The sequence below is a fragment of the Bacteroidota bacterium genome (genome assembly GCA_018831055.1).
In the GTDB taxonomy this organism is placed as follows: domain Bacteria; phylum Bacteroidota; class Bacteroidia; order Bacteroidales; family B18-G4; genus M55B132.
The window spans coordinates 57,672-161,307 of record JAHJRE010000139.1; the positions used below are offsets into that span (position 1 = coordinate 57,672).

Consider the following 103,636-nt stretch of genomic DNA (forward strand, 5'->3'; position numbering starts at 1 on the left):
GACCGGTAAAACAGTTTACTCTTCAGAAATATTAGGGAGAATTTCCAGGATAGATGTTAGCGGTTGGGAGCCCGGTATTTACTTTGTCCGGATAGAAGGAGCAGCAATTCATCCTTTCGTCAGGAAACTAATCGTTTATTAAAGCCAACCTGTTGGTTTTTTTCTATCTTTGCAACTTTAAACGATAAGCCGATGTAGAAACCCAGGAAATTTTCCGCAAAACAAGGGGAGGTCATATGATCGATACCATTAAAATCGGGACATTAAGGTGGCACCATATCCTGAGTCCCACGGAGGATGATCTGCAATTCCTGAATGATACTTTTCATTTTCATCCCCTTGACCTGGAAGACTGCCGAAGTAAGATCAATCAGCGGCCAAAGATCGACATCTACGACGATTATTATTTTCTCATTCTTCATTTTCCGAGTTTTGATGAACCGGAACGATTTATCCGCACACGTGAGGTTAAGATTTTCTGGGGTGATGATTTTATTATTACCATCGGCAGTTCACATTGGGTAGTCACTGATATGTTCCTGAAGGTTAAAACCCAGGTGGAAAAGAAGGAAAGCCTGGATGTCGGAACCAGCGATGCCCTCCTTTACCGTATTCTGGAGAGGTTAATGCGTGAATCCCTTGTACTGCTCAGGAAGGTAGGCCAGGAAGTTGACTTCCTGAATAGCCAGCTTTTCGATAAACGCGCGGTATTTACTATTGAACGCATCTCGATTACCCGTAAGAATATCATTCTTATGAACACGATCTTCAAACCCCAGCTTCCGTTGTTCCATAATTTCGAGACCGGGAAGATCGAGGGATTTGCGGAAAATATGGAGGATTACTGGGGTAATATCCTCGACTACTACCAGCGTATGTGGGATATGATTGAAGATTACCAGGAACTGATTGAGGGCCTGTCGAAAACCTTCGACAGCCTGCAGGCAAACAAAACCAGCGAGATTATCAAGGTGCTGACTTTTTTCTCTTCCATTTTGCTTCCATTGACTTTTATTACAGGACTTTACGGCATGAATATCGGCCTTCCTCTGCAAAATAACTCTAATTCATTTTTAGTGATTTTAGGGTTTATGATCGCGATCGTGATAATAATGCTGTTTTATTTCAAGAAAAGGCGCTGGATATAAAGCCTGTTATCTTTAAGTATCCTGAAACAATCAATCATTCAAATATTCCGATTGTCTTCTGATCGATTCTTTATGAATTTGCTCCAGGATTTTTTTCAAAAATGATTCTTCCAGTCCGAGCAGTTTGCCTTGCCTTAGCCTGCTTTCCAGGACGTGCTCCCAGCGTTTAAGCTGGAGTATGTTCAGTTTCTGTGATTGTTTAATCATGGCTATTTCTTCAGCGATCCCGAACCTTTTGGCCAGAAGGTCAAGCAGTGAGGCGTCGATACGGTCGATTTGCCTGCGCAAGTCTTCCAGACGGTCGGGGGGAGTTGCCGCTGCTGACTGTTCCCCATATCGCAAACCGGATAATATCTCATCCAGCGTGGCAGGTGTGATTTGCTGCTGACGATCGGTCAGGGCCTGGTCGGGATCGTAATGAACCTCCACCATCAGGCCATCCATGCCCAGATCGAAGGCTGCCTGAGCGACTTCCCGGATATAATTCCGGGATCCTGCAATGTGACTCGGATCACAGATCATCGGCAGGGATGGCATACGCCTTCTAAGTTCTATTGGCAGTTCCCAGAGGGGATCATTGCGGAACCGGCTTTTGTCATATGAGTAAAAGCCCCTGTGTATGGCAACGATTTTCCGGATCCCTGCATGGTAAATCCTTTCCAGCGCACCTGTCCATAGCTCCGTATCAGGATATACGGGGTTTTTTATCAGAACAGGTATGTCTCTGTTTTCCAGGATGCCGGCAATCTCATTCATCATAAATGGATTTACAACCGTTCGGGCACCTATCCATATCATGTCTATCCCCTGATCCAGGGCAAGGCGTATATGGTCCGGATGCCCGGCTTCCACCGTCGTAAGGAGCCCTGTGCTCTCTTTTACCTTTTTCATCCAGGGCAATCCTGCAGCACCTACTCCTTCGAACAATCCAGGATGGGTGCGTGGCTTCCATAAACCTGCCCTGAAGACACCAACCTTGCCTGAACGGGATAGTTCTTCCGCGGTCTTCAAAACCTGGTATTCCGTCTCTGCAGAGCAGGGACCGGCTATGATCAAGGGGCCCGGACAGGTGCACCATGCAGCGGTGGGTGAAAATTCCATCAGGAAATTGTTTTTCGATGTCAAAGGTACTAAAGTGTAAAGACAAGGAGCAAATTTCCGGAATTCATTTCAGATAGTGTAAAAAGGTTTATTTTTGCAGGAAACCAAACACAATATTCCTTTATGGATAAGCTGAAAAGATTTGATATTAAGGCGCTTCTGGCATCAAAAGACATCAACCGGCCGGTTCTTGTCAAGGGTTGGGTAAGGACCAAACGCAGCAGTAAAAACGTTGCATTCATTGCTATGAACGATGGCACCACCATTCATAATCTGCAGATAGTAGTCGACCTTGAAAAGATACCGGAATCGCTGCTTTCCGATATACAGACGGGCGCTGCCCTGTCGGTATACGGACAACTGGTACAATCGGCAGGAAGCGGCCAGCCTGTGGAGGTGAATGCCGAGGAAGTGACCATCCTGGGGAAAGCCGACCCCGACGAATACCCCCTGCAACCAAAAAAACATTCGCTTGAGTTTCTCAGGGAAAAGGCACATCTGCGTTTCCGGACTTCCACCTTCGGCGCCATCACCCGGATACGGCACGCCATGATCTTTGCCATTCATAAGTTTTTTAACGATAAGGGATTTTATAATATCCACACTCCCATCATCACCGGATCGGATGCTGAAGGCGCAGGGGAAATGTTCAGGGTTACCGTGCTGGATGCTAAAAATCCTCCCCTCGATGAATCCGGAAAGGTTGATTTCAATGAGGATTTTTTCGGCAAGGAGACTAACCTGACAGTATCCGGTCAGCTTGAAGCAGAACTGGCTGCACTGGCCATGTCGAATGTTTATACCTTCGGACCAACCTTCCGCGCAGAGAATTCAAATACCTCCAGGCATCTGGCCGAATTCTGGATGATAGAACCCGAAATGGCCTTCTATGATATCCACGATGACATGGACCTGGCAGAAGAGATGCTGAAGTACCTGATTCAGTATGCCTTGGATCATTGTCGCGACGATCTGGATTTCCTGAATAAACGCTTCCTGGAAGAAGAATCCAAAAAGAAACAGGAAGAACGCTCGGAAATGGACCTGATCCAAAGGTTGGAGTTCGTGATGAAAAATCCCTTTGAAAGAATTACCTATACACAGGCATTTGAGATCCTGAGAGATTCAAAACCAAATAAAAAAGGGAAGTTCCAGTATCCCGTCGAAAAATGGGGTGTGGATATGCAATCGGAACACGAAAGATATCTCGTTGAAAAGCATTTTGGCAGACCTGTGATCGTTACGGATTATCCAATGGAGATCAAGGCATTTTATATGAAACAAAATGATGATGGTAAGACGGTCAGGGCCATGGATGTGCTATTCCCCCAGATCGGTGAGATCATCGGTGGATCACAACGCGAGGAGGTTTACGATAAGCTTTTAAAGCGTATCCACGAAATGAGTATTGATGAGAAAACACTTTGGTGGTACCTTGAAACCAGAAAATTCGGGACAGTGCCTCACAGTGGTTTCGGACTGGGATTCGAGCGTCTTATGCTTTTTGTAACCGGAATGGGGAATATTCGTGATGTAATTCCTTTTCCGCGTACTCCAAAGAATGCGGAGTTTTAATCTTATTTTCTAAACAGATTGTTTTTTCGTTCAATTAGTTGTAAATTTAGGATGCGGTTGTAAACAGGAATAAACTGATCATGCTCAATCAAAGGCTACAACAAAAGCTTTTACAGAAACTTTCTCCTCAGCAGATATTGCTGATGAAGTTGTTACAGATACCCTCTGCTGTGCTGGATCAGAGAATTAAACAGGAAATTGAGGAAAATCCGGCTCTCGAAGAGTTCGGGGATAATGAAAACCTTCAGGCAGAAAGTAAGGCAGAAGAGCCGGTTGATCAGGAAGATACCGGAGGAGATGAGCTGGAAGACGTTTACGATGAAAGCGATGATGAATTTGATATTAATGATTATCTCGATGATGATGAGATTCCCCTGTACCGGCTGAGTTCTGATAATGCATCCCCCGATGATGAACATCGGGAAGTGCCAATGGCTTCAGGGGTAACATTTCAGGATTTCCTGATTGATCAGCTTGGTTTGCGCACTATGACCGAAAAACAAAGGCATATTGCCGAAACGCTGATCGGGAACCTGGATGACTCAGGATACTTAAATCGTGATGTAAGGGCTATGGTTGACGACCTTGCCTTCTCACACAATATTCAGGCGAGCGTGGGAGAAATACTGGAAGTACTTTATATGATCCAGGAGTTTGACCCACCCGGGGTGGGTGCAAGGAATCTCAAGGAATGCCTGCTCATTCAACTCAGACGGATTGAAGACCCTTCGGATGACGTGTTAAATGCCATTAACATCCTGGAGCATAGTTTCAATGAGTTTACCAAGAAACATTATGAGAAGATACTGAAGAGAACCAAATTTACAGATGAACAGCTTAAGGATGCAATCAATGAAATACTGAAGCTTAATCCAAAGCCCGGGAATTCCCTTTCTGAAACTACGAAGACCAACCATTATATCATTCCTGATTTCATTATCACCAATATCAATGGGGAACTGGAATTAACATTGAATTCCAGAAATACACCTGAGCTTCGCGTAAACCGTTCTTATGTTGAAATGATGGAGACCTATGCGGAGAACAAAAATGATAAGAAAAGCAAGGATGCATTTCTGTTTGTGAAGCAGAAGATCGACTCCGCCAAGTGGTTCATGGAAGCTATCCGTCAACGGCAGCATACTTTGATGGTGACCATGCAGGCCATTATGGATTTTCAAAGAGATTATTTTCTTACAGGAGATGAGACCAAACTTAAACCCATGATCCTGAAAGATATTGCGGAGATTGTAAATATGGACATATCAACCATTTCCAGGGTGGCCAATAGCAAATACGTTCAAACCCCTTTTGGTACTTTTCTGCTTAAAAGCTTTTTTTCCGAATCCATGCAGATGGACAGCGGAGAAGAGGTGTCGACCCGGGAGATAAAGAAGATACTGTCGGATTGCATATTAGCTGAAAATAAAGTGAAACCCTATACCGATGATCAGCTTACGGCCATCCTGAAAGAAAAAGGTTATAATATTGCAAGACGGACTGTGGCAAAGTACAGGGAGCAATTAAGCATTCCCGTTGCCCGGCTGAGAAAGGAGCTAAGCTGAATAATCAAGGGTATTATACGATCGTTAACATTCTTCCTGATTAACTGAATCTTATGGAATCAAAAGCAGCCAAAGTTATTTCTATAGTCTTCCAGCCATTGCTTATCCCCACATACGGATTTATTGTCCTTTTAAACCTGAATGTGTTCTTTGCACTGGTATTACCTCCGGTGTCGAAATGGCTGATCATCGGAATGATTTTTACAACTACTTTTGTTTTTCCGCTCATATTCTTGCTGATCCTTTATTATCGTGGTGTTATCAAAACATTACACATGGAATCGAGGGAAGAGAGGATACTGCCTTTTATTCTCACCATCGTATTTTATTATCTTACGTATTATCTGCTGAAAAACATGCAGATCTCTCCCATTTTCTATTATTTCCTGATCGGGACTTCACTCACGGCAGTCATTGCTCTCCTGGTGAACTTTTTCTGGAAAATAAGCATACATATGGTTGGGATCGGTGGAGTACTGGGAGCTTTTCTTGGCTTATCGCTGGTGCTGATGATCGATATTCCCCTGGTTCTGATAATAATCACACTTATTTCGGGGCTGGTTGGATTTGCCCGTTTGCAGCTACACGCCCATACACCGGCACAGGTTTATGCAGGATTCCTGGCAGGTTTTACCATTATGCTTTGTCTGTTTTTGTTTATTTAGTACCAGGAAGAATGCCCTGCCGGCAATTGTTACCACGGTAGTATCATGATCCCGACCGAAATAGGATAGAACTCCGGCCCTCTGTCTTCTCGGAAAACTGTTGAAAGCTGGTAATAGGCCCATACATTGATCCACCGGTATCCAACACGGAACGTTGGCCCGTAACGCCACGGCTCAATCTGTTTTACCCCAATGTTTTTATATTTAACAAGGGTGCCGTCGGTATTTGAAAGGTCTCCCTTATACTTTGTGTGGCTGCTGATCAGGTAACCGGCTTTAAAACCGGCTGCCATCCGAAACCCTTTCTTTGATTTGTAAGTGAACTCAAAGGGAATATCCAGGTATGTCAACGATAGCTTGCTCTTTTTATAGTCGCGGGTAATGTTGGTGAAACTAATCGTATCGGCTTTAATATCCAGTATTTCACCATTACTATATAAGTTATGCATACCAAGCCCACCACCTATAGTCAGAAATAAGTGACTTTTCCCTAAACGATGGTTGTACTGGAATCCTACGTTCGATCCCTGGTTCATGAATCTTGCGTCCAAACCATCGGGGACATCCATCCAGAAATCATTAAAAACAGCAACATTGATACCGAATTTCTGACGAGTGTCTTCACTGACAACCTGTGCCATCATCACAATTGAAGCCAGAAATAATACAAGGGTAAAAAGGGTCCTTTTCATGAGTAAATGGGTTTGTGAATCACAAAAATAATATAATATCCTCATGTTATGGAAATATCATGCCAAAACTGCACATGGAGTCAATATATATTTAAATTTTTAGATAATACGTATTTTCCCCACCTGCAATCTGGCAGGTACGCAATTTCCACACCTGAATTAATTCGTTGAGTATTATTGAAAACGGGTGATTTCCTCCGTTGACAAGGCGTGCTAATCTTTGTTACTTTGTTGTATCCGATTGTTGATAAAAACCAAACGGTAGCTAAAAATTTAAGCCATGATTACGACAATGCTTTTTTTGTTCTTATTAATAATCTCAGCATACTTGAATGCTCAGAGCCTGGAAGAAAAAAATATTCCTTGTTTTATAATGCAAGACCGATAAATTACGATTCCCCTACCAGGCCCATATATATTCCCGGCCCCGGATAACACTCGTTACTGGGGCTATTTTTTTACCAGGGTTTTACAAAATCGGAAGGTTTGTACACATGGTTCCTGACAACAAGATAGCTGGCATTATCCATTTGAGTTCTTTTCAACGGATTTTGCATCAGAAAGCACTGAAGCCAGGCAATGGGTGTAACGATGAAGATATAAAGCAGTCCGAGTATTCCCGCCATAAGGATTAAACTGATCGCCGGTAATAACCAGAATTTCTTGCGTGTTCTCATGAAATCCCATAGATCTGTTATCTTTTCCATAATATTGAGTATTTATTTATTGCATAGTAAGGTTGTTCTGGAGAATAGTCTTTTTCTGTTTGAAATAAATATAGTTGACTGCCAGGGCGGCTCCAATGGCAGCACAATCATCTGTGCAGCCATGCGGCATGTAAATATTCTTGAATATTTCTGTTTTTCCCAGGAACTCTATATCCAGGTCGCCGGTAAAAAGGTCCCCGGCAAGGCAAAGATTTACCGAACCGGTCAGGAGGCTTGATTCCCTGGCTAATTTCACAATAATTTCTTCCCAGATGCCCTGCAAAGCCAACGCCAGATTGTAATGATGGGGTTTAAAGTCTTGCCCTGACCTTCTTCTTTCAAACCCCAATACCCCTTTCCAGGCCGATGCATTGATCCGGCTTAGTCCGGATACCGTCCTGAAAAATTTTCTGCTTAACGACAAACTGCCATCATCGGCTATATGAACCATTTCCGTCATGATGATTTTACGGAAATCCGCCGTTTGATCGGAATGAGATTTGCCTTCGGATGCCAGAGCCAGGAATTCTTTGTCCGCTGACAATGAAGGAAGCCCCAGATAATAACGGAAGGCTGCCCTGAGTATACCCAGTGAGTTTGGATAGCGCAGGTCCTTGATGATTTTGATGTTATTCTTATGTCCGTGGCATATCGATGTTGTGGCCCATTCTCCTTGTCCGTCAATGATCAGGATGGCCGCCTCTTCAATGGGAGCAGGATAAAAAGTGGCAGCAGCAAGCGATAGATTGCATTCGCTGAAAAGTATCGGTGTTTTGTCGAGGTCTATATCACCCGATTTCTTTAATTGCTTTTTGATGAATGCTTTGGTGAACAGTTTTTCTCTGACCCTGACCGGCATCGTGGTTGCAAAACTGTAAACCCCTTTGGGAGCGTAAGCATAATACGTTTCAAGCTGCTTCTCCAGCTTCAGAAAGGGTTTTTCGAAAAAGACAATAGCATCCAGCCCGGATGCCGGTATATTCGCCATAGCCAAACAATACTCTATGGCATTGACGGGGAAAGAGGTATCGTAAGGTATCCCGGAGAATGTCTCCTCCTTGGCTGAAACGGCAACTTGTCCGTCTTTTACCAGACATGCATTGGCATTGCTATAAAATGCTGATATTCCCAGGATATTCATATATTGGATGATAACCGAATCAGTTAAATATACTTACACAATGACGCATGAGTCAATGTAAGATAAGTAAGCGGTAAGATGGAATCAGTTTCCGGTCGGGGGCTATACTCTTTGACCGGAGCTATTTCAGCTTGTCGGCAAAGACTTTCCTGAGCTTTTCCAGCTTTGGTTTGATAACCAGTTGGCAGTAAGGTTGGGAGGTATTATCGTTGTAATAGTTATGATGATAATCTTCCGCAGGATAAAAAACCTCCAAAGGTTTAATTTCTGTGACAATGGGAGCCCGGAAGGCACCCGATTCATCCAGTTTTTTCAGATAATGCTCCGCCAGCCTTTTCTGTTCAGGATTGTGATAGAAGATGACGGAACGGTATTGCGTACCCACGTCAGCTCCCTGCCGGTTAAGGGTCGTCGGGTCATGGGTTTGCCAGAACACCTCCAGCAATTCATCGTAGGAGATGATCTCCGGATTGTACACGATCTGCGCTACTTCAGCGTGACCGGTGGTTCCTGCACAAACTTCCCTGTAAGAGGGATTTTTTATATCCCCTCCCGAATACCCGGGTTTAACCGATTCAACTCCTTTCAGCCTCTGAAAAACCGCCTCCACACACCAAAAACAACCTGCACCAAACGTCGCCGTGTCGGCAGATGGCTCCGAAACCTTCGGGTTGCCCGCACTAATGCTTAATAGTATTATGGATGATATCATGGTAAGAAACACTCTTTTCATTTTTCTGCTTCAACATCTGTTTATAATTATCCGCCTTAAAGCGTTTCTTACATAACGAACAAGCCCGCTCCGGTGTTCATTTCGTGGCTGAAAGATCCTTACCAGGAAAAAAAGAACGCTGAGCAGAGAGTTTCAAAATTAGTACCAAAGACCATATTGGTCGTATATTCAATGAATTACGAATAAAATTTGAGATCAAAAAAAAGACGTTTTTGTCCTATGGTGTTCACTTGCTGTACGGAAGTGAACTGTTATTGCATCAACACGCTTTGAACCGGATACCAGAAAACACCAATCAGCAATGCCGTGAGCAAGGGCCGTATCATGTTTTTCCAGGTTGTGTTCTTCCTGGCAAAAATGTTGTATCCATGGTTAATAGCCGATTGTAACAGAAAAAGCAGAAAAGTAAGCACAAGGGTTACATTGGCCATAGGATTCCAATGGGCAAAATAAACAAGCAGAGCCATGAGGGCAAAGGATAAGAAGGCAAATCCCGTCTGTTTCTGGTAATCGCTGCCTTGCTCGTAACCGGTTGCTTCTGCGGCTTTTTTTGCGAACAGAAGTCCTTCGATGGCGGAAAACCCCGCGATGGAACCAAGGATCCAGGGTGTCATGATGTGCAGGATCTCTTCGGGGGTATCTCCAAGGTAATATGCCAGGAATATGCCAAGTCCAGTTCCGACGATTCTAAGGATTTCAAGGATTTTAATGATCATGGGTATATGGTTTATGGGTTATTGTTTTGGTTTGTTTCGACTCAAATTGACTTTGTCCAGTTTCCATGCATTCAGGAAACCGAGTTTGACAATGCGTGTCATCTTATCGATGTTAACCTTTTCGATCTCATCCGTAGGTTGATGGTAATCGGTTGTAAAGCCGGCCATAAAGAATGCGAAAGGAATGCCTTTCATGGAGAACGGAGCATGGTCGCTGCCTCCACGTCCGCCTTCCGATGCACGAAATCCGATATCCAGGCCCAGTTCATGGGTTTCATTGTTCTTTTTGCTTATTTCTTCCAGGATGGGATGTGATTTGGAGTAGGAAAGGGAACATTTGTTTTTCAGGGTATCGTTGCGGGAATCCCGTGAGATCATATCGAAATTCAGGTTGAGCAGAATGTTCTCCACGGGTTTTACGGGATGGTCGACGAAATAGCTTGAACCAAGCAACCCCATCTCTTCGCCTGTCCAGGCTGCGAAAACGATTGTCCGCTCCGGCTGTTCGCCGGTTGCAAGAAAGGCCCTGGCGATGGTCATTACACCCACAGTGCCGGATGCGTTGTCATCGGCCCCGTTCCAGATGTAGCCATCGTGAATGCCGAGGTGATCGTAATGGGCGCCCAGCACGATCAGCGAATCAGGATTTTTCCCTTCGATCATACCGATTACATTGCGTGCTGTGACGATCTCCGATTCCATTGTTGTCACAAATCCGGCCTGTTTCCCGAAAATCTCCTTCGACATGGGTTTGGGCCGCGCTGCTATTGATTTATGGAATTCATCAGGATGGATGCCCGAACCATCGAGGAGGAGGTTCATGATGGCAGGGGTGACCCGGATGATCAGGGGATTGGTCTTCAGGGTGTCTTCCGGAAGACTGAAATCGTATTCATAAGGTGATTCCAGCTCTTCAGGGCCTTCATAAATAGCGGATTTAAAGCGGAATGGCAGGTTAACTGTCCAGTCTTTCTGTATGCCTTCATAACCGGGTTCAATAACGGCGATGGCTCCTCTTTCACGGGCTTCCTTATTCTTGTCGCGGTTGAGATAATAATACCCATACCGGCCTTCCGGATGGAATTTGCGGAAGGCTTCGGAGGCTGTATCGTTAATTCCCGGGAACCCGGCAAGACGGATGATGATCTTGCCGCTGACGTCCACACCCTGGTAATCGTTGTACCCTTCCTTTTCGTTCACATACCCGTAACCCACAAAAACCACCGGTGCTGCCCCGCTCATGCTTACCGGGGGCAAACTGCCGAATTCGAAGTCTGTCTTGTAGGTGAAATGAAAAGTAGATTCACCATTCTTGTTTTTCTTTGTCACGGAAAGATGCTGTTCCTTGCCGGCTTTGCTTTTGATCAGACTGAATTCCTGGAAAAAGGAACGGTATTTTTCGGGTTTCTTCCCTTCCCACCGTTCTTCCCGCGTAAGTTCCGTAAAACGGTAATCCCCGGCCGGGGCCAAACCATAGATCTTGAATATGCTCGCGATATAATCCCCGGCGATAAATTCACCCTTAGTACCTGTCTGACGACCTTCGGTCCAGTCGGAAGAAAGGAACTCAAGCTGGCCCTGAACGGCTTCGGTGGTGATGGCTTCGAGGCCTTTGGTTGCGGGGTCTTCCTGGGAATACACCCACGAAAAGCATAATGCAAACATCAAAATAGCGAAGATCTTTTTCATGGTTTGGATATTTATTCGTGTGCAATATAAATAAAAAGCGGATACTGGATGCAGTATACTTGTTAAAGGTTGCTGATTGAATTATTCGGTAACTTTAACTCTTCCTGCAAGCTACCTGTAAGCAATCTTCTCATATTTGCAGAAAATTGGTTTTGTGCAAATAAATATTGTTATATTTGCAGGAAATTAGATAAGTGCAAATAAGATGATTTATATTCGCAGATATGTATATTAGGGATTTTATATCGGGAAAACAGGAGAAGCAATATCAGTACAGGAGTTTTCTGCCCAATCCCGTTAATCATGCCTGGATTACGGCTGATGAGAAATTGGACCATATGTTGAGCAGGGCGAACATCTGTTTGGGAGAATTGAATGCTTTTTCTTCACTGGTGCCTGATGTTGATTATTTCATCAGGATGCATGTCCAGAAGGAGGCGTTGACGAGCAGCAGGATAGAAGGGACACGTACCCGGCTGGAAGAGGCATTACAAAAGGAGGAGTATATTGATCCGGAAAGGCGGGATGACTGGCAGGAGGTCAGGAACTATGTGCTGGCAATGAATACAAGTATTGAAAGCCTTTCCCGTTTGCCCATCAGTGGCAGGATAATCCGGCAGGCACATAAGGTACTATTGCAAGGAGTAAGAGGGGAGCATAAGCAGCCCGGTGAATACCGTCAGTCACAGAACTGGGTGGGTGGCTCATCAATTCAGGATGCGCTTTTTATTCCTCCGCATCACACAGAGGTACCGGAGCTCATGAGTGACCTGGAAAAATTTTTGAACAATGAAGACCTGATGATTCCTGATCTGATAAGAATAGGGATTGCCCATTATCAGTTTGAGACCATACACCCATTCCTGGATGGTAATGGAAGGATAGGACGATTGATCATCACATTATTCCTGGTTAGCAGAAAGGTTTTGACCAGACCGGTGCTTTATCTCAGCGATTTCCTGGAGAAAAACAGGGTTCATTATTATGATCGTCTTACCCGTGCCCGTGTTCAGAACGACCTTGCTCAATGGCTTATCTTTTTCCTGGAAGGTGTAAGACAAACAGCAGAAAATTCAATTATCACTTTCCGTAAGATCATAGATATGAGGCAGCGGCTTGAAACCCATGATATGCCCAAGCTCGGGAAAAAGGCACCTTCAGGCATGGCTTTGCTGCGGTTATTATATTCACAGCCGGTAGTGGATGGTAATGATGTTGCAGAAATGTTGAACGTGAACATCTCCACAGCCCTCAGGATGATCTCAGATTTTGAAAAGCTGGGCATCTTGCAGGAAATGACTGGTTACCGGCGTAACAGGGTATTTATTTTCGGGGAATATGTGAGCCTGTTTGGGTAAGAGGGAGAAGGCGGGGTGATGTAAAATCTTCGATTGCATACAATCGATCTTCGAAATATTTTATCAAAGATTAGTTAAAATAAACTTCCAGGTCAATGATCTTGTTTCCTTTTTCAATGACAAAATCCATTTCAAAGTTCCGCTGCCGCCAATAGTAGACCCTAAAACCCTCTTTGGCAGAGTAATTGAGTAAATGAGCGCCTAAATATGTCTTTCATAATGGTTGGCTCAATCAACGCATCCAGCATGTATTGTCTCCATCTGTTTTATCAGGGTTGTTTTACAGGATTTCTTGATTTTCTTATTGTGGGGTAGAGTAAATTGGTGAGATGCTGGGCAGGTTACAGGTTGCAGGCTGCAGGTTGCAGGAGTTTGGGTTTGAGTTATGAGTTATGAGTTATGAGTTATGAGTTTAGCTTCCTGCAGCTTGAAACCTGTATCCTGTAACTTGAAACCTGCCCCCCTTTTACCTTCCTCCTCTCATTTCACCAAAACTTTAATATTCCATGAAGCATTTTTCCCCATTGCCCTTATCACATACATCCCTGCCGGCCAGTTGCTTACATCGATCTCGTGGATCATGGGACTGCCTGCGGTTTTGGTGATTTGCCGGTTGTAAACTGTTTTCCCGAAGGAATTGTATACCGCTATTTCGCTTTTCCCCTCCAGATTTTCATTCAGGAGAAGATTAATGCGGTCGTGAGCCGGGTTGGGAAAAACGGTGATTCCTGGATCCTTTATTGCATTATCGCCAATTCCCACCCCAGGTGACGAAAAATGTATCCCGTCCAGCCACAGCTCAAAGCCATATTCCCAGGTGTCGGCGTGGAATTCCAGGAAGGAGATATCGCTGAAGGAGACATTGCCAAATATTGTCCGGCTCCAGGGGGATGCTCCGGTCAGCGGGATAGCGTAATGCTTCCACTGGTTCATGGTCGGGTTCAGGATGGTGCCGGCAGAAGCCGTGTATTTGTAATACCCCCCGCAATCATTTCCCAGGATGAAATTGCAGTACTGGAAGCCATATCCTGTGTTGTTCACGCTCCTGATCCACAGGAACAAGGTGTCGGTTTCATGCAGGGCCCAGGATGCGATGGAATCACCCCCCGGCCGGTAAAGCATGCCCAGGTCCCAGCCATTGCCGGTACTCAGGTGTATGGAGGCGTTCCCTTCCTTTTTGTTGACCGTATCCCAGGATGTGATGGTCGGTTCCCAGAGACCATAAGACCAGCAGGCTTCAGGGTATGAAAACCAAACAGCCGGGGGCTCAGCAAGATCGGATACAGGGATGTGCTGCCAGGCAGGATCCGGGCCGGGGGTGAATGGATGCCAGATAACCTCGCCTACCGAAGAATTATCGTGGATGTCGTAAATATTACATGCGATCACATCTTCGTCGTTCAAACCGAAATCATTGGCTACCGCATATATTTCCTGGGTGCTCCGGTTCTCAATGTGATAAAAGGTACTTCTTTTAAAAAGGTTTCCGGTAATGGTATCATGCTGTGCTTCTCCTTCAATGTAAATACCATTGCGGTTTTCCAGGATGTCGTTGTGCTTCACGATCAGGCCTTCCGTCTTTTTGGCCGAGATGGCAATGGTATTCCCCTGTATGGTATTTCCCAGGATTTGGTAATCGTGGGAATATTGATTCTGGTAGGGAGGAATCCCGTCTCCTTCCCAAAGCTCTATCCCTGTGGGGTTTTCGTTGATGATATTGTGCGTGATCGTATTGTTGTATCCCCTGTCGATGGCAATGCCGGAATGTTGATTGCCGATCACCTCGTTGCTGTCGACCAGGCTGTTGAATGAATAACCCAGCCAGAACCCGTAATGGCTGTAGTTACAGAGGTTGTGTTTGTAAACATTGCCATCGGCAAAAGTGGCCTCAATCGCGTTGTGCGGCGAATAGGAGCAATCATTGTAAGCGAAATAGTTGTTGTTGGGTATGCTCGAATATTCATATTGTCCCAGGAAAATGCCATCGCCGGAATAGGTGAAGTCATTGTGCACAACCGTGTTTTCGTTGGATACGATCAGCAGGATGGCCGCACAATCGCTCGGGTCGGTTTCACGGTTCACATGGCTGCAAACATTGTGATGGATGTAGCAGGAATCGGTAAAATTCATCCGGATACCAAATCCTGTGTTCCAGTTCAGGATATTGTCGTGGATATGGATACTATCGCAATCATACATGGCCACCCCGTCGTTCTGTTGCTGCATAGTGTTATCGAAGACTTCCACTGCCCGGCACTGGTCCATCAGCACACCACCACCCAGTGCTGAATTTACGCCGGTCCAGATAGAGATCCATCCTGTGGTATCTTTTTTATTATGTGAAAACACATTCCCGTTTATGATGATATTATGCGAATTTTTAATCTTAACGGCATAGTAGTAATCTTTTACCATTTCGAAATTCCGGATGATGATGTCATGTGAATTCTCAATAATGGCCATGTAACCCTGGTCATCCGCGCCGTTTACGGTTACGCTGTCGCCATCGATGATGATGTTGTGTTTGTTGATGATGCGGATGACCCCGTCTTTTTCAGGATCAGGGAAATTATACGTGCCACCTATGATGTTATACCAGGAACCGCTGGGAATATCCCAGTTGTCCTGAAGGGGTATATATTGCTGTGCTGAAAGGCTTGAATACAGGAATAATCCTGAAAGAATTACAATGATATTTTTCATAACTGCCGGTTTTGGTTTCGAATGCAAAAGGTAAAGATTTTTTTTGGATATTTAAAAATCCCTGTTTATTTTTGGAGTCTCATTACTTGCCGATGAAACCTATCATCATTACCGGCTTTCTTTTTGTGACCTGCTAAGGTCATACCGGACATATTCATCCGGTTGTTTTCGGAATTATTTCCCGGAGCTTTTTTTCAATTAACATATTTTTTATTCATCAAAATTTCGGAGGAAAAACCATGAAAAATCAAATTACCCTTATGCCAGGATTTGTGATTAACATCCTTTCGGGCTGTTATGCCCTGATAAACCATTTGAAACTGTTAAATCCCAATCAAAAACGAAAACGAAATGAAAAATAACCATAAAGCCAGGCATTTTCTACTATTTTATTTACCTGTAAGAAAGATCACTACTTTCCGGTGGAAAAGTTTTTACAGGGATCTGTATGAAGCCATTTCCGGTTCGGAGCAGGATTTTACGCAAGGCAGCCTGCGACGGGCCATTTTTCTTCTTTCCATCCCAATGGTTTTGGAGATGTTGATGGAATCCATCTTTGCCATTGTTGACATATTCTTTGTTTCCCGGCTGGGCGCTGATGCTGTGGCCACGGTAGGTTTAACCGAAAGCATGCTGACCATCGTTTATTCGTTGGGAGTGGGCTTTGCTATGGGCGCAACGGCACTTGTTTCACGGCGTATTGGTGAAAAAGACCCGGAAGCAGCGGCTACTTCAGGCTTTCAGGCTATAATAATCGGAGTTGTATTTTCAGTTCCCCTGGCAATAGCCGGGATCTTTTATGCCGGCGATCTGCTGGAACTCATGGGCGCTTCTCCTGAATTAATAGAAAGCTATTCGGGTTACCTGCGTATCATGCTGGGATCCAATGTGGTGATTATGTTGTTGTTTATAAACAATGCCATCTTCCGCAGTGCCGGTGATGCGGTGGTAGCCATGCGCGTGCTGTGGTTCGCCAACATCCTGAATATCATCCTTGATCCTTTGCTGATCTTTGGTTTAGGACCTTTTCCCGAATTGGGCATAGAAGGTGCTGCCATAGCTACCGTTATTGGAAGGGGACTGGCGGTGATTTACCAGTTTTACCTGTTATTCAGGGGATCAACGAGGATTGTTTTACGGAAAAAGAATTTCCGGATCATCCCTAATGTTATGACACGCCTGATCAGGCTTTCATCGGGTAACATCGGTCAATACCTCATTGCCACGGCAAGCTGGATAGGTATGGTCAGGATCATTTCCGAATTCGGGAGCGAAGTATTGGCCGGTTATACCATTGCCATCAGGATCATCATTTTTGCATTATTGCCAACTTTAGGAATAAGTAATGCGGCTGCTACTCTGGTAGGACAAAACCTGGGAGCCGGTAAGCCCGATCGTGCAGAGAGATCCGTTTGGGGTACCAGTAAGATCAACGTGGTGATCCTGGGTATGATCGGACTTATGCTGGTTGCCATACCTGAGTTTTTCATCGGGATGTTTATCGGCGATCCTGCCGTTCTGAAATCCGGTTCAGCCTGTCTGAGGATCATCGCCAGCGGTTTCCTCTTTTACGGTTTCGGTATGGTGCTGGTCAATTCGTTCAATGGCGCCGGTGATACGATGACTCCTTTATGGATCAACCTCTTTTGTTTCTGGGTGGTTGAGATTCCTCTGGCATATTTCCTGGCGATAACATCAGGAATAGGCGAAAACGGGGTTTATTATGCCATCCTGATCGCCGAATCGCTGATGACCATCACTGCATTTGTGATTTTCCGGCGGGGGAGATGGAAGCTGAAAGTTGTTTGACAGAGACAGATGACATCTGCCCCCGGGCAGATGTCATCTGAATATTTCTTCCCGCTGATCCAGCAATTCCTGCGATTGACGCTGAAAAAAAACATTCCAGGGAAAAGGATTCCCTGCTTTATGCGGATCCTGGTTGAGAACCCATTCCAGGTCGCTGACAAAAGCTTCTTCCTCTCCTGTTAAAGAATACAAATATTTTGCTCTTCCCCAGCGGTTTACAAGATAAGTAGGACCAACTTCAATGGCCTTGTTAAAGTATTCCCTGGCTTTTTCCTTGCTGCCTCCAAACTTTTCCGGGATGGCAACATAATAAATGCCCCTTGAAAATGCATTGCCTCCACCGGCCCAGGTAGGATCGATCTTGTCCATGCGATCCATGATGATGTTGTTGTGTATGACAAGCCGGGTATTAAAAACCCTGCCTAGTCCTGACAAACAATCCTTGAAATAATTGAAAATGGCGGTGTACCAGTATCCCATGGCCCATATTTCCCGCTCTCCAAGCACCTCGCAGGCCTCCCATACAGGAACTCCCTGATCCGCGAGCTTTTTAAATTCAGGATTCGTGTACATCGCCGCTTCACAATACCGTATGGCTTCTTTGTAATAGCGTTTCCGCTCACTTTTTTTACTTGCATAGGCGGCGCCCATGAGAATGTTGTAATTGCCTGTCTTCCAGAGCGCGTAGATGTTGTCGGGGTCGTATTGCAGGGCTTTTTTATAGGTCGCGATCAATTCCTGCACTTTTGCAGCATCATCGGCCTGTTGCTCCAGGGTGGCAGCCTCGTCCAGAATGGCTGAGGCATCCTGTTGTATGCTGCCGTAATCGATCTCTTTCCAGCCCGGTTTCCAGGAAACGCAGGAACTGCACAAGATGATGGCAGCAAATAATGAAATATAAATGGGTTTTTTCATGGGTATAATATTTATTTGTGACAGATGACATCTGCCCCGGGGGAGATGTCATCTGATTAAATCATAACCAAGTCCTTCCGTATTGACCCTGAAAAGGGTTGTGTCACTCAGATCAGGCTGTTCTCCATGGAAAATGGTATTGTAAAACTCCCTGAGGTTGGGTATTTCTTCCATTATTTCTCCCAGGAAATAGGTGTGTGAAGCTCCGGTTGGAGTCCTGAAACCAACCGTTTCGGTGAAGTTGATATATATTGCATTGCCGGCCAGCGGGGGATAAATGCGTTCACCAAGCTGTTTTCCATCGTTTGTGAAGAACCTTACCCCGTTAAGGTTAAAATCCATTTTGTTGCTGGTCACATAAATATTTCGCGCAAAATTGATCTTCTCCAGCCATTTTTCATGCCCTTCTGCATTCACGGCCGCGGCGTTAAGTACGAGATTGTCGAAAAGGCCGGGTTGCAGGTTTATTGTGATGCTGCTGTCTGTTGCAACTCTTTCCAGGAAGTAGTTACCCAGGCTGTGATGGAACATGGTAAGCCGGGAGTTTTTCCATGGACTGTCAGGGGCAGTCTTGTATTCCTGGATTAGTTCAAGCATGTTGTAAAACTGACCGGCCGACAAGCGTACATTATTTTGTGAGTTTTTAAAGTTTTTCGTGCCAAACGATTCAGGAAGTCTGGAAGGCCATGTGAAAAGCAATACATTTACATCGTATGTGTTTTCAATTTCCAATCCGCGGTCCGCAGCCTCATCAAAAGCTTTATAATCTCCATGGACGAAGACCACGATGTCTTTTCCTGAAGGCATATCCTGTAAAAGATCGTTGAGATCACTCCGTAACTGGTAGTTCCATCTTTCCATCGGACATTTGCAACCTTTGACAAACCTGAGCCGGCCCTGAGGGTCAACCTTGCTGCCAAAAAACATTCCCGGTTCGTCCGGTGGGTTAATGGTCCGGTTGGTGATGATCCAGATGCAGGAATCCTGTTCCTGGCCGAATACAGACAGATTCCATGTTAACAGGAAGTTAGCGAGAATCAAAACAAGCAGGTTATTCCAGATAGTATTCATATGCATTTTTTTAGGCACTTAAATATAGTTAATATTTGTTTATTCATTCTTAATTATTTAAAAACCATATCCATTTGCGAAGCGAAACTGTCCATCGGTAAATTGAAATCATTTGTTGATATGGATTTGTTTGATCCTTCCTGATAAAATATTACCTTTAATTCGTAATAAACTATTAACCAAAACCCAATACCATGAAAAATTTTACCATGCTTAAAAGCGTAGTTTTAGTCCTTTCTTTTTTGTTCAGCAGTTTCTTCATTTTTGGTCAGAGCGTTCTTTGTGTCGACAGGGATGGTAGTTTTTATTCTGAAAGCTTTACCGATGTCTGGCCACGTTACCAGGAAGTACTGGATGCCCTTGGACTGACCTACGATTATTTTGAAGTGGAAGATCCAGCCAACAACGGGCCGGATGCTACCGCCATGAATGCTTACGACATTGTTCTTTGGTTCACCGGAGAAACCTGGCAGGAGAGCCAGACCATGACCAATGACGATGAGTTTAACCTTTTACTATACACCAGCGTGAACAGTGGTAAATTGCTCCTTTCCGCACAGGATTACCTTTGGGACCGCTACAGCTCTGCCGGTGTATTGTCTTCAGGTTCTTTTCCTTATGATGTTCTGGGTTTAAGGGAAGTACTTCAGGATGTCTGGAATCTAGATTTTCCTGATACTTCAGTAGTAGCCGGTGTGGCAGGTTCCCTGGCTGACGGGATGTTATTCGGAATAGAAGACTTGTACACAACGGAATCCCGTGAAGGTTTATATATTGATCTGATGATTGACCATGCGGGACAAAGCCTTCTTGAGATGAGTTATGCAGGATCCGATAGTGTTACCGCTATTCAGTATGATGCCGGCAATTATCGCACCATTTTCTCAACGGTTTCACTTGCCTGTGTTATCCAGCCGACACTTAGGACAGAATTGTTGGAGCGGATGTTTGCATGGTTGATGGGCACAATTGGAACCCGGGAAATACTGCCGGAGCAAAACCTCGAAATATTGGTCTATCCAAATCCGGTGAAAGATATTGTGACTATCGGAACGGACGTGGATATAGATGAGTTGTGTATTTACAATTCGATGGGCCAACTGGTTTATCAAGCTGAACCGGGAGATTATAAGGTTCAGGTTAACCTTAACGGTTTAAATCCCGGGATGTACACCATTTTAGTGAATACTCAATCCGGGGTAAAGACTTCCAGGATGCTGGTTGAGTAGTTTGTTCAGGACATTAGTGAATTTCTATAAATAAAAAGTCTTCCAGGTTTTTTAAATCAGGAAGACTTTTTATATTTAGGTTTAATTTGTATATTTCGATGGAAAATTAATCCATATCATTATGAAAAAAATTTTATTAACAGGGTGTATCCTGTTCCTGACAGGTGTTTTATCCGGACAATCACCGCTTTTACAATCGGAATATATTATTGGAGGTCCACCTGCCGGCCAGATCTGGGAGTCTGTCCCGGATATTCCAGGCATAAAGGAAGAGGTTATGCGTGAACTCGACTATGACTCGCTGAACATGCGTTTTACAGGTAACTGGCCTTACGGACAAAGTTATTCCGTTACATCCTCACCTACCGGAGATACGGTTTTTGTGGGAAGTGGGGGAGGAGTGCTGATCATGGATGTCAGCGATCCTTATAATCCTGTGCAGATCTCAGAAGTGAGGGCCCGGGCACTGGTAGATGCCAGTTATTATGATCCGGTTACCCAAAGATTATACCTGGCAGCGTATTTTTCAGGAGTTGAGGTTTGGGATTTGTCAGATATCGTAAATCCTGTGAGGATGAGCCGGATTCCCACCAATAGTTACCCAAGGGGAGGCATCTTTGCCCGGGGCGATTATGTTTATATCGTTACCGTTGCCGATGGATTTTATGTTGCCGATGTCAGCGATCCGTGGAATCCTGTGATGATCTCCCATCAGATCGTCAGCGGTCCGCTGATCTGGAACTCTTCTTTCGAGGGCAATTATGCCTATCTTGCTTTGGGTACATCCGGTTTCAGGATCATCGACTTTTCCGATCCCTACGACCCGGTGATTGCCGGTGTGGCTTCAGGAAATACCACCGGTATTTTTGTCATGGACCAGATTGCCTATGTAGTTGCTTATGATTTTGGGCTACGTATCTTCGATGTAAGTGATCCGGGAGGGGTAACTTCATTAGGTACACTTGCCGTTGAAGGCTGGCCATACCGTGTTACCGCATATGGCAACTATGTATATATTGCCAATTCCACAAGCAATCCGGGTGGCGGGGTCAATGTTGTAAATGTGGCCGATCCGGCGCTACCTGAGTTTATAACTACCGTGGAGGGCTATCAGAACTTTATTTCCTGCGGCAGTACTGTGGTTGCCGCCACCGGGAACAGCAGCGGTTGTCTTATCCTGGATGTTACCGACCCGGAAAATCCCGTTCATGCAGCCGATATCCCGCATGCCTGGCACATTACGGCTGTGGAAGCTTCAGGAGATTATGCGTACACGGGGAGCAATGGTTTCCGTGTGTTTGACTTGTCAGACCCGACACATCCTGTTGAAACCGGTTTCGAACCGACACAAGGGGCTTTGGTTGCCGTGAGCGATACCCTCGCCGTTTATATCCCCAAGAGCATGACCTCCAGTAATCCCGTAAATATCATGAATGTGAAGGATCCTTATAATCCTGTGAAAACAGGACATTATACTGCCCCGGTAATGACGTATGATATCTGCCTGAAAGATCATTATGCTTTTATAGCCTGTTGGTGGGACGGATTTCGGGTGGTGGATTTCAGCAATCCATCCAATCCAGTGCTGGCTGCTCATGAATTTGGCTGGACCAACGGGGCTACGCCGGGTGTGGAGTGGTGCTATGTGCAGGCTTTGGACGTATATTCGAATTATCTGTATCTGATCGATTATAAGCCTTTTGAGGATGAGGATACCAAGGGATTATATATTTTCGATATTTCCAATCCCGAAGAGCCTCAGTTTGTTTCACGGTATGCAGGGCTTTTCAGTGCAGGATACGATCTGGCAGCCTGGGGTGATTATGTTTATGTGGCGGATAATGTAGGAGGCTTCGAGGTTATCAATGTGGCAGACCCTGCCAGTCCTTATTCGATGGCCTATATCACCCTTCCTGATGTTGCCTGGCAGCTTGATGTTACCTGGCCTTATGTTTATGTGGCCACGTATATCAACGGCGGTGTGCAGGTTGTGGATGTCTCGGATCCTGCCAATCCTTTTATTACAGGATATTATCAGCGCTCAGGCTGCTTCGCGCTTGGAGTGACGGCATGGGAGAATTATGCCATCATCGGTGACGGTCCCGCAGGATTTCAGGTCTATGATTTTATGCTGGCTACAGGCATAGCGGAACCGGTTGCCGGACAGGTAACAGGATCCCTGCATGTTTTTCCGAATCCGGCTGCTGATTTCTTTACCCTGAAAACCAATGAACCTGTTTCCGGAAATATCCACGCTTCCATTTATAATGCTCAGGGTCAGGAGGTATGGCATTATTCCTGGTTTATGAAAGAACCCGGACAATTGGTGAAGTCTATAAATGCCTCTTCCTTACCGGATGGTGTATATCTGATCAGATTAAATACCGGAAAAGAAGCATTTTCAGGCAGGGTGGTGTTATTTTAACACAGCCACTTTGCTATGATATACCACTCCTTCTGTATCCCTTATTTCCAGGATATAGATACCGTTGGTAAGTTGGGATAAATCAATGATATTTGAGTTTATTTGCCTAATGGATTTTATAAGTTCGCCATTAAGGGAATAAACCATGATTTCTCCGTTATCCATGGTCCCAAGGTTTATGATTCCGGTGGTCGGATTGGGATAAACACTGATCAGCCTGTTTTCCGGATCTTTGATCCCGGTTTCAATGTCCCAGTTGATGGAATAACGGTTATGTGTCATCAGGTCTTCTGCGAAAACATCGACGACAGTAGTTCCGGGAAGCGTATGTGCAGGCACGACAACCACGATAGCCTTATCATCAACAGGGATACCTTCAACGAGGGGGACATCAGTGGTTCCTGGTGCCAGTTCGATGGTGTAATCAAACACCTGGGGGTCAAAGCCGGGCACCTGAACACCGTCGTAAGTCAGGTCACTGAGGTGGGCTTCCGTGGCGAAAACACCGTTTTCGACGGAGTAGGCTGACTGGAAGATTTTCTTGGAGCCGAATTCCTGGAATAATACCAGTACCGAAAGGTCATCAATTTCTTCTATGAAGGTGTCGATCAGATCTACCGTAAAATCAAGATTTACCGGTTCCCTGTCTGTGGTATTCATTACCGAACCATCGGCATCGGGTATCATTTTCATCATCACATGGTGGAACTCGGTTTCCCCGTTGGATGCGACATTACCGTAAGTTGTATTCTCCATCACAATGATGTGGGCCCTGAAGTCTGTAAATCCTGCAAAAGGAAGGACAGCCGCGTTCACGGTGATTTCTGTTCCATTGATCTGGTGGGAAGAGACCAGGCTAACATAAGTCGGTTCGGCTGCAGCAGCATTCACGGCAGCCTGGATAGCGCTGGTATTGCTTGATACCAGTGAACCTTCCACATTCACCCAAGGCACGTAGGAAACACCATAATAATTCCTTCGAACCCCACCTTCTTCTGTGTAATAGGGGTCACCGTTTCCTGGCCAATCCATCTGATATTTCACGAAGGTAAGCTCATCCGCGTGTGTCTCCAACCAGGGATTCAGCGTTGTGTTGAGCGTGGCACAAGGGCCGCAGGTGGAACTGGTAAATTCTTCCAGGCAGGGCTTGTTGGCCACAGTATGGCTAACAACGCTGATGTGCTTGCTTAAAGTGTCGTTGGCCGGATTGTCGTCGTTGATGCCATTCACGTTTGACAACCATACCTTCAGGTTATAGGAACCTACAGGGAAGTTAAAAATATCGGTACAGGTGAAGTTATAGCTTTCGGTTAGGTTAAGGTTCAATCCTGTGAGGTTGGTGATATTAACTATGCCACCGTTGGCCTGCCAGTTTATGTCAATGTCAGTAATGGTAGTATTTCCAACATTGGTGATCTTTCCGGTAACTTCTGCCGGACCATTCAGGTAAGGATAGGTTGTGATCAGGCTCATGGCACAATCGAGACCATAGGGACGGAACAGCACGATATCGTCGATGAACCATCCATCCATATTGTATGAGTTCCCGCTGAAATAGATGCAAAACTGAAAATCAGCCTGACCGACATCGTCATTGGTAATTTCCAGGATCTTTTCCTCTGCGGCAATATTGCCGGTAGGACTGACTTCCCACACAATATTCCATACACCGCTTCCCTGCGAGGTAGTGGCTACTCCGATGGAATAAGCAGTACCGCTGTAATCGTCAAGCATGTGCCTGAACTGAAGAACGACGTTGGATGCTCCCGTCAGGTCGATGAGCGGGGAGATCAGACGACTGTCATCGTTAAACTGTGGACTCCAGTTCATCTTGGCTTCGGGTGCAATACCCCCTGCGTTGACGCTGTTGCTTATACTCCAGTTGGCAGCATGGGCATCGATGCTCCAACCCGACGGAGGCATTACGCCGCCGCTGAAATCTTCTGTGATCAAAGTCTGGCTATAGGATATTAATCCCATAACTGCCAGGATCACAATCATGTAGAATTTTTTCATAGTAATCAGGATTTTGAATTTGGTTAATATACATTCGCAAAAATAGAAGAATATGAAAACGAACTCAAAGAATTGCATGAATAAATATATAGATCTGTCATTGTGAATGATTACAGGTCATTTCATCCTGACTGATAAAAATGTATTAAATTTGTATGCCTATGAAAGAAGAACCCCTCAGCGAAAAACAAAAATTACTGGCAAGATATGCCAAGGCAATGTCGCACCCTGTAAGGATCTATGTCCTGGAACTACTGGAAAAGCAATCGTGTTGCTACAGCGGTGACCTTTCAGAGATTCTGCCCATTGCAAAATCGACGCTTTCTCAGCATCTGAAGGAATTAAAGGATGCGGGACTTATCCAGGGAGAGATTGAAGCGCCTAAGATTCGCTATTGCATCAACAGGGAAAGCTGGGAAGAAGCAAAAAAATTATTCCTCGACTTTTACGGTTCATAAAATTTTTTCTTAATATTGTTCGCAGTTTTACGAACAACGAATAATAAGGATCAAAATGGAGATTAAAATCTTAGGAACGGGTTGTCCAAAATGCCAGTCGCTCGAGAAATCTGTCAGAGAAGTAGTCACTAAGCTGGGGATTGACGCTCAGATTGGGAAGGTTGATGATATCATGAAGATCATGGAATATGGGATCATGCGCACGCCAGGACTGGTAATCGACGGTAAAGTTGTTGCCAGTGGCAGGTTGCTTTCTGCCAAGGAGATAGAAGGTTATATTAATTCGAATCAATTATAGTTAACTATGAAAACAATCAGAGTATTATTATCTATTGTCCTTGTCGCCGTATTAACCGGTACTTTTGCACAGCAGGAAACAAAAGTAGTTACACAGCAGGACGGGCAGGAAATTAAAGCTGCCGTTTATTATTTTCATCTTGAACGGCGTTGCATGACTTGCAAAAACGTTGAAGCACAATCCAAAAAAGCCCTTGAGCAACTTTATCCCGGTGAAATGGAAAAGGGAACGGTAGTTTTCAAATCAGTAAACATTGAAGATAAATCCGGTGATGAGCTGAAAGAAAAGTATGGAATCAAAGGCCAAACTTTATTGGTAGTTAAGGGAGACAAGAAGAAAGACCTTACCTCTGAAGGATTTCTGTATGCCAAATCAGATCCTGATAAGCTAAAAGCTGAAATAGAAAAAGCCATAAAGGAGTTGTAACCCATTATGGAAAGCTTTCTCTCGGAATTATATTCCAATACATCTGTTCCGGTATTGGCAGCTTTTATTCTGGGGCTGATGACTGCTATCAGTCCGTGCCCGCTTGCCACCAATATTACAGCCATTGGGTTTATCAGCAAGGACATCGAAAACCGGAGGAAGGTTTTTTATAACGGATTGATTTACACGCTGGGACGAGCCATCTCTTACACCGGACTGGCGGCCGTTATATATTATGGTGCTGATCAGATGAGTGTTTCCGGGTTTTTTCAGCAGTATGGCGAAAAAATCCTGGGGCCCTTATTGGTTATCATCGGACTGTTTATGCTGGATGTTATCAGGATCAACTTTCCCGGGCTAAGCAATCTGACACAACGGTTTCAGGAAAGAGGCATCAGTTCTTCCTGGGAGGTGCTGTTATTGGGGATGGTGTTTGCCCTGGCTTTTTGCCCTTACAGCGGAGTGTTGTATTTTGTAATGCTTATTCCAATGACCATCAGCAGTTCATCGGGTTTACTTCTGCCGGTATCATTTGCTATTGCTACAGGAATCCCGGTTATCATCTTTGCCTGGTTTATCGCTTTTACCATCTCAGGTGTCGGAAAGTTTTACAGCAAAATGAAAATTTTTGAAAAGTGGTTCCGGAGGGTGATTGCTGTTCTTTTTATTGGAACGGGCGTTTATTATATTGTCTTGTTGCTTTTATAAAAATTTTTAAATCATTGTTCGTTAAAATACGAACGTAAATGCAGGATTATGGAATGGAGAAAAGAAATCCGGATATTATTCTGGATAGCGGCGTTTTTCCTGTTTGCCTATTTTCTGCCTCTCGACAGTATCCGGTTTAATGAGGCGGTTTTTGCCATGCTGGATCTGGCGAAATGGTATGCCAGGGAACATGTGATCTTATGTTTGCTGCCGGCTTTTTTTATTGCCGGAGTAATCGCGGTGTTTGTGAGCCAGGGTTCGGTATTGAAATATTTCGGTGCCAACGCGAAAAAGTGGCTGGCCTATACAGTGGCATCGGTTTCAGGAACCATCCTTGCGGTATGTTCCTGCACTATTTTGCCATTGTTCTCAAGTATTCACAAAAGGGGAGCAGGATTGGGACCTGCCATTGCTTTTTTGTATTCCGGCCCTGCCATTAATATCCTGGCTATCATCCTTACTGCCCGGATTCTGGGTTGGCAGCTCGGGCTTGCCCGTGTAGTGGGTGCGGTAGTCTTCAGTGTGCTGATCGGGCTGATCATGTCGATGATTTACCGCAAGGAAGAAAGAAAAAAGGCTGAAGAACAGATGAATGTGATGGTTGAACCGGAAAGCAGGCCTCTCTGGCAAACGGCTTTTCACTTTTTTGTGCTTGTACTTATTTTGGTGATGGTGAACTGGGGCAAACCCGGCAATGATGTCCAACAGGGTTTATGGTATTTTCTCTGGTCTCAGAAATGGCTGATCACTGCAGTACTTTCCCTTTTCCTGGCTTATTCCCTGATCAAAGTACTGAAGATCAAATGGTGGTATGTATTATTAACTGCCCTTGCTGTGATGGTCACAGCCATTGCTTTTGCGAATCCCATAATTCCTTTTGTAACCGGACTGGCCGGATTAACGGTGATTACCCTGATGAGCGGCGGAGAAAACCGTGAATGGACGATCTCAAGCTGGGATTTTGCCAAACAAATTATGCCTTTGCTTGCGCTCGGGGTGCTGGTGGCCGGTTTTCTGCTGGGCTCAACCCATGATGAAACACAGATACCAGGAATTATACCGAATGAATGGATATCTTCATTAGTTGGTGGTAATTCGTTGTTTTCCAATTTCTTCGCTTCCATCGTGGGAGCGTTTATGTACTTTGCTACACTTACTGAGGTTCCCATTTTACAGGGTTTGATTAATTCAGGTATGGGACAGGGGCCTGCTCTGGCGCTTTTGCTGGCCGGGCCATCGTTGTCACTGCCCAATATGCTGGTGATCAGGAGTGTTATGGGTACACAGAAAACCATCGTATATGTTTGTCTGGTGGTTGTTATGGCAACCCTGAGCGGTTTGATTTATGGTATAATGGTCAACTAAAATTCTGAAGAATGAAAATTCTGATACTTTGTACCGGTAACTCCTGCCGCAGCCAGATGGCAGAAGGTTTTCTCAAGTCCTTCGATGCGGAGATTGAAGTTTCTTCTGCGGGAACCAATCCTGCGGAGCAGGTTCATCCCAAAGCCATCCAGGTGATGAAAGAAGCAGGTATTGATATTTCCGGAAACCGGCCCCGACTGGTCGATGAATTCCTGGATCAGGAATTTGATTTTGTGATCACTGTTTGCGACGGGGCCAAAGAATCCTGCCCGGCTTTCACAGGAAAGGTGAAACACCGCTTGCATATTGGTTTTGAAGACCCTGCAGCCGCTACCGGAACGGAAGAAGAGATCATTAAAGTTTTCAGGACTGTAAGGGACCAGATCAAAGCGCAATTCCTGGAGTTTTATAAAAAAGTAAGTGAAAAATGAAAAAACGACTTAAATTCTTAGACCGCTATCTCACGTTGTGGATATTCCTGGCTATGTTTATTGGTGTATTCTGGGGCTACTTTGATCCGGGTATTGCGGAATTCTGGGACACTTTCTCCTCAGGTACAACCAATATCCCCATCGCCATAGGCCTTATCCTGATGATGTATCCCCCGTTGGCAAAGGTCAGGTATGAAGAGTTGCCGCGGGTTTTCAGGAATGTAAAGATACTCGGGTTGTCGCTGGTGCAGAACTGGCTTATCGGACCGGTGCTGATGTTTGTCCTGGCCATAGTTTTTCTCCGGGGTTACCCGCATTATATGACCGGACTGATCCTGATAGGGCTGGCCCGTTGCATAGCCATGGTTATTGTCTGGAACGACCTGGCAAAAGGGAATCGTGAGTATGCCGCCGGACTGGTGGCGTTTAATTCCATTTTCCAGGTGCTGTTTTTTTCTTTTTACGCCTATGTTTTTATTACCGTTATTCCAGGATGGCTGGGTATGGAATCTTTTGCTGTGGATATTACCATCCGGCAAATTGCCATCAGCGTTTTTATTTATCTCGGTATTCCTTTTATTGCAGGATTTCTTACCCGGTTTATCCTGATTCGCATAAAGGATAAGGATTGGTATCACCGTAAGTTCATTCCGAAAATCAGTCCGATCACTTTGATAGCCTTACTATTTACTATCCTGGTAATGTTCTCCATGAAAGGGGAATATATCGTCAAGATCCCGCTGGATGTTGTCAGGATAGCTATTCCGCTGATCATCTATTTCGTGGTGATGTTCCTGGTTTCTTTCTTTATGGGCAAAAAGATTGGGGCGGATTACTCAAAAACGACCACCATTGCTTTTACGGCTGCCAGTAACAATTTTGAGCTTGCCATTGCGGTGGCGATTGCTGTTTTCGGGATCAATTCAGGAGAGGCTTTTGCCGCGGTGATAGGGCCGCTGGTGGAGGTGCCGGTGCTAATTTCGTTGGTGAATGTTTCTTTGTGGTTAAAAAGGAGATATTTTTCTATAGATAGGTTATTGTAAAACTCTCCAACCTCGCGCGGCAGAAGAACCCCAGCGTATCCTTCTCAACCCTTAAATAACAAACTCCCAAAAGTTATCCCTGGTAATACTCTTATAATTGTCTCCATATTGCTCTACCCATGTTTTAGGAGCAATTTTCCTGGCTTTTTTGTATTTTATTTCATAGGCATATAGTTTTCCGCCCTTTTCTTCAATATAATCGATTTCGGCACCGGTATAGGTTCTCCAGAAATAGGAGGAAAGGAAATTCTGAGTGTATTCCAGGTATTTAAACCTTTCTGAAATGATGAAATTTTCCCACAATGCTCCAACATCATTTCTAATATTGAAACTATTGAAGTTTTCTACCAAGCAGTTTCTGACACCAAGATCCCAAAAATATATTTTATTTCTCTTAGATACCTCTTTCCTGAGATTCCGGCTATAACCACCTAAGCGGAATATGATAAATGCTTTTTCAAGTAATTCAATATATGATGCCACGGTTTCCTGGCTTAGCTTCAGGTTCAGTGCAAGCTCGTTGACGGATGTTTCAGAGCCGATTTGAAGCGCCAGTAGTTTTAAAAGCGATGAAATCTTTGAATTATTTTTTATTGATGATAATTCGAAAACATCCTTATACAAATATGCAGAAGTAAGTTCACGTAAATACTTTTCTTTGGAATGGCCTGATGTGTGATGAAAAATCACCGGATACATGCCATATATCATGTATTCTTCCAACTTGCTTTGTAGTTCAAATGCATTGACTTGAACAGACAATTCAGATAATGAGATCGGATACAGAATATGAGTGGAGGTTCGCCCTGTCAGTGGTTCCTTGACTTTGTTTGCCAGATCAAAAGATGAAGAACCTGTTGCAAGAATTTTTAATGAAGGCCAATTGTCATGAATTATCTTCAGGTTGATGCCTATATCAGGAATTCTTTGTGCTTCATCAATAAAGAGAATGTCATATCCTGATACCAATAACTTCATACGATCAAGGTCACGTGAAGAGAGTACATCTGCATATTTTATCTCATCCGCATTTATTTTAAGTACTGATTCACTTGTACCGCTCAGGACATCATTGGAAAGTGTTGTTTTTCCGGTTTGCCTTGCACCATATAAAATAATGATGTTTCTGTTGTTTTTCAGGTCTTCCTGGATAGAATTAAATATTTTCCGGACTATTTTCATAGAACAAATTTTGGAATAAAGGTAGTAAATTCACGTGAAAATTTCAAATCAATTCGAAATATTCACGTTAAATTTTCGAATGAATCTTAAAAATTCAGGGGAATCTTTTATCATGGAGGAGAATTATCTGCTGATTAAGATATGGAGTATATTTGCCGGATTTTATTTCGATTTATGAAAACCGGACTGTATACCATTGGATTACTGATACTTTCCAATATCTTCATGACCCTAGCCTGGTATGGCCATTTAAAGTTCAGGGAAATTAACTGGTTTGCCGCATTGCCATTGGTCGCCGTTGTACTGATAAGCTGGGGCATAGCCCTGTTCGAGTACTTTTTCCAGGTGCCTGCAAACCGTATTGGTTTTAAAGGAAACGGAGGCCCTTTTACGCTTGTTGAGCTAAAGGTGATCCAGGAAGTAATCACCCTCGTGGTGTTTACCCTTTTCACCATCCTGGCATTTAAAAACGAAACCTTCAGGTTGAATCATCTGATTGGCTTTGTTTTTTTGATTTTGGCAGTGTATTTTGTGTTTAAGAAATAATGCCGGATGAAGCCATCAGGAATTGTGTTTTAGATATTTCCCGGAAAGATTATGCAAAAGGCAACACCACAAAAACCACCACATCCCACACTGTGTGGCTTACAATATTCATCAGCATAGAGCGGTATTTTGCGTACATCCATCCCCAGAACAGTCCGGCTGTCAGGGCGGCGGTAATGAGCATGAGATTTCCGGTGAAAACGTGTACACCGGTATAAATAAGTACCCCAAGGGCAAATCCACCCCATTTACCCAGGTAGGGTTCCAGGTTTCTCTGGAGAAAGCCACGCCAGAACAGTTCTTCCCCCGGTCCGATGATAAGAAGCATGGATAACGCTATTCTTAAAGCATCGGCATTACCCTTGAAGTTATAAACGCCTTGGATTCCCTCATCGGCAATGGGCAAAATAAGCCGTGAGAAGTAATTTCCTGCAAAAAAAACACCATACAAAACAAGCGCTGAAAATACACCCAAAGCGATTTTCCGGATAGGATGGGAGAGAAAGTCCTGCCGCAGGATTTTTTTATAACCATGATCAGAAATGAAAACAAAGCTAAGAAGTACGATCAGGTTGAGGCTCATCCACCACCAGAAATCCAGCGGTCCCAGGTTACGGAACAGAAATAACGGGATAAAAAAAAGTATGCCCAGTAAGGTGATGAATATCAGTTTTTTCTTTGGCATACTGTGAGGGTTTTGTCTCTATGTTCAGACCAGGTATTGAAGAAGAGCGTGGACGAACAGGGCCAGTGTACAGAGCGATCCAAATACCAGATTCAGTTTGGCAGTAGCTCCGTCGAGGGCGATGAAATCAAGGGGTTCTTTGGGATTTTTCCTGTTCAGGGCTTTTCTCCAGAGGCTGATGGCCAGGGGCAGTGCAAGCAGGGTGATAAGGAAAGTAAAGGGCATGGCATCAAGCGAAGGGACGAGGAGGTAAGGAACCAAAATGAGCAATAACACCATGAAGAACGGGCCATAGATCAGGAAGCCATAGTACCGGAGAGATTTTTTATCTCCCAGGAGGGAAGCAATGGTGAAAATATTCTTTTGTTTATCGGAGCTGATATCGCGCCAGTTATTGGCATGCAGGATGGCAATGACCAGGGTTGACATGGGTATGGCCCATAAAACAGGTATCCAGGAAAGCTCTGTAGTCTGGACATAATAAGCACCCAGGGCGCCGAGTATACCGAAGTTCATGAACACGGCAAAGTCGCCCAATCCATTGTATTTTAGTGCAAAACGGGTTCCTGAAGTATAAAAAACACCGATAAAAAGGCCGGCAAACCCGATAATCAGCAGCCAGATGCCTGTAAGGTAGGTGAGTACAAGCCCTATGATAGTACCTGCTGATAAAAGGATCACTGACGCCCAGGTTGCTTCCCTGGTGCTGATGAATCCCCTGACGATGCCTCCGCTGGTCGGATTGGGAAGCTTGTCTATTCCTTTTTTATAATCATAGATGTCGCTGAGAATATTGGCTCCGCTATGAAGAATAACCATTCCTGCAAAAGCCAGTATGAAATTCAGCAGGTTGAAGCCGGTATCACCATAAACAATGGCCAGCACGGTACCAAAGATAACCGGCATGGTTGAGGCCGGGAATGCGAAAGGGCGAACCGATGTCCACCATTTCTTCAGGAAGGATATTTTGTTGGTATTATCCATGAACGTGAAACATTAAAATTGAATAATTAACAAACGGCAAAGGTAAAGGTTTTAAAGTTTCAGGGAACTAATTATTGTTTTATGACTAACAGCAATAAGAAAAAAACCTGTACCGGGTTATTTCGGCACAGGTTTTAAATATATATCAAAACTTAGTTTGAATAGTTACATCACGGATCCACAACGATGAAAACGGTCTGTATCACGGGTGAGTTGCCGGTTCCTTGTTTCAGGAATATAACGGCAGCCCAGCCACCGGGTAGCGGAAGGTATTCGTTACCGTATGCCACTGCATCGTCATACATCTGCTGAGCCCAGGTAAGGGTTGACAGTGCGGGCATACCACCGCTGGCGCTTCCGTTCCACTGAGGCACGTCGAGCAGCCAGAATGCGCCCTGGATATCGGCCCATGTGTAACCCGGATACCAATCGAGGTGGTTCATGATCCAGTTGGCCATATCCCAGTTATCGTTTGCGATGACTGCGGGCATGAGTTCCGGATACAATGAGCTGTAAACATCCATGTTGTATGTAGCGCCAACATTAATGGTTACCTGGTGGTCGAAACACCATGAAGCATAGGTTCCGTTTGAAATTTCGTACCCTGCGGGGATATTGGTAAGAATAGCATCCAGATATCCTCCCATGCTGCCGGGAGCTGTTTGTCCGCCTACTTTGTAAGTAGCTGTTGCAGGAAGGTTCATATAGGGTGCAAAGATAAAGTCTGCATCAGGTGCACACATACCCAGTACGAAGTCAACGATGCCGTCGCTTCCCTGCGGGATAACCTGAGCGTCGTAAATGGTCCAGGTTTTAAAGGGCTTGTAGTTGAAGCCTGCGCCATCCCTTACAAGGATGAAGAGTTTGAAGTCAAACTTGTCGACCAGGTCATCGTAATCGGCATAAGTAACACAAAGCGGTCCTTCGCCAAGTATGTCTTCATTGTCGAAAGTAGCAACAAGGTTGTCGTTCCTGTAAAGTTCGATTTTTGCGATGGCAGGCATGTCGATCTGAAGTCCATAAGTCTGCTGCTCATAGAGAGATCCGATGTAATCATTCGGATTCTTGGCACAAAGGTCACCAAAGAAACATTCTTCACGGATGGTAACTTCATCAACTACGAACCAGTCGAAACCAAAGCTCGTGTAAACATCGGGCTGGAAGCAGATCACTTCAACCGGGATCTCGAGTTTCAGGAATTCGAGTACATCAATGGTGAAGGGAACCGGTTTGCTGATGTAACCGGCAAAGGTACTTCCAACCTCGGGTGTAGCGGCAATGATAACATCATCGCTCATGTCATTCGGAGTCTGGTTGTCGTCCATGAACAAAAACTGGGTAACCGTGTAAGTCACATTGGGATCGTAAGGTAATTTGATGGACTGTGTATACGGTTTCTCAACATTGTTGATGGTGAGATAAAATACTTCGGGGAAGTATTCTACGCCATTGATGACGACCTTGGCATAATCGACGATTTCCATGCTGCAGTTCGGCACGCCGTCGTTTTTGAAGTTTGAAGGATCCACCTGGTCACCGGCGAAAGTTACTTCGATCTCAGTTGGCAGGGTGGTCTCTTCCTGCTGGTCTTTTTTACACATGGTAAAAACCAGCGTGATCATAATGGGTATTACCCATAGGAGTTTCAGGTTTTTCATTTTTGTAAGATTTAGGGTTATTGCATTCATTTTCAATTTATAAGTTTGGTGGAATTATTATTGTGTTATTTCAATAAAGACAATGATAAGATTGGGGTGTGCTGCTCCCTGTGGTGTTCCCTGTTCCGTGAAAATAACAGCAGCCTGTTCTCCCCAGGATGGTTCAAATCCTGTCCCGTATGCATCTGCATCGGTCTTCATCTGTTGTGCGTACTGGAGTTGGGTAACATCGGGTATACCACCGGTTGCGCTGCCATTCCAGGGTTCCTGGAGGTCGAGCAGCCAAAAGGCTCCCTGTATATCTTCCCAGGTATGTCCCGGATACCAGTCGAGATGGTTCATGATCCAGTTCACTTTATCCCACTGTTCATTTTCCAGGAAATCGGGACCATAAAAGGTATATAAAGAACTATATACGTCCATGCTGTATTCGTTACCATTTGCAACAGATAGTTGATGATCCAGGTTCCAGGAGGCGTTGTTCCCATTAGATACATCAAATCCTGAGGGAATATCCGAAAGCTTGGAGTTTATATAGCCTCCCCCGGGATTTCCCGGAGCATAATTTGTTGTTTTTAGTGAAGCTGTATATGGTATATTCATATAGGATGGCAGGAAAAAGTCGGCATCGGTAGCACAGGGTCCGAGCACGAAATCTACCACACCATCTGAGCCGTCGGGTATCATTTCGTTATCGGAGAATGACCAGTACTGAAAATAACGGTAATCAAAGTCACTTCCTGTTTTAACAAGCACATACAACAGGAACTCGAACAGGTCAGGATTATGCAGGTAATCTTTGTATGTTATGCACAAGGGTTGTCCTTCACCCAGCCAGGATTCATTGGAAAACTCGCCCTCGAATTCGCCGTTACGGTATACTTCTACCTTAAATATGGCCGGCATGTCCATTTGCAGTGGACCTGATTGTTGTTCGTAAAGCGAACCGATATAATCATTGGGATTTTGAACGCAAAGGTCACCAAAGAAACACTGCTCCAGGATGGCGATCTCCTCAATGGCAAACCAGTCGAATCCGAAACTTTCCCATTGATCCGGCTCAAAGCATAAAACCTGCACCGGGATCTCAAGCTTCTTAAATTCCTCAACCCGAATGCTGAAGTTAACAGGAGTACTGACATACATGGCAAAATCGCTGCCAACGGTCGGTATGGAGGCAATGATAACATCGTCGCTCTTGTCATTGGGTGTCTGCTGGTCATCCATCAGGTGGAATTGTTCTACCGTAAAGAGATTGCTTGAATTAGGGTCGTAGGGTAATTTGATGGATTGGGTATAGGTCCTGGTTACACCATTAATATTAAGGTAAAAGACTTCGGGATAATAAGATGTTCCGTTGATGATGGCCTTGGCGTAATCGGCCGTTTCTATATAACAAAGGGAGTTGTATTCTTTCTGAGCGAGCTGGTCGATCTTTATTCCGGTGAAGGATATCTCAATTTCTTTGGGTTGCTCCTCTTCCTGGTTTTTTTTACACCCGGTAAGTGATACAATAATTATGAGAAGAATTGTATATACTGCTACGCCCTTCACAAATTTTAGATTTGGGTTAAATAATTGGTCAACTATAATTTATAAGACAATACTATAACACTTTGCATACTGCAAAATCAGTGGTGAAGTTAAGCCGGAATAAAAGAGGTGTCAATGGGTGAAATTACTCTATTTGAGTGATTTCAGAGGTTATTATACCATCGGACTATAAGTGTTAACAAAATGTTAATAACTAAATATGGGTAAAATTACGTATTGACTTTTTTAAAATACTTGATTTTGCTAATAATTACTCTCACAGTGCATCCTCTATTTTTTTCAGGTCTTCCCTGCAGGAAATGGTATATTCATGATCATCTCCCAGGGTGCCGGCGATGACTGGTATCTCCTGACTGAGCATATCGTATGCTTCCCTTAATCTACCTGATGCATAGAGGATATTAACCATCTTAACTGTTGATTCTATGCTTCGCATATGTTCTGCTCCCAGGTTTTGGAGGTAGCTGTTTCTTGCTTCTGAAATGGCAGTCATGGATTTTTCCAGGTTGTTTTGCCTGTAGAGCATATCAGACATTTTTTCTTTTGCATAGGCTACATCCAGGATTTTTTCCAACTGGTTGAACAACTTTATGGATTTCTCGAAATAATGCTCAGAAAATGCGTATTCTTCTGCATTGCCTAAGATTACCCCGGCATCGCGGCTCAGGTCTGCTGCTTCTTCCACGGCATTTATTTTCAGGAAGGATTCAATAGCATCATCAAACCTTAATCCTGCTGATTCATTGCGCTTCAGTGCTGCAAGCGATTTGGCAATATTTCCCATTCTCAGCGCTTTTTTATACACATCATCCGAATCCGAAAGCAAGTCGAGTGATTTCTTATAGTTTTCAAGGGCGTCCTCGTACTTTCCCATAGCCTGATAAATGACCCCGAGGTCGTTCAAATGGCCTGTCAAACGGGTTTTATCACCGGTAAGCTCGTCCATTTCAATTGCCTGATGGATAGAATTTATTGCATTTTCATAGTCTTCCTTTAACTGGTACACATAGCTGATGGAGCTATAACGGTCCGACATCGATAAGGCATCATCCAAACTTTCATCAAGGATCAGGGCCTGATAAAAATGCTTCAGGGCCATGTCGTAATCACCTTTTGCCTGATAAGCCTGGGCAATGTTTTTCTGATGGAAGGATTGCTGAGCGCGGTCATAGATTTCCTCATCGATTTCAACTGCTTTCATATAATATTCGATGGCCTGGTCGTAATCCCTTTTGCTGTAATAAGCTGCTCCGATATTGTTGAATTTATCGACCATTTCATTCCGGTTACCCAACTCTTCATCAATAGATAAGCCTTGCCGGTAATATTCAATGGCATCATCGTAGAATCCCATGATCTGCTGTAGTTGCCCCATGTGATAATAATCGGTTGACTGGCTGTGCAGATTGTTTGCCTTAACATGGATGTCGAGCGATTTCCTGTAATAGTCGAGCGCTTCTTCCATCTGGCCTGAATTCCTGAGAAGAAATCCCAATGTGGAATATATTTCAGCCAGTTTTCGTGAATAATCATCACTGCATCGGTCGTAAGCTTTTCCGGCTTCTTTATAATAAACCAAAGCTTCCGGAATATTATCCAGTTCCTGGTATAATACTCCCAGGTTGGCCAGGTAATCTCCGGCAACACCGTAATCATTCTGGTTTTCAGCGATCGTTACCGCGATTTTTGCACTTTCCAGCGCCTGTTCTTTTTGTCCGGCCAGGAACAGTATTGTGCCTATGTTATTGTAACTTCTTGCTATCAATGATTGATCCTGTGCTTTCTTGGCAGCTTCCAAAGCCTGATGATAGTGATTATAGGCTTCCTGATAGTCGGGTACGTAACGGTAAATTTCTCCCAGGCTGTTTAGGTTCACAGCCTGATGATAAGGATCATCTTTATCTAAAGCCAGGGAGAGAGCCTTGTAGTAATAGTTAAAGGCTTTATTTCTCCTTTGTTGCCTGGTTTCAACATCTCCTTGCAATTCAAGGGTTTTAATCTTACAATCAGCATCAAGATAGTTTTCATTGGCTATTTCCCAGGCTTGCTCGAGATAATAATCCGCATCCGACAAATAGCCTTGCGAAAGTGCTTCAGCGCCAAGTTCCTGGTATAACTCCCACGATTTCCTGAAATAATCGCCGGACTCCTCAGTCCTTTCCATTCTTCCATATATCCTTCCCAGATTTCCTGCACAAAAAGCCATGTTGGAGATATCCCCGTTATCTCTGGCGGTATGGAACCCTTTCAGGTAATACTCTGCTGCTTTATCTTCCTGTTCGTTGAAGCTGTAAGAAGCTCCAATATTGTTGTAATAGATGGAAAGGTTATCCTGAATATCATGTTTCTCAGCAATTTCAATGGCTTTGGTGAAGTACACTATGGCTTTATCGGGTTTCTCCATCTCCTGGAAACAACGTCCTGCATAATTATAATCACGGGCTGCTTCTTTCCATTTCTCCTGCGTTTTAAACTCATCCGTTGCCTGCAGGAAATACTCCAGGGCATGTTCGTATTTACCGGGCGACATGGATATACTGCCCATCTCATGAAAGATATCTCCCAGTTTTTCATTATTTCCGGTTTTTCGCAGTATCATCGCCGCCTTATTGAATAGTTCAATAGCCTGGTCATGGTTACCTGTCTGGGTTTGACAATCTCCCATATTATAAAGGATGTCGGACTGAAACGATTCTTGTACCGGATTGCTTGCCAGGTCCATGGCAAGTTCATAATACCAAAGGGCTTCGCTGTAATCTCCCTGGCTATGGTACATCCTGGCCTCATTCAGGTATTTATCTAATAAAGAAGCCCTGGCTTGTTTCATTTCCTGGGTTGGATTTTTAATTTTTTCCCTTAGTTCAAATAATTCGAGTTCTTTGATTGCTTTGCTGTTCTTATCGTTTATCAGGGGAATTGCAAGTTCCAGTTGTTCTATGGCTTGTCCGAAAAGGGATTGCCTGGCGTACAGTTTGGTCAGGGAATCGCGGAGAACCACTTCATTTTCTGTTGTGCCGGCGTGGCCGTTTATGGTCAGGGCAATGCTGTAATGCTGGATGGCATAAGATTCGTTGATCTCGATCAGCATTTTGGCCAGGTTCTGGTAGTTTTCAAGCAGGATACGGCGTGTTCCCGGACTGGTTTCCAGGATCATACGTTTGGAGAAATAGCTGAGGTATTCGTGTTTGAACAGGTCTGCTGCTTTTTCAAGATATCGGGCGGCATTGTCGTATTCTTCCAGGAGAATGTGTATGATGCCCGCCATGTGCATGCACCTCATCATTTCACGGTAATCACGTGAACTTTCATACCTGGCAAGGGCTTTACGGAAAAAGGTCAGCGCAGGATAATATTGCCCGCCAAGATAATTGGCTATTCCAATGGAGAAATATGTCTGCGTAATCCTGAAATCATTGTTCATTTTGTGATAGTATTCCAGGGCCTTGAAATATTCCGCGGCAGCCTCCCCGGTTTTGTTTTCATCCAGGAAGAGATTACCTTTTAACACATATGCTTTGCCTAACCAAAGATTGCTTTCTGTTTTGATGAATCCTTCAATTGCCTTGTCAAAACTGGTATGTGCCTTACCCATTTCACCTGTGAGGTGGAAATATTGACCGATGTATAAATAGTCGATACTTGTGTTGAATACATCATCAAAACGGGAATCGATCTCAAGGCATTTCTGGAGGTAATCCAGAGCCAGTTCTTTTTCACCGCGGTAAAGATGGTTAGCCCCGAGATTGCAGAGATTGGTGGCTATTCGTCCGAGGTAATTAAACTTGCTGTTGATTTCAAGGGCCTGCTCAAAATATTCGATGGCAAGATCGAACTCACCCATGGCGCTGTAATTGTTGCCGTACATGTTAAGGCTATGGGCAATGCTCGATTCTGAAGCATATTCGCGGTTCAGATCCAGTGATTTCCCGTAATAATGATGGGCATTTTCATATTCCCCGAAATCTTTATACAAGGAGGCAATGCCTTCATAATGCGAAGCAATGGCGGTTTGGTCATCAACGAGTTCTGCAATGGCAATTGCTTTATTGTACAGGGTGACTGCCCTGCGGTAATCGCCGGTATCACCGATAAAGGAAGCTTTCAGACTGTATGCATAGGAAAGCATGGAGTTGTTATCATCCCGCTGCGCTATTTCTATTGCCAGATCAAAGGCATTTTCTGCATCCTCCGGTTTACCCTGCCCTGCGAGGTAATTTCCGAAACGGATGAGGGCCAGTACATGATTGCCGATACCTTCTTTTCCGTTGGCAAACTCCATGGTTTCCCGGTATTGAGCCATGGCTTCTTCATGCTGGAACAAATTCTCATATGCCATGGCAAGGTAGAACATACCATCGAAGATCAGGGAGTCGATACCGGAGAGCTTTGCTTCTTCAAGCATTTTCCGGGCAGTATCAAGGGATTCAGGGAAGCGGTTTTCCCAGTCGAAGGCAGTGATCTTCAGTGTGTAACACTCTGACTTTTTCTGGTGGCCTTCTTCATCCAGGACTTTTATCTGGCTCAGGAAGGCCAGGGCCTGGTCGGCATGAGACTGACATTCTGCCATCGTTCCCTGGTTGTAACCTTCCCATCCTTTTTCCAGCTCAAACCCTGCATTTTCCAGGATTTCCTTTGCTTCCTGACTGTTATCCACTTCTTTCTTTGAGAATTTCAGGGTAGTCGGGTCGATCAACCCGCTGGCATATTTGGAATGCTTATGATATTGGGCTTTGATATCAGGATATTGATCCATCCTGTCGCCAAAGATATTCTTGAAAGCTTCTGCCACTTTCCGGTGGAGAATTCGTTTTTCCTTATTGCTGAGCTGGTCGTAAATGTATTTGTGCTGTAAGGTATGCGTGAAATGGTAAATATCCAGGAAAACTTCATCGATGCTCAGGGTTTCCTCGTTGTCGATGATCAACCCTTTATCTTTACTAAGTTTTTTCAGGCTTTCCACCAGTTCAAGCTCATCCTCTATTCCCAGGAGTTTCTGGATCACCTGCAGGTAAAAGTCTTCACCGTTCACAGCGGCATAATTCATGATCTTCCGAAGATTTTCACCCAGAAGGTTAAGCCTTTCCTTGATTACCTCAGTAGTGGTTTCAGGGATATTATCGAGAGCATCGCTTTTCAGGTGAAACACCCCATTGGGATCGGCGTAGATGCCGCCGTTTTCCTTGAGTGAATCCAATATCTCACTGACAAACAGGGCTCTTCCTTTTGTATAGTTGAATAATGATAAAGCCAGGTCTTCAGGAAAATCATTCTGAGGGAACTTTTGCGTGATCAGATCCTGGATCTCCCCGTCACTGAAAGAGGGAACATCAATCCGGATCAGCCAGGTATCTTCGCGCTCACTGTCGTCTTTCGTGTTGATACGCATTAACCTCGAAAGCATGGCCGTAAATGGGTGCTGTATGACCTCGTTGCTCCCGTCCTGGTTAATGATATTTCTTTCCGTTACCTCATGAGGCCGGTACGTACCAATCAGCATAATGGGGAAGGGGACATTCTTAAGTGACCGGCCCAGGGCAAAAATGAAATCTATACTTGATTTGTCGGCCCATTGAAGGTCGTCAATAAACAGGATGACAGGCTTGATCTCCGCCAGCTCCCTTAACTGGAATTCCAATGCACGTTGCTTCTCGTCGGGTTTTCGGGTTTCCTCTTCCTCTTTGTCGACGAAATGGGTTTTAACCCCTTTGATGAGCTCCAAACCCATGGCGGCAAAGGCATTTGATTCAATGCCTTTTTCTGCTACGTTTCCGAAAATCTTGAAAATGCGTTTCATCTTATCACCAGGCTGATTGCGCTTTTCCTTCTCACCGGCTTTTATCTGCTTTTCAATCAGTTCCACCGCATGGTTGAAAGGAGCATAGGCGTTATGGATGCCGTCGTCGGCAGTACATTCGCTTTGGGCAACGAAACAATCTTCCCTGTGCTTTTCCAGGAATTTTCTCACCAATGTCGATTTTCCCGAACCGGGATTTCCTGAAACCAGGATGATCTTTCCAAGATTGTTGAGGGTTTCCTGCAGGGCGGTTTCGAGGATTTGTATCTCGTTCTCCCTTCCGACGAAAATTTGTTGACGCATGATTAAAATTTTAGAATAGTCTTAATTGCAAGTTTTCAGATTGTTATCTTATTGTTGTTCGTGAATTACCTTTTCTTCAGCTTTAGGGGCTCAAAATACAAATTTCCCGACAATGAAAAGGCGAAATATCTATTGATTTTCGGGATATGGTAGCAAATAGTTACAGGTTTCAGGGTTCAAGTTGCAGGTTGCAGCCTGTTACCTGTAACCTGTAACCTGAATCCTGAATCCTGTCGCTTGCAACCTGCACCATGGAACCTGTGAATGGATATTAATCGCTCCCGAAACTCATTATATTTTTTACTTTTACATCTCATTAGAAACTGACATTTTAATGTTTTATTTACCCATTCATTCCACGTTGATTATGAATCTTTAAAGGGGAAAAGATGATTAAAAAAGCATTGTTTGTTTTAATTCTTTTCGTTTTGATTTCCCCTGCATTGCAGCAGATTTTTGGAATCGTTGCTATTAAACCCTTACATGGATCCTTTACACTTCCTCCTAAGCCGACCTTAGAAAAACTTAACTGGCAGGAATGGTTTTCTGGTGGATTTCAAAATGATTTTAATTCCCGACTGGAAGAAAATGTAGGATTCAGGAATTACCTTATAAGAATATTATATCAATTGGATTTTTCTTTGTTTAAAGAAGTCCACACAGTGGGTGTTGTTGTAGGTAAGGATAATTATTTATATGAGAACTCATATATCAACGCATATAATGGAACGGATTTCTCAGGCACGCACAGAATAGTTGATCAGAGTCACAAAATACAGTTAGTAAAGGATAAACTTCACGAAACCGGAAAAGATTTATTGATCCTTTTTGCTCCCGGGAAAGGAAGCTTTTATCCTGAGTATATTCCGGAAAAGTTTCTGGGTGATACTGATGACACAACAAATTATGCTTATTATGTAAGGTGCCTTAATGAATTTGATGTTCCTCTCCTGGATTTCAAAGATTATTTTACCCGGATTAAAAGCGAGTCACCATACGCATTATTCCCCAAAGCAGGGATTCATTGGAGCACATATGGTGCCGCGCTGGTTTCCGATAGTCTCGTCGGGTATTTAAACAGCCATTACGGCCTAAGGCTGCCTAAGTTTGAATATCATGCTCAACCCGTAAACGATTCATTAAAATATACCGGTTTTGATTACGACATTGGAGTTGGACTGAATATTTTGTCGTATATAAATCAACCTGATCTCGCAATTGTAGATATAGATTATCCGGATATCGAGGACTCGCTTAGGCCCGATGTTCTTGTTATTGGTGACAGTTATTTTATTAACCTGATCAGAGCCGGTTTCCCTGAAGCTTATTTCGATAATTATCAGTTTTGGTATTATAACAGGACTATTTATCCTCGACCTCCTGATTCTTCAAATAATTTGAAGGATTATGATACGATGAAAGAAATCGCTAAATATGATATTATTCTCATTATAGCTACCGATGCAAACCTCTGGAAATTTCCTTTCGGAATTATAGATGAACTGTATAACAGGATGGTCATGGAGGATAGTAGCGATAAGGTTAAATATTACAGGGATCTGTATGTTGATCATTTACCTTTGATTTTTCCCGAAAATTCTCAGCGTTTTGACAGGATTAAAGCATTGTTAAATAAGCAAGGCACAATCAACGAGGTTCATGGTAGTTATCTGGACTATCTCGACCGTGACCGTTTTTCCCTATCCCTGAAACTGATAAAATATCAGTCTGGATTGTATAGAATGGCCGTTAGCAAAGCAAAAACAAGGCAAATATCCGTCGGCGAAATGATTAACCTGGATGCCCGGTGGATGGTTAACGATGAAAAAAGATACAGATATTAGAATTCTCCTGTTTGAATAATATTATTTACTGATCACCTTAAACTCCGTCCTCCGGTTCATGGCTCTGCCTTCTTCGGTATCGTTTCCTGCGATGGGTTGGGCAAAACCATAACCTTTATATGTCAGCCTGTCCTGTTCAACACCCTTGTCGACAAGGTATTCCACTACTGCCTGTGCGCGTTTTTCGGAAAGATCCTGGTTATATAGCTCCGAGCCGACGTTGTCAGTATGCCCCGAGATTTCAATTTTCAAGGAAGGTACGTCATTAAGCAGCTTGATCAGTCTTTCCAGCTCGGGAATGGATTCAGGCTTCAGAGTTGCTTTGTTAAACTCAAAAAAGATATTTTTCAGAACGATCTTACTGCCCACTTCAACCTTTTTCAGCATAATATCTTTTTCCATTTCTCCCGGAACAACTGCCGGTGGGATTTCAATGTTTTCGGAGTGAAACAGGTAATCCCTGGCTTTAACGGCAAATCCGTAGCTTTTCCCTGAGGGAAGGGAAATAAAATATTCTCCTGTTCTTTCATCGGAAACAAAGCTGGCGATCATCTGATGGTTTTCATTATCGTAAATTTCCATCATAACCCCAAGGGGGCCCTGAGTCACCATATCCATGATTTTACCTTTTATAGCTACAAGGGCAAATGCTTTTATCTCAACCTCCTTTTCAAGGGATGTTTCGTTTACGGGCTTGACTTCAAAAGCCAGTAGTTCGTATTCCGATTTATGAGGCATGAGTTTTTCAGGTCCCAGGAATGTGACCCTGTAAAGATCCCGTTTTCCGAACCCTTCCTGTTCAAAGGTGGAATAGTAACCATGTTTACCGGTAAGGTTTACGGAAAAGAAAACATCGTCGTCGGTAGTGTTCACGGGATACCCGAGGTTCACGGGTTCGGTCCACTGCCCGTTTTCGAGGGTTGTTTTAAATATATCGAAACCACCCAATGTCTTATGCCCACGGGAGCTGAAATACAATGTTATTCCGTCTGCCTGCATGAAAACCCCTTCTTCATCATAAGGAGTATTTATAGCTGAGCCGAGGTTGACAGCATCTTCAAAATAGAACTTTCCATCAGCAGATTTTGGACCGACTTTGCAGTAATAAATATCGCTGCCTCCGTATCCTCCTTCACGGTCACTCACAAAGTAAAGCCCCTGCATGTCGGGTGAGAAAGTGGCTGAAGTCTCCTGGTATTTTGTGTTGATCTCTTTGGGCAGGCTTTTGGGGTTTTCCCATTCGCCTTCAACGATGCGGCAAACGTAAATATCGCCTCCGCTTTCATCCCCTTTGTAAATTAATACATTTGCCGCGTCGGGGGATAATCCCACAATGGCGTCATGGCTGTCCTGATTGAAAGGCTTGCCAGGATTTTCAGGCTGCGACCAGATGTCGCCATCTTTCCTGGAAATGTAAATGTCTTCGTAGTATTCCCCATACACGGGATCTATTTTACCACCGGTGGTATTATCCCTGCACGATGTGAACATAAGCACCGATTCATCGGCACTGATCACCGGGTTATACTCGGGAAATTTTGTGTTGATGTTATTGCCCAGATTATCAATGAATACACGAATAGGATCCTTTACCAATTCTTTTCCATCTTCACATTCCTTGATCCGTTTCTCCAGTATGGAACCTTGTTCCGTGAGCTGGAAGGGTGTAAGAGAGTGACGGTAAAGCGTATAGCTTTCAATGGCTTTATCGAACTCATAATTCAGATGATAAGCTCTTGCGAGGTAATAGCGTGTATCGGGCATGGCCTTTTCATTCAGCTTCAGTGATTTTTCCAGGAAGGGTATGGCTTTCGTCTTTTGAATGGTATGCAGATAACACAGTCCGGTGTAATAGTTAACAATATCATTATCGGGATTGAGCTGATTGGCTTTCAGGTAGATCTCCAAAGCTTCCGAATAGCGCGGAGGATCTTCTTCCAGGAGTTTCTGGGCATCTTTCAGCGATTTCACGATTTCCTTAAGCTCTTTCTGCTTCTCTTCGGGGAAGTTTTCTTTTTCAAAAGTAACATTGACCTGGCCTGCGGAGCTGAGGCCTATTAATAATGCTACCAGGAAGGCAATTATTTTATAAAGATGGATATTCATATCGTTATTTTTCACAGGTTTTTAAATATTCACCGGCAATTTCCACTCCGAGCGAAAGGGCTTTATCCCAATCGCGGCATGCCCCTTTGTCGTCTCTGAGCATTTCCCTGGCTATGCCCCGGTTAAGGTAGATTTCGCCGTCATCCTGGCTGACTTTTAATATTTCATCGTAATCGGCAATGGCTTTACGGTATTCCTTGAGTTTGAACCAGGCATTGCCACGGTTATTCAGTGCCGGCAGATATTTGGGGTTCAGGCTGAGGGCCTGGTTGTAGTCTTTCAGGGCTTCATCATATTTGCCAAGTTCGTATAATGCTGTCCCACGGTTATTGTAAGCATAATAGTATTCAGGATTTATTTTAACCGCGGCTGTGAAATCCGTAACGGCTTCTTCATATTCCTTCAGTTCTTTTCTGATTAACCCCATATTGTTAAAGGCAAAGGCAAGGGTCGGGTCAAACAGGGTCGCTTTGTAATAGTCTTCCAGAGCCTCTTTTGGTTTACCAAGCATCCAGTTTGCACTGCCCCTGTCCTGGTATGCATAGGCGTAATTGCTTTTCAGGCTGATGGCACGGGTATAGTCGTCTTTGGCATTCTGGTATTCATCCAGCTTGAACCGGGCTCCGCCGCGGTAATAGTAGGCTTCGGGGAAATTCGGATTCAGGCTTATGGCTTGTGTAAAATCTTCGATGGATCCGTTCAGATCACCCAGGTAAAGCCGGCTCAACCCCCTCCCGAAATACACTTTGCCTGTGGGTTGCTTATCGATAGCGCTGTTATAATCTTCCATCGCTCCGGCATAATCATTCAACTCATGTCTTATCTGAGCACGGTTATAAAGAGCCTGATAGAAATCCGGCTTTCGCTGTAAGGCATCATTAAGGCGGTGCATGGCAGAATCCAATAAACCTTCCCTGTAAAGTTCAATGCTTTCATTGTATTTTAACTCCGCCATCTGGTCGTCAGTGGCCAGGATTGTGCTGTCTGTTTCTGTGCTTATTTCCTGGCTGAAAAGGTCAGGGACCAGGAAAACCAGGCATAACAGGAGGATTGTTTTTTGCATATATAAAATTTTGTTACGCTAATGTACAATAAAACTGTCATTCATTATAGTGTGATTTTTCATTCTATACACGGGACGGTATTGGAAGTAAGTGAAGTTTAGTATTAAAGTATTGCTATTGGGTATATTAATACAGCAAACGGAATTTAATGCAACACCTCAGTCAAGTTATCTGAATAAAAATTTGAAATCAGCATATATTTTTTCTTACATTTGATCATGCAAACTAAATTCCTGGAATCATGAAAAAAATCTTCGCATTATTGTTAATGGCATTATTTATGGGTGCATCCGAATATGCCGGGGCACAAATAGAATACGGTGCTTTTAATGCAACCGCTTCCGGTTCGTCGGTTGCCACGCTTACCGATTACCAGTGCCTGGGTGTTAACCCGGCCAACCTTGGATGGAAACGAAATAAGCATAATTTTAACCTGGGTTTCTTTGAAGGTGGTTTTTCTATTTTTAGTGAACCACTGGAGAAAAAGAATGTTTATAAAGACCTTATCGGAAACAGCAAGAACTTTTCCAGCAAAGATGAAAGAACAGAAGCTATTGTTAATTTTACAGACACAAAACTACTCATCAAATTTTCGGAGACCCTCTTTGGCATTTCTTTTCAGAAAGATGGGATAGGAGGGTTTGCTTTTACCATACGAAATCACGTGTTCTGGAACAGTACGCTGAACCGGACTGCTTCAGAATTGTTATTCATGGGTTATCATGCCCCTTATTTCGACTCCCTTGCTGTGGATCAGCAGGGTGATACCATTGGCTATTCAACCAATCCGGAACTTGCTTCACAACTGTATCACCCTACCGATATTTCCCATATCCTTTATAACGAATACATCCTGGGTTATGGAAGAAATATTATCGACAAGGAAAAATTCAAGTTTTATGCCGGTATCGATATTAAGCTGTTGCAGGGTTATGGCATCCTGAATTATAATTCTGTTTCTCCAATAGCCGTGGAAGGCTACCAGGCCTTAAGTAACAAATACGGGGTGAAGTACGATGAGCCAACTCCTTCTGCGCTAACCGGAGATGGATTTCAGACCGCGGGGCTTGGCTTCGGAGTGGATATCGGGGTTGCCTTTGAGATCATCCAAAAGATCAAAATCGGTTTGGCTTTGAATGATATCGGTTCCATCAAGTGGGACGGGAACGTTTATGGCGGGGAAAATGTCAACATTTATGAGATCAAAACCCCCGGCATCAACAGTTATGATATTTTTAACGAGAGCGGCGGTATCATAGCCGATAACACCAATCTTGGCAAATGGAAAGGATTGGCAAGCAAAACGGTACAGCTTCCCATGCATCTCAGGTTCGGCGCCAGTTACCAGGCTTTGGAGAATTTTGCCGTAGGCGGTGAGTTCTTTTATGGTTTCAACGACGATCTGCCGGGTGCACTTACCGAGCCATTTTATGCCATCGGGACACGCTATCTTCCTCTCGACTGGGTTCAGCTTTCTCTGGGATTCAATTATGGCGGCGGTTTTGGATGGAATATCCCGATTGGCGTAACCTTTATACCGGTAAATAAAGACAATGTCTCCTGGGAAATCGGTTTTGCCAGCCGCGATGCAGCTACCTGGTTCCGCCAGAAAGACCCGCACGTCTCCCTCGTATTTGGTTTCCTGAGGTTTAGCTTTGGGACAAACGAAGTTGAAAAACGTTTCCTGGATGAGATGTAATCCGGCGCTATTTGTCGTCGTTGATCGTTAAAGTTTCTTCTATGGTGTCGCCATCAGAGAATTCATGATAATAGATGGTGGCATTGCTCCAGTTTTTTACGGCCGGCAAATCGGGTGCCGTTGAAGTGATAAATGCTTCATCGAGCGTGTTATCGAGTACCATGCTTACATAGGTTGAGGAAAACATCCCGAGGGTATCGGTATTTCCCTCAAAGTTGTTTACATAGGAGGCTTCATTGGCGCCACAAGCGTTTCTTTCCATCCGAAGGGTTACCAACTCCCCTGCAATGGGCACTCCGGTATTCGAATTAACCACAACCGTGGCTTTCAAAGTCAGGTTTTTTGCCGCGGCTTTGGTGTCTTCACAGGCGTCTTTTTTTTCTTCTTTACAGGAAACCAGGATCAGGCATCCTGCCAGCAGAATTACTATGGGTTTGATAAGGGTTTTCATTGTTGCTTTGTTTTGGGTTGGAATATAAAGATAGTTAAAGAGGATATAAAAGTAAATGATCTGTTGTCAAAAAATGAGGTTTATTTTCATAATGAGAATATTCTCATTATATTTGCAAAAAAATTACATGCCCCGTCGCAAACATCCCAGAAAAATCGTTGCCCCTCCGGGTTTCAAAGGCTACCGGCCTTATGGGATTGCTTTTGAGCCTGAGGAGGATGTGGAATTGCTGTACGAAGAGTACGAAGCGATCAAACTCTCGGATTATGATCTGATGCCGCATCATGAAGCCTGTGTCCTTATGGGTATTTCAAGGCCTACCTTTGCAAGGATTTATGAAAGTGCCCGCAGGAAGATAGCCCGCGCCATGGCGGAAGTATTACCGATACGTTGCGTTTACGGAAATGTGTATTTCGAAGGAAAATGGTTTGTTTGCGGCCGGTGCGACAGCTTATTTACCTTACCCGGAAAGGAGTTTGAAAGGAAATGCCCGGTCTGCGGGAATGGTGAAGTGGGGGTACTGGAAAATGGACCGGAAAAGGAAAACGCTGGGTGAAAAATGAGGGAAAATATGAAAAAATAATTAACATTCTTTAATGATGAAAACAGTTATTACTTCAAGGGAAAACCACACAGATTCGTTGATGGATCCCAGGTTTGGGCGTTGTGCCTTTTTTTGCCTGTATGATGAGGATACGCGGGAAACGTCTTTCCTGGAAAATGCCGGCAAGGAACAGAGCGGGGGAGCCGGAACCTTAGCCGCAGAGAAAATGATAGAATTGGGTGTGAAAAAGGTTCTTTCCGGGGATTTCGGTCCAAAAGCCAAGGATCTTCTTGATAAATTCGGAATTCAGATGGTTGTCATCAGGGATCATAACCAGAAGATCAGCGATCTGATAGCAAAACTTCAGGGATAACGTGCTGGGAGATGCCATTTAAAATTGCTATTGCCAGCGGAAAAGGGGGTACCGGTAAGACTACTGTCGCGGTCAATCTTTACTGGAACCTCGTTCAAACACGTGATAAGGCCACTTTGCTGGTCGACTGTGATGTGGAGGAACCCAATGATATCCTTTTCTTTCCGGGTGCCGGAATAAAATTCAGGGAGGATATCACACAGCCCGTTCCTGAGATTGACCCGGATCTCTGCACCTATTGCAGGAAATGTGTACGTTACTGTCAGTTCAATGCCATCACCGTGATACCTCCCGTAAAATTTGCACAGGTTGCTCCCGATCTGTGCCATTCCTGCGGTGCCTGCCTCTATGCATGTGAGGATAATGCCATTGTTGAAAAGCCGGTCGTTATTGGCACGCTTACCCATTATTCTGCCGGAGATGGCAAAGGTTTGACGGAGGGAAGACTTAAGGTCGGGCTTGCTTTGCAAACCCCGGTCATACGGCGGGTGAAAAATATCCATGATGATTCTGCCGCATACGTTATTTACGATTCACCTCCCGGAACAAGTTGCCCGGTCGTTGCCGTGATTTCCGATGCCGATTATGTGATCCTGGTAACCGAACCCACGCCCTTCGGTTTACATGACCTGAAAATCGCTGTTGACGTGGTCAGGCAGGTCGACAAGCCTTTCGGGGTGGTGATCAATAAAGCGGGACTTGGGAATGAAGAGGTTTATGACTTCCTGGAGGAAGAAAACATTCCTGTTTTAACACAGATCCCTTTCCGAAAGGATTACGCCCGGCAATACTCCGAAAGCCTTATCCTGTCGGAAGACAATAAGGAATACAGGGTTTATTACCAGGAAATTATGGATAAGATATTCGATTCAAGCCGCATATGATTTGTGAAATTACCATACTGAGTGGAAAAGGGGGGACCGGAAAGACTTCGGTGACAGCCGCCCTCGCGCAGATTGCCGGCAATGCTGTTTTCAGCGATTGCGATGTGGATGCTTCCGACCTGCATTTGTTGTTAACGCCGGAGATCAAGGAAGAGCACGAATTCGCGGGTGGCAGGAAAGCCTGGATAAATCCTGCCAAATGCATAAGCTGCGGGATATGCCAGGATGCCTGCCGCTTCGATGCCATACATAAAATCAATGGCCATGCCTTTTATGTGAATCCTTTCCAATGTGAGGGCTGCCGCTTATGCGAACGCATTTGCCCGGCTTCGGCTATTACATCCTCCGAACCTATGAACAACCGCTGGTTTGTCTCCGAAACGCGTTTCGGCACCATGGTGCATGCCCGCATGGCTCCCGGAGAGGAGAATTCCGGGAAACTTGTCACGGCTGTCCGGGAAAAAGCACGGGAACTGGCTGAGGATTCCGGCTATGATTATATTATCAACGACGGACCTCCCGGAATAGGATGCCCGGTGATAGCCTCGCTCACCGGAGTGAACAAGGTACTGATGGTGATTGAACCCACCAAATCAGGGCTACATGATATGGAACGCCTGTCGGAACTGACAAGGAAATTTGGTATCAGGACCTATGCATTGATCAATAAGGCCGATCTGCATCCCGGCCTCACCGCTTCTGTCTCCAACCGCCTGAAGGAGCTGGAAATATCATGCCTTGGAGAGATCCCTTTTGATGAGAATTTCGTTAAAGCCATGGTATCAGGACAAACCATCCTGGAATATGTACCGGATTCGGCTTCATCCCTGATAATCCGCGAAGCCTGGAATGCTTTGGTAATGGATGTAAACTAAACTCCTTAGAAAGAAAGCTTTATCCCAATTCTTCCCCACCATGAATAATATTCCTGCTTCAGGATGCGGTCTTTCGTGCCCAGATAGAATTTCAGCGGGGCATTGGTAAGATTGATCACATCCACGAATACCTTCATGTATTCCGTAACCGAATAATTGGCGGTAAAATCCAGATGCCAGGCTTGATCGTAGTATTCATCGAGGTCTTTATCGGCACCCAGTTTATACAGGAATGCATCATGATAGTTGGCCGAGATCTTGGCGTAAAACCTTTCACTCTCATAGAAAGCAGCAAGGTTTGCTGTATGTTTTGCCTGTCCGGGCAGGGTGATCCTTTCCTGCTCGGTGTCGGAGCTGAAAAGGCTAAGGTCATCTTCTCCGAAAATCACAACGGCATCGGAATAATTTGCAGGAAATCTCTTATTGATGTAGGCTTCTGAATGGGTATAGGTGTAATTCAGGTAAAGACCGAAATTTTTCCAGAATCCTTCCAGGAAATTGAATTTGAACTGGGAAAGCACTTCAGCACCGAGTACATAGGCTTTATTACCGTTAACAGCCTTGGTTATCTCCACCAGTCCGTAGTTCTGAGGATCGCCTTCGTGGGCAAAGCGTTTATAATAGAAGATAAAATCATGGATATTCTTGTAAAAAAATCCTCCCGACACAAGGCCTTGTCCCCGTAAATACTTTTCTCCAAGCAGGTCGACGTTCAGGGAAGTAGGAAATTTCAGGTCGGGATTACCATATTTCACCTCATCATAATCCTGTTCACGATAGGGCAGAACATCCTCAAAATTTGGTCTGGAATAGGTGTAGGTTACTGCTGCTCTGATGTTTGTATTTTCGTTCAGCATATATTTTGCCTGCACCTGTGGAAGGAAAAACTCGTGCGACCGCTTATCGGTCAGCGTATCCATATCTCTGTAATTGCCATTTTTAGTAATGATGCGCCTGCCTTCATAATCTATGTCGGTTCTCTCATAACGAACGCCTCCTAAAATCATTAACCGGCGGATGTCGTGCCTGAACATTGCATAGGCTGCATAAATATTTTCACCGGCTTTGTAATCCTCTCCATAAGTCTGCATTTTGGTTTCGGTACGGTCGATAATGAAATATTGCGTGTAAAACTCGAAGAAATTTCTCATTTCCTGGGCACCGGGCATGTAATCAATAAGGTAATCGTGGTTGAGGAGATTGTCGTCGCTGAATCCGTCCGTGATCGATGCCAGGGACAGATCAGGGCCTGTTCCGGGATATATCTGGCTGTTCGGGAAATAGGCCCCATAATCAATAGCGGTATTGTTGCGTTCTTTATCTTTCATCCTGACTTTTGCCCCGAATTGTATAAATCCCTGACTTTCGTCAGTAAAACGGTAAGGTACATTAAAATTTACCTTTCCGGTAATATTGTTGTCAGTGGTAAGGCTCTCCTTGAATAACAGGTTGTCGAGGTCGTATTTATCGTAAGCATAAACGTAAACGGCACTTGCAGAATCAGGATACTCAACCCGTGGCCAGTCGGGATCCGACTTATCTATTTTCATCACTATAGCCTGTCCGGGGTTTTCAAACTGTGTTTCCATGCGGTTTGGTTCATTTTCCGATGCCATGGCATAAGCTGCTTCGTAATCGATTGAAAATCCTTGAAAGATATGTTCTCCCCCCAGGTTGATGGTATTGATATTTTGAATTTTGGTTCTTTGCTTGAGATCATGTTTGATGCCACCATAGAGGTAATAGTCTTCGGTGATGGCATCGTCGAGATCATAGATCTTCCTGCGTCGTAACTCATCATCGGTGAAGTTGTTGATCATACCCCTGAGGTAGAAGGAGTTGTTTTCATTGAGTTGGTAATCGAGTGTGGCGCTCAGTCCAATCCTTTTACGCGTAATGTCATAGTGCCTTAACTGGAATTCACGATACTGAACGTAGTAATTATCCTGGCCCTGGCTGGTACTTCCCCAGAATGGCCCCTTGGCGTATTTGAACTCCATGTTGTCGGATCCCTGATTGTTCACATAATAGCTGGCATTCATCTGAAACCCGAATTTCTGGTAGCGCTGGCCATAGGAAAACTGAACCTGGTAATTGCCTGTTTGCCTAAGGTTATTATAGCCACCGGCCAGTGTTCCCTTGATCTCCGGTTTATCTCCGAAGGCTTTCTTTGTGATGATGTTCACGGTCCCCCCGATTCCGTCTCCATCCATATCCGGCGTAAGCACTTTGGTGATCTCAATGAATTCGATCTGGTCGGCAGAGATAATATCCATTCCTACATACCTGACGTTGCCTTCGGGGGATGGTATCTGTTCTCCGTTGATGTTGAAGTTGGTTAGTTCGGGTGGTGTTCCCCTGAGTTGTACATATCGTCCTTCTCCCTGGTCCCGTTGTAAAGTGATACCAGGAATGCGCTGAATGGCTTCAGCGGCGTTCATATCGGGAAACTTCTCGATTTGCTCCGATGAAACAACATTTTTAATGTTTTCTGCTTCTTTTTGCTCAATCATGGCCTTCACCTGACCTTCGGCCTGGCTGGTCACCCTCACTTCATTAAGATTCGTGGAGACAGGTTTCAGTTTTATATGAACATGATGCTTTTTATTCTTTTTGAAGCTATAAATGAGAGTGTCAGGCTGGTAGCCGATATAGGATATTACAAGAGTTACAGGATCTTCCTTTATTCCGGGAAGTTCAAATTCCCCGTTTAAACCGGTTGTTGTTCCTTTGTCGGTATTGGCGATTATAACAGATGCGCCCGGCAAAGCCTCTCCGCTCGAATGATCTGTTATCTTGCCGCTTATCTTGTTAACCTGGCCAGATACACTAAGTCCGGCAAGGATCGCGATGGACATAATCCATGCTTTTGCATACTTTGCTGCAAAACCTGACATCCTCATACAATGCTTTTTTAGGGTTTGGGAAAGATTAAAAAAGGATGCAGGCTGCAGGGTACAGGTTGCAGGGTGCAGCCTGCACCCTTTTAAGATCGTTCCTGAAAACTCGGTTGTTTTAATTGATAACCAAACTGCCTGTGTAGAGGATATTTTCCTGGGTTGCTTTTACAACATAGATACCCTTGGGCAATCCTTGTGTGTTAATCTTTACCAGCTGTGAACCTTCGGCATGAAGGGCTTTTACTTCCTGTCCGGCCTGGTTGTAAATAGTAATATCAACCGGATTATCTGATTCGAGTGAGATATTCAATTCTCCGTTAACCGGTGGATTGGGATAGATATTCAGCATTTTGTGGCTAATGATTTCATTGACACCGGCAACGGAATAGGTAACAACCAGCGTGGGTATCCTTTCCGGGTGATGCTGTCCGTCGCCACCGTCTTCCGGGTCAGCGATGTTTTCGAAAGCTTCCATTTCCCTTGCGTTCTCCATGTCGCTGGGGCCCTGGTCTTCTCCAAGGAACATCAGTGCAAGCGCATTTCCGGAAGTCCATCCTGCGCGGTTCACGATTTCCTGGATAACAGGAGAGATGTCAACCGTGTTGTAAAATCCCCAAAGAACCCACTCTTCAGCAACTTCCCACATGACCGATGCTGTTGTCTGAGGTCTGTCGGTGATGAGCTGCTCAAGTGCATAGGTTTCTGCATTGTCGGCTGCTTCACCAACTATGGTGATCCTTGCCACATCTTCGGCAGTCTTTCCTTCGTGTGAACAAACCCTTATATAAGCGGATTCGATGACGGCATCTTTCGGGATGGTCACATTCTGAAACCTGAATCCGGCATAAAGGATATTCTGATCTACCGGGTCCCCTTCCCATCCTGCATCAATATCATCGTCCTCCAGGGAGTCCATTTCATTGTTTTCCTGCTCGGCGTCGTCGGATGAAGTGTTAACTGTGATAATCGTTCCGTTGCTAAGTTCAACCTGAATGGGATCTCCATTCTGAACGATTGGAATTTCCAGCGTTGTCTTCTGCCCGTTGGTTACGAGCCAGAATAATAACAAAGCTGCAAAAATAAAGGATTGTAGAATTCTTTTCATAGCGGTCAATTTAAGTTAAACTTTCGTGTTAATTAAAACCCGAAAGTATTAATAGTCAACCGCAACGATGGGAACTCAGCTTTAAGTTTATGTTAAGTTTATGTTAAGTTAATTTTTCTTCCAGGCTTCCAGATACTCTTCGACTATCGTTTTAATGGATTTGGCAATAATAACATAGTCTTCATTTTTCAGATTCGCCAGAGATACACGGATGGACCATTCGGGTGCGTCGAAGCCGCCTCCGTTGAGCAATACGACCGAGCATAACTCAGCCAGACGGAACAGTATGTCAACCGGTTCAAAGTTCTTTTTCAGGTATTTTGCGAAATCTTTACCATAATTCTTTTTTGCCCACAGCATGATATCCAGCTCCGCGTAATATCCGGCGCGGTCGGGATTGGGCTTGATGGTGAATCCCAGACCTTCCATCAATAACTTTAACCTGGATCCGACGATTTCCCGGGTCAGTGCTTTATATGCATTCTCACGGTCGAATAAGGCAAAAGCTGCGAAAAGCATCATCTGAGTCTGCTGGGGAAGCGAGAGCCCTGCAGTATGGTTAAGTGCTACCATGCGGCTATCGGCCACCATGCGGTCGATGAACTTTAATTTTTCAGGATGAAGATGTATCGATTCGTACCTCTTGTGAAGGGCTTTTTTCTTGCTTTTCGAAAGGTCTTTGATCATTTTGTCAAAAACATTCTTCTCGTGCAGCGCTACAACACCGAGCCGCCATCCTGTACAACCGAAATATTTCGAGAAGCTATATACACCAAGAGTATTGTGGGGTATTTCAGCCATAAGGGAACGAAAACCCTCTACAAAGGTCCCGTAAACATCATCGGTGATGAACATCAGGTTGGGATTGTCTTTTTTCACGATCTGAACGATCTTTTTCCTTTCATGCGGATTAAGCGCCACCGACGGGGGATTGCTTGGATTGACGAGGTAGGCTACCTTGATATCCGGGTCTTTAAGCTTTTCCAGCTCCTTGTCGGGGTATTCCCAGTTGTGGTACCCATCTTCCGATTTTCCTGTGGCTTTGATCAATACAACCTTAAAATGGAACCGGTCGAGCTCGGGTATCTCGATATACGGTGTGAAAGTTGGCACGAACAGGGCAACTTTGTCACCTCTTTTCACCAGGAAATTCTGCATAAGGGAATCGAAAATGTAGCACATGGCGGCGGTTCCGCCTTCCACTGCAAAGAGATCATATTTTCCACTGGGAGGCTTGTTGTTGCACATTTCTTTCATCAGGTAGTCGTGCACGATAGCTTCGGCATGGATGAGCATACGGTCAGGTACCGGGTACTGGTCGCCGGTTACCCCTTCGGCCAGCTCATGAACAAAGGCGTCCGGGTCAAACTGGTGCTTTTCAACCCCATAACGGTATAATTCTTTTAACAATTCAATGCCAGGGCTTTCAGGGTGCTTATCCAGGAATTCCCGGAAGCGCTCTGCGATACCGTTATTCTCGGGTATGCCTGCGAGACCTTGTTTGTAATCCATAGTTTTACGACATTCTTCCATGGCGAAATTACCCAGTGTGAATAAGGCTTCACGTGGTGTGGTTGCCACCCAGTTGGGATTCCCGCGTCCTGCATTAAGCATGGCATGGGCACTTTTATCCCCGGGCCGGCCGAGGGGGTGACTGTTGGCCAGTGCAATCAGATTGTTTTTAAGCTCGAAAGGACTCATGGTCTCAAGCTTTTTTTCTTCTTTTCTCGAAGTTTCGATTTTTTCTATTTTTTCTTTCATGACAATAAAGATTATGATCCGATAAGAAATACTATGATGATACCGCAGATGATCAGAAGGGTGTTCCCCACGGCGTAGGTCACGGTGTATCCCAGGGCAGGAAGTTTGCTGTCCAGAGCATCCTGAACGGCAGGCAGCCCGGCAGTGGTGGTACGCGCCCCGCAGCAGCAGCCCAGTCCGACCGCTACATCAAACTTAAACACATATCTTGCCATGATCATCCCTATGATCAGTGGTATTATTGTGGCTATGGCTCCGATCACAAACAACATGGGACCGACCTGCTCAAACCCATCCACGAAACCGGGTCCTGCGGAAATACCCACAACTGCTATAAAGGCATTTAAACCCAGGTTGTTCATGATCCAAAGGGCCGGTTCCGGTATCTGGGCAAAAGTCGGATGCTTGGAACGTAAATAGCCGAAAACCAATCCTGCAATCAATACACCACCACTGGTGCTTAAACTTACCGTAACTTTACCCAGATGGATGGCAAGTACTCCCAGCAATCCGCCCAGCAGAATACCGATGCCAACCGAGATCATATCTGTTTTTTCCGTAGGCACATCCGGGAATCCAAGCTTTTTGGCAGCCTGGTCTATATCCGATTTCGGCCCCACCAGATACAACATATCCCCTTTATGAAGCTGAGTGCCGGGCAATAAAGGGATTTCCATGCCACCACGGGTGATCTTTTCAAGGGATACCCTTAAATTGAAATCCATCTGGCTTAACTGCCTTATGGTCATTCCACATAGTTGTTTATTAACCAGGAGGACTTTCAGGTGGTCGATCTTGAAATCCAGTAATTCTTTGTCGTAAATCTCCCGGCCGAGTTCCTTCATTTCGGAAATAACCTCATTGCCACGTCCCTGGATCACTACATCATCGTGAACTTCAAAAACATATGCCGGTGTAACCTCCGGGACCTGCTTCCCGCCTTTTTTTCTTATTTTATCGATATAAATATGATAACCTTTTTCCAGGAAGTACTTTTGCAGCTCATCCACGCTTTTTCCCACAGCCACGGAACCTGCATCCAGGTTATAGGCTCTTACAACGATGGTGCTGAATGCAGAGATCATGTTGGGCTGGTCCTGCGAACTCACTCCCATGCTGGCTTCCAGGTCGATGCATTGCTGACGGGCCTTCTTCAGCCCTCCCCAGAACATCGGGCCAATCTGCGCCAGAAAGAATGCCGAGCCTATTGTACCAAAAAGATACGTCACGGCATAACAAACCGGTATAGCATTGATCATTGTCTGTTTGGCAGCAGCATCAAGGCTAAGGGATTGAATCGTATCACCGCCAACACCGATTACCGCGGAAATGGTCTGGGCTCCGGCAAACAAGCCTGCCGTCTGACCCGCGTTATATCCCATGGCCCTTGCAAGTAACCATGTAGCGATAAGTCCGCTAACCGCCATCAAAAACGTGAAAATCAACTGAGGGATACCCGACTTTCTCAGACTGTTGAAAAACTGCGGCCCAACGCTGTATCCAACAGAAAACAAGAAAATCAGGAAGAAGATCTGCTTGACATTCGGTGATATGCCGATCTTCATCTGACCGACAATAACTCCTACCAGCAAAACACTGGTGACCGTCCCCAGGGAAAAACTCTTGTATCGGAATCTTCCGATGAAGAAACCCAAAGCAATGGTCATGAAAATGGCCAACTCCGGATATTGACGGAATGTGCTTAAAAACCAGTCCATATATTACATTTATTTGATTTGGAAAACAATGGATTATGGATTCAAATATATTGATTTTATTTATACTATGAAAGGTTAATTAAAGATACAAAGTATGTTAATTAGCTTTTGTGAATGCTGGGAAACAATAACAAAAAGTTGCAGGCTACAGGCTACAGGTTACAGGCTGCAGGTGACAACTCATCCCTCAATTCCCACACTCAAACTACCTGCAGCCTGCAGCCTGCAACCTGCCTCCTGCAGCCTGCCTCCTGCAACCTGTAACTTCACATTTATTGTTCCCGATTCTCATTCTTCTTTTAATTTGAAATCCCCCAAAGCCTTGTTGAAGTAATAGGTAAACCCTATGACAAAAGCAATGCCGTGGTCGCGAACCCGTGTATTGTTTTCTACATCTCCCACCAGTCCCAGGTTTTCCTCAGGTTCTGCAAAATCGACCAGTTGCCGCATGTTGTTTGTGAACCCCAGGGTGTATTCAAGCCCGGCTGTAATCTGACTCTGTTTTTGTTTTAATGCCAATCCGGCCGTCAGGTGATAAATATCGTAAGGTCTTCCATACATAATGATCCCTTCCTGGTAATTCTCGTATTGATCATTGAAATAGTTAAAATCGGTCCTGAAGCCCATCAGAAAATCAAGGCTGCCGGAAAGATACTGCTGCCAGCCTATCCCCAGATTTAAAACATCGTTGGCCCATCCTTTTACTTCCAGGAATTTGATCTCTCCGGTGGCTTCATTATAGAGCGATTGAGGGTAAACGACATAACGGGTTTCAGGGTCAATGATGTCATAAGGTTTAATCCTGAAATAATACTCGGCTGCCAGTTCTATGCTCGTCTTTTCTCCTGAGTATTCTAGTCCAAAACCTATGGAAGCAGGATTTTTGTAATGCATGGGTAGATATTCCTGGCGGTCTACAGCCATGAAATCAAACCTAAAGTCATTTCCTGGCAAGACCCTCAGATTGTTGGCTATAACCTCTCCCTGGACATCGGCGTCACCGTACAGATTGATGGTAGGCGTGGTAAACGTCAGCCCCAGTTTCCAGTTGCCAAAACGCATTGACATTCCAAGTTTCCAAAAAAGTTTCCAGTTCACATAAATGATTTCCTGAGACTCGGAAATACTTGAAATGTAATACACAGAATCTTCAACAGGTATGGCGGATGCAGCTACTTCCGACCGGAATGACTGATAGCGGTAAGAGACAAAGGTCGTGATACCCAGAGATAGTTTTTCGGAAAAGCGGCGGCTTATTCCGATGCCACCCCACTGTTCCAGGAATTCGTTGGAATAGTCAAACGATCCGATATAACTCTCATTTCCCGGAATATCCTCCATTGCATCCAGTTCCCCGATTATCCGTTCATGGAATAGCAAACGGCTGTTGTATCTGGTAAGGAGGATGAAACCAAGCTTGTAATCCGGATCCTTTATAAAATTCAGCATTCCGGAAAGCAGCTGAGGGTAATACGTGTAGCGGTTATAGTGAATGTCGTAATCCTGGCCAAGGACATTACTGAATCTGGTAAACTGAGCTTTATAAATGTTGGCATCAACGGAGATGGAGCTTCCTTCCAGGAATCCCAGGCCTCCGGGATTGTAAAAGATGGCGGTGTTATCGTTAACGCCCGCGATAACCGCTCCGCCCATCAACGATGAGCGGGCCCCGAATTGCTCCGCCCAGTAATGATAATCCTGGCTCTGTAAAAGGATTGGAATAATAAAAAATATCAGTGGAATGGTGATTCTGTTCATGGGGGTTGGGTTTGATTGATTTTCTGTATCTCTTAGTAAAAATACCTCAAATTTCCAGGAAATGATATTTTTGAGCCGTAAATGATTTCCTGGATTTAAGGATATTTACAGACTTAAGGATTTAAGTTACTGCAAAGGGTTATGAATAAATACCAAAAGGAATACATACACAGGATAAACCGTGTTATCGATTACATCGAAAAGAACCTTGATCAGGATCTTGGTCTTGAGAAACTATCGGAAGTTGCTCATTTTTCTCCTTTTCATTTTCACCGGATCTTTTCCGCTTTCATGGGGGAGACCCTGAATGGTTTTATCCGCAGGATCAGGGTGGAAAAGGCTGCCAGCATGCTTTTGAATGAGTACAGGCTTACGGCCGGCTGATGCGCTGGGCAGGGCCCAGGGGACTGCTTGATAACCCGGATTTTAAAACGGTGACTGTGTACCATGACGATCCTACGGTTACGGAAATCGATAAGGTCAGGCAAAGTGCCTGCATTACCGTCGACAGGGAGGTGAAGACCGAAGGGGAATTCGGTAACCTGAAGGTGCCGGGCGGGAAATATGTCGTAGGCAGTTTTGAGATCCTTCCAACGGAATTCGAGCAAGCCTGGAACAGTGTGTGCCTGTGGCTCTCCCAGAGCGGTTACCAGCCTTCCGATGACAATCCTTATGAACTATACCACAACAACCACGACGAACACCCGCAAGGGAAATTTATTGTGGATATCTGTATCCCAGTGAAACCGATGTAATTAAATTCCCTGTTCAAAAAAGGCCATGGCCGGGTAGATTAGGATTATCTCACCGGCTGTGGCTTGTTCTTTTCCATCAATCATTCATACCGCAGGTTCTCAACCGGGTTGCGGTTGTTTTCCTTCCGAACCAAAACTAGGGTTAATGCTGTCACTATCGTGAACAGAATAAGTCCTGCCAGCATAAAGGCCACCAGGGGAAGCGCAATCCGGTAAGAATATGCATTTAGCCAATCCTGGACTATCCATGCTGCGAATGCCAGGGAAATCGCAAAAGCGATCGCAAAAATCCAGCCTGCTTCTTTCACAAACATCCTTTCAATGGCTGAAGTGCCTGCCCCAAAAACCCTGCGGATGGATATCTGCTTTCGTTGCCTTACCACCGAATAATATACCATGCCTCCCAAGCCAAACATGGAGATGATCATTGACAGGATCATGATGATCAAACCCAGCCTCAGCATGCTGATCTCACTGCTGTATTGGCTTTTTACCAGATCTTCCAGGAAATAATAATCAAATCCATACTGTGCTCCCCTGAAAGGTGCCGTGGCTGCCTCAATGTACTGAATGGTCTCGGTTATTCGCTGTGGATTGATCCTGACATAAAACTCCAGGAAGCTCTCGGGGTGGTAGATCATCACCATCGGGTCTACCTGATATTGCAAGGGCATAAAATGAAAATCTTCTGTGATGCCTATGACTGTTGCGGTTGAATTAAATGATCCCAGCAGGAACCTTTCACCCACACGGATATTTCCCAGCATCTTCCTGGCGGTTTGATTGATCACAACAGGGGAAGAAAGACGGTACTCCCCGTCAAAATAGCCTTTCATGTTCATGCTTTCAGGGAAAAATGCACCCTCCTTCAGGGTAATGCCAAATGTTGAAAGATAATCAGGATCGGCCGAAAACAATGCAAAAGCCAGGTCTTTACCTCCTGCTGTACGCTGTACCTTGAACTTGTCAAAGTTGTAGTTTACCGGCGGCTTACCTGATGCCGTTACACGTAAAATATCCGGGTTCTTCAGCAGTTCGTTTTTGATCTCTTCATATTTGTATATAAATCCCTGCGTCTTCACTCCGATGATATTTTCCAGGTCGAGACCTTTGTCTTTGTCCTGCATATACTTAATCTGAAGGTAAATGCTGATAAAGAACATGATAAAGACAAAGGAAATGATCATCTGTAAGGGTGTGATGTATTTGCTTACGTTTTGTCGCATATGCGCCACCCTCACGCCGGAAAGCAGGTCAATTGTGCGGAATGAAGAAAGGTACAGGGACAGGTACGCGCTTGCAATTCCTCCGGTAAGCATCATGGCGCCAAGGAAATATGCCATCAACCTGTAATCGAAATTCAATGATAGCTCTTTGTTGGTCAGGACATTGAAATAAGGAAGAACCGTCATAACAATCAGGATGGCCAAAAGAAAAGCCACCAAGGTATAAATCATATTTTCAGCCAGAAAGTGCAGGATCAGCCTGGTTTTTTCGGAGCCGAACAACTTTTTGATGGCTATTTCCTTTCTTCTTTTTTCCGATCGGGCTGTTGCGATAATAATGAAGTTGAGTCCCGACAGGATCATCACCAGCACCATCCCAACCATAATGATCCTGACATAGCGTATACCGGTGTTCGAAAACGAATGGCGATCGGAAAAATCGGTATGCAGGTGAATGCTTTCCAGGGGTTGGAAATATAGCAGTGTTGGTTCATCCACCCTGCCTTCGAGGTAATTTATAAACTTTCTGAGCTGGGTTTGAGTAATTGTAGCATTTTTTTCAAGCTCAATGTAGGTTACTGTTTCCGCTCTGTCCCAGCGGTCGAATAAACGTGCCAGATACGGATTGCTGTTGTGTGGGGCAAGTGCCTCAAACTGCAGATGAGAGTTATGGGGTACTTCGACGATAGCGGAAATCACATAACGCGTATCGCCGTAAAAGCTCATAATTATCTCCTTCCCCAGGCAATCAGTGCTTCCGAAAAGTTTAAGGGCACATTTGCTTGTTATTACAAGGGAATTGTGATTTGGGAAGTATAATTCCCCGGTCTTTCCAATTTCAGGAAAGCTGAACATCCTGAAGAAATCTTCGTTGGTATATTCAACTTTAACTTTAATCCGTTTATCTCCTGCCAGGAAATCCCTTTCAATGCTTTCTCTCAATACAGGAGCTGCATTTCTTATCTGAGGGTTTTCATTCTTCAAAGCCTGTCCAAGCGGAGCCGGGGTAAGCGTGCTCTTAACGGCTCCATCTCCGTTTACCTTTATGCTTAGTATCCTGTATATTCTATTCGAGTTTTCATGGAATTTATCAAAGCTGTATTCTTCTGTCAGCCACAGATACATGATCAGGCTGAGGCTGATGCCTATTGCCAGGCCGGCGGTATTCAGGATGGCAACCGTTTTATCGTGTATGAAATTGGTGGCAAATAGCCGGAAAAAGATTTTTAACATAAAAGGTTATTCTTAGCTACCACCAATATGGTCATAAATAGCCTTTTTTTTAGGTTAAGTTATATGAATGGAGTGTTTGGGTTTGCAGGAATAAGCTCTGCCGCATTATTTGCTTTCCGGTACCAGCTTCTCCACGGTGAATTCTTCGTCGGATAGATTCTGGTCGAAGATAACTTCTGTCATCAAAATTCGGGTGGCATGATCTTTTTTGAGATCTGTCATTGTCACTTCTTCGGCATTCCAGTATTTTCCTGTTTTGCGATACCTGTAATCGGCTTCTTTTTCCAGGATGCCCTTTTTATTGTAGTAATCGATATGGATGGGGTAATAGTTTGTTTTATCAACTTCCAGGATAAGCTTCGAATAATTCGACTTTTCCGCATCAGGTTTTAGTTCCAGGATGTATGAGTTTTCCCGTGTTTCCAGGAGTTCTGCTTTGTATTCCTGTGCATAGGAACCCACCGACATGTCTTCATAAGAAAAATCAGTTCCTGTAAATGCCTGACTTTTAGCCAGCAGGGATATCTTTTTGGGCTTACCGAAAGCAGGCATGTAAAGCCACATTACTCCATCGGGTAACGATAGTGTGGCAATTCCTGCCTGTGACTCAGGATATGTATAGCGGTATAGCTTTTTGTCGGTTCCTTTTTGCATCATAAACGCTTCCCTCACCTTTTCTTCCTGCCCTTTCTTCATAAGGATGATCTTGACTTGTCCCTGTTTGTCTTTGGGGGCGAATATTACCTGATCGAGCTTTTCAAGGATGGTTCTGGCATCCTGGGAAAAGACGGTCCTCGTTCCTGAAAAAATTATTATGGCAAATACCAACAGGGAAATTCGAATTGAACTCATAATAAAACAGGTTTGTATGATAAAAATATCTTCGATACAAAAATACAAAGCTTAGGAATGGGAAAGGTTAACTTTTTGTTAAAAGGTTTTTTCTTTTTGCCAGGATGAGGATCACCGGCAGTAGTGTGAGGGAACCCAGGCCTGAAAATATCATACTGATCGCGATCAGCAAGCCGAAATATTCAAGAGGTACCATTTCGGAAAACAGCAAGACCAGGAAGCCTGCTGAAACCGAAAGGACATTGATGATGATGGCTTTACCGCTGATCATGATCGTGTCACGCAGCGACCTGTATATATCCTGTCCCTTTTTGTAAGTATGATCGAAATGGGAAATGATATGAATGGAGTAATCTATCCCTATCCCCAGGGCAACGCTGGCAACCAATACAGTCCCTATATTCAGAGAGATACCCAGGTAACCCATAAATCCGAATAAGATGATGATGGACGCTACAATAGGGATGATGGCGAATAATCCTTTAATGAAGGACCGCAATATCAGTCCCACTATGATCACCACAAAAACTATTGCTATGGAAAGACTTGCAAACTGGCTGTTGATAAGGCTTTTATCCATGGTTACATCGACGAAAGGCATGCCTGTGATTTCAATGGAACATGTTTCCGTTGAGTTTTCCAGGATGAACTCCTGCATGTATTTGGCGAATTCCTTCTTCGATTGGTTATCGGGGGAGGTGAATTTAGAGAGGATAATCCCTTCGCTGAGGTCGCTGCTTACAAACCTTTCCAGATATTCCTGTCCGTCGAGCAGAAACCATAGCTGTTCAATCTTATCCCGGTCGGATGGAATATCCCTGCCTTCGCCCAGGGCTTCGTTCATGTCGGCGATGATGTCGACTACCGACTGCGTCGTAAGGATATCGGGGCTTTTTTTCATGTATTCCTGCGTGCGCATCATGGTTTGCAGTACCTCAGGATTTTGCATGTCGCCGCGGAACAACACGAAAACAGGCTTGGAACCTCCGAACTTGCTCACCATAATGTCTTCGGCAACACGCGTGGGATTTCCTTTACGGAAATAATCGCGTATGTTGACGCTGCGCTCTATCATGAAGATACCTCCGGAGCTTAGGATGATCAGCAAGATCCATGCTGTGAGTGTGTATTTCGGGTGCATGTAAAGAAGTCGCTTGATGGGAGAGAGGATATACTCCGTCATGAAGGACTTCCGGTTCCTGCGCCGTTGCCTTTCAATAGCCTTAGCCCTGGGTGGCATGGCGGAGACAATAGCCGGGACAAGAGTGAGAGAGAGCATAGCCGAAAGGAAAGTACCCAGGGCCGTGAAAATCCCAAAATCGCGGATCATGGTGAGGTATGACCCGAAAATGAAGGAAATGAACCCGATCATGGTTGTAAGAGCTGCAAGCAATACCGGTATGAAAATGTATACGAGTGCATGCGTGATCACTTTTTCGGTACTTGTCCCACGCTCTATATTTATCCTGTTAACCACATGGATGGTATATGCACTCCCGACAGCCAACAAAATGATCGGGATATTGTTGGATATCATCGACATTTCATAACCGCTGATCGCCATGATGCCGATGGTCCATATTATCGCGATCGCAGAGGTCAGCAACGGGAGGATTACACCGCGGGCGGTGCGGAAGCTTATCAAAAGCACCAGCGCAATCACGATGAATGAGATAGGGATAAGGGTGATCAGATCCGCTGAGATAAGATCGGAAATGGAGGTCACCATCATGGGGGATCCGGCATAATAAACCTTTTCCGGGATGTCGAGAGCTTCCGTTTTTTGGATCACGGCCTCAGCAACTTCACGTACATCCGCATCTTCGGCAACCGTGAACATCACAACAGTGGCTGTTCCGTCGGCAGAGATAAGATTCCCTCTGTATAAATCTTTCGACATCACCCTGGCCCTCAGATGGTCAAGCTCTTCCTGGGTATCCGGCAGGTCGTACTCATCGATAAGCTTGCCAATCTCCATACCGTATTCACCGGTTTGTATATCCATCATGTTGGAAAGACTTGTAACGGAATAAACCCCGCTTATCCCTGCAATAGTATCGGTAAGCTGCGCGATCCTTTCCAGGATTTCCGGACGGAAAATGTCCTCCGCCTCAAGGATCACCATTCCTATGCTGTTTCCACCGTATTTGTTGCCGATCTCTTTGAGCAGCCTGGCGTCTTTGTCTTCGTCGGGAAGGTTGCTGATAACATCGGAGTTGATTTGTATATTCGGTATCTGGTATCCTGCAAATGCAGTGATTAATACTACCAGGATTATGATCAACCAACGAAAGGTGTATATATTACGGGCTATCTTGTTCATTACAGCAGGATTTTTTCCATGAAAATGCAAAATTAGCAATAATCAGGGCAGATACATGACTTGCCAGGATAATAGTTTTCTGACAGGCGCAAGTTTTCCGTCTCAGAATTGTCTAAACCATGAAAAGCATTTAAAATTCATTATTAAAATCTTAACTATGAAAACATTAGCAAAACTTATGCTGACCGCGGCATTGTCGCTCTTTATCCTGGGATCTCTGAGTGCACAGGATGCAAACGTAAAAGACAACGTTAAGACAACCACAGGCACTTCGGTCACACCCGGAAAATTTGTGGATAACAACAATGACGGAATTTGTGACAATGCCGTAGCACGTGGTAATTAAGGACAAGGCCGGAATTTTGTGGATAAAGACGGAGACGGCGTTTGTGATAACTGGAAAACAACTAATTGTAAAGGGAAAAAGGGTTGTTGCGGATACGGCAGAAACCATGGGGGGAAAGGACAAGGACTAAGGCTCAGGGACGGATCATGCCTGCGTAATGCCGCAGATAAAAATGCAAATCAGCCGAAAACTAAGTAATTTTATATCCAGTCTGGTTAAAATGCAGGAAAGATGGTGAACGTCTTTCCTGCATAATTTATCAATACTGACTAATAAAACGGTTCATGACCGACAGGGAGCTGAAAGAAGGAATCATCAGTAAAGACGGGGATGCCATACGGTATCTGGTTGATAAATACCAGGAAAAGGTTGTCAGGACTGCCTACAGGTATACTGGCAATATGGAGGATGCCGAAGATCTTTCGCAGGAGATATTCCTGGAAATACTACGTTCGGCAGAGAGGTTCCGGGATGAATCGTCCATATCCACCTGGATATACAGGATAACCGTGAATTACTCACTCAATGCCGTGAAGAGAAAAAATGGCTTTCTTAAATTTTTTAGCGGAAGCCGTCTCCAGGAAACAGATGAACCCAATGATATCCGCGATTTCCTGGGAGAAGAAGAGAATGTAAAACTCATTTACAGCAGCATTTCGGCCTTACCCGCACGACAGAAGACAGCTTTCATCCTGCATCGGTTTGAGGATTTGTCATATAAGGAAATATCCGAAGTCATGAAAGTGAGCCTTTCTTCCGTTGAATCGCTGATACACCGTGCCAGGATGAATCTATACGGAAAGCTTGCAGGTCATTTTTCTGAATATATAAAGTAAATACGCATATGGATTGTAAGACATTTTACGGGAAACTGCCGGATTATTTCAGGAAAGAACCGGATCCGGAGTTTAAAAGGGAAATGGATAAGCATATGGAAGGATGCGTTGATTGCCAAAGACTGGCCGAGAGGATACAATCCCTTGAGACCTTGATTGACCGTGAGAAAGAGGTAAAGGTCAATCCCTTCATGACATCCCGCATCCTGAATTATCTTGAAAACAGGATGGCGGTTCCGGAAACACCCCGGATATATTTCTGGAAGCCTGCCCTGGTCACACTTGGCCTGTTGGCGGCGATGGCAGTAGGAATAACCCTTGGAAGCGGCGGCGCGAAGATGACGATGACAGAGGAGGATAGCCTGGATAAGATCCGCTCCGGCCTGTTTGTAAATGATTTCATGGATGAAAATATAAGTATTAACCAAAATCCCGAGCCATGAGACTATCAGGAATGAATTCATTGAACAGAACCCTTTTCTGGGTCTTCCTGTTCCTGGTTGTGATCAATCTTTCCGTGCTGATCTCCTTTTTTGTGCTGGTAAACCGGCAGGAGAAAGCCTTGAGCACTGAGACCCGGGATATCACCGCCGGGATCATCCGCAATGAACTGGATCTCACAGAAACACAAATACCCCGTTTGTGCAGCATACAGGATTCTTTCCGAAATCATGCACAGCCATTGGCATTGGCCATCCGCGAAAAACGAAACGAAATACTGGATCACCTTTACTCCGATGAACCAGACACCCTGGTGTTAAACACCCTGGTCACAGAACTGACCCAGATGCAGATTCAACTCCAGAAAGCCAATATTGATCACTACCTCCAGGTAAAAAGCCTTTGTAACCCTCACCAGAAAGACAAGCTGCACAAAATGTATTGCAGGATCTATGGCTGCCGTGAAAAGGAACATGGCAGGCAGGAACGGCACAGACAGGGATGGAGGGAGTGAGATCGCAGAGATCAGATCGCAGATCGCAGATCGGAGAAAGAAATCGCAGATCGCAGATCGCAGAATAAACGCTCATCACATAATTTCACACTGATAACGAGATATTTATTATTAGTAAAAAATGAATAACTATTTTTATTCCTGAATGGATTTTGTATGTATTTTCCTTAACTTGTAACCCAATACCATTTAATAACCTAAAAAGCCATTCATGAAGACAAAACTTACCTTGTTGATTATCCTGGTCCTTGCCATTGCAGCCGGTGGCTGTAAGAAAAAGAAGTCGGAAGACAACGACCCCAGGCCTTATGCCCTCTTTGCCATCGAAGGGAAAAAGGTGCAATACAACGATTATTCGAAGTTCAAACGCTTCTGCGTTATGTCGCATTTTTGCGGCGATTTCATGCTTAACAAGGATGATGCCGTTAATAACTATATTGGCATCGGCCTGCCCGATCATGTGAAAGCCGATACGGTTTACAAAACCGGCGATCATCATTTTTACCTGATGTATATTAGTCCGGATGGAAATTACTACAGGTCAGGCTCAGGCGGCCATGCCACAGTGAGCATCGATCTTTGGGAAGGCAACGGTGGCTGGGTCAAGGGAAGGTTCTCCGGGTCGCTGCATAATGAAAACGATCCGCTGAACGATTCAATCGTACTCCAGGATGGGTATTTTCAGGGCTTGATCTATTACGTCACAAAATAGACGACTCCTCCCTGTCATGATCCCAGAATATCCAGGATGGTTCCTGCCGTGATCTTCATCAACTCCGGATCCCGTATGATGGAATGGTGATCCCCGGGGATATTGTGCACTTTTATATTCAGGTTACCAAACTGTTCCCAGCCCAGAAGAGGATCGGGATGCAGGCTCTTTTCCGAACGGATCAGATGGATGTTCATCGGGTAATCCGGAGGCGTGTATTTTTTGTATGCAGCATTGAATCGCTCCAGGATGTAAAAATTCCTGTACTTCTCCGGCACTTTTTTACCCAGGATAATGCTTATTCTTCTTATCCAACGGAATTTCATGCGCCGTAACTTACGGGTGAATGTCACTTTATGCTTTTGCGCATTCCACAAAAGCGGTGTCAGCGTGTCAATCAGGATGACGGATTTTACATTTTTACCCTTTTCTGCCAGCTTCCTGGATGTTTCAATCGCTACCAGCCCGCCAAAAGAATATCCTGCAACAACAAATTCTTCCGCCTTAACCTCTTCTGTCAGTTCATCCGCGTAGGCAGATGCGATGGCCTCCACTGTCTTTAGCCGTATCCTTTCCCCGTCCGACCCCTGGGGGATAAATGCCCAGTACGGCCTCTCCCGGCCCAGAAGCTTGGGCAGGTAGTTATTGGCGCTTTCTCCATAGATCATGACCAGCGGTGCCAACCTCCCCTGTGGCTGTATACGGGCAAGATGAAGATTGGATTTTCTTTCCTCATCAAGGCTTGCTTTGTCTTTTTCAGGAACCAACAACCTGCTGAACGACCGGATATCAGGGTGCGCATACAATTCGCGCAGGGGTATGGATAGTTCACCGTAAATATCCGATAACCTCGACAGGAATATTATGGCCGACAAGGAGTCGCCACCAAGATCGAAGAAGCTGTCGCTCACGCTGAAACCGCCGGTTTTTAATATTTCTTTCCAGATATTGTAAAGGTTCTCCTCCGTTTCATTGGCAGGAAGCAATATTTCTCTTGCACCGGTTTGCTTGTTTTCCGGTGCCGGCAACGCTTTTGGATCGATCTTCAGGCTGGTTGTCAGGGGAAAGGATTCCAACCGGATAAATGCCGATGGGACCATGAAATCGGGAAGCCTGGTTTTAAGATATTCCCTGATCTCCTCCTCCGATAAACTGTAGCCTTCTTTTACGGTATAGTAAAATACCAGCCGGTCTTGCTCCCTGACAGGCATGGTATAGCTTTGTGCCAGTTTTTTCATCCCGGCAGCTACGGCATCTACCTCTCCGGGCTCTATCCTGAAACCCCGGATCTTAATCTGGTTGTCGGTCCGGCCAATAAATTTCAGATTTCCTCCGGGATAAAAAGCAGCCAGGTCGCCGCTCCGGTAAACCCTGCTACCGGGAAGACCAAAGGGATCGGGAATAAATTTCTCACCGGTAAGCTGCGGGTTGTTGAGGTAACCGCTTGCAATGCTTTTCCCGCCAATCCATAGTTCACCGGCAACCCCGGGCGGCATCAGGTTGCCGTACGAATCAACGATATAGGTCTTTACGTTTCCAATAGGCCTTCCAATGGGCACGCTGTCGAAGGTCTTTACCTCTTCCCCCGCAAAATATGCGGTAGCTACCACTGTCGTTTCTGTTGGCCCGTATGTGTTTACTACCTGTGGATGGGTTCCGGCATAAGCCATCCATTGCAGGAGGTTTTCTTTTTTGGCTGCTTCACCTCCCAGGATGATGAGGCGCATTGCCTTTTCAAACGATAACCCTTTGCGGATGATCTCACCGGAAATATTGTGCCAATAAGCTGTTGGCAGATCCAGGATGGTGATCCGGTGCTTTTTGCAGAATTCCGTAAATGATTCCGCACTGCTGATCATGTCTTCCGTCCTCAATACCAGGCAACCACCACTGCTGAGCGTCGGGAAGATCTCTTCGGCTGCCGCGTCAAAAGTTATCGAAGCAAATTGCAGCATCCTGTCGCCGGCTCCGAGCCTGTAATTGGCAATGGTTGCCAGGGTAAAGGATATGAGAGCACCGTGACTTACCACAACCCCTTTGGGCTTTCCGGTTGAGCCGGAGGTAAAGATCACATAGGCAGGGTTATCCTGCCTGATCTCCGGCAGCCTGTCCTGAATATCCTCCTGTGAAAGATCCGGTATAAGCTCTTCCGCCACCAGGATATGTCTTATGCTTTCCGGTAGCTTTTCAAGATATTTCCTGTTTGTTAATACTATTCTGAATCCTGTTTCTTCGCAGATGAGGTTTATCCTTTCGGCAGGATATTTTGTATCCAACGGCACATATGCCCCGCCTGCTTTCAGTATTCCCAGGATGGTGATGATCATTGCCGGTGAGCGGTCGATAAGCAGTCCTGCCAGGAAGGGCTGCGACAACCCGAGCGAAAGAAGATATTGCGCCAGCCTGCCGGATGCTTCGTCCAGCTCCCGGTAGGTGAGCATGGTGTCTTCGAATTGCAGGGCAATGGCATCAGGACTTTTCTCTGCCTTTTGACGGAACAGCTCAGGAAAGGTTAAGCCTGCAGGTACTTCCATATCCGTGTTGTTCCAGTCTTCCAGGATGAGCTTTTCAAGCGATACCGGTATAAGGGGTATGTCTCTCAGGATTTTTTCAGGATGCTTTTGCTGATGCAGATGAAATGCTTTAAAACATTCCTGGAATAGCTCCCGGCTTTCGGTGCTTACCTTTTCCGAAATAAGCTGTAGAATGACTTTGCCTTTTTCGTAACGGATCCGGCAGTTATCCTGCCAGCTTGTCCGCTGTAAGCGTGGGTGCCGGTAATAAATGTCTTTTGCAAAGCTGAACGATTCCTTGTTCCTGCGGATCATTCCGCTGATTACCCCGATGTTTTCGGAACAGCTGATGTGGGGATCGGTCTTAATATTCAATGGAACTAACGGAGAATAAAGAATATCCATCCATTTCCGGTTCGATCCGGGGCTTGCGGCGTCCATGACAAGGGTCAGGGAAGGGTTTCCCGAAAGTCTTGCCAGGAAAACGGATACAAGCGCAATGGATGCCTCCTCACTATTGTCTTTTCCTGTCTCCAGGATGATCTCATCAAGAGATCCATCTTCCAGCGGGAATTGAAACCTCTCTGCCCGCGCCAGTTGCCTTATCCAGTATGGTTCTTTCCGGGCTGACTCACGATAGGTTGCGGTAAGCAAAACACTATCGGGCTTGGGGATTTCAGGCATCCTCCCGGCAGGTCTAACCCCGGCCGGCCTGCAAAAATCTTCCATTACCAAGGGCTCCCCGTCGATGGTTCTGATCTTTTCAATGATAATATCCCTGGTTTGTGTGCCTATGGTTATCTCACCGTGATCGCAACCGGTAATCATTCCGGGATATTTGCCCCTGGCATGCTCCGATATCCTGAGTTTTTCAATGATAAACAAATTGTTCTCTTTCCAAAGCTTGGGCGTTCCCAGGTCGTTGTCGAATTTCCCGCGGAACGTCAGGGAGCGGTAAAGGGCATCGATCTGCTCTGCCGTTTGGTTCCAGGATATAACACAGGCATTGTCAGGCCGTTCGTATTTGCCGTGGTAAGTTCTCAGAGAGAGGTCCTGCCTCTGCGGAACAAGTGTTCCTTCCGTAAGGCCGTTGATCAGCTCTTCGAAGCTGCTGACGGCCAGTTCAAAGCTTCTCAGGTCAAGCGAGGAGGCAACATCCCGGTCATTTACAGGAAATGATTTTTGTATCAGTATGTCCCCTGCATCTATTTCGCTGATCACATAATGCCAGGTGATCCCGTGAAATGCTTCCCCGTTCCGGATGGCGTAATGGGATGCAAACAACCCTGCATTTAACGGCAGTAACGAATTGTGATAGTTGATGCATCCTTTTTCCGGTACCTGTATCAGCTCCCCGGGGATAATATAAGAGTTGTTTATGCTGAAAAGATAATCGAATTGTTTGTCTTTCAGGATGTTGGTAATATCTTTGCGGGGGGATAGGATAGCGGTGTTATGCATCCTGGCCCAAACCACCGTATCGGGATCGGAAGAAATGATACCGTTGATCTTCCATCCTTGCCGGAGCAGGGTGGCGGCACACAGGTTAAGGGTGTTGCCGTCGCCCATCAGATAACAGGTATTTACAGATAGACTTTCTATGCCTGACTCTAGCTCCTTAATCGCGGACAGGGGATTGATCAGAACTGCTCCCAACAGCCTGTTGAACCCTTCGGACAGATCTTTGATTTCTGTTTCCTGGAACAGGGAAGTGTCATACTCCATCCAACATTCCAATCCTTCCTTAACCTTTTCTATGTTCAGCGTAAGATCGAACTTGGAACTACGGTTTCCCATTTCTTTTTGCAAAACCTTCAATCCTGAAAACTCCATTTCAGGATTGTACCAGTTCTGCATGATAAACAGGGCCTGGAAAACCGGGTGTACGTTGTTTTCTGTTCTGATGCCCAGGTCTTTTACCAGTTGTCCGAAAGGATAGGCGGTATTTGAATACGCTCCCATACCTGCTTTATGGACTTCCTGTAAAAATTCTTCGAAACCCATACCCGGTTTGATTTCACCCACAAGCGAGATCATGTTGGTAAAATAACCGATCAGATCCTCGGTCTCTGAGGGTTTCCGGTTTGCATAGGGCGTTCCGACAAGGATGCGATCTTCGTTGAGGTATTTATGCAGGAGAATAAAGTAAACACTCAGCAGGGTAATGAAAGGACTGGTTTGATAACGGGCAGCCAGTTTGGAAACCTGACCGGATACTTCTTCCGGGATGATCCACCAATATCTTTTTCCTGAACCGGGACCTTCCCTGCGGGATTTATTCCTGAAAAGTCCTGCCGGGTCCGGTCTGGGTGTAAGGACACGCTCCCAGTATTCTTTTTCCGGCCCCATATGTCCCGAACGATATTCATTCCATTGCCACTCTGCATAATCCACGTTTTGTATCCTGAGTTGACCGGACAGGGCTTGTGTGCCATCAGCGACCGAACTGTAAATTTCCTTCAAAGCTCTGAAAAGCACTCCCATCGACCATCCGTCGAAAATGATATGATGTATGGAAAAATTAAGGTAATACAGTTCTTCTTCCATTCTGACCAGGTGGAACCTATATAGAGGGCAAAGTTCCAGGTCAAATATGTGATGAGCCAGCTCATCCAGGATCTTTTGGGTTTTGGCATGATTCAAAGGATCATGATGCAGATCGCTGAACGGTAAATCCAGCGGGCTGTCTTCGTGGATGACCTGAACGGGTAATCCGTCCTGTACCGGGAATGATGTCCTCAGGTCCTCAAAGCGCCTGATAATGATTTGGATTGATTTCCTGAGAATTTCACGATTCAGGGTACCTTCAATCTTTATTTGCAGGACGATATTGTGCGATATCCTGCCTTCGTCCATCTGGTGGAGGAACCAGAGTTCCTGCTGGGTCACCGACAGGGGGTAGGAGGGAAGGTTGCGCGGTATGGCCGGGATCACCTGCCGTTCATGAGCAGACTTGCTGTTCAGGATTGTGGCTGTTTCTTTTATGCTTGAATGCTCGTAAAATTCCTGCACGTTCAGGGATATTCCAAATGTTTCGGATATCCTGGAAATGATCATGGCTGCCTGGATGGAGTCCCCGCCAAGCGTGGCAAAGCCGGCATCTGTGCTGATAGTATTCATATCCAGGACGGAAGCCCAGATGTTCTGTAGTTTCTGTTCGGCTTCATTGGAGGGTGGCACATGATGGCTGTCCGGCAGATTCTCAAATGTCATTTCCTTCAATGCCTTTCTGTCTGTCTTGCCCGCGCTGGTCCTGGGAAATTTTTCCAACTGACGGTAGTATGCCGGAACCATATATCCTGGAAGATAATGGCTGATAAAGCTTCTCAATTCTGATGCCGGCAATGCTTTGTTATCCCGTGTGGTGTAGAATAATCTGAGTTTTTTCACATGGCCGTCATCAAAATCGATGACGGCATTATCGGTGATCAGTGGGTGTTTTTCAACAACAGCTTCAATGTCACCCAATTCCACCCTGTATCCGCGTATCTTCACCTGGAAATCGTTACGTCCGGCAAACTCAATGTTCCCGTCTTCCAGATAGCGGCCTGTGTCGCCTGTCAGGTAAATACGTGCCGATGGATCTGCACGGAAAGGATCCTGGATAAATTTCCTGTCTGTCAGCTCCGGGTCGTGCAGGTACCCACGGGCAAGGCCGGGTCCGCCGATGACGATCTGCCCGCTCTCCCCGGGGCCGGCTTTATGGAAATTTTCGTCTGCCAGGGTTACCTCATAGCCGGGAACAGCCTTTCCAATGGGTGTCCTGCGATCCGGCTCCGTTGCGTGTTCAAATTTGTAAAAAGTGGCGCAAATAGTAGTTTCTGTGGGTCCGTAGCCGTTGATCACTATCAGATCTTCCGATTTATCCCTGATTCTTTGCAGGATGCTTTGACGAATGGGTTCAACACCCACCAGCAAGCGGCGGAGCGGGAACAGCTCTTCCCGCTTTTCCATGGCATTAACCAGTTCCGAAAGGATGGAGGGAGGAAAATAGGCGCATTGGATACGGTTCCTGAAAAGGTAATCAGCAAAATCCTGAACGTTGATCAGGTCTTCTGTCTGTAAAAGATGCAGGCTTCCGCCGAAAGGTATTGATATGAAGAATTCCCATACAGAAACATCGAAGGTAAAGGGAGTCACAGACAAGCAGACCTCCGCGTCTCCGGGGGGAGCAACCGTGTTGAAACCCTCCAGAAGGGTCATCAGCGCCCGGTGTTCGATCATAACACCCTTGGGAATGCCCGTAGAACCTGATGTGTAAATGACATATGCCAGATCATCCGGCATGACATTAACCCTTGTGGCTGGATCATCTGCTTGCTGCGCCGTTAAACTGATATCCCCGAAAGTAAGAACTTTAAAAGATCCTTCTGGCAACGAATTTCTGTGTTTTTCTGAGGTAAGGATAGTTCCTGTGCCGGAGTTGGCAATGATCAGGTTCCTTCTTTCGGGGGGATAAGCAGGATCTATGGGCAGATAGGCTCCTCCGGCCCTTAAGATGCCAAAGATGCCGGTGATCATCTCCGGGGACCTGTCGATAAAAAGACCAACAATACTGTCTTTACCAACCCCTTCCTGCCTGAGCCGCCGGGCTATTTTCGCCGATTCAGCCTCAAGCTCACCGAATGTTATTTCCTGTCCGTAAAAATGTAAAGCAATCCGATCAGGATGCTGTTTAGCCTGATTTTCAAAAAGCTCTACGATGGTTTTCATACATGCTGGTATTCTTCCTGGTTACTTCTGATATAGTTATTTATTAAGCAGGCTTTCCCTGATTTTCAATCCAAGATAATATTCTCCAACCGGTTTCCATTCCCTGTTTATTGGATAACCAACGGTAATGGATTTAATATAGTCCTGATCGCCCAGGTAACATCCTTCATATTCTGCCCTGCCGCTTTTTTCTTCCTCGGTGAAACGGCTCATAAGTATATTCTTCATTTCTTCATTCAACTCGAACGGGCTGTTTGAGGCCAGGCAGAAAAAGTCGTATTGCCTTACGTATTTAAAGGCTGTAGCTATGGTTTTAGGCATTACCCGGAACTCATCCATCCACGCCATAAAGATACCATCAGGAGTAAGATGATCGCTGATCTCCCTGAAAAAATAATCGGAGTAAAGGTTATTGCTGTATGCAGTCCTTGTTCTTAAAGGATCGATCAGGATCAGGTCAAAGGTCTCATTGGAATTTAACAGGTAACGCCTGCCATCATCCACAACAAGTTCCAGCCTGGGATCCGCGAACATCTCCCTGAAAAACTCCATTTTATTCAGATTCTTTATCAGAGCATGATTGATCTCTATGGATGTTACTTTTTTCAGATTTGGCATTTCCAGGACTATCTCCGTGATGGTACCGTTGCCGAAACCAATTACCAGGACATTTTCCACCTTTTTTGAATAGAAAATTGCCTCCCCGGCTTCAAAATGGTAGCTATACAATGGCCTCCAGCCATGTTGTATCCCGTTGATGTAATTTACCATGCTATCTCCTTTGACAAACGTAATCACTACGCCGTCAATTCCTTCCTCCAGGTAGGTTTCATAATTGTTTTCAAGCTGTACATGAATGGTTTTGTAAAGTTGCCCGGGACCAGGCATGAAAAGAATACCGGAAACGATAAGCACTGCTACAACGGCTACACGCACAACCGTGCGCAATTGCTTTTGTCTGTATCGGTTTATGAACAAACCAAAAAGGATACCGACGATAATAAATGCCAGGATGGTTGTTTCACTGCTGAATGCTGGCAGGATAACGAAACCGGTCAGAATACCACCCAAAACATTTCCCACAATGTTGAAAAAATATACTCGTCCGATAGTAGACCCTTCTCTGTCAGGTCTTTCCAGTGCCAGGGAGGATATTAACGGAAAGCTTGCTCCCATAAGTAGAGTAGGTATCAGCACGAATATCCCTGCCCAGAAGAAAATATCAAAAAGCTTGTATAATCCCAGGAAGAATGCTCTCAATGATTCTGTCGAAGGCAGATTGGGATCCGGATGATAGAGGTTCGTAAACGATAATCTTGTAAGTATTTCAAAACCGGTATATCTTGTCAGATAATAATACCCCAGGAAAGCTGCCAGCACAAAGGCTCCTATGAGGAATTGTATGAGGAAGAAGACATTTCTGCGGTCAATGGTCCTTTTCCGGATAAACCGGTTCATAAAATAGCTTCCCAGTGCAATACCGAACAAATATACTGCCAGCACGGAAGAGAAAACATAAGGAGATGCTTTTACAAAAATCCCAACAACCCTGAACCAAATGATCTCATATCCAATCGCAAGGAAGCCTGTCACAAAAACAAGGGAATACACCAGGTAACGGTTGAGGGGCTTGTATTCCGATTCCTTTTGCTCCTGCAATACGGGCTTTGCGGCTGCCGGTGCTGATTTCCTGTTTATGACAAAAATTAATCCGGCCAGAATTAGGTTTATAATTACAGCAATATACACTCCGGTATCAAGTCCAAACAATGAGATGATCACATAACTCGTTATCAACGCACCAAATGCTGCCCCCAGGGTATTGATGAAATAAAGGAAACTTACACTGTTGAGGAAGTTCTGTATATAGGAATTGAAAATCTTTGTGAGGAGAGGCAAGGTAATTCCCATCAAAAGGGTAGGAATGCTCAGAAATAGAAAAACATAAACCGAAACCAGCGGATAACTGCTTCCTGCTGTATAAATACCCAGTAATTTCAGAAAGGGAAGGCTGATGATACCAAAAACGCCTATCAGAAGTTCTATGAAAAAATAAAGAAGTATTTTCTTTCGAACTCTTTCGGCGAGATATCCGCCAATCAATGCCCCGATACCCAATCCAAACATATATATGCTGACAATCAGCGTCATGGATATGGCGCCCAATCCATAATGCATGGTTAAAACCCTTTGCCATACGACCTGGTAGATCAGACTGGAGAATCCTGAAAAGAAAAATATCCACGCCAGAAGTACCGTAGTCCGGGTGAAGAAGTCAGATTTTGGTTTCATAATTGCTGGTTTTTGCTTAAAGATGAATGAGTTATAAGTTTATCCGGTTTTGTTTGGCTTTTACAATATCCTATTTTTCTTATTACAGAACAAATGGACACGTTAAGATTTAAACTCAATTATAGTTAATCGGGTTGCATTTTCCCGTTTGAAATTTTTACGAAAAGGAGGTATAATAGACAAATAGTAGGCTGTTTTTTTCAACAGTCTTTATGCCTATTTAAACTCATCAATAAATTTCTTTTTCCTTTCAATGGACAATCCATTGTGATTTCTGAGTTTAGTCTTCAAAACAGGAAAATGGCCTTCTATGGCATTTGTTGTATTGGGTATGTTAAGCTCCATATGATCATACCATGTATATAGCCATTTAAAATTGTTTTTCAGCATACGGCAAGCACTTCTCAGTCTCTATTGAATGTAATGGCTTTTCCCTGTTTCTTCACTTTTTGTTTATAAACATAAGACTTCTCCAAGGTCTGGTTCGCCAAAATCATAATCATTTTCCATCCAATTGAATCCGTTTTTTAATCCCGAAGAGGTTATATCTTTATTGATTATATAAAAGGGACTCCATCCTACGGGATGGAGTCCCTTTTTATATGACTGTGTCGTCAATTTTAAGCTATACCTTCTTCTCCAGCCACTTCTTAAACGTTGTTTCCGGTTTGCCCAGCAATTTATCGGTAAAAGTTGGATCCCCCTGTTCCCTGGCTTTCTCGAAGTAGCCATAAAGCAAGGCTACCATTTTCATTTCTTTTTTCCCTGTTAAGGTTCCGATCAGTTTCATCATCCATAAGGGAATGTCCGATACTTTTTTTATTTCAGGATGGACCTTACCGACATATTCTACCAGCAGGTCGCGCATTTTGTGATATTCAGGCCCGAAAACAAAGAAAATGTTGTTTCTGGCTTCAGGTTTTGCGTAAGCTGCCGCAACCATCCTGGCATAATCATCGGCGGCCACCCAACGGTAGGGGTGGGGTTGCTTGCCAATCATCATGGCTTTGCCATTTCTGACCATCAACTCAAGGGATTCGAAGAACCAGGTTGGACGAAAGATCATGTAGGGTATCCCGCTGTTGATTAGCGCCAGCTCTGCCTGGTATTTCTTTTCAGTCATGAAAAACCAACGATTCTCTTCGCAAACGGATGCCCCGGAAATACCCGATATTGTGTTGATCCCGGCTTTCCTTGCTGCAGCAACTATTTGCTTCATGGCAGCTTCTTCATCAACTTTTGCGAGATTGGTGTGGATGGCGGTGCAACCCTTCATAGCACCTTCAAGATCGGCCGGATTGAAGAAATCTCCCCGGTAAACCTCAAATCCTTCCTTTTCTGAAACTGAACGTGAAAAAAGCCTTACATCATGACCGGCTTCTTTCAGTTTTTCTGCAACTGGCCGTCCTAACATGCCTTTGCCTCCGATAACTAGGATTTTTTCCGACATAGAACAAATAGTTAAATGTTTTTTTTATTTATTGCGCCGAAATTACAGAATATCAGGTTTCCGGTAAGATTATTTTTTGACAAATGAATTTTCAGAATTTTGCAACGAGTGTTATGGAAATAATAGATAAACTTTATGGTTATAGCGATTATGCCCCAATCCTGTATGTCTCTTTCTGAACCCTGCTCCGGTATTCCGTTGGCGTTTCTCCGGTGATCTTCCTGAAAGCATTGTAGAAGGCCGATTTGGAGTTAAATCCGCAATCCCAGGCCAGAGATATGATCTTCAGGTGATCATAATCAGGATCGTTCAGGTATTTTTTTACTTCCTCAATACGGTAAGAATTTACAAACTCGTAGAAATTCTGATGGAAATTTTCATTGATCACCTGGGAGAGTTTATGGAATGATGTATCCAGCTTTTCTGCAAGATCATTAATGTTGAGATCACAGTTGATGAAGGGCTTTTCAGTCCGCATGAGGACTTTTAGCTGTTGGGCTATTTCCTGGCCTTCTATGTCGTTTAACCCCGAACGTTCATATTTTTTCCCGTTAATATTTTCTGCGTTTATTTTTGATACCAATCCCGGATTGATTGATCCTGTCTGGTTATATTCGCTGAAAATCCCTTCCTGCCTGTAACCGTAAATGCCCACCCCAAGAACGTATACCTCCAATACTATCACTGAAATCGTTGCCGTAGAATATGGAAAGTTAATAAGACCGAATTCTCCAAGATATAATAAAAGAAAAGCAACCAGGAAATAGATCATTAAGCCTCCTGTCAGATAAAAGGCCCATCTTAAGTCCTTCTTCCTGATATTTGAAAAGAATGAATATACTTCTTTGCGATAAGTCCGGATCCTGAATAATGTCGCAATTAGGTAGAAGGGTGTAATCCAGTCCCAAATATATACCATCACGATATTAAAAAGATCACTCCGGGTGGCATAAAGGAAAAACGGATCCTGTGTATTTCCTGATATCAGATATCGGGTATATGGTATCATGATGATAATCAGTGGCGCCAGATGAAAAAGGTGTTTACGGCGGAAGCGCAAATCAGGATGAACCAGAAAATCAATGTATAGTAAAGTTGCCGGTCCCAGGATGGCCCAATAAACAAGGTCCAGCACTATGATGCGGTTGTCTGCCTGACCGGTGATCGGTGTGCCGGTAAATCGATAGAAAAGCTCGGCTCCGATCATAAGCAGGGTTAATGCCAAAAGGTAGTCCTTTACCTGTTTTTTCTTTTTGAAAAGGATAAGGACAATAAACAACACTACCTGGCCCATGCCCAGCAATGCGATGTATTTTACGGGATTATCCATGAATCAAAAGTAAAGCTATTCCATGTGAAATGTTTTATGAATCTGCATTTTGCACAAGCGGATTAACGGATAGTATGTATCGCAGGTTGGATAAGTTGTTGTCCCGACCGATCAAACAGGACTCATTTCTCCGGGATGCAGGATACTTTTGAAGTAAATTTTAAATTTTTAAGTATGAAAAAGTATTTGTTACTCCCTGTTGCTGCTTTCCTGATCCTGCATCCTGCAGTTTTGTTTTCTCAGTTAGAGTTAACCGAAAACCTGATCCGCAAGGAATTTGGTGGGGCCTGTTCGCTGGCTGCGGCAGACTTCAACAATGACGGATACTTCGACTTTGCCATAACGGCATCCGACAGTGGCCATGTTGGATGGTTCGAAAATGATGGAACACAACAGTTCATCCGGCATATGATCACGGAAGATTTTCCGGGAGCCAGAGCTCTCGATATTGCCGATTTTGATGGTGATAATGATATGGATGTTGTAGCCACTGCTTATAATGCAAACAGGATTTCCTGGTTTGAGAATGACGGGTCGGGAAATTTCACCGAACATATTCTTGTTGATAACTGGACCGGGGCCAGTTATGTCTTCACCCGGGACCATCTGGAAGGCATCGACCTGGACATGGACGGAGACGGTGATACCGATGTGCTGGCCACAGCCTGCGGCGGAGATATTATTTCCTGGTTTGAAAATGATGGTAATCAGAATTTTACCGAACATATCCTGAAAGATAACTGGGATAAAGCGAATTATGCCACAGCCACCGATCTCGACGAAGACGGGGACATGGATGTGATCGCCACGGCTAAAGCCGGACAAATCGTATGGTTTGAAAATGATGGTTTCATGACTTTTACTGAACATGAGATATTCACAGGATGGGCTGGTCCGAATTCCGTTATGGCAACCGATATCGATGGCGATGGTGATGTCGATTTCGCCGCCACAGCTTGTGGTAGCGATGACAAAGTAGCCTGGTTTCAAAACGATGGTAACGAGAATTTTACGTATCACCTTATCCGGGAGAATTATAACGGGGCCAGGACGGTGAACATGGCCGATTTTTCCAACGACGGCGATATTGATATCCTTGCTATTGCCTGGCAGGGAGCTATCGCTTCCATCTTTGAAAACGACGGGGCACAGAACTTCACCGAATACATTTTCTGCGATGCTGCCTTTGATCTTTTGAAAACGGATATTCTTGACATAGACTTCGACGGAGACCTGGATATTATCGGTGCATGCTTCGGGGCCGATGAGATCCGCTGGTGGGAGAACGAACAATACGGCGCCCGCTTTGAAGGTACTCCGCTCTCAGGGCATATTCCGCTTCAGGTAAGCTTTACGGATAACTCTGTTTTCCCTTTCCCCATAGTTTATCGCGCATGGGATTTTGATCATGATGGTATTGTTGATTCCAATGAGGAAAATCCTTCCTGGATTTTTGAAAACCCGGGAAAATATACCGTAAGCCTCGAGGTAAGAACAGATTCGCTGAGCAGGATGGTTGTTTACGAAGATTATATTGCTGTTTTTGACGGGGAAAGCGCCCTGGAATTTAATGGCAGCGGCAGCTTTGCCTGGTGTGAGGCTACCCCGGAACTGGATCTTTGTGGTCCCTTTTCCCTCGAGGCTTGGATCAATCCTGCCACCTACGGAGCTGCCCCGGGGATGGGAATGGGAAGGATCTTCGATAAAGGCAGATTCATGATATACCTCATCGCGTCATTATCCCCTTTCAACGATAGTTGCCTCGTGCTCGAAATGGAGCATAACAGCAAAGCAACCAGCAGGATATGTACCCCCGCAGGGTCCATCAAAACCGGCCAATGGCAGCATATTGCAGTTACCTACGATGCGGCGGGCCTTGTTACTATGTACATCAACGGGGAAGCGCAAACCCTTACCATAATCAATCCTCCCAACGGCCCGGTCATACATAATGCTGACAAACAACTTATCATTGGTAAATCAGCAACCATGCCCTACAGTTCCTTCAACGGCATCATCGATGAAGCCAGGGTGTGGGAGTCAATCCGGTCGCAGGAAGAGGTCGAAACCCACATGGATCATTATCTCATTGGTAATGAAAGCGGTCTCCTGGGATACTGGAAATTTAATGAAGGAGCCGGACCGGAAGCGGTTGACCTGACAGGCCATGGAAATAATTGCACACGCAACGGCGCCCAATGGTGCCAGGGTAAACACCTCGACAATCCCGTGAGCATTTACGATAATGATGGTTCTGGTTTGAATATCCTTGACTTGCAGGTTTTTCCAAATCCTTTTGATTCAGGAGCAGAGATACAGTTTCATCTGAATCAAACATCTTACCTGCATGTCGCGGTTTTTGACGTCCATGGCAGGTTGGTGAGGAATTTAACAGAAGGTATTCATCATGCAGGTAGTCAGCAAATTTTCTGGGATGGATCGACAACCCGGGGGAAAAATGCAGCCCCGGGAATATACATTTGCCGTATTCACGCAGGAAATGCGCATGGTGAAATTAAGATGGTAAAGGTTCGCTGACTCGTTTGGGGAGATGCTGTTTGCGTCTCCCCAAATATTTTATTTCTTTGATTGTTTTCCCGAAATGATCCTTAATTTAGCCTCTGTATGCCTGCGGGAAAGCTTTCACACGAAAACAGCATGCTGGGCTCGGTTTACATTGGTGCCCTGCTTGTATTGATGGATCTCAGCGCCATCAATATCGCCCTGCCGACCATCGGGGCTTTCTTTGATATGGAACCCGCGGAGGTGTCATGGCTGCTCATCCTCCCCATGCTTACTTCAAGCGGCTTTTCAATGATCTCAGGACGGCTGACCGAGCTTGCCGGTCCCAGGAAACTGCTTCTGATGGGTAATGCTTCCTTCATGGTGCTGACATTCCTTTGCTTCGTCGTAAAGGATTTCGAGTGGATACTGGCATTCAGGATTTTACAGGGTTTTCCCCAGTCGTTGATTTATGTGATGGGACCGGCGCTTATCCGGCACAGGCTTCATTTCTCCAGGAGGCAGCAATCATATGGAATATGGATGATGTGTACCGGCATTGGCATCGCTCTGGGCCCGTTCATCGGGGGATTCCTGGTTGAAAACCCGGGCTGGAACTATGTGTTCCTGATCAATGTCCCCCTGGCTTTGGCCGGGTTTGTTTTTGCCCTGGGAATGGAGAAATCCAAAGGATCCGGAGCCATTTGGAATAAACTGGATATTCCCGGTTCTGTGCTGAGTTTTGTCTTTCTTGCTTTACTGGTTTTCGGACTGGGTCTTGCCCGCAGGAAGGGCATCGCCGATCCGCTCGTGGCCAGCTTATTGATCTTATCCGTCGTTTTCCTGGTGCTATTTTTAAAACAGGAAAGGAAGACACGCTATCCGGTCTTCGACCTCAGCCTTTTCAGGATCAGGAATTTCAACCTCAGCATGACGGGTTTTTTCATATTCTTTTTCATTAACGTGGGGTCGAGGTTCCTGAGGCCTTATTATTTCGAGGAGGGCTTGTCCCTTTCACCCCGCGAATCCGGGTACCTTATGATGATAGCACCCCTGGTACTGGTCCTTGTTTCAGGGCTGAGCGGGTTTGTGGGCCGCTTTTTGTCTTCTTACAGGATGTATTTGTCGGGAACTGTGTTGCTGGCCGTTAGCACGCTGATGTTTTGCCTCTGGGACGGGCAGTCACAGACCTGGTTCCTGGTAATAACCATGGTAATCCTGGGCGTAGCCATGGGATTGTATTACCCGGTGTCGAGTTTTGTGGGTATGTCGGGACTGCCCGACGGGAAGCACGGCATGGGCTCGGCCGCTATCTCGGTTTCCAAAAGCCTGGGGAAACTGATGGGCGTGCTGGTGTTCTCGCAGATCTTTACCTGGCTGTTGCTCGAAGCCGGGAACGATATTGTGGGTGCATTCCGGATCACGTTTGTCATTGCAACGGGACTGGCCTTCTTGTCGGTGGTATTGTCGGTGTTTTTGAGAAGGGTGTGATGGGGTTCCGGTCTATAAACATAGGACCTCTTCGAGGTCCTATACGTAATAGAAATGATAATTTCCAATCTCTTTGAATACCAGTCTTAATCCCGAAGGGATTACATGTTTATAACACCAATGCGGCATAGTAATGTGCGACCCCTTCGGGGTCGAATGTGCTATACCCAATCGTTTTGGCTATAAACATAGGACCTCTTCGAGGTCCGGTACGTAATAGAAATGATAATTTTCAATCTCTTTGAATACAGGTCTTAATCCCGAAGGGATTACATGTTTATAGCAAGAATGTGGGATAACCTTGTGCGACCCCGAAGGGGTCGAATGTGCTATGCCCAATCGTTTTGGCTATAAACATAGGACTTCTTCGAGGTCCGGTACGTAATAGAAATGATAATTTCCAATCTCTTCGAATACCGGTCTTAATCCCGAAGGGATTACATGTTTATAGCAAGAATGTGGGATAACGTTGTGCGACCCCGAAGGGGTCGAATGTGCTATGCCCAATTGTTTTGGCTATAAACATAGGACCTCTTCGAGGTCCGGTTTGTAAGTATAATATTCATTTCCAATCTGATCGACGCCCGGCCTTAATCCCGAAGGGATTACATGTTTATAGCAAGAATGTGGGATAACCTTGTGCGACCCCGAAGGGGTCGAATGTGCTATGCCCAATCGTTTTGCCTCCGGCTTTGTGTATTTCAAATGATTTTATTATTTTTGCTAAATAGTAAATAGTAATTATGATTAAAATTACTAAATAGTAATTAGTATGAAAACTGAAGACTTACGTGAATTATTGATCCGGCAAAGGAAAATTTATGAAGAGTTTTTGATAGAAAGGGAAAGAAGAAGTGACCTGGACGCCCTTGATGAATTTGTAACAGTTATCACCGGGGTAAGAAGATGTGGAAAATCTACCTTGCTGAAGCAAGCTTTTTTTGAGGAAAGCTATTTTGTGAACTTTGATGATGAGCGTTTCATCAATTTCAGGATTGAAGATTTTAGTAAATTATTTGAGCTTCTTCACGAATTATTTGGAAATAAAAAGTACTTCATTTTTGATGAAGTTCAGAATGTTACCGGATGGGAGCGGTTTGTCAGACGGCTGAACAATGAAAAAATGAAGGTTTTTATTACAGGATCAAATGCAAACCTGCTTAGCAGGGAACTAGGAACCTACCTGACGGGAAGGACGATAATGATAGAATTGTATCCTTTTTCATTCAGGGAGTTCCTGTTATTTAAAGGCTTGAGTTTTGATGTTAAACGATTGGTACTCGAAGAGAAAGCTGAACTAAAAAGACAATTCTATGAATATATGGAAATAGGAGGGTTTCCTGAATATGTGAGAACCAAAAAGCCTGAATACCTTCAGGCACTATTCAACAATATAATTTTCAGGGATATCGTTGGAAGATATAAAATAAGGGCAGAAAGGGAACTCAGGGAAATAGTATTGCATGCGATGAGTAACCTGGCCAAAGAGATCAGCTATAACAGCCTGAGAAAACTGACAGGACTTTCAAATACCAGCACCATCAGTGACTTTTTCTATTATTTTGAGAATTCATATCTTTTGTTCACGGTCCATCGGTATGACAATTCCCTGAAAAAGCAAATTAACAATCCAAAGAAAGTGTATTGCATTGATACCGGACTTGCTTTCCAGCTTGGGTTCAGAACTTCAGAAGACAAAGGAAGGTTGCTTGAGAACATTGTATTTCTTCAACTCAAACGGTTGGGCAAGGATATCTATTTCCATAAAAGAAAGTACGAATGTGATTTCTTAATAAAGGATGGGATAAGAATCACCAATGCCATACAAGTATGCCATTCGCTTGATACTGTTAACAGGGAAAGGGAGTATAGAGGCCTCTGTGAAGCAATCGAAGAGCATAAACTCAATCAGGGTACCATCCTGACCTTTGAACAGGAAGAAGAGATTAATTATAATGGGAAAAAAGTAATAATCGAACCTGTTTACAAATGGCTTTTAGAGGGTAATGCTTTACAGTAGTGACAGTTTCTATAGATTGATATTTCCTTTTATTTTTCCGGCCGACCGGATGCTGACCATATCCTTTGCAGGATTGGGAAAGACGAAAACGTCACTTTCCTTACCTGGATAATAAGTTTGAATTCCTACCTGTAAGGGATTGAAAACACAGATCACATCCGGACCGGGAACCGGGCTGATGAACAGGTCATAATCCTGGTTGTAAATCAACTCAGAGGAAATACCCGGCATCGGATAGGATATGCCATCATATTCCATGGATGATGAGGTAAGTACCAAAGGGACCCCCTGCTGATCGATGGCAACCCGGTAGTTTGTACTTCCGGGAATGTCCATATCTATTGTTTCCAGGATTTCCCCTGTGAACGGGTCTACTTTGTACATATAATAGTGATCACCCAGCACGTAAAACAAACCATCAATGGGGTTATAACTTCCTGAATAGCTGCCTGGATAGATATCGAATTTATGTTCCATATAAGAATTTTCGCCATCCAGGAATATGATCGGAACCTGAAGGTTTTGTCCCAGGGTGATAACCCTTTTGGAATCGCCGGTGAAGGCATAGCCATAGATTTCGGATTCGGGCACAGGAACCGAAGTGAGGAGTTCCATGGTCTGAGCATCCACAATGTTGAGCACAGAACCCAGGATGGGATCCTCATAACCGAACAACAAATATTGATCATCCGGGCTCAGGGCGCTTGTTGAATGCTGGACAACCGTACCACCGGCACTCGTAAAACTGCAATTGACAGAGGCTTGATCCTGGATGGCGCTGGAAACGCCGTCAATCAACATTTTTGTAATATATGCATTGCTTCCCATGTAATTAATCAGGTATCCGGTCTGCCCGACTGATGTGATAAAGGCATCAACAATCTGGCTGGCACTCAATGTTGCAAGAATTTTTCATAACTTAGTCATGACAAAAAAATATGACCATGAAAAAATCAATCCCCAGGATCATCTTATTAATGACCATACTTTCCGTTTCGCTTCTTTGCTTCTCGCAAAAGAAAGCCGATACAAGCCTTTTGAACGACAAAACCTTCTCAGGACTGAAGCTGCGAAGCATCGGGCCGGCATTCAAATCCGGGCGTATCGCCGATATCGCCATACATCCTGAAAATGAGAATATCTGGTATGTCGCCGTCGGTTCCGGCGGGGTCTGGAAAACCGCTAATTCAGGAACCACCTGGGAGCCAATATTTGATGGGGAGAAATCCTATTCCATCGGCTGTGTGACCATCGATCCGAACAATCCGCACACGGTTTGGGTTGGTACCGGCGAAAACATCGGCGGACGGCATGTAGGCTATGGCGACGGGATATACCGCAGTGATGACGGCGGTTCTTCCTGGAAGAACATGGGACTTAAAGAGTCCCAACATATCTCAAAGATCATCGTTCATCCTGAAAACTCAGATGTCATCTGGGTTGCTGCACAGGGACCGCTCTGGAACAAGGGAGGTGAACGAGGGTTGTACAAATCTGCCGATGGGGGCAAGACATGGAAGAAGACCCTTGGCGATGAGGAATGGACCGGTGTGACGGATATCGTTATCGATCCGCGTGATCCGGATGTCCTGTATGCTGCAACCTGGCAACGACACCGCAACGTGGCGGCCTATATCAGCGGAGGCCCGGGATCGGGTATCCATAAATCCGTTGATGGGGGAGAGACCTGGGAAAAGCTGAAGTCAGGGCTTCCCGGGTCGAACATGGGTAAGATCGGCCTGGCCATCTCTCCGCTAAAACCTGATGTCCTGTATGCCGCTATCGAGCTGAACCGGCGTACCGGCGGCGTTTACCGTTCGGATGACCGCGGGGCTTCCTGGAAGAAAATGTCGGATGCCGTCGCAGGCGCCACCGGACCGCATTATTACCAGGAGCTCTTTGCACATCCCCATGTATTTGATAAGATCTTCCTGGTGGATGTGTGGATGCAGGTGTCGGACGACGGAGGGAAGACCTTTAAGAATATGAACGAAAGCAAGAAGCACTCCGACAACCATGCCATCGCTTTCAGCAAAACGGACCCGGATTATATGCTTGTCGGGACCGACGGCGGATTGTACGAAACCTTCGACGACACAAAGAACTGGAAATATATCCCGAACCTCCCGCTTACGCAGTTTTATAAGGTCAGCGTTGATGATTCGGAGCCGTTTTATTTCATTTACGGAGGCACCCAGGACAATGGTTCCCAGGGCGGGCCATCCCGTACCGACAAAAGCGATGGCATCAGCAACCAGGACTGGTTCATCATCAACGGGGGTGATGGCCATCAGACGGCCACCGAACCAGGAAATCCTGATATCGTTTATGCACAGTCGCAGCAGGGATACCTTGTGCGGAGAGATATGATTACGGGAGAAACCGTTGATATCCGCCCGCAGCCCGGCGAAGGGGAAGATGCAGAACGCTTTAACTGGGATTCACCCATCCTGGTCAGCCCTCATTCACCAACAACGATCTATTTTGCTTCGCAGCGTGTGTGGCGTTCCGATGACAGGGGCGATTCCTGGACAGCCATCTCCGGCGACCTTACCCGCGACCAGGAAAGGCTGACCTTACCCATCATGGAACAGACACAGGGCTGGGATGAAGCCTGGGATATGGATGCCATGTCGGATTACAATACCATCACTTCCCTGGCGGAGTCGCCTGTCCGGGAAGGACTGATCTATGCCGGAACCGACGACGGACTGATACAGGTTAAAGAGCCGGAAACAGGGGAATGGAGAAAGATCGAGGTGGGTAGCATGCCTGGCATTCCTGCAACGGCTTTCGTTAACGATATCAAAGCGGATCTGTTTGATGTCAATACCGTGTATGTTGTGCTTGATAATCACAAATTCTGCGATCTCAACCCATATCTCATGAAAAGCACCGACAGGGGCAAATCCTGGAAATCCATGAAAGGCAACCTCCCGGAAAAGACATTGCTCTGGCGGATCGTCCAGGATCACGAAAAGCCGGAACTCTTCTTCCTGGCTACGGAATTTGGTATCTGTTTCACGGTTGATGCCGGTGAGAAGTGGATCAGGCTGAAGGGCGGCGTGCCGACCATCTCCTTCCGCGACCTGGCCATACAGAAAAGGGAAAACGACCTGGTGGGCGCATCTTTCGGAAGGGGGTTCTATGTTTTTGATGACTACAGCGTCCTGCGCGAAGTCTCTGATGAACAGTTAAAACAAGAAGCCACCCTTTTCCCGGTCAGGGATGCATGGTGGTATATTCCCAGATATGGCAACTGGTCGCAGGGGGCTACTTTTTTTACCGCCCCCAATCCTGACTATGGCGCCGTTTTTACCTATTACCTGAAAGAATCTTACCAAACCAGGAAAGACATGCGCCAGGTGAAAGAGTCGAAGCAAAAGAAAAACAAGGAAGCTGTTGTTTTTCCGGGATGGGAAGAGGTTGAGGCCGAGCGAAGGGAAGAGAAACCGCTTATTATTCTCACGGTTAAAGATGCGGAGAGCAATGTGATCAGGAAACTGGAAGGCCCAACAAGCAAAGGCTTTCACCGTGTCGACTGGGATCTGCGTTATTCCGCGGCCCGTGCCATCGACATACATTCGGAAAGAAATGACGCCTGGTCTTCAGGATTGATGGTTGTACCGGGACAGTATACCGTTAGCATGGCAAAGCAGGTCAACGGGGTGGTTACAGAACTTGGCGGCCCTGTGGAGTTTGAGGTAGTCAGGATGCGTAAAGGGGGCCTGCAGGGAGCTTCGGAAGATGAGATCATTGCCTTTACCCTGGAAGTAAGAGAATTACGTAAGGCTGCCGGCGCTGCATCCATCATCCTGGAAAACTCGATGAAGAAAACAGAGAAAATGCAGGATGCACTGACACGTGCTGAAGTTGTGCCCGGAGATCTTGAACAAAAACTTCATAAGCTACGTGCCGATCTACTCGACCTGGAAGAAAAGATGTACGGGAACAAATCGAAACAGGAAATCGGAGAGCAGTCGCCACCCAATATCAACACCCGCCTGTATTTTGCCATGGGCGGAACGGGAAGCACCTATGGCCCGACAAAATCGATGAAGGAAAGCCTGGAAATGGGAAAGAAAGAGTTTGCTGCCGTGAAATCCGAACTGGAGGAGATCAGTAATAACAGAATACCGGCATTGCTTAAAGCGCTGCAGGAAGCCGGGGCTCCGTGGATGGAGGGGATGGATTTGCCAAATGATTCTAAATGAATCTACTGACTGCTAAACAGCCATCGCCTTGTCAGGCAGAAAGTTGGAAGGTTACTTTATTTCCATCGTGGCTTTCATCCTGAATGGTATTTTCATGCCATCGGGTAACTGAGCGTTTGGATTGATCATAATTTCCCCTTCAAATGAGTATTCTGTGTGGGTTTGTATGATCCAGCCATTAATTTTATTCACCTTTATTGCAGTGGCATACTCAACCTCAAGGTCGCTTCTTGCCGCCATTCCAAAAAAGTTAAAGGTTGAATCTGTGTTTGTCCTGAACCATGAGTTACCATTGATCTTATAATATTCATCCCCTTCTTCAAGCAGTATGTAATCGCCTTCCATTCTACCCGTTATCATATCTGCTCCTATGGTTGATTCAATCCACCATCTTTCGTTTAAACGAACGGGGCTATCCGGATAAATATGCAATGCGGTCTCAATAGATTTTTTAAAAGCCTCGCTACCAAATGCTTTCTTAAGTTGCAGTTCAAGTTGTGATTTTTCATTGGGAGAGATCCCTGCCAGACTATCCAGGATATTTTCCAGAATATCATCAAAACCGGATGAGTAGCTCATTTTGCCATCCTTCGTCATACTGCAGGAAAATGAATTTTCTGTCATTTCGGAAAGTGTTTTCGACAAAAGATCATATTCATTATCTGAATCAGAATTGTATCTCATAGTCTGATCCCTGACAGTGTTTTCCATTTCAAGACGCTCGTATTTTACCTCAAGCATGTACTCCTCATTTTGAATATCTTTTATAAAGAAATTCAATACACTTTCCAGCTTCATGTCCATCTTCATTAATTGCCCGTTAACTTCCTGGTTGATCGTAATGTTCGTGGTGGTTGAAAGTTTATAATCTGAGCCTTTTTCAAGTTTGTATGAAAGGTCTGTGTTTTGTGAGAATGAATGAAAACAACAGGAAATGAGGATAGAAAGCAGTAATGTGGGTTTCATAAGTTGTGATTTTTGGTTGCGCAGAATATCCTGCCAATGTTCAGTAAATATATTGATTTATGCTAAAAACGCGAACAGATTTTAATGCGAAGCTCCAGACTTCGATTATAAATCGTATATTGCATATCAATCTGCCGAAGTATAACTGAATCTAAACAGCTTTGCTATTGCAAACCTGTCACGATTCGGTAAATTTTTTCAATGAATGAATGATGAAAGGATGCGTGATCATATCTGTAATAATTCTCATGGCAGGCTGTCAACTTTCATCCCAGCCTTTAGACAGCCTTTTAAGCGAAATTCAGCAAACCACTGATGATTCGACCAAAGCAGTCTTGCTCTGTAAAGCTTCCATGCAGCTATATTATTCTTACCCCGATTCGGCGAACAAATTTATAATGCAAGCCAGGGAAATCGGCGAAAGAATTAAGGATAACACCATACTTGCCAAATCTTTTAATATCCAGGGGATCATTTATGATGTTACAAACAGATGGGACAGTGCCCTGATAAGTTACGAAAGAGCGCTTTTTTTAGCCGGGGAAGCCGGTGATAAGACCATCGAAGCTTCGGCTCTGAACAATATTGGTTTGATTTACTGGAATAAAGGGGAGTATGATAAAGCAATAGATTTTTACAACAGTTCTCTTCTTTTGTTTGAAGAGTTGGATAATCAGCGTGGTATTGCCAATACCCTGAACAATATCGGGTTGATATTATGGGAGCAGGACAGGTTGGTGGAAGCGTTGGATTACCATCGTCGTTCGTTGAAAAAACGTTTGGCGATGGGTGACCATTACGGTATTGGAGCATCTTACTCCAATATTTCAAGGCTGCACGATGAAACGGGAAGCAAGGACTCTGCTTATTTTTATGCTTATCGTGCTGTTGTTATTCAGCGGTCGATCCACGACAATTACGGCCTGGCCATTACTTTCAATAATCTGGCAAGCATGTACCAGGCTGATTACCGGATCGATTCTGCCTTTAAGTATTACTTTGCTTCCGTGGAGAGATATAAGGACCTTGGTAATTTGGGGCGTTGTGCCTCTTCATTATACAATCTGGCGGATCTTTATAAAAATTCCGGGGATCTGGCTTCATCAGAGAAGTACCTCCTGGAAGCCCTGGATTATGCAAAGAAAGCTGATGCCAGAAACATCCTGTATAAGATTTATGGCAATCTCGGGCGGCTTTACCATGAAACGGGAAGAGACAGGCTCGCATACTCCAATCTATTACGAAGGATAGAAATCCACGACAGCATTTATGATATAGAAAGGGATGAAATAATTGCCGAAATCCAGGCGAAATACGAAACGGAGAAAAAAGATAAGGAAATTGCTTTGCTTGGACAAAAAGGGGCAGAGGCTGAGCTGAAAGTCGCTAAAAGGAACCGTACCATTACCGGGCTGAGCCTGGGATCGTTGGCACTGGTTTTCCTCGGGTTGTTTGTTATACAGCGAAATAGAAGAAGGTCGCAGGCTGCCATCGACCGGGCTTTGATCCTGGAAAAGGAGAAAGGTCTGGAGGCTGTTTTTGCCGCCCAGGAAGAAGAAAGGAAGCGTATTGCCAAAGAACTGCACGACGGCATTGTCCAGGAATTGGCAGGGGTAATCCTGGGTTGGAGAAGGCTGGCAGGTGAAAAGAGAGAGAGTGACACTGAAGAGTCATTCTTGTTGCATTCCCTTGAAGAAGCCTCAGGTGAACTCAGGGAAGTATCGCACCAGATGATGCCAAAAGCTATCAGTGAACTTGGCATAGTGGCCGCATTGGAAGATATGTTTCCAAAGACTTTCAGACATGTGGAGATTAAATATGTATTTGAGCATTTTGGAATTGTTGGGCGACTTCCTGAAAAAATCGAACTGGCTTTATTCAGGATATCACAGGAACTGGTGAACAACGTTATCAAGCATAGCGGAGCCGGGAATGTCAGCATACAATTGCTACAGACCAGTGGTAGTATTGTTTTAATTATGGATGACGATGGCAAGGGCTTTTCCGGGGATTTCAGGAATAAGGGAATTGGGTTGATGAACATAAAAAGCAGAGCAGAAACCCTTAAAGGTTCTGTATTATTTGAGAACAATACAAGCGGGGGAGCAACTGTTACTGTTAAAATACCTATACGACAGGATGATTAATGTGCTTATAGCTGATGATCATAAGATCATGGTTGATGGTCTTTTACATATTCTGGAAGGTGATCCGGAGATAAATATCGTGGGAATCGCATTTAACGGAGCTGAAGTTCTGGCTATCCTGGAAAACACAAAAGCTGATATTGTGCTGCTCGATATTGATATGCCGGTGATGAATGGCATTGAATGCGCCCGGACAATAATTGAAACTTACCCCGATATTAAAACAACAATTCTGACCATGCACCAGGAAAATGCCCTGATCAGGAGATTTATTGAAATGGGGGTAAAGGGATATATGCTGAAAACCATCCCAGCACACGAACTGCTTTTTGCAGTTAAATTAATCTACCGGGGAGGAGAGTATTTCAATTCGGATGTTACCAGAGAACTTCTCGATCCTTCACCTGCAAAACCTCTGATTTCAGAAATCAGTCCCCTGGTTAACCAGCTAACTTCCCGGGAAAAGGAGATCATTAAATTGATCTGCGATGGGAATTCCAATACACAAATCGGGAAAAAGTTATTCATTAGTCCTAAAACCGTTGATAATCACCGCACAAATATCATGGGAAAGCTCAATTTGCACAATGTTGCTGCTCTGGTGCGATTTGCCTTTCAAAATGGGCTCCTGGATGAAAAATAGGGTAATCACCCCATGGATTTGCATATATCACCTCATTTCCTCCGCTTCTCTTCATGAATACCTTTGAACTGTTGATCACCCCGGCCCGATACTGAAGAAACATTGCAGGGTTACTCATTCGTATTATTTGTATTGGGTCTGATCAACACAACTCAACAAGAATGAGTGCTCTGCATTTTTATTAAACTATCGGAGGAACTATTTATGAAAAATCATTTACTTACTTTATTGTTTTTATTGGCCTGCTTCCCGCTTATGTCGCAGTGGATACAGGTTAACAACGGGCTGGGGAACTTCCCGCCCACATCCATGTACGTTTTCGTGGATACTGTTTATGTAGGAACTTTTGGTGGTGGAATTTACAGGACACTGGATGAAGGTAACCTGTGGACGGCCATCAACGGTGACCTCGCGAATCTGAATGTGAACGATATCCGTCCGGGCCCCATTCCCAAGAATATCTTTGTTGCCACAAGCACAGGTCCGTATTTTACCCAGGATCTGCTTAACTATCAGAACTGCACTTCCACAGGATTGACAAACACGGATATTCACTATTTCTGGTTTGGCGGAGATGATGCTACCGACTGGGCTGTTGGAACTAATGGTGGTGGTGTTTTTGCTTCCCCGGATTATTACGGACCATGGACGGCATACAATACAGGGATTTCAGGAGAAGGGCTCAAGGTAAACGATATAGGCGGATACTCTGATAATAGTATCGATTACAGTGTTATGGCTACTGATGGTGGTATGTATTATTCGATGGATAACCTGGTGTCGTGGACTGAAAAAAACAACGGTCTGAGCGGTGATGCCCTGCTGGTGCAAAAGCTCACGGGACTGGGATCCATGGTTATCATTGCTACTCGCGATGGACTGTTCATGAGTTATGATGGAGGAGATACCTGGACGGAACAGATCGCGGATGAAAAACTGAATACGGTCTTTATTACTCAGTCAGCACTTTCTTCCACAGGCTTTTATTGCTTTGCTTTTGGAGAGAACGGTTTCTTCTCCGAAGATTTTATCAATTATAGTCAGGTTGATCTGAGCGGACTATCGGGAGGAGAGATCACCTGTGCAGCTGTTAATTCAAGCCATATGTTCCTGGGTACTACCCTCAGCGACAGATCCGGCGGTGGCGTTTTCAGGAAACCACTCGACCTGGTTGTGGGTATGCCGGATGAAAAGGAGAACATAAAAAATTTCGGACAACTTAATCAAAACCAACCCAATCCTGTTACCACCTCAACAACAATCACCTATGTGTTGAACAATCCGGGAAGGGTAAATCTCAGAATTTTCAGTGCCCTGGGGCAGGAAGTCCAATCCCTTGTGAATGCTCACCAGGGTAAAGGTTTGCACCAGGTTACTTTTGCACCGGAGGGCTATGGGGGGATCTGTTTCTATTCCCTGGAGATTGATGGCGTGGTGGTTGGTTCAAGGAGAATGGCTGTGGTGAAGTAGGTAAATTAAAAACCTCTGTGGAGCTCCTGAAATAATAACTTTCACGGAGTTTCACAGAGGTTTCACAGGGTACCACAGAGGAAGTCTCTGCGGGACTTTTTCGTTTAGTCCCTATGAATAATCAATTTCCTGTAAACAACATCATTAGTTAATACCAATCCTGCAAGATACATTCCTTCCTCGAGGAAATTCAGATTATAGGTTCCAACCGGAAATCCCTGTTCCTCAAATACTATTCTACCGGATAGGTCATAAATCCGGAAAGCCCGGATATCTTCCCGTGAGAGATCGGTTTGTATTGAAAACTCACCGTTACAGGGGTTGGGCTGTATCCCGAAAGCATCCTGATCGTAATTGTTTTCAGAGAGGCCTGTCGGTAATCCGGAGTAAAACCTCACGATGACAAAATCCTGATCACCGGCGGCATTATATGCTCCGCCGGCTGCAAGGATCTTCCCGTTTTCCTGTATTGCCAGCGATTGGATGGCATCATTCATCGATCCACCCTGACTGATATCGTAAAAAGAAACCCCAAAATGCGTCCCAAAGTCAGCATCCAGGGACCCATCTTCGAGGTAACGTGCAAGGCAAAAGTCCATGTTGCTTGTGTTGGAATGATATCCTCCGGCAAGGATCTTGCCATCGGGTTGGTGAACCACTGAATATGCAGCATTGTCTCCTATCATATCGGTAATTACTACACCGTTCTCACCGAAACTATTATCGGGATAACCATAATTAAGATAGCGGAACAATGCGAAATCTATGCTTTCCAGTCCAAATACCCGGCTGGCAACTACAATGCGGTACTGGGAATCAATGGAAAGGCTGGTTCCTGGGGAAAGAACCATGTTGCATAAGATATGACCATCGTTAATTGAAATACCGTTAATTCCAAAACCCGGATCAAGTGTGCCATCAAGCTTTAGCCTCACGAGGGCGATGGCGTCATAGGTACTGCCGTAAGTTTGATAAGCATAAGAGGAAACCAGGATCTTGCCCTGATGCATAGCCACATCACCGGGCATATCGTAGGACCCGCTTGCCAGGTCAAGAACAATAAATCCATTGGTGCTGAAACCATTATCCAATGTTCCGTTTGGTAAAAACCGGCAAACAAAAAGATCTAAATCCGAACCAATACTGATATCGGTTTGCCCGGCAATCACAATTTTACCATCCTCCTGTACGGTGATACAGGTGGCAATTTCATTCCCTCCCAGATCAATCGTACTAATGCCGGAAACTCCAAACGTGTTGTCAAGTCCTCCGTCGGGTAAAACCCGGGCTACGCTTATATCGGCGTCACCGCTGTTGGAATATCCGCAAATCAATATTTTCCCGTCGGCTTGCAATGCAATATCAAATACCTGGCTTACTTCAGTGCCAAAGTTGAAAGTAAAAACTCCTCCGCTTCCAAATGAGGCATCATAAGTTCCTTCGGACTGATATCTTACCAATGTGCAGTATTGTTGCACCCCCAGTCCATTCGTATAACCGCCGGCCAGGATCTTTCCATCCGGCTGGATGATCACGGCCTGTGCATCATTGTAACTTTTATAAATATCAGTCATCACTTTTCCGGAGTTACCAAATGTCTCGTCAATGGTTCCGGGTTGCTGGGCAAATGTCATCAACCCCAGTGTAAGCAGTAATAAGATAGTAATGTAGTTTTTCATATTGGAATTTTATAATATTTAAGTGCGCCAAAGATAAAACTTTATTTATATGTTAGTGCTAAGGCAAGGTTATTATTATCTTTACGAAAACAAATACTTATCCGTATGGGACTTTCCGGTTTTCCAATGGTTGATGTTTTCCAGGATGCTGTTGAGCATAAGAAGGTGGCGGATGTCATTGCCCGACACCTTGTCGGCCGGGAAGACATACGGGATAAAGCTGTGAATGACCTGGAACTGGGTGAGGTCAGGCATATCCTTGATCTGGGATGTGGGTTTGGATTTTTTAGCAAAGTTCTGGCAGAACGGGTCCATCCCAATGCACAGATTACCGGAATAGACCTTTATCCCGGGTATGAAAAATGTTTCCTTCAAATAAGCAGGACTTCCGGGCGAAAATGCAGGTTCATCTGTGGTGACGGCTCGGTGATCCGAAAATTGAAAGATGCTTCCTTTGATCTGATCGTTTGCAGTTATGCTATGTATTTTTTTCCTGAATTGACCGGCGAGATATCCAGGATTTTAACGGATAAAGGAATGTTTGTTACCATCACTCATTCCCGTCCGCATATGGAAGAGTTTACGCTATACCTGAAGAATATTTTATCGGAAATGGAAATTCAGGTCCAAGAGGTTATCCCGCATGATGCACTTGTCGACCGCTTTTCTGATCTTAATGGTAAAGATATCATGGAGCCTTTTTTCCAGGAAATAACCCTGAAGAAATGTGATAATATGCTGAGGTTTGGTATAGATGATTTCAACGATTTTCTGCAGTACTTTAATTTCAAATACAGGTTCTTTGTCCCTGAAAGCATTGATCCGCAAAAGAAACTGTATGATCTTCTGGTCGGGAAAATCCGTAAGGACCTTGAACGGGGGATGATATTGAACATTTCTAAAAACGATGTTATTTTCACCGGGTTCCGGCCTCGAAAATCAAATGTGTTATGATCAGGAAAAAAATCCGGTGTGCTTATTGTGGCGGACCCTTGGTTCGAAAAGATGAGGGTGACAGCTTAAGGGATTATTGTCCGGCCTGTAATGTGTTTTTTTATGAAAATCCTCTGCCTGTGGTTTCCAATATCCTGTTAGAAGACAGGAAGATATTGCTGGTGAAAAGAAAGCTTGACCCGAAAAAAGGGTATTGGTGTCTGCCTATGGGTTTTGCTGAGACCGGTGAAAGCATTGAATCCGCTGCATTGAGAGAGCTCAGGGAAGAAACAGAACTGGAAGGGAAGATCACCGGTTTGGTTGATGTGGAATCAGGATACAGCGAAACATACGGCGACCTGCTTTTTTTGACTTTTGAAGCTGAAAAAACCGGTGGCGAAGCCATTGCGGGTGACGATGCCTCCGAAATAGGTTTTTTCTCTCTGGATAAACTTCCTGAAATGGCCTTCGTATCGAATATCCATGCCTTAGAAAAATTCATCCGGTCAAAACAGGAGTTCTGGACTATCATTGACTCCTTCAAAAGGTCTTTAAATGGAGAGTCCAATGGCAAACCGGCCGGAGACTTCTTATCCGATAAACTGATACGTCTTATTGAAGATAACGCGGAGCTCATAGCCCAATACTGGCTGAATGATGTGAGAACCAGCCATTCAACTCCTACATACAGGCAATTTGACCCGATAGCATTGTCTTCCAGGAATATGATCGTGATCAGCCATTTTGGAGAATGGCTCGGGGGAATTTATTCAGGAAAAGAAATCAGGGAATTTTATGAAAAGCTCGGAGCAGACAGAAATATGGAGGGATTTAAACTAAGCGAGGTGCTCAGTGCTTTAAGCCTCACACGCAAAAATATCTGGGAATTTGCCCTTTCACAGAATGTTTGGAATAAAACCATCGACATTTATATGGCACTTGAGCTGGAGCGCAGGATGATGCTCTTCTTTGACCGGGCTGCCTATTGGATCGCAAGAGGATATGAATTGTAAAATAAGTGATTTTGAATCTCATCCAATATTTACCTGACCTGTAGACGTTTGGTTTTTCCTTCAGGAATGTGTACCTTGCAGTAAAATTTGATTGTCATGAAAACCATTTTCCTGCCAACTTTCTTGGTTCTGCTATTGTTGTTCTCTTTTTCATCCAAAGCCCAGGATTTCTTCGTTGAATTTCAAAACACGGATTATCAGCAAACAGAAAAACTCTTCCTGGAAAATATAAATCAATATATTCCACAGAACGCCGATGGCACTTCTGAAAGATACATTGAGAGTATGGATCCGGGTTTTTTTGAAGCCTGGATATCATGGATCATGGATGAAGCTCAGATACCTGGTGCTTCCCTTTGCTTTTTGAAAGATGGCCAAATGTACTGGAAATGGCATAACGGTGTTGCCAATCTTGCTCAGGGCAATCCTGTGAACGATTCCACGGTTTTCATGGCTTGTTCTATTTCAAAAACTGTTATTATTACCGCCATCATGCAGCTTTATGAAGAAGGGATGTTTCAGTTGGACGATGATGTCAACGAATATCTGCCTTTTGAAGTTAAAAACCCCCTCTTTCCGGATAGCATCATAACTTTTCGTTACCTGATGACTCATCTTTCCTCGATTAACGATAATCTTGAGCTGTTAAACAGCCTGATCACCTATGGGCACGATTGCCCTATTCCCATAAGTTCCCTTCTGGAAGCCTATCTGGTCCCCGGCGGGATGTACTTTACCGATCAGAGCTATGCTTCTTTTCCCCCTTTTCAGGAACATAACTACACAAACGTTGGAGCCACCCTCCTGGCATACCTGGTAGAACGCATGACGGATACCGATTTTGAGACCTATTGCCAGAACCATATTTTCCAGCCTCTGGGGATGGAGCAGACTTCCTTCCGTTTGGCAAATCTTGATCAGTCGAGGATTGCCACCCCCTACCTGCAACAGGATGGAACCCTGATACCAACCGATCATCCGGGTTTTCCGGTTTATCCTTCAGGTGCTCTCCGAACCAGTGCCATGCAGCTGGCAAAACTCCTGGGAATGTATATGCAGGGAGGAACCTATGAGGGTGTTACTATCCTGAATCAGAATACTGTGGATTTGATTACCACATTGCAATACCCACAGGTTCTATGGCCGGAAATGATGGGGCTGATCTGGTTTTTCAATTATGGATTTTATAAACACGGAGGATACTTCCCGGGGGCACAATCGGAATATGGGTTCAGCTGGGACCGGAA

At 44.8% G+C, this 103,636-nt stretch carries 73 protein-coding genes and 3 pseudogenes (1 of these 76 running past the window's edge); 39 read left to right on the plus strand and 37 right to left on the minus strand.

The annotated features are described in order from the left end of the window. Nucleotides 1-142: the 3' portion of an immune inhibitor A gene (locus KKA81_08755; protein ID MBU2651012.1), read on the plus strand. 2,201 nt of this gene lie to the left of the window's left edge; the window shows 142 of its 2,343 coding nt (coding positions 2,202-2,343); the start codon falls outside the window, past its left edge; its stop codon occupies nt 140-142. A 94-nt stretch (nt 143-236) separates the two neighbouring features. Then, nucleotides 237-1,148 carry a magnesium transporter CorA family protein gene (locus KKA81_08760; protein ID MBU2651013.1) on the plus strand — a complete coding sequence of 304 codons (912 nt, stop codon included), beginning with the start codon at nt 237-239 and terminating at the stop codon, nt 1,146-1,148. Between the two features lie 30 nt (nt 1,149-1,178). Here the strand turns inward: KKA81_08760 and KKA81_08765 are convergent, their stop codons facing one another. Beyond that, on the minus strand, nt 1,179-2,249 hold the full coding sequence (locus tag KKA81_08765) for a bifunctional 3-deoxy-7-phosphoheptulonate synthase/chorismate mutase type II (protein ID MBU2651014.1): 1,071 nt from the start codon (nt 2,247-2,249) through the stop codon (nt 1,179-1,181). A 123-nt stretch (nt 2,250-2,372) separates the two neighbouring features. Here KKA81_08765 and asnS point away from each other — a divergent pair, with 123 nt between their 5' ends. The 3 genes from asnS (at nt 2,373) to KKA81_08780 (ending at nt 6,054) form a co-directional block, all read left to right on the plus strand. Continuing rightward, complete coding sequence (asnS, locus tag KKA81_08770; GenBank protein ID MBU2651015.1) at nt 2,373-3,824, plus strand: asparagine--tRNA ligase; 1,452 nt, start codon at nt 2,373-2,375, stop codon at nt 3,822-3,824. An 80-nt stretch (nt 3,825-3,904) separates the two neighbouring features. Further along, nucleotides 3,905-5,389 (plus strand): RNA polymerase factor sigma-54, encoded by a 1,485-nt coding sequence (gene rpoN, locus KKA81_08775; GenBank protein MBU2651016.1) that lies wholly within the window; start codon nt 3,905-3,907, stop codon nt 5,387-5,389. Nucleotides 5,390-5,442: 53 nt separating this feature from the next. After that, nucleotides 5,443-6,054, plus strand: coding sequence for a hypothetical protein (locus tag KKA81_08780; GenBank protein ID MBU2651017.1), 612 nt, complete (start codon nt 5,443-5,445; stop codon nt 6,052-6,054). Between the two features lie 29 nt (nt 6,055-6,083). On the opposite strand, the gene KKA81_08785 is transcribed toward KKA81_08780, so the two are convergent. The 6 genes from KKA81_08785 to KKA81_08810 all read right to left on the minus strand — a co-directional run bounded on the left by KKA81_08785 (nt 6,084) and on the right by KKA81_08810 (nt 11,732). After that, nucleotides 6,084-6,746 (minus strand): PorT family protein, encoded by a 663-nt coding sequence (locus tag KKA81_08785; protein MBU2651018.1) that lies wholly within the window; start codon nt 6,744-6,746, stop codon nt 6,084-6,086. Between the two features lie 458 nt (nt 6,747-7,204). Next, the gene (locus tag KKA81_08790; protein ID MBU2651019.1) at nt 7,205-7,453 is read right to left on the minus strand and encodes a hypothetical protein; all 249 of its coding nucleotides are present in this window, start codon (nt 7,451-7,453) and stop codon (nt 7,205-7,207) included. Between the two features lie 16 nt (nt 7,454-7,469). Next, a complete protein-coding gene (locus KKA81_08795; GenBank protein MBU2651020.1) occupies nt 7,470-8,594 on the minus strand; it encodes a hypothetical protein in 1,125 nt (374 codons plus the stop codon). Nucleotides 8,595-8,715: 121 nt separating this feature from the next. Continuing rightward, nucleotides 8,716-9,327: a peptide-methionine (S)-S-oxide reductase MsrA gene (msrA, locus tag KKA81_08800; protein ID MBU2651021.1), complete on the minus strand. Its 612-nt coding sequence runs from the start codon at nt 9,325-9,327 to the stop codon at nt 8,716-8,718. A gap of 251 nt (nt 9,328-9,578) precedes the next feature. After that, nucleotides 9,579-10,043 (minus strand): hypothetical protein, encoded by a 465-nt coding sequence (locus KKA81_08805; protein MBU2651022.1) that lies wholly within the window; start codon nt 10,041-10,043, stop codon nt 9,579-9,581. An 18-nt stretch (nt 10,044-10,061) separates the two neighbouring features. Beyond that, nucleotides 10,062-11,732 carry a M20/M25/M40 family metallo-hydrolase gene (locus tag KKA81_08810; GenBank protein MBU2651023.1) on the minus strand — a complete coding sequence of 557 codons (1,671 nt, stop codon included), beginning with the start codon at nt 11,730-11,732 and terminating at the stop codon, nt 10,062-10,064. 224 nt (nt 11,733-11,956) lie between these two features. Here KKA81_08810 and KKA81_08815 point away from each other — a divergent pair, with 224 nt between their 5' ends. Further along, nucleotides 11,957-13,090 (plus strand): Fic family protein, encoded by a 1,134-nt coding sequence (locus tag KKA81_08815; GenBank protein ID MBU2651024.1) that lies wholly within the window; start codon nt 11,957-11,959, stop codon nt 13,088-13,090. Nucleotides 13,091-13,160: 70 nt separating this feature from the next. Here KKA81_08815 and KKA81_08820 read toward each other — a convergent pair. Together KKA81_08820 and KKA81_08825 are read right to left on the minus strand one after the other, a co-directional pair. Continuing rightward, nucleotides 13,161-13,298, minus strand: a pseudogene (locus tag KKA81_08820) (DUF4143 domain-containing protein). Between the two features lie 272 nt (nt 13,299-13,570). Continuing rightward, complete coding sequence (locus tag KKA81_08825; GenBank protein MBU2651025.1) at nt 13,571-15,793, minus strand: right-handed parallel beta-helix repeat-containing protein; 2,223 nt, start codon at nt 15,791-15,793, stop codon at nt 13,571-13,573. A gap of 351 nt (nt 15,794-16,144) precedes the next feature. Here KKA81_08825 and KKA81_08830 point away from each other — a divergent pair, with 351 nt between their 5' ends. Then, nucleotides 16,145-17,602, plus strand: a complete 1,458-nt coding sequence (locus KKA81_08830; protein MBU2651026.1) for an MATE family efflux transporter — start codon at nt 16,145-16,147, stop codon at nt 17,600-17,602. Between the two features lie 33 nt (nt 17,603-17,635). Here KKA81_08830 and KKA81_08835 read toward each other — a convergent pair whose 3' ends face one another. Then, nucleotides 17,636-18,517 (minus strand): TRAP transporter TatT component family protein, encoded by an 882-nt coding sequence (locus tag KKA81_08835; protein ID MBU2651027.1) that lies wholly within the window; start codon nt 18,515-18,517, stop codon nt 17,636-17,638. 48 nt (nt 18,518-18,565) lie between these two features. After that, the gene (locus KKA81_08840; GenBank protein ID MBU2651028.1) at nt 18,566-19,588 is read right to left on the minus strand and encodes an alpha/beta hydrolase; all 1,023 of its coding nucleotides are present in this window, start codon (nt 19,586-19,588) and stop codon (nt 18,566-18,568) included. A 194-nt stretch (nt 19,589-19,782) separates the two neighbouring features. On the opposite strand from KKA81_08840, the gene KKA81_08845 reads away from it, so the two are divergent. Together KKA81_08845 and KKA81_08850 are read left to right on the plus strand one after the other, a co-directional pair. Further along, nucleotides 19,783-20,817: a T9SS type A sorting domain-containing protein gene (locus KKA81_08845; protein ID MBU2651029.1), complete on the plus strand. Its 1,035-nt coding sequence runs from the start codon at nt 19,783-19,785 to the stop codon at nt 20,815-20,817. A gap of 121 nt (nt 20,818-20,938) precedes the next feature. Continuing rightward, on the plus strand, nt 20,939-23,242 hold the full coding sequence (locus tag KKA81_08850; protein MBU2651030.1) for a T9SS type A sorting domain-containing protein: 2,304 nt from the start codon (nt 20,939-20,941) through the stop codon (nt 23,240-23,242). On the opposite strand, the gene KKA81_08855 is transcribed toward KKA81_08850, so the two are convergent. Next, nucleotides 23,234-25,258, minus strand: a complete 2,025-nt coding sequence (locus KKA81_08855; protein MBU2651031.1) for a T9SS type A sorting domain-containing protein — start codon at nt 25,256-25,258, stop codon at nt 23,234-23,236. The two genes, KKA81_08850 and KKA81_08855, sit on opposite strands and share 9 nt — an antisense overlap. A gap of 161 nt (nt 25,259-25,419) precedes the next feature. Here KKA81_08855 and KKA81_08860 point away from each other — a divergent pair, with 161 nt between their 5' ends. From KKA81_08860 to arsB, 7 genes are read left to right on the plus strand one after another with little or no spacing between them, the layout of a single operon-like run. After that, nucleotides 25,420-25,716: a metalloregulator ArsR/SmtB family transcription factor gene (locus KKA81_08860; protein ID MBU2651032.1), complete on the plus strand. Its 297-nt coding sequence runs from the start codon at nt 25,420-25,422 to the stop codon at nt 25,714-25,716. 55 nt (nt 25,717-25,771) lie between these two features. Further along, nucleotides 25,772-26,014, plus strand: coding sequence for a TM0996/MTH895 family glutaredoxin-like protein (locus KKA81_08865; GenBank protein ID MBU2651033.1), 243 nt, complete (start codon nt 25,772-25,774; stop codon nt 26,012-26,014). 6 nt (nt 26,015-26,020) lie between these two features. After that, nucleotides 26,021-26,440 carry a hypothetical protein gene (locus KKA81_08870; GenBank protein MBU2651034.1) on the plus strand — a complete coding sequence of 140 codons (420 nt, stop codon included), beginning with the start codon at nt 26,021-26,023 and terminating at the stop codon, nt 26,438-26,440. Between the two features lie 6 nt (nt 26,441-26,446). After that, on the plus strand, nt 26,447-27,148 hold the full coding sequence (locus tag KKA81_08875) for a sulfite exporter TauE/SafE family protein (GenBank protein MBU2651035.1): 702 nt from the start codon (nt 26,447-26,449) through the stop codon (nt 27,146-27,148). Between the two features lie 48 nt (nt 27,149-27,196). After that, nucleotides 27,197-28,513: a permease gene (locus KKA81_08880; GenBank protein MBU2651036.1), complete on the plus strand. Its 1,317-nt coding sequence runs from the start codon at nt 27,197-27,199 to the stop codon at nt 28,511-28,513. Nucleotides 28,514-28,524: 11 nt separating this feature from the next. Continuing rightward, nucleotides 28,525-28,944, plus strand: coding sequence for an arsenate reductase ArsC (locus KKA81_08885; protein ID MBU2651037.1), 420 nt, complete (start codon nt 28,525-28,527; stop codon nt 28,942-28,944). Next, on the plus strand, nt 28,941-29,987 hold the full coding sequence (gene arsB / locus KKA81_08890; GenBank protein MBU2651038.1) for an ACR3 family arsenite efflux transporter: 1,047 nt from the start codon (nt 28,941-28,943) through the stop codon (nt 29,985-29,987). The genes KKA81_08885 and arsB overlap by 4 nt, the downstream gene beginning before the upstream one ends. 51 nt (nt 29,988-30,038) lie before the next feature. Here arsB and KKA81_08895 read toward each other — a convergent pair whose 3' ends face one another. Beyond that, a complete protein-coding gene (locus KKA81_08895) occupies nt 30,039-31,169 on the minus strand; it encodes an ATP-binding protein (GenBank protein ID MBU2651039.1) in 1,131 nt (376 codons plus the stop codon). Between the two features lie 174 nt (nt 31,170-31,343). Here KKA81_08895 and KKA81_08900 point away from each other — a divergent pair, with 174 nt between their 5' ends. Beyond that, on the plus strand, nt 31,344-31,715 hold the full coding sequence (locus tag KKA81_08900; protein MBU2651040.1) for a DMT family protein: 372 nt from the start codon (nt 31,344-31,346) through the stop codon (nt 31,713-31,715). Nucleotides 31,716-31,764: 49 nt separating this feature from the next. Here the strand turns inward: KKA81_08900 and KKA81_08905 are convergent, their stop codons facing one another. The 5 genes from KKA81_08905 to KKA81_08925 all read right to left on the minus strand — a co-directional run bounded on the left by KKA81_08905 (nt 31,765) and on the right by KKA81_08925 (nt 42,693). Beyond that, nucleotides 31,765-32,400: a CPBP family intramembrane metalloprotease gene (locus tag KKA81_08905; GenBank protein MBU2651041.1), complete on the minus strand. Its 636-nt coding sequence runs from the start codon at nt 32,398-32,400 to the stop codon at nt 31,765-31,767. Nucleotides 32,401-32,424: 24 nt separating this feature from the next. After that, nucleotides 32,425-33,384 (minus strand): 1,4-dihydroxy-2-naphthoate octaprenyltransferase, encoded by a 960-nt coding sequence (gene menA / locus KKA81_08910; protein MBU2651042.1) that lies wholly within the window; start codon nt 33,382-33,384, stop codon nt 32,425-32,427. Between the two features lie 170 nt (nt 33,385-33,554). Next, the gene (locus KKA81_08915; GenBank protein MBU2651043.1) at nt 33,555-35,042 is read right to left on the minus strand and encodes a hypothetical protein; all 1,488 of its coding nucleotides are present in this window, start codon (nt 35,040-35,042) and stop codon (nt 33,555-33,557) included. Nucleotides 35,043-35,099: 57 nt separating this feature from the next. Then, on the minus strand, nt 35,100-36,596 hold the full coding sequence (locus KKA81_08920) for a hypothetical protein (protein MBU2651044.1): 1,497 nt from the start codon (nt 36,594-36,596) through the stop codon (nt 35,100-35,102). 256 nt (nt 36,597-36,852) lie between these two features. After that, entirely contained in the window at nt 36,853-42,693 is a 5,841-nt protein-coding gene (locus tag KKA81_08925; protein ID MBU2651045.1) for a tetratricopeptide repeat protein, read from the minus strand. Between the two features lie 389 nt (nt 42,694-43,082). Here KKA81_08925 and KKA81_08930 point away from each other — a divergent pair, with 389 nt between their 5' ends. Then, on the plus strand, nt 43,083-44,537 hold the full coding sequence (locus KKA81_08930) for a hypothetical protein (protein MBU2651046.1): 1,455 nt from the start codon (nt 43,083-43,085) through the stop codon (nt 44,535-44,537). Between the two features lie 21 nt (nt 44,538-44,558). Here the strand turns inward: KKA81_08930 and KKA81_08935 are convergent, their stop codons facing one another. Together KKA81_08935 and KKA81_08940 are read right to left on the minus strand one after the other, a co-directional pair. Next, complete coding sequence (locus tag KKA81_08935; protein MBU2651047.1) at nt 44,559-46,643, minus strand: OmpA family protein; 2,085 nt, start codon at nt 46,641-46,643, stop codon at nt 44,559-44,561. A gap of 4 nt (nt 46,644-46,647) precedes the next feature. Continuing rightward, nucleotides 46,648-47,706 (minus strand): tetratricopeptide repeat protein, encoded by a 1,059-nt coding sequence (locus tag KKA81_08940; GenBank protein ID MBU2651048.1) that lies wholly within the window; start codon nt 47,704-47,706, stop codon nt 46,648-46,650. Nucleotides 47,707-47,948: 242 nt separating this feature from the next. Between KKA81_08940 and KKA81_08945 the strand changes: the two genes are divergently transcribed. After that, nucleotides 47,949-49,406 carry a hypothetical protein gene (locus KKA81_08945; protein MBU2651049.1) on the plus strand — a complete coding sequence of 486 codons (1,458 nt, stop codon included), beginning with the start codon at nt 47,949-47,951 and terminating at the stop codon, nt 49,404-49,406. 7 nt (nt 49,407-49,413) lie between these two features. Here the strand turns inward: KKA81_08945 and KKA81_08950 are convergent, their stop codons facing one another. Further along, entirely contained in the window at nt 49,414-49,857 is a 444-nt protein-coding gene (locus tag KKA81_08950; protein ID MBU2651050.1) for a hypothetical protein, read from the minus strand. A 127-nt stretch (nt 49,858-49,984) separates the two neighbouring features. Between KKA81_08950 and KKA81_08955 the strand changes: the two genes are divergently transcribed. From KKA81_08955 to KKA81_08970, 4 genes are read left to right on the plus strand one after another with little or no spacing between them, the layout of a single operon-like run. After that, entirely contained in the window at nt 49,985-50,413 is a 429-nt protein-coding gene (locus KKA81_08955) for a DUF134 domain-containing protein (protein MBU2651051.1), read from the plus strand. 43 nt (nt 50,414-50,456) lie between these two features. Continuing rightward, the gene (locus KKA81_08960) at nt 50,457-50,774 is read left to right on the plus strand and encodes a dinitrogenase iron-molybdenum cofactor biosynthesis protein (GenBank protein MBU2651052.1); all 318 of its coding nucleotides are present in this window, start codon (nt 50,457-50,459) and stop codon (nt 50,772-50,774) included. 11 nt (nt 50,775-50,785) lie between these two features. Further along, entirely contained in the window at nt 50,786-51,658 is an 873-nt protein-coding gene (locus KKA81_08965) for an ATP-binding protein (GenBank protein ID MBU2651053.1), read from the plus strand. After that, nucleotides 51,658-52,533, plus strand: coding sequence for an ATP-binding protein (locus KKA81_08970; protein ID MBU2651054.1), 876 nt, complete (start codon nt 51,658-51,660; stop codon nt 52,531-52,533). Before KKA81_08965 ends, KKA81_08970 begins: the two co-directional genes overlap by 1 nt. Nucleotides 52,534-52,538: 5 nt before the next feature. Here KKA81_08970 and KKA81_08975 read toward each other — a convergent pair whose 3' ends face one another. The 5 genes from KKA81_08975 to KKA81_08995 form a co-directional block, all read right to left on the minus strand. Continuing rightward, the gene (locus tag KKA81_08975; GenBank protein MBU2651055.1) at nt 52,539-55,391 is read right to left on the minus strand and encodes a TonB-dependent receptor; all 2,853 of its coding nucleotides are present in this window, start codon (nt 55,389-55,391) and stop codon (nt 52,539-52,541) included. A gap of 157 nt (nt 55,392-55,548) precedes the next feature. Further along, a complete protein-coding gene (locus tag KKA81_08980) occupies nt 55,549-56,538 on the minus strand; it encodes a T9SS type A sorting domain-containing protein (GenBank protein ID MBU2651056.1) in 990 nt (329 codons plus the stop codon). A gap of 108 nt (nt 56,539-56,646) precedes the next feature. Beyond that, nucleotides 56,647-58,299 (minus strand): bifunctional aspartate transaminase/aspartate 4-decarboxylase, encoded by a 1,653-nt coding sequence (locus KKA81_08985; GenBank protein MBU2651057.1) that lies wholly within the window; start codon nt 58,297-58,299, stop codon nt 56,647-56,649. An 11-nt stretch (nt 58,300-58,310) separates the two neighbouring features. Then, entirely contained in the window at nt 58,311-60,017 is a 1,707-nt protein-coding gene (gene aspT, locus KKA81_08990) for an aspartate-alanine antiporter (GenBank protein MBU2651058.1), read from the minus strand. Between the two features lie 288 nt (nt 60,018-60,305). Then, nucleotides 60,306-61,775: a hypothetical protein gene (locus KKA81_08995; protein ID MBU2651059.1), complete on the minus strand. Its 1,470-nt coding sequence runs from the start codon at nt 61,773-61,775 to the stop codon at nt 60,306-60,308. Nucleotides 61,776-61,916: 141 nt separating this feature from the next. Here KKA81_08995 and KKA81_09000 point away from each other — a divergent pair. Continuing rightward, nucleotides 61,917-62,530 (plus strand): annotated as a pseudogene (locus tag KKA81_09000) (AraC family transcriptional regulator). Nucleotides 62,531-62,610: 80 nt separating this feature from the next. Here the strand turns inward: KKA81_09000 and KKA81_09005 are convergent. From KKA81_09005 to KKA81_09015, 3 genes are all read right to left on the minus strand, one after another. Further along, a complete protein-coding gene (locus KKA81_09005; protein MBU2651060.1) occupies nt 62,611-64,989 on the minus strand; it encodes an ABC transporter permease in 2,379 nt (792 codons plus the stop codon). Between the two features lie 105 nt (nt 64,990-65,094). Further along, nucleotides 65,095-65,841: an outer membrane lipoprotein-sorting protein gene (locus KKA81_09010; GenBank protein ID MBU2651061.1), complete on the minus strand. Its 747-nt coding sequence runs from the start codon at nt 65,839-65,841 to the stop codon at nt 65,095-65,097. A 67-nt stretch (nt 65,842-65,908) separates the two neighbouring features. Next, a complete protein-coding gene (locus tag KKA81_09015) occupies nt 65,909-68,164 on the minus strand; it encodes an MMPL family transporter (GenBank protein ID MBU2651062.1) in 2,256 nt (751 codons plus the stop codon). A 157-nt stretch (nt 68,165-68,321) separates the two neighbouring features. Here KKA81_09015 and KKA81_09020 point away from each other — a divergent pair, with 157 nt between their 5' ends. The 5 genes from KKA81_09020 (at nt 68,322) to KKA81_09040 (ending at nt 71,013) form a co-directional block, all read left to right on the plus strand. Beyond that, complete coding sequence (locus tag KKA81_09020) at nt 68,322-68,510, plus strand: hypothetical protein (protein MBU2651063.1); 189 nt, start codon at nt 68,322-68,324, stop codon at nt 68,508-68,510. Nucleotides 68,511-68,794: 284 nt separating this feature from the next. Then, complete coding sequence (locus tag KKA81_09025; GenBank protein ID MBU2651064.1) at nt 68,795-69,346, plus strand: RNA polymerase sigma factor; 552 nt, start codon at nt 68,795-68,797, stop codon at nt 69,344-69,346. Nucleotides 69,347-69,354: 8 nt separating this feature from the next. Continuing rightward, the gene (locus KKA81_09030; GenBank protein MBU2651065.1) at nt 69,355-69,789 is read left to right on the plus strand and encodes a zf-HC2 domain-containing protein; all 435 of its coding nucleotides are present in this window, start codon (nt 69,355-69,357) and stop codon (nt 69,787-69,789) included. Further along, nucleotides 69,786-70,301, plus strand: coding sequence for a periplasmic heavy metal sensor (locus KKA81_09035; protein MBU2651066.1), 516 nt, complete (start codon nt 69,786-69,788; stop codon nt 70,299-70,301). Before KKA81_09030 ends, KKA81_09035 begins: the two co-directional genes overlap by 4 nt. 211 nt (nt 70,302-70,512) lie before the next feature. Beyond that, entirely contained in the window at nt 70,513-71,013 is a 501-nt protein-coding gene (locus KKA81_09040; GenBank protein ID MBU2651067.1) for a hypothetical protein, read from the plus strand. A 14-nt stretch (nt 71,014-71,027) separates the two neighbouring features. Here the strand turns inward: KKA81_09040 and KKA81_09045 are convergent, their stop codons facing one another. The 5 genes and pseudogenes from KKA81_09045 to KKA81_09065 all read right to left on the minus strand — a co-directional run bounded on the left by KKA81_09045 (nt 71,028) and on the right by KKA81_09065 (nt 83,311). Further along, a complete protein-coding gene (locus KKA81_09045) occupies nt 71,028-78,239 on the minus strand; it encodes an amino acid adenylation domain-containing protein (protein ID MBU2651068.1) in 7,212 nt (2,403 codons plus the stop codon). A 36-nt stretch (nt 78,240-78,275) separates the two neighbouring features. Then, nucleotides 78,276-80,531, minus strand: coding sequence for a fused MFS/spermidine synthase (locus KKA81_09050; GenBank protein MBU2651069.1), 2,256 nt, complete (start codon nt 80,529-80,531; stop codon nt 78,276-78,278). 216 nt (nt 80,532-80,747) lie between these two features. Further along, nucleotides 80,748-80,942: pseudogene (locus tag KKA81_09055) on the minus strand (hypothetical protein). A gap of 214 nt (nt 80,943-81,156) precedes the next feature. Further along, on the minus strand, nt 81,157-81,981 hold the full coding sequence (locus KKA81_09060; GenBank protein ID MBU2651070.1) for an NAD(P)H-binding protein: 825 nt from the start codon (nt 81,979-81,981) through the stop codon (nt 81,157-81,159). Between the two features lie 148 nt (nt 81,982-82,129). Further along, nucleotides 82,130-83,311, minus strand: coding sequence for a helix-turn-helix domain-containing protein (locus KKA81_09065; GenBank protein ID MBU2651071.1), 1,182 nt, complete (start codon nt 83,309-83,311; stop codon nt 82,130-82,132). A gap of 174 nt (nt 83,312-83,485) precedes the next feature. On the opposite strand from KKA81_09065, the gene KKA81_09070 reads away from it, so the two are divergent. From KKA81_09070 to KKA81_09080, 3 genes are all read left to right on the plus strand, one after another. Next, nucleotides 83,486-85,849: a VCBS repeat-containing protein gene (locus KKA81_09070; protein MBU2651072.1), complete on the plus strand. Its 2,364-nt coding sequence runs from the start codon at nt 83,486-83,488 to the stop codon at nt 85,847-85,849. A gap of 87 nt (nt 85,850-85,936) precedes the next feature. Next, nucleotides 85,937-87,304, plus strand: coding sequence for an MFS transporter (locus KKA81_09075; protein ID MBU2651073.1), 1,368 nt, complete (start codon nt 85,937-85,939; stop codon nt 87,302-87,304). A gap of 772 nt (nt 87,305-88,076) precedes the next feature. Then, a complete protein-coding gene (locus tag KKA81_09080; GenBank protein ID MBU2651074.1) occupies nt 88,077-89,324 on the plus strand; it encodes an ATP-binding protein in 1,248 nt (415 codons plus the stop codon). 9 nt (nt 89,325-89,333) lie between these two features. Here KKA81_09080 and KKA81_09085 read toward each other — a convergent pair whose 3' ends face one another. After that, complete coding sequence (locus tag KKA81_09085) at nt 89,334-90,221, minus strand: hypothetical protein (GenBank protein MBU2651075.1); 888 nt, start codon at nt 90,219-90,221, stop codon at nt 89,334-89,336. 47 nt (nt 90,222-90,268) lie between these two features. Here KKA81_09085 and KKA81_09090 point away from each other — a divergent pair, with 47 nt between their 5' ends. Beyond that, nucleotides 90,269-93,538, plus strand: coding sequence for a glycosyl hydrolase (locus KKA81_09090; GenBank protein ID MBU2651076.1), 3,270 nt, complete (start codon nt 90,269-90,271; stop codon nt 93,536-93,538). A gap of 51 nt (nt 93,539-93,589) precedes the next feature. On the opposite strand, the gene KKA81_09095 is transcribed toward KKA81_09090, so the two are convergent. Then, a complete protein-coding gene (locus KKA81_09095) occupies nt 93,590-94,504 on the minus strand; it encodes a hypothetical protein (GenBank protein ID MBU2651077.1) in 915 nt (304 codons plus the stop codon). 209 nt (nt 94,505-94,713) lie between these two features. Between KKA81_09095 and KKA81_09100 the strand changes: the two genes are divergently transcribed. The 3 genes from KKA81_09100 to KKA81_09110 all read left to right on the plus strand — a co-directional run bounded on the left by KKA81_09100 (nt 94,714) and on the right by KKA81_09110 (nt 98,764). Further along, nucleotides 94,714-96,651: a sensor histidine kinase gene (locus tag KKA81_09100; GenBank protein MBU2651078.1), complete on the plus strand. Its 1,938-nt coding sequence runs from the start codon at nt 94,714-94,716 to the stop codon at nt 96,649-96,651. Next, nucleotides 96,644-97,294: a response regulator transcription factor gene (locus KKA81_09105; GenBank protein ID MBU2651079.1), complete on the plus strand. Its 651-nt coding sequence runs from the start codon at nt 96,644-96,646 to the stop codon at nt 97,292-97,294. Before KKA81_09100 ends, KKA81_09105 begins: the two co-directional genes overlap by 8 nt. Nucleotides 97,295-97,498: 204 nt before the next feature. Continuing rightward, complete coding sequence (locus KKA81_09110) at nt 97,499-98,764, plus strand: hypothetical protein (GenBank protein MBU2651080.1); 1,266 nt, start codon at nt 97,499-97,501, stop codon at nt 98,762-98,764. A gap of 104 nt (nt 98,765-98,868) precedes the next feature. On the opposite strand, the gene KKA81_09115 is transcribed toward KKA81_09110, so the two are convergent. After that, on the minus strand, nt 98,869-100,443 hold the full coding sequence (locus KKA81_09115) for a T9SS type A sorting domain-containing protein (GenBank protein MBU2651081.1): 1,575 nt from the start codon (nt 100,441-100,443) through the stop codon (nt 98,869-98,871). Between the two features lie 105 nt (nt 100,444-100,548). Between KKA81_09115 and KKA81_09120 the strand changes: the two genes are divergently transcribed. From KKA81_09120 to KKA81_09130, 3 genes are all read left to right on the plus strand, one after another. Beyond that, complete coding sequence (locus KKA81_09120; protein MBU2651082.1) at nt 100,549-101,397, plus strand: class I SAM-dependent methyltransferase; 849 nt, start codon at nt 100,549-100,551, stop codon at nt 101,395-101,397. Further along, complete coding sequence (locus KKA81_09125; GenBank protein ID MBU2651083.1) at nt 101,394-102,389, plus strand: NUDIX domain-containing protein; 996 nt, start codon at nt 101,394-101,396, stop codon at nt 102,387-102,389. Before KKA81_09120 ends, KKA81_09125 begins: the two co-directional genes overlap by 4 nt. A 96-nt stretch (nt 102,390-102,485) precedes the next feature. Beyond that, a partial coding sequence (locus KKA81_09130; GenBank protein ID MBU2651084.1) for a beta-lactamase family protein occupies nt 102,486-103,636 on the plus strand: 1,151 nt, incomplete at its 3' end.

Coding starts and splice junctions, on each gene's coding strand:
- KKA81_08760 (MBU2651013.1), top strand. CDS start 237: ATGATCGATACCATTAAAATCGGGACATTAAGGTGGCACCATATCCTG.
- KKA81_08765 (MBU2651014.1), bottom strand. CDS start 2,249: ATGGAATTTTCACCCACCGCTGCATGGTGCACCTGTCCGGGCCCCTTG.
- asnS (MBU2651015.1), top strand. CDS start 2,373: ATGGATAAGCTGAAAAGATTTGATATTAAGGCGCTTCTGGCATCAAAA.
- rpoN (MBU2651016.1), top strand. CDS start 3,905: ATGCTCAATCAAAGGCTACAACAAAAGCTTTTACAGAAACTTTCTCCT.
- KKA81_08780 (MBU2651017.1), top strand. CDS start 5,443: ATGGAATCAAAAGCAGCCAAAGTTATTTCTATAGTCTTCCAGCCATTG.
- KKA81_08785 (MBU2651018.1), bottom strand. CDS start 6,746: ATGAAAAGGACCCTTTTTACCCTTGTATTATTTCTGGCTTCAATTGTG.
- KKA81_08790 (MBU2651019.1), bottom strand. CDS start 7,453: ATGGAAAAGATAACAGATCTATGGGATTTCATGAGAACACGCAAGAAA.
- KKA81_08795 (MBU2651020.1), bottom strand. CDS start 8,594: ATGAATATCCTGGGAATATCAGCATTTTATAGCAATGCCAATGCATGT.
- msrA (MBU2651021.1), bottom strand. CDS start 9,327: ATGAAAAGAGTGTTTCTTACCATGATATCATCCATAATACTATTAAGC.
- KKA81_08805 (MBU2651022.1), bottom strand. CDS start 10,043: ATGATCATTAAAATCCTTGAAATCCTTAGAATCGTCGGAACTGGACTT.
- KKA81_08810 (MBU2651023.1), bottom strand. CDS start 11,732: ATGAAAAAGATCTTCGCTATTTTGATGTTTGCATTATGCTTTTCGTGG.
- KKA81_08815 (MBU2651024.1), top strand. CDS start 11,957: ATGTATATTAGGGATTTTATATCGGGAAAACAGGAGAAGCAATATCAG.
- KKA81_08825 (MBU2651025.1), bottom strand. CDS start 15,793: ATGAAAAATATCATTGTAATTCTTTCAGGATTATTCCTGTATTCAAGC.
- KKA81_08830 (MBU2651026.1), top strand. CDS start 16,145: ATGAAAAATAACCATAAAGCCAGGCATTTTCTACTATTTTATTTACCT.
- KKA81_08835 (MBU2651027.1), bottom strand. CDS start 18,517: ATGAAAAAACCCATTTATATTTCATTATTTGCTGCCATCATCTTGTGC.
- KKA81_08840 (MBU2651028.1), bottom strand. CDS start 19,588: ATGAATACTATCTGGAATAACCTGCTTGTTTTGATTCTCGCTAACTTC.
- KKA81_08845 (MBU2651029.1), top strand. CDS start 19,783: ATGAAAAATTTTACCATGCTTAAAAGCGTAGTTTTAGTCCTTTCTTTT.
- KKA81_08850 (MBU2651030.1), top strand. CDS start 20,939: ATGAAAAAAATTTTATTAACAGGGTGTATCCTGTTCCTGACAGGTGTT.
- KKA81_08855 (MBU2651031.1), bottom strand. CDS start 25,258: ATGAAAAAATTCTACATGATTGTGATCCTGGCAGTTATGGGATTAATA.
- KKA81_08860 (MBU2651032.1), top strand. CDS start 25,420: ATGAAAGAAGAACCCCTCAGCGAAAAACAAAAATTACTGGCAAGATAT.
- KKA81_08865 (MBU2651033.1), top strand. CDS start 25,772: ATGGAGATTAAAATCTTAGGAACGGGTTGTCCAAAATGCCAGTCGCTC.
- KKA81_08870 (MBU2651034.1), top strand. CDS start 26,021: ATGAAAACAATCAGAGTATTATTATCTATTGTCCTTGTCGCCGTATTA.
- KKA81_08875 (MBU2651035.1), top strand. CDS start 26,447: ATGGAAAGCTTTCTCTCGGAATTATATTCCAATACATCTGTTCCGGTA.
- KKA81_08880 (MBU2651036.1), top strand. CDS start 27,197: ATGGAATGGAGAAAAGAAATCCGGATATTATTCTGGATAGCGGCGTTT.
- KKA81_08885 (MBU2651037.1), top strand. CDS start 28,525: ATGAAAATTCTGATACTTTGTACCGGTAACTCCTGCCGCAGCCAGATG.
- arsB (MBU2651038.1), top strand. CDS start 28,941: ATGAAAAAACGACTTAAATTCTTAGACCGCTATCTCACGTTGTGGATA.
- KKA81_08895 (MBU2651039.1), bottom strand. CDS start 31,169: ATGAAAATAGTCCGGAAAATATTTAATTCTATCCAGGAAGACCTGAAA.
- KKA81_08900 (MBU2651040.1), top strand. CDS start 31,344: ATGAAAACCGGACTGTATACCATTGGATTACTGATACTTTCCAATATC.
- KKA81_08905 (MBU2651041.1), bottom strand. CDS start 32,400: ATGCCAAAGAAAAAACTGATATTCATCACCTTACTGGGCATACTTTTT.
- menA (MBU2651042.1), bottom strand. CDS start 33,384: ATGGATAATACCAACAAAATATCCTTCCTGAAGAAATGGTGGACATCG.
- KKA81_08915 (MBU2651043.1), bottom strand. CDS start 35,042: ATGAAAAACCTGAAACTCCTATGGGTAATACCCATTATGATCACGCTG.
- KKA81_08925 (MBU2651045.1), bottom strand. CDS start 42,693: ATGCGTCAACAAATTTTCGTCGGAAGGGAGAACGAGATACAAATCCTC.
- KKA81_08930 (MBU2651046.1), top strand. CDS start 43,083: ATGATTAAAAAAGCATTGTTTGTTTTAATTCTTTTCGTTTTGATTTCC.
- KKA81_08935 (MBU2651047.1), bottom strand. CDS start 46,643: ATGAATATCCATCTTTATAAAATAATTGCCTTCCTGGTAGCATTATTA.
- KKA81_08940 (MBU2651048.1), bottom strand. CDS start 47,706: ATGCAAAAAACAATCCTCCTGTTATGCCTGGTTTTCCTGGTCCCTGAC.
- KKA81_08945 (MBU2651049.1), top strand. CDS start 47,949: ATGAAAAAAATCTTCGCATTATTGTTAATGGCATTATTTATGGGTGCA.
- KKA81_08950 (MBU2651050.1), bottom strand. CDS start 49,857: ATGAAAACCCTTATCAAACCCATAGTAATTCTGCTGGCAGGATGCCTG.
- KKA81_08955 (MBU2651051.1), top strand. CDS start 49,985: ATGCCCCGTCGCAAACATCCCAGAAAAATCGTTGCCCCTCCGGGTTTC.
- KKA81_08960 (MBU2651052.1), top strand. CDS start 50,457: ATGAAAACAGTTATTACTTCAAGGGAAAACCACACAGATTCGTTGATG.
- KKA81_08965 (MBU2651053.1), top strand. CDS start 50,786: ATGCCATTTAAAATTGCTATTGCCAGCGGAAAAGGGGGTACCGGTAAG.
- KKA81_08975 (MBU2651055.1), bottom strand. CDS start 55,391: ATGTCCATCGCGATCCTTGCCGGACTTAGTGTATCTGGCCAGGTTAAC.
- KKA81_08980 (MBU2651056.1), bottom strand. CDS start 56,538: ATGAAAAGAATTCTACAATCCTTTATTTTTGCAGCTTTGTTATTATTC.
- KKA81_08985 (MBU2651057.1), bottom strand. CDS start 58,299: ATGAAAGAAAAAATAGAAAAAATCGAAACTTCGAGAAAAGAAGAAAAA.
- aspT (MBU2651058.1), bottom strand. CDS start 60,017: ATGGACTGGTTTTTAAGCACATTCCGTCAATATCCGGAGTTGGCCATT.
- KKA81_08995 (MBU2651059.1), bottom strand. CDS start 61,775: ATGAACAGAATCACCATTCCACTGATATTTTTTATTATTCCAATCCTT.
- KKA81_09005 (MBU2651060.1), bottom strand. CDS start 64,989: ATGTTAAAAATCTTTTTCCGGCTATTTGCCACCAATTTCATACACGAT.
- KKA81_09010 (MBU2651061.1), bottom strand. CDS start 65,841: ATGAGTTCAATTCGAATTTCCCTGTTGGTATTTGCCATAATAATTTTT.
- KKA81_09015 (MBU2651062.1), bottom strand. CDS start 68,164: ATGAACAAGATAGCCCGTAATATATACACCTTTCGTTGGTTGATCATA.
- KKA81_09020 (MBU2651063.1), top strand. CDS start 68,322: ATGAAAACATTAGCAAAACTTATGCTGACCGCGGCATTGTCGCTCTTT.
- KKA81_09025 (MBU2651064.1), top strand. CDS start 68,795: ATGACCGACAGGGAGCTGAAAGAAGGAATCATCAGTAAAGACGGGGAT.
- KKA81_09030 (MBU2651065.1), top strand. CDS start 69,355: ATGGATTGTAAGACATTTTACGGGAAACTGCCGGATTATTTCAGGAAA.
- KKA81_09035 (MBU2651066.1), top strand. CDS start 69,786: ATGAGACTATCAGGAATGAATTCATTGAACAGAACCCTTTTCTGGGTC.
- KKA81_09040 (MBU2651067.1), top strand. CDS start 70,513: ATGAAGACAAAACTTACCTTGTTGATTATCCTGGTCCTTGCCATTGCA.
- KKA81_09045 (MBU2651068.1), bottom strand. CDS start 78,239: ATGAAAACCATCGTAGAGCTTTTTGAAAATCAGGCTAAACAGCATCCT.
- KKA81_09050 (MBU2651069.1), bottom strand. CDS start 80,531: ATGAAACCAAAATCTGACTTCTTCACCCGGACTACGGTACTTCTGGCG.
- KKA81_09060 (MBU2651070.1), bottom strand. CDS start 81,981: ATGTCGGAAAAAATCCTAGTTATCGGAGGCAAAGGCATGTTAGGACGG.
- KKA81_09065 (MBU2651071.1), bottom strand. CDS start 83,311: ATGGATAATCCCGTAAAATACATCGCATTGCTGGGCATGGGCCAGGTA.
- KKA81_09070 (MBU2651072.1), top strand. CDS start 83,486: ATGAAAAAGTATTTGTTACTCCCTGTTGCTGCTTTCCTGATCCTGCAT.
- KKA81_09075 (MBU2651073.1), top strand. CDS start 85,937: ATGCCTGCGGGAAAGCTTTCACACGAAAACAGCATGCTGGGCTCGGTT.
- KKA81_09080 (MBU2651074.1), top strand. CDS start 88,077: ATGAAAACTGAAGACTTACGTGAATTATTGATCCGGCAAAGGAAAATT.
- KKA81_09090 (MBU2651076.1), top strand. CDS start 90,269: ATGAAAAAATCAATCCCCAGGATCATCTTATTAATGACCATACTTTCC.
- KKA81_09095 (MBU2651077.1), bottom strand. CDS start 94,504: ATGAAACCCACATTACTGCTTTCTATCCTCATTTCCTGTTGTTTTCAT.
- KKA81_09100 (MBU2651078.1), top strand. CDS start 94,714: ATGATGAAAGGATGCGTGATCATATCTGTAATAATTCTCATGGCAGGC.
- KKA81_09105 (MBU2651079.1), top strand. CDS start 96,644: ATGATTAATGTGCTTATAGCTGATGATCATAAGATCATGGTTGATGGT.
- KKA81_09110 (MBU2651080.1), top strand. CDS start 97,499: ATGAAAAATCATTTACTTACTTTATTGTTTTTATTGGCCTGCTTCCCG.
- KKA81_09115 (MBU2651081.1), bottom strand. CDS start 100,443: ATGAAAAACTACATTACTATCTTATTACTGCTTACACTGGGGTTGATG.
- KKA81_09120 (MBU2651082.1), top strand. CDS start 100,549: ATGGGACTTTCCGGTTTTCCAATGGTTGATGTTTTCCAGGATGCTGTT.
- KKA81_09125 (MBU2651083.1), top strand. CDS start 101,394: ATGATCAGGAAAAAAATCCGGTGTGCTTATTGTGGCGGACCCTTGGTT.